This is a genomic window from Enterobacter sp. BIDMC93, assembly GCF_001037805.1.
Classification (GTDB): domain Bacteria; phylum Pseudomonadota; class Gammaproteobacteria; order Enterobacterales; family Enterobacteriaceae; genus Enterobacter; species Enterobacter hormaechei_C.
Window position 1 is genome coordinate 3,581,254 of the sequence record NZ_KQ089962.1, and the last position, 115,343, is coordinate 3,696,596.

General features: G+C 56.8%; 100 protein-coding genes, 5 tRNA genes and 1 riboswitch (1 of these 106 running past the window's edge). Of the genes, 50 read left to right on the forward strand and 55 right to left on the reverse strand.

All coding sequences use genetic code 11. The annotated features are described in order from the left end of the window. Positions 1-84 precede the first annotated feature (84 nt). Positions 85-747, reverse strand: a complete 663-nt coding sequence (gene fsa / locus SK58_RS16825) for a fructose-6-phosphate aldolase (protein WP_047746851.1) — start codon at positions 745-747, stop codon at positions 85-87. A 127-nt stretch (positions 748-874) separates the two neighbouring features. On the opposite strand from fsa, the gene SK58_RS16830 reads away from it, so the two are divergent. The 4 genes from SK58_RS16830 to SK58_RS16845 all read left to right on the forward strand — a co-directional run bounded on the left by SK58_RS16830 (position 875) and on the right by SK58_RS16845 (position 6,599). Then, positions 875-1,774 carry a glycyl-radical enzyme activating protein gene (locus SK58_RS16830; RefSeq protein WP_048220244.1) on the forward strand — a complete coding sequence of 300 codons (900 nt, stop codon included), beginning with the start codon at positions 875-877 and terminating at the stop codon, positions 1,772-1,774. Between the two features lie 4 nt (positions 1,775-1,778). Further along, entirely contained in the window at positions 1,779-4,211 is a 2,433-nt protein-coding gene (locus SK58_RS16835; protein WP_048220245.1) for a formate C-acetyltransferase/glycerol dehydratase family glycyl radical enzyme, read from the forward strand. A 165-nt stretch (positions 4,212-4,376) separates the two neighbouring features. Beyond that, a complete protein-coding gene (locus SK58_RS16840) occupies positions 4,377-5,192 on the forward strand; it encodes a Cof-type HAD-IIB family hydrolase (protein ID WP_017384898.1) in 816 nt (271 codons plus the stop codon). A gap of 150 nt (positions 5,193-5,342) precedes the next feature. Next, positions 5,343-6,599 (forward strand): DUF1479 domain-containing protein, encoded by a 1,257-nt coding sequence (locus tag SK58_RS16845; protein WP_048220246.1) that lies wholly within the window; start codon positions 5,343-5,345, stop codon positions 6,597-6,599. Here the strand turns inward: SK58_RS16845 and SK58_RS16850 are convergent. Beyond that, the gene (locus SK58_RS16850) at positions 6,596-7,669 is read right to left on the reverse strand and encodes a LacI family DNA-binding transcriptional regulator (RefSeq protein ID WP_032647812.1); all 1,074 of its coding nucleotides are present in this window, start codon (positions 7,667-7,669) and stop codon (positions 6,596-6,598) included. The genes SK58_RS16845 and SK58_RS16850 overlap by 4 nt on opposite strands. A gap of 286 nt (positions 7,670-7,955) precedes the next feature. On the opposite strand from SK58_RS16850, the gene SK58_RS16855 reads away from it, so the two are divergent. Further along, positions 7,956-9,257, forward strand: coding sequence for an MFS transporter (locus SK58_RS16855; RefSeq protein WP_017384901.1), 1,302 nt, complete (start codon positions 7,956-7,958; stop codon positions 9,255-9,257). A 17-nt stretch (positions 9,258-9,274) separates the two neighbouring features. Beyond that, complete coding sequence (locus SK58_RS16860; RefSeq protein WP_048220247.1) at positions 9,275-11,638, forward strand: glycoside hydrolase family 31 protein; 2,364 nt, start codon at positions 9,275-9,277, stop codon at positions 11,636-11,638. 92 nt (positions 11,639-11,730) lie between these two features. Here SK58_RS16860 and SK58_RS16865 read toward each other — a convergent pair whose 3' ends face one another. Next, the gene (locus SK58_RS16865) at positions 11,731-13,326 is read right to left on the reverse strand and encodes an ABC-F family ATPase (protein ID WP_003858434.1); all 1,596 of its coding nucleotides are present in this window, start codon (positions 13,324-13,326) and stop codon (positions 11,731-11,733) included. A gap of 222 nt (positions 13,327-13,548) precedes the next feature. On the opposite strand from SK58_RS16865, the gene ldtB reads away from it, so the two are divergent. Next, positions 13,549-14,469, forward strand: a complete 921-nt coding sequence (gene ldtB, locus SK58_RS16870) for a L,D-transpeptidase (protein WP_015571042.1) — start codon at positions 13,549-13,551, stop codon at positions 14,467-14,469. A gap of 41 nt (positions 14,470-14,510) precedes the next feature. Here the strand turns inward: ldtB and SK58_RS16875 are convergent, their stop codons facing one another. The 6 genes from SK58_RS16875 to SK58_RS16900 all read right to left on the reverse strand — a co-directional run bounded on the left by SK58_RS16875 (position 14,511) and on the right by SK58_RS16900 (position 22,675). Further along, positions 14,511-15,227, reverse strand: a complete 717-nt coding sequence (locus SK58_RS16875; protein WP_015571043.1) for a GntR family transcriptional regulator — start codon at positions 15,225-15,227, stop codon at positions 14,511-14,513. 14 nt (positions 15,228-15,241) lie between these two features. Next, the gene (locus SK58_RS16880; protein ID WP_048220248.1) at positions 15,242-16,564 is read right to left on the reverse strand and encodes a PTS sugar transporter subunit IIC; all 1,323 of its coding nucleotides are present in this window, start codon (positions 16,562-16,564) and stop codon (positions 15,242-15,244) included. 51 nt (positions 16,565-16,615) lie between these two features. Further along, entirely contained in the window at positions 16,616-17,992 is a 1,377-nt protein-coding gene (locus SK58_RS16885) for a glycoside hydrolase family 1 protein (protein WP_017693755.1), read from the reverse strand. 184 nt (positions 17,993-18,176) lie between these two features. Then, the gene (locus SK58_RS16890) at positions 18,177-19,547 is read right to left on the reverse strand and encodes a macrolide efflux RND transporter outer membrane subunit EtsC (RefSeq protein ID WP_048220249.1); all 1,371 of its coding nucleotides are present in this window, start codon (positions 19,545-19,547) and stop codon (positions 18,177-18,179) included. A 3-nt stretch (positions 19,548-19,550) separates the two neighbouring features. Beyond that, positions 19,551-21,491 (reverse strand): MacB family efflux pump subunit, encoded by a 1,941-nt coding sequence (locus SK58_RS16895; protein ID WP_048220250.1) that lies wholly within the window; start codon positions 21,489-21,491, stop codon positions 19,551-19,553. Continuing rightward, the gene (locus SK58_RS16900) at positions 21,488-22,675 is read right to left on the reverse strand and encodes a macrolide efflux RND transporter periplasmic adaptor subunit EtsA (protein ID WP_023303343.1); all 1,188 of its coding nucleotides are present in this window, start codon (positions 22,673-22,675) and stop codon (positions 21,488-21,490) included. Before SK58_RS16900 ends, SK58_RS16895 begins: the two co-directional genes overlap by 4 nt. Before the next feature lie 670 nt (positions 22,676-23,345). Here SK58_RS16900 and iroB point away from each other — a divergent pair. The 4 genes from iroB to SK58_RS16920 all read left to right on the forward strand — a co-directional run bounded on the left by iroB (position 23,346) and on the right by SK58_RS16920 (position 30,632). After that, entirely contained in the window at positions 23,346-24,461 is a 1,116-nt protein-coding gene (gene iroB / locus SK58_RS16905; RefSeq protein WP_017384908.1) for a salmochelin biosynthesis C-glycosyltransferase IroB, read from the forward strand. Positions 24,462-24,601: 140 nt separating this feature from the next. Continuing rightward, entirely contained in the window at positions 24,602-28,261 is a 3,660-nt protein-coding gene (gene iroC, locus SK58_RS16910; RefSeq protein WP_048220251.1) for a salmochelin/enterobactin export ABC transporter IroC, read from the forward strand. A gap of 101 nt (positions 28,262-28,362) precedes the next feature. Beyond that, positions 28,363-29,592: an esterase family protein gene (locus SK58_RS16915; RefSeq protein WP_048220252.1), complete on the forward strand. Its 1,230-nt coding sequence runs from the start codon at positions 28,363-28,365 to the stop codon at positions 29,590-29,592. Between the two features lie 83 nt (positions 29,593-29,675). Further along, positions 29,676-30,632 carry an alpha/beta hydrolase gene (locus SK58_RS16920; RefSeq protein WP_048220253.1) on the forward strand — a complete coding sequence of 319 codons (957 nt, stop codon included), beginning with the start codon at positions 29,676-29,678 and terminating at the stop codon, positions 30,630-30,632. Between the two features lie 44 nt (positions 30,633-30,676). On the opposite strand, the gene iroN is transcribed toward SK58_RS16920, so the two are convergent. The 7 genes from iroN to mntR form a co-directional block, all read right to left on the reverse strand. Then, on the reverse strand, positions 30,677-32,851 hold the full coding sequence (gene iroN, locus SK58_RS16925; RefSeq protein ID WP_026080738.1) for a siderophore salmochelin receptor IroN: 2,175 nt from the start codon (positions 32,849-32,851) through the stop codon (positions 30,677-30,679). Between the two features lie 346 nt (positions 32,852-33,197). Continuing rightward, the gene (locus SK58_RS16930; protein ID WP_048220254.1) at positions 33,198-34,238 is read right to left on the reverse strand and encodes an aldo/keto reductase; all 1,041 of its coding nucleotides are present in this window, start codon (positions 34,236-34,238) and stop codon (positions 33,198-33,200) included. Positions 34,239-34,340: 102 nt separating this feature from the next. Then, entirely contained in the window at positions 34,341-35,864 is a 1,524-nt protein-coding gene (locus SK58_RS16935) for an efflux transporter outer membrane subunit (RefSeq protein WP_047718762.1), read from the reverse strand. Next, positions 35,864-37,435, reverse strand: a complete 1,572-nt coding sequence (locus tag SK58_RS16940; protein ID WP_015571056.1) for a DHA2 family efflux MFS transporter permease subunit — start codon at positions 37,433-37,435, stop codon at positions 35,864-35,866. Before SK58_RS16940 ends, SK58_RS16935 begins: the two co-directional genes overlap by 1 nt. Beyond that, positions 37,432-38,526 carry an HlyD family secretion protein gene (locus tag SK58_RS16945; RefSeq protein WP_015571057.1) on the reverse strand — a complete coding sequence of 365 codons (1,095 nt, stop codon included), beginning with the start codon at positions 38,524-38,526 and terminating at the stop codon, positions 37,432-37,434. Before SK58_RS16945 ends, SK58_RS16940 begins: the two co-directional genes overlap by 4 nt. A gap of 101 nt (positions 38,527-38,627) precedes the next feature. After that, entirely contained in the window at positions 38,628-39,737 is a 1,110-nt protein-coding gene (locus SK58_RS16950) for an anion transporter (RefSeq protein ID WP_048220255.1), read from the reverse strand. After that, entirely contained in the window at positions 39,734-40,207 is a 474-nt protein-coding gene (mntR, locus tag SK58_RS16955; RefSeq protein WP_015571059.1) for a manganese-binding transcriptional regulator MntR, read from the reverse strand. Before mntR ends, SK58_RS16950 begins: the two co-directional genes overlap by 4 nt. Before the next feature lie 183 nt (positions 40,208-40,390). Here mntR and mntS point away from each other — a divergent pair, with 183 nt between their 5' ends. Then, entirely contained in the window at positions 40,391-40,519 is a 129-nt protein-coding gene (gene mntS / locus SK58_RS16960) for a manganase accumulation protein MntS (RefSeq protein WP_017384915.1), read from the forward strand. A gap of 269 nt (positions 40,520-40,788) precedes the next feature. After that, a complete protein-coding gene (locus SK58_RS16965; protein WP_032653046.1) occupies positions 40,789-42,372 on the forward strand; it encodes a phosphoethanolamine transferase in 1,584 nt (527 codons plus the stop codon). A 114-nt stretch (positions 42,373-42,486) separates the two neighbouring features. Here SK58_RS16965 and ompX read toward each other — a convergent pair whose 3' ends face one another. After that, positions 42,487-43,005 (reverse strand): outer membrane protein OmpX, encoded by a 519-nt coding sequence (gene ompX / locus SK58_RS16970; RefSeq protein ID WP_003858450.1) that lies wholly within the window; start codon positions 43,003-43,005, stop codon positions 42,487-42,489. Between the two features lie 354 nt (positions 43,006-43,359). Here ompX and rhtA point away from each other — a divergent pair, with 354 nt between their 5' ends. The 6 genes from rhtA (at position 43,360) to ybiO (ending at position 49,957) form a co-directional block, all read left to right on the forward strand. Beyond that, a complete protein-coding gene (rhtA, locus tag SK58_RS16975; protein WP_017384917.1) occupies positions 43,360-44,247 on the forward strand; it encodes a threonine/homoserine exporter RhtA in 888 nt (295 codons plus the stop codon). Positions 44,248-44,545: 298 nt separating this feature from the next. Continuing rightward, positions 44,546-45,049 (forward strand): DNA starvation/stationary phase protection protein Dps, encoded by a 504-nt coding sequence (gene dps / locus SK58_RS16980; RefSeq protein WP_000100801.1) that lies wholly within the window; start codon positions 44,546-44,548, stop codon positions 45,047-45,049. Positions 45,050-45,410: 361 nt separating this feature from the next. Then, the gene (gene glnH, locus SK58_RS16985; RefSeq protein ID WP_003858455.1) at positions 45,411-46,154 is read left to right on the forward strand and encodes a glutamine ABC transporter substrate-binding protein GlnH; all 744 of its coding nucleotides are present in this window, start codon (positions 45,411-45,413) and stop codon (positions 46,152-46,154) included. A gap of 93 nt (positions 46,155-46,247) precedes the next feature. Next, the gene (gene glnP / locus SK58_RS16990) at positions 46,248-46,907 is read left to right on the forward strand and encodes a glutamine ABC transporter permease GlnP (RefSeq protein ID WP_003858462.1); all 660 of its coding nucleotides are present in this window, start codon (positions 46,248-46,250) and stop codon (positions 46,905-46,907) included. After that, complete coding sequence (glnQ, locus tag SK58_RS16995) at positions 46,904-47,626, forward strand: glutamine ABC transporter ATP-binding protein GlnQ (RefSeq protein ID WP_023296158.1); 723 nt, start codon at positions 46,904-46,906, stop codon at positions 47,624-47,626. The genes glnP and glnQ overlap by 4 nt, the downstream gene beginning before the upstream one ends. 120 nt (positions 47,627-47,746) lie before the next feature. After that, entirely contained in the window at positions 47,747-49,957 is a 2,211-nt protein-coding gene (gene ybiO, locus SK58_RS17000; protein WP_023296157.1) for a mechanosensitive channel protein, read from the forward strand. A 45-nt stretch (positions 49,958-50,002) separates the two neighbouring features. On the opposite strand, the gene rlmF is transcribed toward ybiO, so the two are convergent. Then, positions 50,003-50,914: a 23S rRNA (adenine(1618)-N(6))-methyltransferase RlmF gene (rlmF, locus tag SK58_RS17005; RefSeq protein ID WP_023296156.1), complete on the reverse strand. Its 912-nt coding sequence runs from the start codon at positions 50,912-50,914 to the stop codon at positions 50,003-50,005. 242 nt (positions 50,915-51,156) lie between these two features. Between rlmF and mcbA the strand changes: the two genes are divergently transcribed. The 3 genes from mcbA to ybiJ all read left to right on the forward strand — a co-directional run bounded on the left by mcbA (position 51,157) and on the right by ybiJ (position 52,356). Further along, positions 51,157-51,420, forward strand: coding sequence for a DUF1471 family periplasmic protein McbA (gene mcbA / locus SK58_RS17015; RefSeq protein WP_003858470.1), 264 nt, complete (start codon positions 51,157-51,159; stop codon positions 51,418-51,420). Between the two features lie 123 nt (positions 51,421-51,543). Next, positions 51,544-51,810, forward strand: coding sequence for a DksA/TraR family C4-type zinc finger protein (locus tag SK58_RS17020; protein WP_017693765.1), 267 nt, complete (start codon positions 51,544-51,546; stop codon positions 51,808-51,810). Positions 51,811-52,095: 285 nt separating this feature from the next. Beyond that, positions 52,096-52,356, forward strand: a complete 261-nt coding sequence (ybiJ, locus tag SK58_RS17025) for a DUF1471 family protein YbiJ (RefSeq protein WP_003858474.1) — start codon at positions 52,096-52,098, stop codon at positions 52,354-52,356. Positions 52,357-52,473: 117 nt separating this feature from the next. Here the strand turns inward: ybiJ and ybiB are convergent, their stop codons facing one another. Next, positions 52,474-53,436 carry a DNA-binding protein YbiB gene (ybiB, locus tag SK58_RS17030; RefSeq protein WP_048220256.1) on the reverse strand — a complete coding sequence of 321 codons (963 nt, stop codon included), beginning with the start codon at positions 53,434-53,436 and terminating at the stop codon, positions 52,474-52,476. Between the two features lie 256 nt (positions 53,437-53,692). On the opposite strand from ybiB, the gene SK58_RS17035 reads away from it, so the two are divergent. From SK58_RS17035 to SK58_RS17055, 5 genes are all read left to right on the forward strand, one after another. Beyond that, entirely contained in the window at positions 53,693-54,229 is a 537-nt protein-coding gene (locus tag SK58_RS17035) for a fimbrial protein (RefSeq protein ID WP_015571068.1), read from the forward strand. A 69-nt stretch (positions 54,230-54,298) separates the two neighbouring features. After that, entirely contained in the window at positions 54,299-54,973 is a 675-nt protein-coding gene (locus SK58_RS17040; RefSeq protein WP_015571069.1) for a fimbrial biogenesis chaperone, read from the forward strand. A 26-nt stretch (positions 54,974-54,999) separates the two neighbouring features. Next, positions 55,000-57,543, forward strand: a complete 2,544-nt coding sequence (locus tag SK58_RS17045) for a fimbria/pilus outer membrane usher protein (protein WP_139152977.1) — start codon at positions 55,000-55,002, stop codon at positions 57,541-57,543. Positions 57,544-57,564: 21 nt separating this feature from the next. Then, positions 57,565-58,554: a fimbrial protein gene (locus SK58_RS17050; protein ID WP_017384925.1), complete on the forward strand. Its 990-nt coding sequence runs from the start codon at positions 57,565-57,567 to the stop codon at positions 58,552-58,554. Between the two features lie 5 nt (positions 58,555-58,559). After that, on the forward strand, positions 58,560-59,063 hold the full coding sequence (locus SK58_RS17055) for a fimbrial protein (RefSeq protein ID WP_015571072.1): 504 nt from the start codon (positions 58,560-58,562) through the stop codon (positions 59,061-59,063). On the opposite strand, the gene dinG is transcribed toward SK58_RS17055, so the two are convergent. Continuing rightward, positions 59,050-61,227, reverse strand: coding sequence for an ATP-dependent DNA helicase DinG (dinG, locus tag SK58_RS17060; protein WP_032647773.1), 2,178 nt, complete (start codon positions 61,225-61,227; stop codon positions 59,050-59,052). The two genes, SK58_RS17055 and dinG, sit on opposite strands and share 14 nt — an antisense overlap. Positions 61,228-61,324: 97 nt before the next feature. Continuing rightward, positions 61,325-62,707, reverse strand: coding sequence for an ATP-dependent RNA helicase RhlE (rhlE, locus tag SK58_RS17065; RefSeq protein ID WP_048220257.1), 1,383 nt, complete (start codon positions 62,705-62,707; stop codon positions 61,325-61,327). A gap of 204 nt (positions 62,708-62,911) precedes the next feature. Between rhlE and cecR the strand changes: the two genes are divergently transcribed. The 5 genes from cecR to SK58_RS17090 are packed head-to-tail and all read left to right on the forward strand — an operon-like array spanning position 62,912 to position 68,600. Continuing rightward, entirely contained in the window at positions 62,912-63,589 is a 678-nt protein-coding gene (gene cecR, locus SK58_RS17070; RefSeq protein ID WP_017384928.1) for a transcriptional regulator CecR, read from the forward strand. Further along, the gene (hlyD, locus tag SK58_RS17075; protein ID WP_023296152.1) at positions 63,586-64,581 is read left to right on the forward strand and encodes a secretion protein HlyD; all 996 of its coding nucleotides are present in this window, start codon (positions 63,586-63,588) and stop codon (positions 64,579-64,581) included. The genes cecR and hlyD overlap by 4 nt, the downstream gene beginning before the upstream one ends. Next, positions 64,574-66,313: an ATP-binding cassette domain-containing protein gene (locus SK58_RS17080; protein WP_047637487.1), complete on the forward strand. Its 1,740-nt coding sequence runs from the start codon at positions 64,574-64,576 to the stop codon at positions 66,311-66,313. Before hlyD ends, SK58_RS17080 begins: the two co-directional genes overlap by 8 nt. Next, a complete protein-coding gene (locus tag SK58_RS17085; RefSeq protein ID WP_032671281.1) occupies positions 66,303-67,436 on the forward strand; it encodes an ABC transporter permease in 1,134 nt (377 codons plus the stop codon). Before SK58_RS17080 ends, SK58_RS17085 begins: the two co-directional genes overlap by 11 nt. 57 nt (positions 67,437-67,493) lie before the next feature. After that, on the forward strand, positions 67,494-68,600 hold the full coding sequence (locus SK58_RS17090) for an ABC transporter permease (protein ID WP_017384932.1): 1,107 nt from the start codon (positions 67,494-67,496) through the stop codon (positions 68,598-68,600). Here the strand turns inward: SK58_RS17090 and SK58_RS17095 are convergent. Continuing rightward, entirely contained in the window at positions 68,562-68,972 is a 411-nt protein-coding gene (locus SK58_RS17095; RefSeq protein WP_048220258.1) for a YbhQ family protein, read from the reverse strand. The two genes, SK58_RS17090 and SK58_RS17095, sit on opposite strands and share 39 nt — an antisense overlap. Before the next feature lie 133 nt (positions 68,973-69,105). On the opposite strand from SK58_RS17095, the gene SK58_RS17100 reads away from it, so the two are divergent. Genes SK58_RS17100 through SK58_RS17110 form a run of 3 tightly spaced genes read left to right on the forward strand, consistent with a single transcriptional unit; the run spans position 69,106 to position 72,064 of the window. Next, a complete protein-coding gene (locus tag SK58_RS17100; protein ID WP_017384933.1) occupies positions 69,106-69,867 on the forward strand; it encodes an endonuclease/exonuclease/phosphatase family protein in 762 nt (253 codons plus the stop codon). Further along, the gene (gene clsB, locus SK58_RS17105; RefSeq protein WP_015571079.1) at positions 69,864-71,102 is read left to right on the forward strand and encodes a cardiolipin synthase ClsB; all 1,239 of its coding nucleotides are present in this window, start codon (positions 69,864-69,866) and stop codon (positions 71,100-71,102) included. Before SK58_RS17100 ends, clsB begins: the two co-directional genes overlap by 4 nt. Next, positions 71,102-72,064 (forward strand): lysylphosphatidylglycerol synthase domain-containing protein, encoded by a 963-nt coding sequence (locus SK58_RS17110; RefSeq protein ID WP_015571080.1) that lies wholly within the window; start codon positions 71,102-71,104, stop codon positions 72,062-72,064. The genes clsB and SK58_RS17110 overlap by 1 nt, the downstream gene beginning before the upstream one ends. 126 nt (positions 72,065-72,190) lie before the next feature. On the opposite strand, the gene SK58_RS17115 is transcribed toward SK58_RS17110, so the two are convergent. The 6 genes from SK58_RS17115 to moaA form a co-directional block, all read right to left on the reverse strand. Further along, positions 72,191-72,898, reverse strand: a complete 708-nt coding sequence (locus SK58_RS17115) for a Bax inhibitor-1/YccA family protein (protein ID WP_015571081.1) — start codon at positions 72,896-72,898, stop codon at positions 72,191-72,193. Positions 72,899-72,956: 58 nt separating this feature from the next. Next, positions 72,957-73,409, reverse strand: coding sequence for a molybdopterin synthase catalytic subunit MoaE (moaE, locus tag SK58_RS17120; protein ID WP_015571082.1), 453 nt, complete (start codon positions 73,407-73,409; stop codon positions 72,957-72,959). Position 73,410: 1 nt separating this feature from the next. Continuing rightward, the gene (gene moaD, locus SK58_RS17125; RefSeq protein ID WP_003858510.1) at positions 73,411-73,656 is read right to left on the reverse strand and encodes a molybdopterin synthase sulfur carrier subunit; all 246 of its coding nucleotides are present in this window, start codon (positions 73,654-73,656) and stop codon (positions 73,411-73,413) included. Then, positions 73,649-74,134 carry a cyclic pyranopterin monophosphate synthase MoaC gene (gene moaC, locus SK58_RS17130; RefSeq protein WP_006809528.1) on the reverse strand — a complete coding sequence of 162 codons (486 nt, stop codon included), beginning with the start codon at positions 74,132-74,134 and terminating at the stop codon, positions 73,649-73,651. Before moaC ends, moaD begins: the two co-directional genes overlap by 8 nt. Positions 74,135-74,137: 3 nt before the next feature. Further along, positions 74,138-74,650 (reverse strand): molybdenum cofactor biosynthesis protein B, encoded by a 513-nt coding sequence (moaB, locus tag SK58_RS17135; RefSeq protein WP_015571084.1) that lies wholly within the window; start codon positions 74,648-74,650, stop codon positions 74,138-74,140. Positions 74,651-74,674: 24 nt separating this feature from the next. Then, entirely contained in the window at positions 74,675-75,664 is a 990-nt protein-coding gene (gene moaA, locus SK58_RS17140; protein ID WP_017384935.1) for a GTP 3',8-cyclase MoaA, read from the reverse strand. Continuing rightward, a riboswitch (molybdenum cofactor riboswitch) is annotated at positions 75,652-75,785 on the reverse strand. It overlaps the preceding gene by 13 nt. Positions 75,786-76,011: 226 nt before the next feature. Between moaA and yvcK the strand changes: the two genes are divergently transcribed. Then, on the forward strand, positions 76,012-76,920 hold the full coding sequence (gene yvcK / locus SK58_RS17145) for a uridine diphosphate-N-acetylglucosamine-binding protein YvcK (protein WP_017384936.1): 909 nt from the start codon (positions 76,012-76,014) through the stop codon (positions 76,918-76,920). Between the two features lie 78 nt (positions 76,921-76,998). Here the strand turns inward: yvcK and uvrB are convergent, their stop codons facing one another. Beyond that, a complete protein-coding gene (gene uvrB, locus SK58_RS17150) occupies positions 76,999-79,014 on the reverse strand; it encodes an excinuclease ABC subunit UvrB (RefSeq protein WP_015571085.1) in 2,016 nt (671 codons plus the stop codon). Positions 79,015-79,762: 748 nt separating this feature from the next. Between uvrB and SK58_RS17155 the strand changes: the two genes are divergently transcribed. Further along, the gene (locus tag SK58_RS17155) at positions 79,763-80,485 is read left to right on the forward strand and encodes an ABC transporter ATP-binding protein (RefSeq protein ID WP_015571086.1); all 723 of its coding nucleotides are present in this window, start codon (positions 79,763-79,765) and stop codon (positions 80,483-80,485) included. On the opposite strand, the gene bioD is transcribed toward SK58_RS17155, so the two are convergent. From bioD to bioB, 4 genes are read right to left on the reverse strand one after another with little or no spacing between them, the layout of a single operon-like run. Continuing rightward, on the reverse strand, positions 80,448-81,149 hold the full coding sequence (gene bioD, locus SK58_RS17160; protein WP_023303329.1) for a dethiobiotin synthase: 702 nt from the start codon (positions 81,147-81,149) through the stop codon (positions 80,448-80,450). The two genes, SK58_RS17155 and bioD, sit on opposite strands and share 38 nt — an antisense overlap. After that, complete coding sequence (gene bioC / locus SK58_RS17165; protein WP_015571087.1) at positions 81,142-81,897, reverse strand: malonyl-ACP O-methyltransferase BioC; 756 nt, start codon at positions 81,895-81,897, stop codon at positions 81,142-81,144. Before bioC ends, bioD begins: the two co-directional genes overlap by 8 nt. Next, positions 81,881-83,038 (reverse strand): 8-amino-7-oxononanoate synthase, encoded by a 1,158-nt coding sequence (gene bioF, locus SK58_RS17170; RefSeq protein WP_032653023.1) that lies wholly within the window; start codon positions 83,036-83,038, stop codon positions 81,881-81,883. Before bioF ends, bioC begins: the two co-directional genes overlap by 17 nt. Beyond that, a complete protein-coding gene (gene bioB / locus SK58_RS17175) occupies positions 83,035-84,075 on the reverse strand; it encodes a biotin synthase BioB (RefSeq protein ID WP_017694116.1) in 1,041 nt (346 codons plus the stop codon). The genes bioF and bioB overlap by 4 nt, the downstream gene beginning before the upstream one ends. Positions 84,076-84,143: 68 nt before the next feature. Here bioB and bioA point away from each other — a divergent pair, with 68 nt between their 5' ends. Together bioA and SK58_RS17185 are read left to right on the forward strand one after the other, a co-directional pair. Further along, positions 84,144-85,451 (forward strand): adenosylmethionine--8-amino-7-oxononanoate transaminase, encoded by a 1,308-nt coding sequence (gene bioA, locus SK58_RS17180; protein WP_015571089.1) that lies wholly within the window; start codon positions 84,144-84,146, stop codon positions 85,449-85,451. 47 nt (positions 85,452-85,498) lie between these two features. Next, on the forward strand, positions 85,499-85,975 hold the full coding sequence (locus tag SK58_RS17185) for a kinase inhibitor (protein WP_047637491.1): 477 nt from the start codon (positions 85,499-85,501) through the stop codon (positions 85,973-85,975). 84 nt (positions 85,976-86,059) lie between these two features. Here the strand turns inward: SK58_RS17185 and hutH are convergent, their stop codons facing one another. The 5 genes from hutH to hutI all read right to left on the reverse strand — a co-directional run bounded on the left by hutH (position 86,060) and on the right by hutI (position 92,305). Further along, positions 86,060-87,580 carry a histidine ammonia-lyase gene (gene hutH, locus SK58_RS17190; RefSeq protein ID WP_015571090.1) on the reverse strand — a complete coding sequence of 507 codons (1,521 nt, stop codon included), beginning with the start codon at positions 87,578-87,580 and terminating at the stop codon, positions 86,060-86,062. After that, positions 87,577-89,265, reverse strand: a complete 1,689-nt coding sequence (hutU, locus tag SK58_RS17195; protein WP_003858533.1) for a urocanate hydratase — start codon at positions 89,263-89,265, stop codon at positions 87,577-87,579. Before hutU ends, hutH begins: the two co-directional genes overlap by 4 nt. A gap of 127 nt (positions 89,266-89,392) precedes the next feature. Then, entirely contained in the window at positions 89,393-90,127 is a 735-nt protein-coding gene (locus SK58_RS17200) for a histidine utilization repressor (RefSeq protein ID WP_017384945.1), read from the reverse strand. A 19-nt stretch (positions 90,128-90,146) separates the two neighbouring features. Then, positions 90,147-91,085 (reverse strand): formimidoylglutamase, encoded by a 939-nt coding sequence (hutG, locus tag SK58_RS17205; RefSeq protein WP_015571092.1) that lies wholly within the window; start codon positions 91,083-91,085, stop codon positions 90,147-90,149. Then, complete coding sequence (gene hutI, locus SK58_RS17210; protein ID WP_032653016.1) at positions 91,082-92,305, reverse strand: imidazolonepropionase; 1,224 nt, start codon at positions 92,303-92,305, stop codon at positions 91,082-91,084. Before hutI ends, hutG begins: the two co-directional genes overlap by 4 nt. 223 nt (positions 92,306-92,528) lie before the next feature. Here hutI and SK58_RS17215 point away from each other — a divergent pair, with 223 nt between their 5' ends. Beyond that, a complete protein-coding gene (locus SK58_RS17215) occupies positions 92,529-93,812 on the forward strand; it encodes a putative acyl-CoA thioester hydrolase (RefSeq protein ID WP_023296146.1) in 1,284 nt (427 codons plus the stop codon). Between the two features lie 103 nt (positions 93,813-93,915). On the opposite strand, the gene pgl is transcribed toward SK58_RS17215, so the two are convergent. Beyond that, on the reverse strand, positions 93,916-94,911 hold the full coding sequence (pgl, locus tag SK58_RS17220) for a 6-phosphogluconolactonase (RefSeq protein ID WP_015571095.1): 996 nt from the start codon (positions 94,909-94,911) through the stop codon (positions 93,916-93,918). Between the two features lie 119 nt (positions 94,912-95,030). On the opposite strand from pgl, the gene SK58_RS17225 reads away from it, so the two are divergent. Then, positions 95,031-95,849 carry a pyridoxal phosphatase gene (locus tag SK58_RS17225; RefSeq protein ID WP_017384949.1) on the forward strand — a complete coding sequence of 273 codons (819 nt, stop codon included), beginning with the start codon at positions 95,031-95,033 and terminating at the stop codon, positions 95,847-95,849. Here the strand turns inward: SK58_RS17225 and modC are convergent, their stop codons facing one another. The 4 genes from modC to SK58_RS17245 all read right to left on the reverse strand — a co-directional run bounded on the left by modC (position 95,850) and on the right by SK58_RS17245 (position 98,704). Next, positions 95,850-96,908 (reverse strand): molybdenum ABC transporter ATP-binding protein ModC, encoded by a 1,059-nt coding sequence (gene modC, locus SK58_RS17230; RefSeq protein WP_032647753.1) that lies wholly within the window; start codon positions 96,906-96,908, stop codon positions 95,850-95,852. Continuing rightward, a complete protein-coding gene (gene modB / locus SK58_RS17235) occupies positions 96,908-97,600 on the reverse strand; it encodes a molybdate ABC transporter permease subunit (RefSeq protein ID WP_003858545.1) in 693 nt (230 codons plus the stop codon). The genes modC and modB overlap by 1 nt, the downstream gene beginning before the upstream one ends. Continuing rightward, entirely contained in the window at positions 97,597-98,373 is a 777-nt protein-coding gene (modA, locus tag SK58_RS17240) for a molybdate ABC transporter substrate-binding protein (protein ID WP_048220259.1), read from the reverse strand. Before modA ends, modB begins: the two co-directional genes overlap by 4 nt. Before the next feature lie 178 nt (positions 98,374-98,551). Continuing rightward, positions 98,552-98,704, reverse strand: a complete 153-nt coding sequence (locus tag SK58_RS17245; RefSeq protein WP_003858549.1) for an AcrZ family multidrug efflux pump-associated protein — start codon at positions 98,702-98,704, stop codon at positions 98,552-98,554. Between the two features lie 127 nt (positions 98,705-98,831). On the opposite strand from SK58_RS17245, the gene modE reads away from it, so the two are divergent. The 7 genes from modE to gpmA all read left to right on the forward strand — a co-directional run bounded on the left by modE (position 98,832) and on the right by gpmA (position 106,641). Beyond that, positions 98,832-99,620: a molybdenum-dependent transcriptional regulator gene (modE, locus tag SK58_RS17250; protein ID WP_015571099.1), complete on the forward strand. Its 789-nt coding sequence runs from the start codon at positions 98,832-98,834 to the stop codon at positions 99,618-99,620. Positions 99,621-99,687: 67 nt separating this feature from the next. Further along, the gene (gene modF, locus SK58_RS17255; protein WP_047727399.1) at positions 99,688-101,160 is read left to right on the forward strand and encodes a molybdate ABC transporter ATP-binding protein ModF; all 1,473 of its coding nucleotides are present in this window, start codon (positions 99,688-99,690) and stop codon (positions 101,158-101,160) included. Positions 101,161-101,361: 201 nt separating this feature from the next. Continuing rightward, positions 101,362-102,378 (forward strand): UDP-glucose 4-epimerase GalE, encoded by a 1,017-nt coding sequence (gene galE, locus SK58_RS17260; RefSeq protein ID WP_048220260.1) that lies wholly within the window; start codon positions 101,362-101,364, stop codon positions 102,376-102,378. Positions 102,379-102,387: 9 nt separating this feature from the next. Further along, a complete protein-coding gene (galT, locus tag SK58_RS17265; RefSeq protein ID WP_048220261.1) occupies positions 102,388-103,434 on the forward strand; it encodes a galactose-1-phosphate uridylyltransferase in 1,047 nt (348 codons plus the stop codon). A 3-nt stretch (positions 103,435-103,437) separates the two neighbouring features. Beyond that, a complete protein-coding gene (gene galK, locus SK58_RS17270; RefSeq protein ID WP_048220262.1) occupies positions 103,438-104,586 on the forward strand; it encodes a galactokinase in 1,149 nt (382 codons plus the stop codon). Beyond that, positions 104,580-105,623 carry a galactose-1-epimerase gene (galM, locus tag SK58_RS17275; RefSeq protein WP_045328178.1) on the forward strand — a complete coding sequence of 348 codons (1,044 nt, stop codon included), beginning with the start codon at positions 104,580-104,582 and terminating at the stop codon, positions 105,621-105,623. The genes galK and galM overlap by 7 nt, the downstream gene beginning before the upstream one ends. Positions 105,624-105,888: 265 nt before the next feature. Continuing rightward, a complete protein-coding gene (gene gpmA / locus SK58_RS17280; protein ID WP_006809557.1) occupies positions 105,889-106,641 on the forward strand; it encodes a 2,3-diphosphoglycerate-dependent phosphoglycerate mutase in 753 nt (250 codons plus the stop codon). A gap of 61 nt (positions 106,642-106,702) precedes the next feature. On the opposite strand, the gene aroG is transcribed toward gpmA, so the two are convergent. Further along, entirely contained in the window at positions 106,703-107,755 is a 1,053-nt protein-coding gene (gene aroG, locus SK58_RS17285; RefSeq protein WP_003858564.1) for a 3-deoxy-7-phosphoheptulonate synthase AroG, read from the reverse strand. 304 nt (positions 107,756-108,059) lie between these two features. Between aroG and SK58_RS17290 the strand changes: the two genes are divergently transcribed. Further along, complete coding sequence (locus SK58_RS17290; protein ID WP_017384957.1) at positions 108,060-108,419, forward strand: protein YbgS; 360 nt, start codon at positions 108,060-108,062, stop codon at positions 108,417-108,419. A gap of 99 nt (positions 108,420-108,518) precedes the next feature. Then, positions 108,519-109,457: a CDF family zinc transporter ZitB gene (gene zitB / locus SK58_RS17295; protein ID WP_048220263.1), complete on the forward strand. Its 939-nt coding sequence runs from the start codon at positions 108,519-108,521 to the stop codon at positions 109,455-109,457. Here zitB and pnuC read toward each other — a convergent pair. From pnuC to tolA, 11 genes are all read right to left on the reverse strand, one after another. Further along, positions 109,454-110,173, reverse strand: a complete 720-nt coding sequence (pnuC, locus tag SK58_RS17300) for a nicotinamide riboside transporter PnuC (RefSeq protein ID WP_017694131.1) — start codon at positions 110,171-110,173, stop codon at positions 109,454-109,456. The two genes, zitB and pnuC, sit on opposite strands and share 4 nt — an antisense overlap. A 22-nt stretch (positions 110,174-110,195) precedes the next feature. Then, complete coding sequence (nadA, locus tag SK58_RS17305; RefSeq protein WP_017384960.1) at positions 110,196-111,239, reverse strand: quinolinate synthase NadA; 1,044 nt, start codon at positions 111,237-111,239, stop codon at positions 110,196-110,198. Between the two features lie 230 nt (positions 111,240-111,469). Further along, positions 111,470-111,545, reverse strand: a tRNA-Lys gene (locus SK58_RS17310). A 31-nt stretch (positions 111,546-111,576) separates the two neighbouring features. Continuing rightward, positions 111,577-111,652 (reverse strand) — tRNA-Lys (locus SK58_RS17315). Between the two features lie 41 nt (positions 111,653-111,693). Then, positions 111,694-111,769 (reverse strand) — tRNA-Lys (locus SK58_RS17320). 3 nt (positions 111,770-111,772) lie between these two features. Beyond that, positions 111,773-111,848: transfer RNA gene (locus tag SK58_RS17325), tRNA-Val, on the reverse strand. Positions 111,849-111,875: 27 nt separating this feature from the next. Beyond that, positions 111,876-111,951 (reverse strand) — tRNA-Lys (locus tag SK58_RS17330). Positions 111,952-112,112: 161 nt separating this feature from the next. Continuing rightward, complete coding sequence (gene cpoB / locus SK58_RS17335) at positions 112,113-112,901, reverse strand: cell division protein CpoB (protein WP_017384961.1); 789 nt, start codon at positions 112,899-112,901, stop codon at positions 112,113-112,115. A 9-nt stretch (positions 112,902-112,910) separates the two neighbouring features. Next, a complete protein-coding gene (gene pal / locus SK58_RS17340; protein WP_003858578.1) occupies positions 112,911-113,432 on the reverse strand; it encodes a peptidoglycan-associated lipoprotein Pal in 522 nt (173 codons plus the stop codon). 34 nt (positions 113,433-113,466) lie between these two features. Then, positions 113,467-114,759: a Tol-Pal system beta propeller repeat protein TolB gene (gene tolB / locus SK58_RS17345; protein ID WP_017384962.1), complete on the reverse strand. Its 1,293-nt coding sequence runs from the start codon at positions 114,757-114,759 to the stop codon at positions 113,467-113,469. Positions 114,760-114,859: 100 nt separating this feature from the next. After that, positions 114,860-115,343, reverse strand: partial view of a cell envelope integrity protein TolA gene (gene tolA, locus SK58_RS17350; protein WP_048220264.1) — the final stretch only. The gene runs 764 nt beyond the window's last position; the window shows 484 of its 1,248 coding nt (coding positions 765-1,248); its start codon lies off the right edge, out of view; its stop codon occupies positions 114,860-114,862.

Here is a 115,343-nt window from a genome sequence, read left to right on the forward strand (position 1 = left end):
GTAGGCCGGGTAAGCGTCAGCGCCACCCGGCAACAGCGATGCAAACGTAGGCCGGGTAAGCGTTAGCGCCACCCGGCAACCGCATCAGACAGACGTCCGCCCAAACGCCCCCTGCCAGTCCTGCTCAAACTTCACAATTGCCGCATCCACGGCCGGAGAGGTAATAAACTGCTGCGCCACGTCCAGCGGCAGCGTGATGGATTCGCACCCTGCCAGCAGGCAGTCCAGCGCCTGGCGCGGGGTTTTAAAGCTCGCCGCCAGCACTTTTGACTGCGGGGCATGCAGGGTCAGCAACTGTTGCAGTTCGACCACCGTCTGGATCCCATCCCCGCCCTGCGCGTCCACGCGGTTCACGTAAGGAGCCACATACTCAGCCCCCGCCAGTGCGGAGAGCATCCCCTGCGCTGCGCCGTACACCGCCGTACCCAGCGTCGGGATCCCTTCTGCTTTCAGCATTTTGATCGCCGCCAGCCCTTCAGCGGTCACGGGCACTTTCACCACCAGGTCATTGATTATCGCGCGCAGCTTACGTGCGTCTTCCACCATTCCCTCGGCGGTCTTCGCCATCACCTGGGCGAACAGCTGGCCCTTGCCGCCCAGCGCGTCGTGCAGCGCGGGGAGCAGCTCGTCCAGAGGCGTTTTCCCCGCCGCCACAATGCTTGGGTTAGTGGTCACGCCCGCCAGCGGAAAGATACGCGCCAGCTTTTTGACTGCCGCAACGTCAGATGTGTCGAGATAAAGTTCCATGATGTCACCCTCAAAATTAGCCTGCACTTACCCTATCACAGCAAAACCTGCTCAGGAATTGACCCATATCAAGATAACTTTCATTCGAAAGTAATTTAATCTTCATATGTAATTCGAGGGCAAGAAAATGATCTTCAATATACAGCGTTACTCCACCCACGACGGCCCCGGTATTCGAACCGTGGTATTCCTGAAAGGCTGCTCGCTGGGCTGTCGCTGGTGTCAGAACCCGGAAAGCCGCTCCCGCACGCGGGACGTCCTGTTTGATGCCCGTCTGTGCCTGGAGGGCTGTGACCTGTGTCAGCAGGCCGCGCCGGGGTGTGTTGAGCGCGCGCTGAACGGGCTGGTCATTCATCGTGAGAAGCTTAACGACGAGACGCTCACTGCCCTTACCGACTGCTGCCCGACGCAGGCGCTTACCGTCTGCGGTGAAGAGAAGCAGGTGGAGGAGATTATGGCCACCGTGCTGCGCGACAAGCCCTTCTACGACCGCAGCGGCGGCGGGATCACCCTCTCCGGCGGCGAGCCGTTCATGAACCCGGCGCTGGCACATGCCCTGTTTAAAGCCAGCCATGAACAAGGCATTCATACCGCCGTTGAAACCTGCCTTCACGTCCCCTGGCATTATATCGAGCCGTCACTGCCGTATGTCGATCTGTTCCTGGCGGACCTGAAGCATGTGGACAGTGACGTATTCAAACAGTGGACCGATGGCTCAGCCAGACGGATCCTGGACAACCTGAAGCGCCTGGCTGCCGCCGGGAAAAAAATCACCATTCGCGTGCCGCTGATCCAGGGCTTTAACGCCGATGAAGCGTCGGTTACCGCCATTACCAATTTCGCCGCCGACGAACTCGGCGTTCACGATATTCATTTTCTGCCGTATCACACGCTGGGCATGAACAAATACACCCTGCTCGGCCAACCCTACTCTGCCCCTGACAAACCGCTGGATAACCCTGCCCTGCTGGACTTCGCACAGCAGTATGCCTGCCAGAAAGGGTTAACCGCGACCTTACGAGGATAAACTTATGACCACCCTGAATCTTAACACCCTCAGCGAGCGCATCAAGGCGCACAAAACGGCGCTGGTACATATCGTTAAGCCGCCGGTCTGTACCGAGCGCGCGCAGCACTATACCGAAATGTATCAGCAGCATCTGGACAAGCCGATCCCGGTACGTCGCGCGCTGGCGCTGGCGCATCACCTGGCAAAACGCACCATCTGGATCAAACACGACGAGCTGATTATCGGTAACCAGGCAAGCGAAGTGCGCGCCGCGCCGATTTTCCCGGAATATACCGTCTCCTGGATTGAGAAAGAGATTGACGATCTGGCGGACCGTCCGGGCGCGGGCTTTGCGGTGAGCGAAGAGAACAAGCGCGTCCTGCATGCGATCTGCCCGTGGTGGCGCGGCCAGACGGTGCAGGATCGCTGCTACGGCATGTTTACCGACGAGCAGAAAGGCCTGCTGGAAACCGGCATCATCAAAGCGGAAGGCAACATGACCTCCGGTGACGCACACCTGGCGGTGAATTTCCCGCTGGTGCTGGAGAAAGGTCTCGACGGCCTGCGCGCGAAAGTGGCCGAGCGCCGGACGCGCATCAACCTGACGGTGCTGGACGATCTGCACGGCGACCAGTTCCTGAAAGCCATTGATATCGTGCTGGAAGCCGTAAGCCTGCACATCAAACGCTTTGCCGACCTGGCGCGTGAAATGGCCGCGACAGAAACCCGCGACAGCCGCCGCGACGAGCTGCTGGCCATGGCGGAAAACTGCGACATCATCGCCCACCAACCGCCAAAAACCTTCTGGCAGGCGCTACAGCTGTGCTACTTCATTCAGCTGATCCTGCAAATTGAGTCCAACGGTCACTCCGTCTCCTTTGCCCGTATGGACCAGTACCTTTACCCGTACTACCGCCGCGACGTGGAGCTGGACCAGAGTCTGGATCGCGAGCACGCCATTGAGCTGCTGCACAGCTGCTGGCTGAAGCTGCTGGAAGTGAACAAAATCCGCTCCGGCTCGCACTCCAAAGCCTCTGCGGGCAGCCCGCTGTATCAGAACGTCACCATCGGCGGCCAGAAGCTGGTCAACGGTGAACCGATGGACGCGGTCAACCCGCTCTCTTACGCCATTCTCGAATCCTGCGGCCGTCTGCGCTCCACCCAGCCGAACCTGAGCGTGCGCTACCACGCGGGCATGAGCAACGACTTCCTCGACGCCTGCGTGCAGGTGATCCGCTGCGGCTTCGGGATGCCGGCGTTTAACAACGATGAAATCGTGATCCCGGAATTTATCAAGCTCGGCGTGGAACGAGAGGACGCGTATGACTATGCGGCGATTGGCTGCATCGAAACCGCCGTCGGCGGCAAGTGGGGCTATCGCTGCACCGGCATGAGCTTTATCAACTTCGCCCGCGTGATGCTGGCGGCGCTGGAAGGCGGTCGCGACGCCACCAGCGGCCAGGTGTTCCTGCCGCAGGAAAAAGCGCTTTCTGCCGGTAACTTCGGGAATTTCGATGAGGTCATGGCGGCGTGGGATAACCAGATCCGCTACTACACCCGCAAATCCATTGAGATCGAGTACGTGGTGGACACCATGCTGGAAGAGAACGTCCACGATATTCTCTGCTCGGCGCTGGTGGACGACTGTATCGAACGCGCGAAAAGCATTAAGCAGGGCGGCGCGAAGTATGACTGGGTTTCCGGCCTACAGGTGGGGATCGCCAACCTCGGCAACAGCCTGGCAGCGGTGAAGAAGCTGGCGTTTGACCAGGGCGTTATCGGTCAGCAACAGCTGGCGGCGGCGCTGGCGGATGACTTCGAGGGGCTGACCCACGAGCAGCTGCGCCAGCGCCTGATCAACGGCGCGCCGAAGTACGGCAACGACGACGACAGCGTGGACCTGCTGCTGACCCGTGCCTACGAAACCTACATTGAAGAGCTGAAGCAGTACCATAACCCACGCTACGGCCGCGGCCCGATTGGGGGTAACTACTATGCGGGCACGTCGTCTATCTCCGCAAACGTGCCGTTTGGCGCAGCAACCATGGCAACGCCGGACGGCCGTAAAGCCCACACCCCGCTGGCGGAAGGGGCAAGCCCGGCCTCCGGTACCGACCACCTCGGCCCGACGGCGGTGATTGGCTCCGTGGGTAAACTGCCGACGGAAGCGATTCTCGGCGGCGTGCTGCTAAACCAGAAGCTGAACCCGTCGACGCTGGAAAACGACAGCGATCGCCAAAAGCTGATGGTGCTGCTGCGCACCTTCTTCGAGGTGCATAAAGGCTGGCACATTCAGTACAACATCGTCTCCCGCGAAACGCTGCTGGAAGCGAAGAAACACCCGGATCAGTATCGTGACCTGGTGGTGCGCGTCGCGGGTTACTCGGCGTTCTTCACCGCCCTGTCGCCGGATGCGCAGGACGATATTATCGCTCGTACTGAGCATACGCTGTAAAAAAACGCCCGGTGGCGCTTCGCTTACCGGGCCTACATTGTCCCCCCGTAGGCCGGGTAAGGCGAAGCCGCCACCCGGCTTTCTGACTTTCATTCGAAATTAAATTTGTGCTCCCCGTCACCTTGTTATTAGAATGTTTCAAACGCAGTGACCCAGGAGCACAGTATGACCGTAAAAGTTATCGTCACCGATATGGACGGAACTTTCCTTGATGATGCCAAGCAGTACGATCGTGACCGCTTCCAGGCACAGTTTGAGCAGCTTAAAGCCCGCGACATTGAATTTGTTGTCGCCAGCGGCAACCAGTATTACCAGCTCATCTCCTTCTTCCCGGAGCTGAAAGATCAGATCTCCTTCGTCGCGGAAAACGGCGCGTTGGTCTTCGATCACGGCGAACAGATTTTCCACGGCGAGCTGACGCGTCATGAGTCGCAAATCGTCATTGGCGAGTTGCTGAAAGACAAAGGGCTGAACTTTGTGGCCTGCGGGCTGGAGAGCGCGTACGTCAGCGATAAAGCACCAGAAGCGTTCGTGAAGCTGATGTCGAAACACTACCATCGCTTAAAACCCATCAGCGATTACCGCGAAATTGACGACGTGCTGTTTAAATTCTCCCTGAACCTGCCGGACAGCGATATCCCGAATCTGGTTGATAAACTGCATGTCTCCCTGGACGGCATCATGAAGCCGGTCACCAGCGGCTTCGGTTTTGTCGATTTGATTATCCCCGGCCTGCACAAGGCCAACGGCATCAGCCGCCTGCTTAAACGCTGGAAAGTCTCACCTCAGGCGTGCGTCGGCATTGGCGACAGCGGCAACGATGCGGAAATGCTGAAGCTGGTGAAATACTCCTTTGCGATGGGCAACGCGGCGGACAGCATTAAAGAGGTCAGCCGTTACACTACCGACGATAACAACCATCAGGGCGCGCTGAATGTGATTCAGGCCGTGCTCGACGCGCACTCCCTGTTCGACGCCTGATCCCCCTACCTGCCGGAGCCTCGCTCCGGCCTCTCACTCTTTTCCCATCCTGTGGCACCCGTCAAGGTTTTAAACTTGCATTAACTTTTTTTTAACTTAAAGTATCACTTGTAGACACTTTTACTTTCGAATGAAAGATGCGAGGCAGTTATGACCTTTACCAGCGAAACGTTGCCAGCGGACCATAAAGCGGCAATCCGTCAGATGAAACGTGAATTACGCGCGCAGATCGGCGACGTGCAGGCGGTGTTCGACCGGCTCAGCGATAAAATCGCCACCCGCGTGGCGGAAATCAACGCTCTCAAAAACAAAGGCGAAACCGTCTGGCCAGTGATCCCTTTTGCCGACGTGAAAAACGGCACGATCACCGCCGAACAGCGCGAAGCCGTTAAACGTCGCGGCTGCGCGGTGATCAAAGACCACTTCCCGCGCGAGCAGGCGCTGGCGTGGGATCAGTCGATGCTTGACTACCTCGATCTGAACAAATTTGACGAGGTGTACAAAGGACCCGGCGATAACTTCTTCGGCACCTTAACGGCCTCTCGTCCGGAGATTTATCCGATCTACTGGTCTCAGGCGCAAATGCAGGCGCGCCAGAGTGAAGAGATGGCGCAGGTACAGTCATTCCTGAACCGTTTATGGACATTTGAGAGCAACGGTAAACAGTGGTTCGACCCGGACGTGCGCGTGATTTACCCTGACCGCATCCGCCGCCGCCCGCCCGGAACCACCTCGAAAGGACTTGGCGCACACACCGATTCTGGCGCGCTGGAGCGCTGGCTGCTGCCCGCTTATCAGCAGGTCTTTGCCCGCGTGTTTGACGGCAACGTTGAGAAATACGATCCGTGGAATGCCGCGCATCGTACCGAAGTGGAAGAGTACACCGTCGATAACACCACCAAATGCTCGGTGTTCCGCACCTTCCAGGGCTGGACGGCGCTGTCGGACATGATCCCCGGACAGGGCTTGCTGCACGTGGTGCCGATCCCGGAGGCAATGGCCTATATTCTGCTGCGTCCGCTGCTGGACGACGTGCCGGAAGACGAGCTGTGCGGCGTGGCGCCGGGGCGCGTGCTGCCGATTTCTGAGAAGTGGCATCCGCTGCTGATCGAAGCGTTAACCAGCATTCCGGCGCTGGAAGCCGGTGATTCCGTGTGGTGGCACTGCGATGTGATCCACTCCGTCGCGCCGGTGGAAAATCAGCAGGGCTGGGGCAACGTGATGTATATTCCTGCCGCGCCAATGTGCGAGAAGAATCTCGCCTATGCGAAAAAGGTCAAGGAAGCGCTGGAAACCGGCGCGTCACCGGGCGATTTCCCGCGCGAGGATTATGAGAAAAGCTGGCAGGGCCGCTTTACCGTGGCCGATCTCAACATCCACGGCAGGCGCGCGCTGGGCATGGCTTAACCGTCGTACAGCCCTTCCCGCTCTACGGCGGTACGTCGTTTCCCCTGACGTATCCGCCGTACCGACTCCCGCACGGTCAGCGTGCCGTTTAGCAGCAATGTTCCCACCGGCGCATCCGGGCGCATCAGCCGCTGCTGGAGCATATGCACCGCTTCCGTTCCCAGCTCATCACGCGGAACATGTACCGCGGTTAAGGGCACATCCTGAATCGCCGCGAGATTAAAGCCGTCGATGCTCATCACCGAGACATCCTGCGGCACGCGCAGACCGTGTTTTTGCAGCGCGCTGATGGTCCCCGCCGCCATAAAATCACCACCAACCAGGAACGCCGTCGGCAGGTCCTTCCCTTTCTGCTGGTGAAGCCACTCGCTTACCAGCTGCTCCGTCTCTCTGGCGCTGAAGCTGGACACCATCAGCAGGTCGCGCCTGTCGCTGAACCTGAGGTTATGACCGTGCCACGCGTCGCGGATCCCGGACAGGCGCAGCTCCATGGTGTAGCGTCGCAGGCACAGCACGTTCATCACCTCCCGGTGCCCCATCTCGAACAGGTACTCTGCCGCCCGCTCGCCAATCGCGCGATGATCCGGCGCGACGGCGGGCAGGCGCATGTGGCGGTCCCGGCAGTTAATCAGCATGCAGGGTTTGCCCATGTCTACCGCCAGATCGTGGATATGCGGATCGTCGATACCGAGGAGGATCGCCGCCTGAGTGTCCGCTTCGTTCATGCGGGCCAGAAACAGCTGGGCATCGCTGTCGTTCTCCTCCAGCGCACAGTAACGCAGGCGAACCTCGTGCGAGGCCAGCCCTTTGCTCACGCTCTGGATGACGCGGTAGTAAAAGATGTCGGACCGCTCGTCAAACGCCCGCTGCGGGGCAAACACCACCAGGCTGTTAAGCAGCAGACGCCCCGCCGCCATGCCGTCCATTACCCCCAGCTCCCGCGCGCACGCCAGCACCTTTGCCCGTGCTTTTTCGCTGGTGTTTGCCTTCCCCGCCAGCACGCGAGAAACGGTGCTGATGGAGAGCTGCGTCCGGGCGGCGATTTCGGTGATTTTAAGCCTTTTGTCCATTTTGTGATCTGGCTCCGGATGTGAAATGAAAAAATTTTCACAACTTGTTTATCAGGTAATAACTTGCGAGAAGGCCATAATGCCGAAAATTAAACCTCGGTTATGAGAAAGTTTGCACAAAATCCACTATTCCCTGCCCAATTTCTTTCTTAAGGTGAACCTGTCACACAACTTCCATACTAGTTGTATAGCAGCTTAGCGCTCTAAAACAGATAACTTTCAAACGCCTGACGCTGTGTGACACCTGAACCTTTGTCCCCTTACCGTCCGTCTTGTGGAGAAGAAAATGAGTCAGGACATCAATAACACAGTTGCGACAAGCAAAACACGTCGCGTCATCAGGAACCTGCGCTGGTACGTACTGGTGCTGTTTCTTCTCGGCGTGACCGTTAACTACATCACCCGTAATTCGTTAGGTATTCTCGCCCCTGAACTGAAAGAGAGCCTCGGGATCACCACCGAGCAGTACTCCTGGATCGTCGGCGCGTTCCAGATCGCCTACACCATTTTCCAGCCCCTGTGCGGCTGGCTGATTGACGTTATCGGCCTGAAAATCGGCTTTATGGTCTGCGCCGGGATCTGGGCGCTGATGTGTATCTTCCACGCGGGTGCCGGAAGCTGGCTGCACCTGGCGATTCTGCGCTTCTTTATGGGTGCGTCCGAAGCCGCCGCCACGCCAGCGAACGCCAAAACCATCGGTGAATGGTTCCCGAAATCAGAGCGCCCTGTTGCCGCAGGCTGGGCGGGGGTAGGCTTCTCCATTGGGGCCATGCTGGCCCCGCCTATCATCTACTTTGCTCACGCGTCGTTCGGCTGGCAGGGTGCGTTTATGTTTACCGGCGTGCTGGCGCTGCTGTGGGTGATCCTGTGGTGGGCGTTTTATCACAACCCGGAACAGCACCCAAACCTGAGCCGCGATGAGCTGGCGTTTATCAAGCAGGATAACGAACCTGCGCCGGTCAAACTGCCCTTCCTGACCGCGCTGAAGACCGTCTCGAAGAACAAACGGTTCTACGGTATCGCCATCCCGGCCTTTATGGCGGAACCGGCCTGGGCCGTGCTGAGCTTCTGGGTGCCGCTGTACCTCGCCAAAGAGCACGGTATGGACCTGAAGCAGATCGCGATGTTCGCCTGGCTGCCGTTCCTGGCCGCCGACCTCGGCAGCGTGGCGAGCGGCTACCTGACCCGGCTCTACACCCGCTGGTTTGGCTGCACCCGCGTCAACTCGGTGGTAGCCAGCTCCGTCACCGGCGCGTTTCTGATGATTTCTCTGGCCGTCGTGGCCGTGACCCGCGACCCGTATATCACCATCGTGCTGATCTCCATCGGCGGCTTCGGGCACCAGATCATCTCCTGCATGCTGAGCGCGCTGGTCGTGGAGTCGTTCGACAAAGGCCAGATGGCGACGGTCAACGGCATGCGCGGCTCGGCGGCGTGGATCGCCAGCTTCCTGTTCTCCCTTTTGATTGGGGTGACCGCCGACAAAATCGGCTTCAACCCGCTCTTTATCGCCATGGGCTTCTTTGACCTGCTTGGCGCTGTCTTCCTGGTGGCATTTATTGCTGAACGTCGCGCCAAGCGCGCCTGATAGTGGATGTATTGCATATGAAAACCCTGAAAAACTGGACCGTAGATAAGCAGTCAGCAAACCATCTGGAACTGCTGGTCGATAATCAGCACCGCCTGTGTCTGTATGTGCTGGAAGAGAATCTGTTCCGTGTGCTGATCAAACGTAAAGGCGAGCTGGCGCTGAACCGCACCTGGAGCATCGCGCCGGAACAAGATGTGCCGTGGGAAGGCCGCCGTCGTGACGATGTCAGCGGCTTCACCTGCCCTGCCTGGACGCTGACGCAGCAGGACGACACGTTAACCGTAGCGACTGAACAGCTGCGCGTCACCGTCCACCAGCCGCTGTGGCTGGAGTGGCACTACCGCAATGAGACGGGCGAGTGGCAGCCGCTGGTCAATGACCGCCCGACCAGCGCCTACCTGCTGAACGCCCACGGTGACGGCGTGGCGCACTATCTTAGCCGTCGTAAGGATGAACGTTTTTACGGTCTGGGTGAGAAAGCGGGTGATTTACAGCGCAACGGCAAACGCTATGAGATGCGTAACCTGGACGCGATGGGCTATAACGCGGCCAGCACCGATCCGCTTTACAAGCACATCCCGTTCACCCTCACCCGTCGCGATGACGTGAGCTACGGTCTGTTCTACGATAACCTGAGCAGCTGCTGGCTGGATCTGGGTAACGAGATCGACAACTATCACACTGCCTACCGCCGCTGGCAGGCGGAAGCGGGCGATATTGACTACTACCTCTTCACCGGCAAGCGCGTGCTGGACGTGACCAAAGCCTTCGTGCGCCTGACGGGGAAAACGCTGTTCGGACCGAAGTGGAGCCTGGGCTACAGCGGCTCGACCATGCACTACACCGACGCGCCGGACGCGCAAAACCAGCTGATGAACTTCATCCGCCTGTGCGATGAGCATGCCATTCCGTGCGACTCGTTCCAGCTCTCCTCCGGCTATACCTCGATTAACGGCAAGCGCTACGTCTTTAACTGGAACTACGACAAAGTGCCGCAGCCGAAGGTGATGAGCCAGGCGTTCCACGACGCGGGGCTGCGGCTTGCGGCCAACATCAAGCCGTGTCTGTTGCAGGATCATCCCCGCTACAGCGAAGTGGCGGAACGCGGCCTGTTCATTCGTGATTCAGAAACCGATGCGCCTGAACGTTCCAGCTTCTGGGATGACGAAGGATCGCATCTCGACTTCACCAACCCGCAGACGGTGCAGTGGTGGCAGAACGGCGTGACCACGCAGCTGCTGGAGATGGGCATCGACTCCACCTGGAACGACAACAACGAGTATGAAGTGTGGGACGGGGAAGCGCGCTGCTATGGCTTCGGTCAGGAGATCGCCATCAAGCACATTCGCCCGGTGATGCCGCTGCTGATGATGCGCGCCTCGCTGGAAGCGCAGCAGCGCTTTGCGCCGGAGAAACGTCCGTATCTGATCTCCCGCTCCGGCTGCGCAGGGATGCAGCGCTACGTTCAGACCTGGAGCGGCGACAACCGCACTAACTGGGACACCCTGCGCTATAACATCCGCATGGGGCTGGGCATGAGCCTGTCCGGACTGTTCAACGTCGGTCACGACGTCGGCGGTTTCTCCGGCGACAAGCCGGATGCCGAGCTGTTCGTGCGCTGGGTACAGAACGGCGTGATGCACCCGCGCTTTACCATCCATTCGTGGAACGATGACCATACCGTGAACGAGCCGTGGATGTACCCGGGCGTCACGCCTGCGATTCGCAGCGCCATTGAACTGCGCTACCGCCTGCTGCCGTATCTCTACACCCTGCTCTGGCAGGCGCACGCCGACGACGAGCCGATGCTGCGCCCGACCTTCCTCGATCATGAGCACGATGCGCAGACGTTTGAAGAGTGCGACGACTTCCTGCTGGGCCGTGACCTGCTGGTGGTCAGCGTCGTCGAAGCCGGGCAGCGCGAGCGCCGCGTCTGGCTGCCGGATAACGAAACCGGCTGGTACGATTTTTACACTCACGCGTGGTATGCGGGCGGGCAATCGATCGTCCTTGATGCGCCGCTGGAAAAGCTGCCGCTGCTGGTACGCGCCGGGGCCGGTTTGCCGCTCAGCGAGCGCATCCGTCACGTGAGCGCAGATAAAGACGATACCCGTGAGCTGAAACTGTTCCCGGTGAAAGGCGTCGGCACCACCGCCGGGCTGCTGTTTGAGGATGACGGCGAAAGCTGGGGCTACCAGAACGGCAACGCGCTGTGGGTGGAATGGGAGATGGAGTGCGACGGCGCAAGTATCAACCTGAAGGTCAACGCGCGCGGCGACTATCGTCCGGCATGGAAGGCGCTGAAGGTGTCATTACCGGCGGGGGAAAAACGTACGCTGCGGGTGAATGGAGTTGAAGGGAGCGAGTGGGTGGTGTAGTGCGGCCTGTTGCCCTCACCCTAACCCTCTCCCACAGGGAGAGGGGATAGAACGTAGGCCGGGTAAGGCGAAGCCGCCACCCGGCTATTTTTTTAACTCTCGATACCTTTACTGCGCAGGTAATCTTCGTAGTTACCGGTGAAGTCCACCACGCGCTCTGGCGTAATTTCGATCACGCGGGTCGCCAGTGAGCTGACGAACTCCCGGTCGTGAGAGACGAAGATCAGGGTGCCCTGATACATCTCCAGCGCCATGTTCAGCGACTCAATAGATTCCATATCCAGGTGGTTAGTCGGTTCGTCCATCACCAGAATATTCGGTTTTTCCATCATCAGCTTGCCGAACAGCATACGGCCCTTTTCACCACCGGAGAGCACTTTGGCGGGCTTTTTGATGTCGTCCTGGCTGAACAGCAGACGCCCCAGAATGCTGCGTACCGCCTGCTCGTCGTCGCCTTCCTGCTTCCACTGGCTCATCCAGTCGAAGACGGTCAGATCGTTTTCAAACTCATATTCATGGTCCTGCGCGTAGTAACCAATCTGCGCGTTTTCAGACCATTTCACGGTACCGTTATCCGGTTGCAGTTCACCCACCAGGGTTTTCAGCATAGTGGATTTACCCACGCCGTTGGCGCCGAGGATGGCAATCTTCTCGCCCACTTCCAGCAGCAGGTTGAAGTTTTTGAACAGCGGGCCTTCATCGAAGCCTTTGGTGAGGGCTTCCACTTCCAGCGCGTTACGGAACAGCTTCTTGTCCTGCTCGAAGCGGATGAACGGGTTCTGACGGCTGGAGGCTTTAACCTCTTCCAGCTTGATTTTGTCGATCTGACGGGCACGCGACGTTGCCTGGCGCGATTTAGAGGCGTTGGCGCTGAAGCGGCTGACGAAGGATTGCAGGTCAGCAATCTGCGCTTTCTTCTTGGCGTTGTCGGCCAGCAGACGCTCGCGCGCCTGGGTTGCCGCCGTCATGTATTCGTCGTAGTTGCCCGGATAAACGCGCAGCTCGCCGTAGTCCAGATCCGCCATGTGAGTACACACCATGTTCAGGAAGTGACGGTCGTGCGAGATGATGATCATGGTGCTGTCGCGATCGTTCAGCGTCTGCTCCAGCCAGCGGATGGTGTCGATGTCCAGGTTGTTCGTCGGTTCGTCGAGCAGCAGGATGTCCGGATTAGAGAACAGCGCCTGTGCCAGCAGCACACGCAGCTTCCAGCCTGGCGCGACTTCGCTCATCGGGCCGTAATGCTGTTCAACCGGAATACCGACGCCCAGCAGCAGTTCGCCCGCACGCGCTTCCGCAGAGTAGCCGTCCATTTCGCCGTATTGCGTTTCCAGGTCGGCCACTTTGTAACCATCTTCTTCGCTCATCTCAGCGAGACCGTAGATACGATCGCGCTCCTGCTTCACTTCCCACAGCTCCGCGTGCCCCATGATCACGGTGTCGAGCACGGTGAACTCTTCGAAGGCGAACTGATCCTGACGCAGCTTACCGATGCGCTCGTTAGGGTCGAGCGACACGTTACCGAGCGTTGGCTCCAGGTCACCGCCGAGGATCTTCATAAAGGTGGATTTTCCGCTACCGTTGGCACCAATCAGGCCGTAACGGTTGCCGCCGCCAAATTTGACGGAAATGTTTTCGAACAGCGGCTTACTGCCAAACTGCATAGTGACGTTGCTGGTAACTAACACGGAGAGATTCCTGCGAAAAGTGTGATAAACGCGGCATTATGCCACAATTCCGAATTGAGATCCCGTGTTGCGGTAATCCACTAAACTTTAACAAAATCGAAAAAAATGTGATTTCGTACACATCTGAATTCCCAGTTAACGGGAATGCACATATAATGCGCTCCCATTACCGATTCAGACTTATCAACTCATCGCCAGAATGGCTTAGATACCTCGCATAACATGAACATGAAATTAACAACGCTTTTTGCGGCGGCGTTAGCCGTAGTAGGTTTTTGTAAGACCGCGTCTGCGGTGACGTATCCCCTGCCGACAGACGGAAGCCGTCTGGTGGGTGAAAACCAGGTGGTGACGGTGCCGGAAGGGAACTCTCAGCCGCTGGAATACTTCGCGGCGCAGTATCAGCTCGGCCTGTCGAACATGCTGGAGGCGAACCCGGGCGTTGACCCGTATCTGCCGAAAGCGGGTACCGTACTCAACATTCCACAGCAGCTGATCCTGCCGGATACCGTGCACGAAGGTATCGTGATTAACAGCGCCGAAATGCGTCTGTATTACTACCCGAAAGGCACCAACACCGTGATCGTGCTGCCTATCGGTATCGGTCAGCTGGGTAAAGACACTCCGCTGAACTGGACCACTAAAGTGGAGCGTAAGAAAGCGGGCCCAACCTGGACGCCGACCGCCAAAATGCACGCTGAGTACATTGCTGCCGGCGAACCGCTGCCAGCCGTTGTGCCTGCCGGCCCGGATAACCCGATGGGTCTGTACGCGCTGTACATTGGACGTCTGTATGCCATCCACGGTACTAACGCCAACTTCGGTATCGGCCTGCGCGTAAGCCACGGCTGCGTGCGTCTGCGTAATGAAGACATCAAATTCCTGTTCGATAACGTGCCGGTCGGTACGCGCGTGCAGTTCATTAACGAACCGGTGAAAGCGACGTCAGAGCCGGACGGCAGCCGTTACATTGAAGTGCATAACCCGCTGTCCACCAGCGAAGATCAGATCAACAACAACGAAATCGTACCGATTAAGCTGACCAGCGCGGTGCAGTCCGTCACCTCTCAGGCGGATGTTGACACGACTATCGTTGACCAGGCGATTCAGAACCGTTCCGGTATGCCGGTGCGTCTGAACTAATCGTGAGTATTAAAAAAGCGGGCCGCGAGGCCCGCTTTTTTTTATCCGTTATTCACGATAACGATGCCGCCATGGTCATAGCGATAGTGACAATGGGCGTACTCCAGCGGCGTACCATCTTCCAGATAGATCACCTGCTCTACCTCCAGCACCGGGTCGGTTGGCTCGCAGACGAGGTGCTGCATATCCAGCGCACTGGGCTTCAGCGCCCGCACCACCCGATACGATCCCATGATCTTCAGCCCCAGCGTCTCCTGCACATACCGGAATACCGAACTTTCAAGATGGGTTTTGTTCAGGCCGGGCACCAGATTGAGCGGCATTACCGTGGCGTCCAGAGACATCGGCTCACCGTTCAGTAAACGCAGACGGATAAAGTCATAGATCGGCGTATCCGGATTTATCATCAGCGATGCCTGCTCTTTCTCGTTCGGGAAGCGCAGCTCGAAGTGCACCACCTGGCTCGTCACCGTGCCTAAATGTTCCCAGGTTTTGGTCGCCCCGAAGTAGTCGCTGCCGGAGAGATCCCACTGGGAAAGCTGGAGGAAATTTTTGCGGATGAACGTGCCCTGCCCCTGTCGGGTGTAGACCAGCCCTTCTACGATCAGCTGACGCATTGCCTGCTGAATGGTCATCCGGCTGGTGCTGAACTCCGCCGCCAGCGCGAACTGGTCCGGCAGCGGTTCATTGGCGGCGTACTGCTGGGTAATAATACGTTTCTTGATTTCCCGCGCTATGGTGATGTACTTCGCCGCCATCGTCCTTCCTTAAATTAGTGTTCTGTCCCGCTGTTTTTCAACGCCACTCGCTCGGCAATCTTGAGGAAAGGCAGGTAGAAGAATACACCAAATACGATGATTGCCAACTGCACCACCACCGCCCGCCAGTCCCCCGCCGTCGCCAGCCAGGCGCTGAGGATCGGCGGGGTCGTCCACGGGATCATCACCACGCAGCGCGACATGAGCCCCAGCGTGGTACAGAGCCACGCAAAGTAAATCCCGATAGCGGGCAGCAGCACGAACGGGATCATCAGCGGCAGGTTAAAGACTATCGGCAGGCCGAAAATCACCGGCTCGTTGATGTTAAACAGACCCGGCGCCAGCGACAGACGCGCCACCTGCTTCGCTGATTTCTGTCTTGAGAAGATGAAGATAGCAATCAGCAATGAGATAGTGCTGCCCGTCCCGCCCACCATGCCAAAGGTCGGCACAAAGATGTTGTTGATGATGTGCGGGATCGGCTGGCCGTTGGCAAAGGCCAGCATATTCTCATTGGTATTGATCAGCAGGAATGGCTCCAGCACCACGCTGTTGACCACCGACTGATGAATACCGAGCGTGAACAGGAAGTTACCGAAGCTGTAAATGAAGATCGTCCCGGGCAGGCTGGTGTTGATCAGCCGCAGCGGCTGCTGAATAAATGTCGTAATGAGATGGATCAGATCCGTGTGCAGCACGTTCGCCAGTATAGCCGCCAGCACCGCAAACAGGGAGAGCGTGAGGATCGTCGGGATCAGCGCGGTAAAGGATTTGCTCACCGCTGGCGGTACGTTCTCCCCCAGCGAAATGTGCAGCGCCTTCAGCCGTGAAATGGCGATAAACAGCTCGGTTGAGAGCAGCCCAATCAGCACCCCGGCGAAAATCCCGGTGGAGCCGATATTGGCGAACGTCAGCACCTGGGTAACGTTTACCGTGGCGTCGCTGCCGACGGGGGTAATCTGTAAGCGCATCGGCATCATGATGATGAAACTGCTGACGGCGATAACCACTGCCGAGACCGGATTGTCGAAATCTTTGTTGCGCGCCAGCGACCAGGCGATCATCGGCGCCAGCAGCAGCGCGGCGGTGTTCAGCGTGCCGTTGATGATCGCCTCGCCCCACACCTTAAACTGCGTGAGCGTGCCGCCCTCTAAGATCCAGGGAAACACCACGTTGTTCACCAGCACCGCCAGACCGGCAAGGATGAAAATCGGCATTACCGTGGCGAAGGCATCGCGCAGGGATCGCAGGTGCACCTGATTTGCCAGGCGCGCCGAGAACTCAACAAATTTATCGACAAAAGACTGCATGTGCGGTGTTATTTTTGTTTCAGACATAGCGGATAGTTCCCATCAATCAGTCACAAAAACGGCCCGGCAGCGTACGGCTTACATCTCGCGTCCGTTGGTATGGATTACCTGTTTTAACCACGCATAGCTCTTCTTCGGCACGCGCTTCAGGTCTTTCAGGTCGTGATTTTCACGGTTGACGTAGACCACGCCGTAGCGCTTGCGCATGTCACCCTGGGAGCTGAGAATGTCAATCAACCCCCAGCCGAGATAGCCCAATACCTCTGCCCCGTCCTCGAACATCGCCTCTTTCATGGCCTCGATATGCGCCCGGTGGTAGTCGATGCGGTAGGTATCCTCTATGGGGTTTACGCCATCCCAGGACTCAATCACCCCAATGCCGTTCTCAATCGGGAATACTGGCATCCGCCAGTCGTTGGCATAGCGGGTGATGATGGTGCGAAAGCCCAGCGGATCGATCTGCCAGTTCCACTCGGTGGCCTTCAGGTACGGATTGTTTTTCTCGCCGTGCAGCAGGTAATAGTTCACCGGCGTGCCTTCCGGGATGGCATCGCTATCCAGCGTTTTGCTGGCGTAGTAGCTGAAGGCCATAAAGTCGTTCTTCGTGCGCGCAAACAGCGCGAGATCGTCTGCGCGGTAGATATCGCCGAAGCCTTCCTGCTCCACCACCGCCATCACCGCCGGGCTGTAGCCCTGGCCCGCGAAGACGCGCAGCAGGTTCTGGTTGAGGAATTCGTCGTACTGCTGGGCGCAGAAGATGTCACGCGGTTTGCAGGTGGCCGGATAAATCAGCTGGTGCGCCAGCATGCCGCCCATCAGCTTGCCCGGCTTAGTCTGGTGCAGGTACTCGGTCAGCGCCATGTGCGCCACCATGGTGTGATGCTGCACTTCGTACAGCTCGCGCAGGGTTTCCTCCCCCTTCATATAGCCGGAGATGCGGAAGGCTATCGGCATGTGGAAAATATTCTGCTCGTTAAAGGTCAGCCAGTACTTCACCCGGTCACCAAAGCAGTCGATCATCTTTTTGCCGTAGCGGATAAACGCCTCCACCACGCGACGATCGTTAAATCCGTTGTACTCCTGTGCCAGCGCCAGCGGCATATCGAAATGGTAGAGGCAGACCATCGGCTCGATACCGCGGGCGATCAGATCGTCGATAAAGCGGTCGTAAAAGGCGATACCCTCGTCGTTAAAATCGCCGTCACCCTGCGGGCAGACGCGGCTCCAGGAGATCTGGAAGCGGTAGCAGTTCATGCCCAGATCCTGCATCAAATCAAAGTCTTCCCGATAACGGTGGTAGGAGTCGGTGGCCACTTTCCAGTCAGAGATATTTTCACCGGCTTCGCGAATGTCGTACACCGACATCCCCTTTCCGCCCTCATTCCAGGCCCCTTCCGTCTGCATGCTCGACACCGAGTTGCCCCATAAGAAGTTGGCTGGCAGTGATTGATTCATGGTTGCCTCCTATATGACTAGTCATTTAAATGATATGACTAGTCATATAGCCGGAGATGAAATTTCGATCAAAGGGGAGGAACGATTTTTGTGAGATGGGTTTGAATAATGACGAAGGATGTCTTGCGAACTGCGCCCTGGCAGCAAGTCCTATTGCTGCCAGACGTAAATGAGTCTGCGCAATTCAGGGGAAAGATGCCGAACCGCCGAACTCCATATAGATTTTTGCCAGATTATTTAACTGGTTAAAGCGATTTTCATACAGTGCCAGTTCGGCCTGACGGCGTTTCTCCTGAGCATCAAGCCAGAAAGAAATTCGCACCGCGCCCTGGCGATAGCGAACTTCGTTTAGCCTCTCTGATTTTTTCGCCAGTTCCAGGCCTTCACGTAGAAGCGTCTCCTGTTCCAGGAGTTGATGACGCAAAGCAAGCGCATCTTCTATGCTACTCATCGCCTTGTAAAGTTCCTGTTTAAACTCCAGAACCCGTTGCTCGTAGTCGTTGCGGGCAATCTTCACGTCCATGCCCCTTTCTCTCCATTCCAGGAACGGCAGGGTCAGGTTTGCTCCAACAGAGCCTACAGGATTTTCCAGGAAGGCGATAAGGCTGCTGCTGCTGGTGCCAAGCGAGCCGGTCAGACTAAACGCTGGATAAAATGCAGTACGCTGGACATCAACGGTGGCCAATGCTTCCCGTACCCGCCACTCTTTAGCGCTGATATCGGGTCGATGCCGCAGCACGTTGACCGGGATCTTTCCACTGACCTGCGGCAGTGGTCCCATTGGTAACGCTTTCGGTTCGACTATCGCGCTGCCCGGCGCGGTTCCAAGCAAAACGGCTTGCTGATTGAGCGCCTGTAAACGTTCATTCTTCAACGCCGCCAGCCTGTTTTCCTGCGAAAGCACGCCCTGCTGAGCATCCACAACATCCAGAGAGGAGGCACCGCCCGCGGCATAGCGCGCGTTAGCCAGGCGCAGCGTCTCTTTTGCATAGTCGATGCTTTGTTGCAGGACAGACAGCTGCTGGTTAATAAAGCCTAAGCGCCAGTAATTATTACTGGCATTTGAAAGCAGCGTCAGGCGTGCAGAACGCAGATCCTCTTCCGAGGCAAAACGTGCCCACGCCTTCGCATCGCGCTGCCGCGCTATTTTGCCCCACAGATCCAGCTCATAGCTGGTATTAATACTGGCAACGCTGCCCCTGCTCCAGTGGGCTGAGCTGTTCAGCTGTTTTTTACCGTCAAGCGCGAGCGAACCTTTTAGTCCCGGATCGTTTGTGATGCCAATCCGCTCTTCTTCCAGGCGGGCGCGATAAACACGCAATACTGCTCCAGCGACATCGTTATTGCGCACCATCACCTGCCGCAGCCAGCCGTCGAGGTCTGGATCGTTAAAGGCCTGCCAGTCGAACGGCATCCTCTCCTCCGCAGCATCCGCCTGATACCAGTTGGCAGGATATTTCACCTCAGGAGGCTGATAGTCGCTTTTCAGAGAGTCGGCGCAGCCAGCACTAAGCAGGACAGCAAGGCATACCGTTAAAGGGGATAATATTTTCATGGGTTACTCGCTGGCCAGTGAAACGACCGGATCCATCCTTGCTGCCTTGCGGGCAGGGAGATAACCAAAGATCATGCCGATTAAAGTTGAGCAGAAGAATGCGGCAGCAGCGGCCTGCCACGAATAAATGGCGGTGAAAATGCCCCCTGCCAGCGCGGTGAACAGCGCTCCGGCGGCATACGACAGTGCAATACCTAACACTCCGCCTATTAGACATACCAGCACAGCCTCAATCATAAACTGCTGCATGATATCGCCCTGACGCGCACCGACCGCCATTCGTACGCCAATCTCATGGGTCCGTTCCGTAACCGACACTAGCATGATATTCATCACCCCAATGCTGCCGATCATCAGCGAGATGCAGGCCACCATCAGAATCAGGATGCTAAAGGTCATTGAGGTCCGTTCGATTGATTGTCGAATCTGCTCGAAATTATAAAGCTGGAAGTCTTTCACGCCGTGGCGTTGAGTGAGAAGCTGAGAAATAGCGCTGACCGCTGCCTCGTTGGCAACATCATCCTTAAGCCTTACGCTGATGCTGGTCAACACCGGTTTTCCTGTCATTCGATACATCACCGTGCTGTAAGGCATCCAGACGTTAATGCGATTAGGCGCATAGCTTCGGCTGTTCCCTTTGGCGATGCCGACAACCCGTGCAGGCACGGAACCCAGAAAAACGATTTGCCCAAGTGCCTTGAGTCCCGCATCGTCAAATAACGCCTTGCGGGCGTTTTCATCAATGATGACTTCCTGCGAGGCATTTCGATCGTCCTGGAAAGTTGATCCCTGCAACAGTTCAATACCGTTTACGCGAAAATGATCGCGCCCAACGCCATTGATCGTGGCGGTAGCGGATTTACCCAGAAAGCGAATGTTGTCGGAAGCGTTAACTTCGGGGCTGACGCTGTCAACAAACCCCTGCTTTGCTAATGCTTCGGCGTCTGCCGGGACCAGTGTACGAATGGCTTCAGTGCTGTCGTCAAAGAAATCCCTTCCCGGGTAGATGCTCACCACGTTGGTTCCAAGCTCCTTGATATTATCAGGGGTTCGCTGTTTCGCGCCTTCTCCCAGTGCCACCACCGTAACAACCGCGGCGATACCAAAAATAATGCCCGTCATGGTTAACGTCGTGCGCAGGCGATGCGCATTCATCGCTTTTAACGCCATGTGCAGGGATTCACGGGTACGGTCAACAATACTTTGCCACCAGCTTTGCTGAACGCTGTCAGGTCGTTTAAGGGCAACCCCGGAGGTAACACGACTGCCGGTATCAGAAATAATTTCACCGTCACGCAGCTCAATAATACGGTTAGCATGCTGCGCTACCTTCATATCATGTGTCACCATAACCACGGTATGGCCACGCTGATTCAGTTCACTGAGTATTGACAGTACCTCCTGACCGGACTGCGTATCCAGCGCGCCGGTGGGTTCATCCGCCAGAATGATTTCACCGCCGTTAATCAGCGAGCGGGCAATACTCACACGCTGCTGCTGGCCGCCTGAAAGCTCTCCCGGCTTATGATGTTCACGACCTTCCAGCCCGAGTCTTCCAAGCAATGTCGCCGCGCGCAGACGGCGCTTTTCGCGCTCACTGTTGGCATAAATCGCCGGAATTTCAACGTTACTTAACGCGCTCAGGTCGGGCATTAAATGATAACGCTGGAAGATAAAACCGATGTGCTCACGGCGGATCCTTGCCAGATCGTCAGGTGAAAGCTGGGCGGCATTTTGACCGCTGATAAAGTAATCGCCACAATCAGGGACATCGAGACAGCCCATAATATTCATCAGGGTTGACTTACCGGAACCGGAGGCGCCGATGATCGCGACCATCTCCCCAGCAGCGATAGTCAAATCAATCCCTTTAAGCACGGTGAGATCCTGTCCACCGTTCCTGTAGGTGCGGCTGATGTCCTTGAGTTCTATGATATTACTCAAGATACAAACCCTTCCCCGGGCGCTTTTTCACCCGGCTGCGATAACACAACATGTTCCCCGACTTTTACACCGTCCAGGATCTGGATATCCACACTGTTAGTAATGCCGGTTTTGACCTCACGGGTTTCCAGCCGGTTATCACTGGTCAATATCTGCACCTGCTGTTTGTTGCCACTCACCTTGTGCACAGCCTGAATCGGCACCAGTAACGTATTTTTAGCTTCTCCAGCCAGCAAGGTCACCTGTGCTGTCATGGCAATTCGCAGCCGATTTTCTGGATTGGGGACATCCAGCAGCGCGTTGTAGTACACCGAAGCATTTGACGTGCCTGACCCTGAGGCTGAGCTACTGCTGGCAAGGCTATCATCTTTCATAACCGACTCAGGTGCCAGTTCAACGGTACGTAACGTGGCGTCATAATGCTTATCCGGCTCAGAGAAAATGGTGAATCTGGCTTTCTGTCCCGGTGAAATTCGCGTGATATCCGCCTCAGAGATCTGGGCTTTAATTGTCATCACGTCCAGACGTGCGAGTTTGATAATGGTCGGCGCACTTTGGCTGGAGTTAACCGTTTGGCCCTGTTGGGTGACAACGGCAATAACAATGCCGTCCATGGGAGCAACAACTTTTGTATAACCCAAATCGACCTTTTTCTTGTCGACATCAATTTGCGCCTGGACGAGTTTGGCATTCAGTGCCGATAGCTCAGCGCGGGTACTGGCCAGCGTGGTTTCAGCCGTTTCGAAATCTTCTCTCGAGCTGGCATCCTCATTTAACATCTGGCGCTGGCGCTTAAAACGCAATGAGGCTTGCTTCAACTGCGCCTGCTTAGCCTGAAGGTCCGCTTTTACCACGTTGAGAGCAGCTTCTGCGTTGCGTAAATCATTCCGCTGCGGCACGTCATCAATTTCAGCGATGAGCTGTCCTTTAGTGACACGATCGCCTAACTTCACTTTCAGCGACTTAACCTGGCCAGAAACCTGTGCCCCAACGTTGACCCGCTCAATCGCATCAATTCGACCGGTAGCAAGTACGGCGTTTTCAATATCGCCGATGCGTACTGGAGCGGTAACATACTCAGGAACCTCGGGGCTTCTCAGGAAGAAGAACAAGGCGATGCTAAAAATAATTAGCAGAGCCGCAGCACAGGTCATTACGCGTCGGGGAGGGAATTTTGTTAACATTACGCAGGTTTTCCATAACGATAAACAGCAGTGAATCAGGCATCATAGTAACATCGCCAGTATTTACGGGAGGTAAACCCGCGCTATTTGGTGAAGTAGCGTCATCGTAGACCCCCGCCATCAATTACACAGAATCACCAGGTCCGCCTGTAAACCGCCGCAAGCGTGGGATTTTGTGCCTAAATCCACAGAGTCCCCTTTTGCTGAGCCCCACCTGCGATTTTTCCCATAATCGATTCATTGTGCATTAAGTGCTTAATTATAGTTGCAACTCACATATGATAATAGTAATTATTATCATTAGCATTTGCACTGATGGTTTATCTGGCAAGGTATACAGAGGTATCAGGAAACAAGCCTCTCCAGGTTTGTTGAACGGTCTCACACTCAACAAATGCATCTGAACACCGCGGCGTGGCAGCACGACGCCGCCTGGGCTGTTCAAAAGGACAACGGCGCGTAAGCGTTAATGGAAGCCGGGACAAGGAATTCCCGATTCACCAGCCTACGTCACGGAATAGTCAGCGACAGGACCGTTCGTAAGGCTGATGAAACTCAAAAAGGACGCAGCGTCTGTCAAAGCAGGCTTAACGAAAATTAACGTCCTGCTGCTGGCATATGACTGCGTCGACTTCCTGATTTAGTTCGTCAAGCGGAGAGGGATTTTCTCATGCGTATTTTGTTTGTAGGCCCGCCTCTCTATGGGCTGCTGTATCCTGTGCTGTCTCTGGCACAGGCGTTTCGCGTTAACGGCCATGAAGTGCTGATCGCCAGCGGAGGAAAATTCGCCCAAAAAGCGGCAGAAGCAGGGCTGGTGGTATTTGACGCCGCACCCGGTTTTGATTCTGAAGCTGACTATCGCCGCCGCGAGGCACAGCGAAAAGAAAGCAACATCGGCACAAAAATGGGCAACTTCTCATTCTTCAGCGAAGAGATGGCCGACCACCTGGTGGAGTTTGCCGGACACTGGCGGCCCGATCTCATCATCTACCCGCCGCTCGGGGTCATCGGGCCTCTGATTGCCGCCAAATACGATATACCGGTCGTAATGCAAACCGTCGGCTTCGGCCATACGCCCTGGCATATCAAAGGCGTAACGCGTTCGCTCGCGGACGCCTATCATCGCCACGGCGTTGGGGCCGCACCGCGCGATATGGCCTGGATCGACGTAACACCACCGAGCATGAGCATTCTTGAAAACGACGGAGAACCCATTATTCCCATGCAGTACGTCCCGTACAACGGCGGCGCGGTGTGGGAACCGTGGTGGGAGAGGACGCCCGACCGTAAACGTCTGCTGGTGAGTCTCGGTACCGTCAAACCGATGGTCGACGGCCTTGACCTGATCGCCTGGGTGATGGATTCCGCCAGTGAAGTCGATGCCGAGATCATCCTGCATCTTTCGGCCAATGCGCGGTCGGATCTGCGCTCACTGCCCTCAAATGTTCGCCTGGTCGACTGGATACCCATGGGAGCCTTCCTGAACGGCGCAGATGGCTTCATTCATCATGGTGGCGCGGGCAATACCCTGACGGCGCTGCACGCCGGTATTCCACAGATCGTCTTCGGCCAGGGTGCCGATCGCCCGGTAAATGCCCGCGCTGTTGTCGAACGCGGCTGCGGGATCATCCCCGGCGACGACGGCCTGTCGAGCAGCATGATCAATGCTTTCCTCGACAATCGCGCGCTTCGCGACGCCTCTGAAGAGGTAGCGGCGGAAATGGCAGCGCAACCCTGTCCGAGCGAGGTGGCGAAAAGCCTGATCGCGAGGGTACAGAAAGGGTAGCCACTACGCCGTCATGACGATCATACGCCAGCACGCATCCAGGAGATACGCCCGTAACAATGCGGGACCGGATCGGGCTGGCGCTTTTTTTGCACAGCGATCCGACTTGGATCCTATTGTTTACAGACGGAGGAGGCTTAATGCCTGCGACTCACTCTCCCACTCCTGCGCGGTCCTGGATAGTTCGCCTGGCACGCGTGTGCTGGGAACGTAAGAAACTTAGCATCATCGTAGTGGTAGCGTCGGTCTCGACCATTCTGCTGGCCGCGCTGACGCCGTTGCTGACAAGGCAAGCGGTGAACGACGCGCTGGCGGGCAATCCGACTCGTCTGCCGTGGCTGGCCTGCGGGCTATTGCTGATTGCCTTTTTTGATTTCATCGGTAACTACGTGCGCCGCGGTTATGCCGGGGAGCTCTCGCTCTGGGTGCAGCACACCCTGCGAGGACGGGCATTCGACAGTATTCAAAAACTTGACGGCGCAGGCCAGGACGCACTGCGCACCGGGCAGGTGATTTCACGGACCAACAGCGATCTGCAGCAGGTGCATACCCTGCTACAGATGTGCCCGGTGCCGCTGGCGGTGTTCACTTATTACATTGCCGGCATTGCCGTGATGCTGTGGATGTCACCCGCCATGACGCTCATCGTCGTGTGCGTACTGACATGCCTGGCTATCACTGCGCTGCGCGCGCGTCGCCGGGTCTTTGCGCAAACCGGGCTGGCCTCGGACCGACTGGCAAATCTCACCGAACATATGCGCGAGGTGCTGGCGCAGATCTCAGTGGTAAAATCCTGCGTGGCGGAGCTGCGTGAAACGCGCTGGCTGGATCGCCAGTCGCGGCAGATGGTGCGGGTACGCATCGGCGCGGCCATCTCGCAGGCGATGCCAGGTGCCACCATGCTGGCGCTACCGGTGCTCGGGCAAATCGTCCTGCTGTGCTACGGCGGCTGGTCGGTTATGCACGGGCGCATCGATCTCGGCACCTTCGTGGCGTTTGCCAGCTTCCTCGCGATGCTGACCGGGCCAACCCGTGTACTGGCATCGTTTCTGGTTATCGCCCAGCGCACCCAGGCGTCCGTGGAGCGCGTGTTTGCTCTAATCGACACCCGTTCGCAGATGGAAGACGGGACGGAGGCGGTTAACGGTCAGGTTATCGGGCTGCAACTGGAGAATATGAGCTTCGAGTACCGTGGCGGCAGACGCATCCTCAGCGATGTCTCCTTTTCCCTGCACGCCGGTGAAACGGTGGCGGTAGTGGGCGCATCGGGTTCCGGGAAATCCACGCTGCTGATGCTGCTGGCGCGTTTTTACGATCCCAGCGCCGGAGAGATATGGCTCAACACCAGCGCAGGCCGACAGAACCTCCGCGATCTCAGGCTGGAGGCGCTTCGTCGTCGGGTAGGCGTTGTGTTTGAGGATGCTTTTCTGTTTGCCGGTACGGTGGCGGAAAATATCGCCTACGGGCACCCTCAGGCAACGGCGGACGACATTCGCCTCGCGGCGAGGGCAGCAGGAGCCAGCGATTTTATCAACGCCCTGCCGAAAGGTTTCGATACCCAATTAACCGAACGCGGTACGAATCTTTCCGGCGGACAGAGGCAGCGAATCGCGCTGGCACGGGCGCTCATTACCGCGCCGGAAGTGTTGATCCTCGATGACACCACCTCGGCGGTCGATGCCGGTACTGAAGCGGAGATCAACACCGCGCTGAGTCGCTATGCTGACGAAAAGCATATGCTGCTGGTGATTGCCCGACGCCGTTCGACGCTTCAGTTAGCCAGCCGGATTGTGGTGCTGGATAAGGGCCGGGTGGTGGACACCGGAACCCAGGCAGAACTTGAAGCGCGCTGTCCGGCGTTCCGCGCGCTGATGACCGGCGACGGCGATTTCCTCGCGCCTTCCCACAGTGGGCCTAACGGATTGTGGCCGACCGTACCAGCGGCACAAGACGATGCGGCGCAGACGGGGGATAAAGGCTTTGTCGCCCGTATGACGCGCGTGCCGGAAAATGCAGTACAGCAGGCGCTGGCCGGTAAAGGCCGCAAAGTTACGTCGCTGCTGAAGCCCGTGGCGTGGATGTTCGTCATCGCCGCCCTGCTGATCGCCCTCGATTCGGCGGCAGGCGTCGGGGTACTGATACTGCTGCAGCGCGGCATTGACTCCGGCGTTGCCACAGGCGATATGTCGACTATCGGCCTCTGTGCCCTATTCGCCCTGTGCCTGGTGGCCGTGAGCTGGTGCTGTTATTCACTACAGACTGTCTTCGCCGCCAGAGCGGCAGAGTCAGTCCAGCATACGGTGCGCTTGCGCAGCTTCGGCCATATGCTGCGTCTTGGTCTCCCCTGGCATGAAAAGCATGTCGATTCGCGTCTGACCCGCATGACCGTAGATGTGGACTCTCTCGCCCGCTTTCTGCAAAACGGCCTTGCCGGTGCAGCCACCAGCCTGGTGACAATGTTCGCCATCGCCGCCGCCATGTTCTGGCTCGACCCGCTCCTGGCGCTGACGGCATTAAGCGCGGTGCCAGTGGTCGCACTGGCAACCTGGATTTATCGCCGCCTCAGCTCCCCTGCTTATGCGCAGGCGCGGCTGGAAATAGGCAAAGTCAACAGCACCCTGCAGGAGAAAGTCTCCGGCTTGCGCGTTGTGCAATCGCATGGCCAGCAGGAACAGGAAGCCGCCCGGCTGCGCGCGTTATCGGATCGGTTCCGTGCGACCCGCGTACGTGCGCAAAAATACCTTGCCGTCTATTTCCCGTTCCTGACCTTCTGCACCGAGGCCTCCTATGCCGCCGTTCTTCTGGTGGGTGCATCGCGGGTCGCCGAAGGCGAAATGACCGCCGGGGTGCTGGCGGCTTTCTTCCTGCTGCTGGGGCAATTCTATGGGCCAGTGCAGCAGTTATCAGGAATTGTCGACGCCTGGCAGCAGGCGACGGCCAGCGGCAAACATATCAATGAACTGCTGGCGACCGAAGGCACAGAGAACATCGAGCCCTCTTCCGCACCGCCCGCCACCGGCGCGCTGCATCTTGATGAGGTCACGTTCAGTTATCCCGACAGCCCTGAACCCGCGCTGAACAAACTTACCCTGACAATCCCTGAGGGAAGAGTCGTCGCGGTCGTTGGTCGCAGCGGTGCGGGTAAGTCAACGCTGATTAAGCTGATCGCCGGATTGTATTCCCCCACCCACGGCAGGATCAGCATTGGCGATCGGATAATTGATGATGCCTCGCTTGCCGATTACCGTCGCCAGATTGGGCTGGTCGATCAGGATGTGGCGTTGTTTAGTGGTGATATCGCGGAAAACATTCGTTATTCACGGCCATCCAGTACCAATGACGACATTGAGATTGCCTCTCAACAGGCAGGGCTGTATGAGACGGTGCGCAATCTGCCGCAGGGATTCCGCACACCGGTGAATAACGGCGGTGCCGATCTGTCCGCAGGTCAGCGCCAGCTGATTGCGCTGGCCCGCGCACAACTGGCGAATGCTCACATCCTGCTGCTCGATGAAGCCACGTCACGCCTGGATCGCACATCCGAAGAGCGATTGATGTCATCGTTAACAGACGTCGCGCACACCGGGAAGCACCTGGCGCTGATTGTGGCGCACCGTCTGACCACCGCGCAGCGCTGCGATCTGATTGCCGTTATCGATAAGGGGCAGCTTGCGGAATACGGCACCCACGAACAGCTGTTAGCGGCCGGCGGCCTCTACACCCGCTTGTGGCATGACAGCGTCGGCAGCTCTGTTCCCCATCGCCAGCACGACATCACGGGGGAAATCGTGGAAGAGTAATTGCGCACGTAAAACATTACAAAACACGCGCTAAAGCGGCTGTTCCCGGAATAGCCGCTTTAGCTATTTATACTGACACCCTTCATATTCAAAGAGAGTGAATGCTGAACATGCAACAACATCCCTCTGCTATCGCCAGGCTGCGCAGCCAGCTGGCAGCAGGCCACATTGCTAACCTTTCTGACTTCTGGCGAGACGCTGAGTCGCTAAATGTACCGCTGGTGACGCCAGTCGACGGAGCGAAAGACGAGCGTGATGTGACATTTCTGTGGCGCGCCAGGCACCCTCTACAGGGCGTTTATCTGCGTCTGAATCGGGTGACGGATAAAGAGCACGTGGCGAAAGGGATGATGACCGCCCTTCCCGGGACGGATATCTGGACTCTGACACTGCGTTTACCCGCAAGCTACTGCGGCTCCTATTCGCTGGTGGAAATCCCCCCCGGCACCCCGGCCGAGACGATTGCACAGTCCGGAGGCCGCTTTGCTACCCTCGTCGGGCACGCCGATCCGCTAAACAAAACGCCGGGGATCAACGTTCGGGGAAGCACACAGGAGTCGGTGCTGGCGCTTGATAAAGCCCCCGCCCAGTCCGAATGGCGCGGCGGGTCACCCAGCGGGCAATTGCTTACCTCGGCGCGCACTCTCGCCGGGGAATCGCGCCGGGTTCGGCTCTATCTGCCGGACGTTGATGTTTCGCAGCCCCTCGGCCTGGTGGTACTGCCCGATGGTGAAACCTGGTTCGATCACCTTGGCGTATGCGCGGCAATTGACGCCGCCATAAACAACGGACGCATCGTGCCTGTGGCTGTACTTGGCATCGACAATATCGATGAACACGAGCGAACTGCGATACTCGGCGGGCGCAGCGAGCTGATAAAGGATATCGCCGACCAGTTGTTGCCGACGATCCGCGCCGAACACCCGCAGCGGCGGTGGGCAGACCGTTCGCGCACCGTGCTGGCCGGACAGAGCCTCGGCGGGGTCAGCGCGCTCATGGCCGCTCGTTACGCACCGGAAACGTTCGGGCTGGCGCTCAGCCACTCCCCTTCGATGTGGTGGACGCCAGAGGGTGCCAGCCGGCCAAACGTGTTCAGCGAAACCGATACGTCATGGGTGAGCGAACATCTGCTTTCTGCCCCGCCGCAGGGCGTGCGCATCCGCCTGTGCGTGGGATCGCTGGAAGGTTCGACGGTACCCCACGTTCAGCGGCTGCATCAGCAGTTGCTTACCGCTGGCGTCGACAGCCATTGCGCAATGTACACCGGGGGTCACGATTACGCATGGTGGCGCGGCGCACTGATTGACGGGCTTGGTTTACTCCAGGGTTGACTTGACCCGCGAACACTTTCAGGCAACTGTACAGGCTTCCTGAATAAAGAAAATGTCACCTGCGGAAAAGGAATAAACATCAGATGTATGCCCGCGAGTATCGCCCAACACGCTCACGCAAGGCGCTTGTCACTCTTCTTTCTGGTCTCACCCTTATCTGGAATGCGCACGCTTTCGCAAAGCCGGATATGCAGCCACTGGGGCCGAATATCGCCGATAAAGGCTCTGCGTTTTACCATTTCAGCGTCAACTCGTTCGACTCCGCCGATGGCAGCCGCCATTATCGGGTATGGACGGCCGTGCCAAATAAAGCCGCACCGGCGTCGGGCTACCCGATTTTATATATGCTCGACGGCAACGCAGTTATGGACCGCCTGAACGACGACCTGCTCAAACAGCTGGCAGAAAAATCACCGCCGGTGATTGTGGCTGTCGGGTATCAGACCAACCTCCCCTTCGATCTCAACGGCAGGGCCTACGACTATACGCCAGCAGCAGAAACCGGCAAAACGGATACCCGCAACGGGCGTTTTAACCGTAAGAGTGGGGGTAGCAACGACTTTCGCCAGTTACTGGAAACGCGTATAGCGCCAAAGGTGGAACAGGGATTGAATATCGATCGGCAGCGTCGCGGCCTGTGGGGGCACTCCTACGGCGGCCTGTTCGTGCTGGATGCATGGCTGTCTTCCCCTTATTTCCGGACGTATTACAGCGCCAGCCCGTCGTTGGGCAGAGGCCATGATGCGCTACTGAGCCGCATCACGGCGGTTGAGCCGTCGCAATACTGCGCCAGGCGCCTGATGATAATGGAAGGTTCGGCGACGCCGGGCGATAACCGGGAAACGCATGCTGCCGGAGTGCTGACGAAAATTCATGCCACCCTCGCCACGCTGGAAGATAAAGGCGTCAATGCCGCCTTTTGGGATTTCCCAAACCTGGGACACGGGCCGATGTTCAACGCCTCCTTCCGCGGAGCGCTGTTAGATATCAGTGGTGAGAACGCAGGTAACACAGCAGGCTGTCATTCATTAAGCCGCTAAACACTGCCCGCCTTGACGCGGGCAGTACACCTGTAACACTACGATCAAAATGACGCGGTAACACCGGCATAATAAGCCCGGCCAGGCTCGTTATAGGTATTCGCCCCTTCGGAAGATCGGTAGATCTGTTTATCTAAGATATTGCTGACACCAACGTTAAGACGCAGATTTTTATTAATATCGTAATTGAAGTTCGTCCCCACCAGCGAATAAGCGCCCAGCTCTTTACCTGACAGACCGCCAGTATCTTCACTACGAGTTTCCGAATGAGTACGCGGTTTTTGTCTGCCGTATAACGTCCAGTTGACGCTGGCAGAGAACGCCTGGGTGATGGTCCAGTCAAGCGAGTTATTAATGGTGTATTTCGGGATGATCGACAGCGGATTACCGGTGTCTTTTTGCTCCGAGGTGATCATCCAGGTGGCATTGGTATTCCAGTTCAGACGATCTTTCACCAGCGGGAACGCCATGCTGGCTTCGATACCGTCCACCAGCGCTTTCCCGCCGTTCTGCCACTGGAGAATATATGCGCCGGAAGCGGTTTGCCCGATAACATTATCGCCGGCCACGATCTTATTCTGGTAGTCATTGCGGAAGTAGGTCACGCTGGCATGGTAATCTTCCCAGGCGAACTCCAGCCCAATTTCTTTATTGATGCTAATTTCCGGATCGAGATCTTTATTACCGATCAGGTAGCAGCCGCCCGATGTAATATCTTTTGGACAACCGTTGCCTTTCGAGTAGAGCAGATAACCTTCGCTGGATTGATACAGGTTTGGTGCTTTAAAGGTTCGGGCAATCCCCGCTTTGACTTTGAAGTAATCGCCCAATTCCTGCGAGAGGTTCAGGCTGGGGCTGAAGTTACCGCCGGACTCGTTGAGATAATCAAAGCGCAGGCCGGGAATGATATTCGTGCCGGGAACCGGCTCAATATTATCTTCAATATACAGCGCACTGATTTGGGAATGGTTTTTACTGCTGCGATCCGCAGCCGAGCCAGAAATGCCGCCGATATCACTGTCATCCACGGTCAGGCTGGTAGAGGAAGGATCGTCGAGCTCATCGCGGCTCCACTCTGCACCCACGGTCAGCGTTTGATCGACCAGCGCATTCAGCGGAATATTAAGCTCGCCGCTGGTTCGCCAGGAGCTCAGGCGATTGGTCGTGAACTTTTCATCCGCCGAAATACGCCCTTCACCGCCGCCGGATAATCCTTCATTCATGCGGGTGTTATTGGTTTTCTCGTAATAGACACCAAAACGGCTTTGACCCCAGTCCCAGATACCATTATGTGTAACGCCATAATTCTGCCGGTACAGGCGGTTCGTCTCTTCGCCGGATTTCGCCAGGCTTTCAGTGACAGCACTGGAAGAACTGTTTTGCGTATCGCCCGCATAGATATTCCCCTGGCGGCTATATCCGGCTTCGAAATCGATAATTTGCTGCGGATTTAATTTCCACGAGACAACGCCGTTAATATCTTTGTTGCGCACCCCTTCATGCCCGGCCGCGTTTTTCGTACCGGCCGAGGAGTTAATATCCCAGCTGTCGGCATCGGTTTTATTCAGGTTTCCGTACAGGCGCATGGTCAGCGCATCGCCAGCCAGCGGCCCGCTAAGGCTGAAGTTGGCGCGACGCGTAGCGCCTTCGTCGCTGCTTTCCGGCTGGTTGGTGTATAACGACAGCGAACCGTGCCAGTCGTTGGTAGGGCGTTTGGTAATGATGTTCACCACCCCGCCCGCTGCGCCCGAACCGTAGCGTGCCGCCGCAGGGCCGCGGATCACTTCAATACGCTCAACCTGTTCCGGTGGCACCCAGTTGGTGTCGCCGCGGGTATCACGCTCTCCACGCCAGCTATAACGCACGGCGTTGCGCGACGTCACAGGCACACCATCAATTAAAATTAAGGTGTTCTCCGGCCCCATGCCGCGAATGTCGATCTGGCGGTTATTACCACGTGTACCCGAGGCGCTGTTGCCGGTCAGATTGACACCGGGCATTTTGCGAATAATATCGGAGAGATCGTTGACCGGAGGGTTCTTTTTAATATCTTCGCTGGTAATAATCGACACGCCCGGCTGCTGTTTGAGTACCTGCTCAGCGGTGGCTTCCACCACCAGGGTCTCGTCGTTATCATCGGAGGATTTTGCCAGTGATACCTGACTGTTCAACCCTGCCAGGAGCGCAGTGAGCGGCCAGAAGATCTTGATAATTCTCATACCCATTCCCTAATACATGCCTAACGTAAAAGTGATCGATCGTTAAGCTCACATCCTTGCCAGATATTTTAAACTGCCATTATTTTTATAATAAGAATGATAATTAATATCATTTGGAGAGGATTAAGGCAATCCTTAATACACGGATGCGCGCATTAATGAAACGCACGCATTGGCCCGGAGTGATTCTTCCCGGGTACCACCCTGTGCGTTCGTAAAGCTGGCATACTGAAACAGCGGAAGAAGAGAACAGCCCATTGGTATTTCGTGTAGTGACATAACGTTAATATGTCATTACAAGGGAACGCAGCCCCGGTAAGCGCAAGCGCCACCGGGGAAAGAAAGGTTATTGTTGCGCTAACTGATTGCGACGGTACTCGCCCTGGCGCTCCAGCATCCAGCCAGGATACTCGCGCGGCAGCGCGCTGACCGCATCCAGCTGTTTCAGCTCATCATCGCTCAGCTGAATGCCGGTTGCGGCAATGTTGTCATCCAACTGATCGACCCGTTTCGCACCAATAATGACGCTGGTCACCACTTTCTGGTGCAGCAGCCACGCCAGCGCGATTTGCGCCACGGAAACGCCTTTACTTTCGGCGATGGTACGCATCACGTCCACGCAGTCGAAGGCGCGATCTTTATTCACTGGCGGGAAGTCGAACGCCAGGCGACGACTACCGGCCGCGCTCTGCCCGTCGCGATCGTATTTTCCGCTCAGCAGACCACCCGCCAGCGGGCTCCATACCATCAACCCGACGCCTTCGCTCTGCATCATCGGCACCAGTTCGCGCTCAAGGTCGCGCCCGGCGATGGTGTAGTACGCCTGCAATGAGGCAAAACGCGCCAGCCCCAGACGCTCAGAGATGCCGAGCGCTTTGGCAATCTGCCATGCCGCCCAGTTCGAGACGCCGATATAGCGTACGTGACCGTGCTGCACAAGATTATCCAGCGCGTAAAGCGTCTCCTCGATGGGGGTCGCGGGGTCGAAACCGTGTAGCTGATAGAGATCGATATGATCCAGCTGCAAGCGACGCAGGCTCTCCTTCACGCCGCTGATGATGTGATAGCGCGAGCTACCGCGCGAGTTCACCCCCGCTGTGCCGGTTTCACCGAACACCTTGGTGGCAACGACCACGTTTTCGCGCGGAATTTTCAGGTTCTTCAGCGCCTGCCCGGTGATCTCCTCTGAACGCCCTTCCGAGTAGACATCTGCCGTGTCGATAAAATTGATCCCGGCGTCCAGCGCGCGGCCCACCAGCTGCTCGGCGTCGCTTTGCTGAAGCTGACCAATTTTGCCCCACATGCCGCCTTCACCGCCGAAGGTCATGGTGCCGAGGCAGAGTTCAGAAACAAACAGTCCGGTATTGCCCAGTTTTTGATAACGCATAACGCTTTCCTCGCATGTCGATTGGGTGTCTGTTAGTTATACCCGCCCCCCAGCCATCGCGAATGTGGCGTTCCTGTCCGTTTCTTGCCCAATCCTCTGAATCTATCCGCGTGGGGCGTCGCCAAAGACGCTGTAGTCTGGCAGCCGCACCTGCTGATACGGCTCCCAGCCGCCGCCGAGGGCTTTGTAGAGCGCCACCAGATCAAGCGCGCTCTGCACCTGCGCCTGCGCCCGCTGCTGTTCGGCCTGAGCGAGCTGACGCTGGGCGTCCAGCACGTCAATAAAGCTGGCGATCCCCTGCCGGTAGCTGTCGCTGGCGAGATCAAAGGCGTTTTGCAGCGCGTCGATGGTTTTCGCCAGGCCCGCTTCACGCTGCTGGTCGGTGCGATAGCTCACCAGCGCGTTTTCAACGTCGCCGAGCGCCGTCAGTACCGTCTGGCGATAGTCCAGCACTGCCGCCCCCTGCTGCGCGCGCGCCACCTTGACGCTGGAGACCAGCCGACCGCCCTGGAAAATCGGTATGGAAACCTGCGGGCCAAAGCTGTAGAAGTGGCTGCTCCAGTCGGTCAGCCAGTTAGATTCACTGTTGCGCAGGCCAAACTGTCCGGAGAGGGTAAAGCTCGGGAACAGTTCTGCCACCGAGACGCCAATCTGCGCCGTGGCGGCATGGAGATTCGCCTCGGCTTCGCGCACGTCCGGGCGACGGCGGGCCAGCGTCGACGGAATACCGGTCTGCACAATATCCGGCAGGGCAGGCATCGGCTGCACGGATTGCAGTTCGGCATCCAGCGCGCCCGGCGGTTTGCCGAGCAGGATCGCCAGCCCGTTCATCGCCTGGCGTTCCTGCGCCTGATACTGCGGCAGCTGCGCTTCAAGATTGCCCAGCTGCGCCCGGGCGTTCTCCACGTCCATCTGCGGCGACAGCCCGCCCCGCTGGCGGCTTTCGGTCAGATCCAGCGTCTGCTGTGCGCTTTCAATTTGCGTATTAAGCGTGGCAATGATGCTCTGCGCCCCACGCAGCTGTAGCCACGCCCGCGCCACTTCGGCTTCCAGCGAGACCAGCGCATCGTTACGCTGTTCGATCGCCGCCCGCTGCTGCGCCTCGGCCACTTCTACCTGACGGCGCACCTTGCCCCACAGGTCGATTTCCCACTGGGCGTCGAAGCTGCCCTGATAGAGATTAATCGGCTGCGTCAGCGGGCCTAACGCGCCCCGCAGTTCAGGATCGACATTATTCAACTGGTCATACACGCCGTGGGATTTCAGCTCCCCTTCCAGCCCAAGCTGCTGGCGCGTCGCCTGCACATTGCCATTCACCGACGGGAAAAACGCCCCACCGGCCTGGTTAATCTGTTCGCGCGCGCCGGCAATGCGTAATACCGTTTGCTGTAGCGTCAGATTCCCGGCGATGGCGCGTTCAATCAGGCTGTCGAGCTGCGGCGAGCCGAAGGTTTTCCACCAGCGCGGGTTAGTGGCCGCGGAGGAAGTTTGCGATTTCACCGCGCTGTCGCCCTTATCGTTCCAGTGCGTGGTGGCGGGCGGTGCTGGCTGTTGGTAGTCCGGCCCGACGGCGCAGCCCACCAGCAGCATCATTATCATCAGGGGGTGTAAACGTCTGTGTATCATCAGTGTGCTCCTGCACTCCCCTCGCTCTTAACCGGCGAGAGCAACAAACAAAACGGAATCAGTAATAGGGCCACCGCGCTCAGAATGGTGAATACGTCGATGTAGGCCAGAAAGCGCGACTGCTCGATCATCGTCTGGTACATCCGCCCGGTGGCAATGCCGGTCGGATCGCCCACCTGAGTGGTGAAGTTCTGGATCGCCTGGGCGCTTTCGCGAATCGCCAGCTGGAACTGCTCGTTAAACGGCGAAGCGTGGTAAGCCAGATGCGCGCTGTGCGCCTGCGAGCGCTCGGTGATCGCCGCCGTCGAGAGCGAAATCCCAATCGAGCCGGCCACGTTGCGGAACATGGTAAACAGCGCCGCCGCGTCGGCATTGAGCCGCCTCGGGATCGAGATAAAGGCGATGGTGGTCAGCGGCACAAACAGGAACCCCAGCCCTATCGACTGCGCGCTGCGGAACAGCACCAGCGTTTCGAAGTCGATATCCGGCGTCAGCGTGCGGGACCAGAAGAACGACACCGCCAGGCAGGTAAAGCCGAAGGCGATGATCCAGCGCGTCTGCACCACCGGCATCAGCTTCAGCACCAGCGGGATGGTCAGCACAATCAGCACCGCGCCGGGCGAGAGCACCAGCCCGGACCAGGTGGCGGTATAGCCCAAATCCTGCTGCGCCAGCTGCGGAATAACCACCGAACTGCCGTACAGGATCATCGCCATCCCCGCCATCAGCAGGCTGGAGATCGCAAAGTTGCGGTCCTTCATACAGTGCAGATCCACCACCGGCTTTCTGGCATACATCAGCCAGTAGATCGCGCCGATAATGCCGACCAGCGTCAGTACTGCGAAGGTGCGGATAAAGTTCGAATAGAACCAGTCATCATCTTCGCCCCGGTCGAGCATCACCTGCAAACAGCCAAGACCGAGGGCGATCAGGCCGATCCCCGTCCAGTCGACGGTGAGCTTCTCTTCCGACTTTTTCTCCCACGGCGGATCTTCCAGCAGCTGATAGATGGCCAGCACCGTCACAATCCCTACCGGGATATTGATAAAGAACACCCAGCGCCAGGAGTAGTTATCGGTGATCCAGCCCCCCAGCGTGGGACCGAGTACCGGCGCGACGATAATGGCAATGGATGAAAGGCCAAAGGCTTTGCCCCTGTCCTCCGGCTTGAAGTAGTCGAGTAGCACCGACTGCTGGGTAGGCTGCAATCCGCCGCCAAAGAACCCCTGCATCACGCGGAACAGGATGATTTGCCATAGCTCGGTGGCGATGCCGCACAGGAACGAGCAGATGGTGAACATCACAATGCAGATCAGAAAGAACTGCTTGCGGCCAAACAGACGGCTCAGAAAGGCCGAGATAGGCAGCACGATGCCGTTCGCCACCAGGTAGCTGGTGAGCACCCAGGTGGATTCGTCATAGCTGGCCGAGAGCGACCCCGCGACGTGGGGCAGCGCCACGTTGACGATGGTGGTGTCCAGAATTTCCATAAACACCGCCAGGGTGACCACAATCGCCACCGCCCACGGGTTACTGGCGGGCTTCCAGTTATCGTGGCTGTGATCCGTCATTCCACGGTGACCTTCGGTTCAACCGACAGCCCCAGCGGCAGCGGCTTATTCGGATCCAGCCCTTTATCAATGACGATTTTCACCGGCACGCGCTGAACGATCTTCACAAAGTTACCGGTGGCGTTTTCCGACGGGAAGGCGGAGAAGCGCGAGCCGCTGCCCTGCTGGATGCTGTCGATATGGCCTTCCAGCTCCATATCCGGCCAGGCATCGACGGACACGGTCACTTTGTCGCCCGGCTTCATGCGCTCAAGCTGCGACTCCTTGAAGTTCGCCACCACCCACACGTTCGGGGAAACCAGCGAGAACAGCGCCGTACCTGCCTGCACCAGCGTACCGGGCTGGACGTTGCGTTTGGTGACAAAACCGTCGAACGGGGCGCGGACTTCGGTATAAGAGAGGTTCAGGTTGGCGGTTTCCAGCTGCGCTCTGGCCTGATCGACCTGCCGTTCGCGGGCTTCGACGTTGGTCTCCTGCTGGCGGATTTGCAGCTGAACCTGCTCCGCCACTTCCAGCTGCGCCTGCGCGCTGGCCAGACCCGCCTGGGCACTCCGCAGTTGAGCGTTCGCGGCATCGATACTTTGTTGCGTGGTCGCGCGCGGGTCAACGCCGCGCTGACGGCGGTACTCCGCCTGCGCATTGGCCATATCCGCCTGGGCTTTCAGTACCTGGGCTTTGGCTTCATCGCGCTGAGCGGGATATTGCACCTTCGAGAGCGCCAGCTGCGCCTGCGCCTGATGCAACTGCGCAACCGCCAGCCCAAGCTGGGCCTGGGCCTGATCGCGCTGGGCGGTGGTATCACGCGGATCGATCACCACCAGCACATCCCCTTTCTTCACGCGCTGGTTATCCCGCACGCGAAGTTCGGTAACGTAGCCTGCCGTTTTTGGGGCAATGGTCACTACGTCGCCGTCGGTGAAGGCGTCGTCGGTGGTCTCTTCGTTACGGGTTAAAAACCACCAGACCAGCGCCACAATCACCATCACGATGACCACGATGCCAAGGATAATTAACGGTTTTTTCCCCGGGCGCTTGCGCTCGTTATTGTTTTGATCCTGCTCGTCAGCAGGTGGGTTTTGATCTTCTGCCATAGTTCAGCAACGGTCCTGTCAGTGAGCGGCATCACACTATGCCGTTCACTAAAGCTAGGACGTTGCTATACATTTGCCAGGAAAAACTGACAAATTGCGCACTATATGAGAAGGAATAGTCCGAAACCGACCGCCGCTGACCAGAGCAGCATCGGGATTGACCATAAATGGAAGCGCCACCAGATGCGGCGATCGTTGGCCATCCGCAGGGCGATGAGGTTAGCCAGCGAGCCAGGCAGCAGCCCAAAGCCGCCGACGTTGACCGCCCACGCCAGCAGTACCGTTGGGGGAACATAGTTAAGCAGCAAAATGGTGGACGGCACGTTACTGATCACCTGCGAGAGACCAATCGCCGTCAGCCATAATCCCGGCTTCGACAGACCGCTGACGCTATGGAGAACGTTCTGCAATACCGGAAGCTGGATCAGCAGATGGACGTCAATAAACATCGCCATAAACACCAGCAGCAGCGTCCAGTCAACGCCCACCAGCACCCGCCGGGCGAGGAACAGGAAGCCGCACGCCACCAGCAGCGCGCCCGCCAGCGCCTGGTTTAACTCCAGCGCGATAAGGAAAACGATATACAGCCCCAGGCAGCTCCAGACGAGACGCGGCTGCCACTGGGGGCCGGTTGTACCGCTGTGGTACTGCAACGATTTATTCGGGAAAGCAAACCAGCCCACCGCCAGCAGCGACGCCACGATCGCCAGCGCCAGCGGCGCCATCTGCCCGGTAAACGCGGTAAACGACAGGCCGGAGCGTCCCCACAGCAGAATGTTCTGCGGGTTACCGATAGGCGTGAGCAGCGAGCCCGCATTGACGGCCAGCGCTTCAAAGATAATCAGACGGGTAACCGGTATTTCGCACAGCTTACGCAGCGTGAGCGTAAGCGGCGCCACGATAAAAAGCGCCACGTCATTAGTGAGAAACGTCGACAACAGCGCCGCCGAAAAGACCATAAACAGGGCCAGCTTGCGCTCGGTGGCGAAGCGGCGCACCATTTTGCGCCCCAGCACGTCAAAATAGCCGCTCAGCTCCACGCCTTTGGTGAGCATCATCAAACCGCTCAGAGTAATAATGGTGCGCCAGTCTATGGCCGCCGGCCAGGTGTGCGGCGTGAAGGGCACAAAGACGCTGAGCCCAACGCCAGTGATCAGTAAAAGATGGAAAAAGCGATCGCGTTTCAGGGCCTGCAAGCCGGGGATGTTCATTCAGCGGAGGGACCGTATTTGAGCGTAAACTCGCGGAACTTCAACAGCGTCTCTTCACTGACGTGGTGTTCCATACCTTCGGCATCCCGACGGGCAATTTCCGGGCTGACGCCCAGCACCAGTAAAAAATTCTCGACGATCTGGTGTCGCTCGCGGCTCTCCTGCGCCAGCTTCTCGCCCTCAGCGGTGAGAAACACCCCGCGCCAGGGGATCATTTCGATCAGCCCGACCGACGCCAGACGTTTTAACATTTTGGCAACGGTTGGCTGCGACACCCCCAGGCGTGCGGCCATATCCACCTGGCGCGCTTCTCCAACCTCACGGATCAGATCAGAGATCAGTTCGACATAATCATCAATCAGCTCCCGGCGGTGCGCCTCACGCACCTGGCGGAAGCCTTCCACATGCTCTTCAACGTTCACCAGTTGCGTCGTTTTTTTTGTTGTTGGCTTACCTGCGCGACGGTTCATTGTGCTTCCTCAATGGGGTTGACGCTTCCAGCGCCCTGTAACGGAGCGCACATTGTAAACCATAGCTCTACAAGCACAAAAAATTAACGAATTAGCCATAGCTATACAATATAGCCTGTGCTATATCTGTATGTAATGCAGTCACCCTTCACGGATCGAAGGGATCATGAATCAGGAGGTCTTATGAATGAATTCAAGAGGTGTATGAACGTGTTTACCCACTCTCCTTTTAAAGTGCGCCTGATGCTGTTGAACATGCTGTGCGATATGTTTAACGCCAAACCGCAGCAGGACGACAATTCTTCCCACTAAGCGGCGTCGCGGTACGCCGCTTCATTTTCCCGTCACACTTACGTTGTAAACTGGCCTGTTCCCGATTATTTTTGCGGATTTGCAGCCCCCTTCGCAAAACATCTGTTTAGCAACTGTTGACCTTAATTCACGCTCGCACTATCTTCTTGCAGCCCTGCACAATTTGCGGCTCGCTGAAGCGGACCTCTCATTCCCTTTCCACGCACTGTCCGGCAGGCTTTGACCCTTGACGCCAGGGTGAGCACATGGCGTTTTCGTGATAGTGATCTATGAACGTAACCCTGATTGATACACTTGTTACCCGCAGCCGGGCCTTAAGCCCGTGGACGGGATTCTATTTTTTGCAATCGCTGTTGATTAACTTTGCTCTTGGCTACCCCTTTAGCCTGCTTTATGCCGTCGGATTCACCTGTATTCTTCACCTGCTCTGGCGAAGCGCACCGCGCGTGCAGAAAGTGCTTATCGGGATCTGTTCTCTGATTGCTGCCGCCTATTTCCCGTTTGGCCAGGCCTATGGCGCGCCGAACTTTAATACTCTGCTGGCGCTCCACTCCACCAATATGGAAGAGTCCACAGAGATCCTGACGATCTTTCCGTGGTACAACTACGTGGTTGGCCTTTTCATTTTTGCCCTCGGCGTGATTGCGGTTCGTCGTAAGCCCGTCGGGAAAAAGGCATGGGGTAAAATTGAAAGCCTGTGCCTGGCCTTTAGCGTGGTGACGTTTTTTGTTGCACCGGTACAAAATCTGGCCTGGGGCGGCGTGTTTAAGCTTAAAGATACCGGGTATCCGGTGTTTCGCTTCGTCAAAGACGTGGTGGTGAATAACGAGGAAGTGCTCGACGAGCAGGCGCGTATGGCCGAGCTTTCCACCATGAAAGATACCTGGAACGTGCTGGCGGTGAAACCGAAGTATCACACTTACGTGGTGGTGATCGGTGAAAGCGCGCGTCGCGATGCGCTCGGCGCGTTTGGCGGTCACTGGGATAACACGCCGTTTGCCAGCTCCGTTAACGGTACGCTGTTTACCGACTACGTGGCGGCCAGCGGCTCGACGCAGAAATCACTCGGTCTGACGCTCAACCGCGTGGTGGATGGAAAACCGCAGTTTCAGGATAATTTTGTCACCCTGGCCAACCGGGCAGGTTTTCAGACATGGTGGTTCTCTAACCAGGGACAGATCGGCGAGTATGATACCGCCATCGCCAGCATCGCGAAGCGTGCCGACGAGGTACAGTTCCTGAAAAGCGGTGATTTCGAAGCCGATAAAAACACAAAAGATGAAGCGTTGCTAAAAATGACGGCGCAGGTCTTTGCTACTCAGCGCACCCAGCCGCAGCTGATTGTCCTGCACCTGATGGGGTCACACCCGCAGGCATGCGATCGTACCGGGGGAAAATATGCGGAGTTTGTGCAATCCAAAGAGACCTCGTGTTATCTCTACACCATGACGCAAACCGACGATCTGCTCAGCAAGCTGTACGCACAGCTGCGCAACAGCGGCGACAGCTTCTCGATGGTCTATTTCTCTGACCACGGTCTGGCATTTAAGGAGCGCGGTAAACAGGTGCAGTATCTGGCACACGATGACAAGTTCCAGCAAAACTTCCAGGTACCGTTTATGGTGCTGTCGAGTGATGACAAAACGCATCGCATCATCAAAGCGCGCCGTTCCGCGAACGATTTCCTGAAATTCTTCTCACAATGGACGGGGATTAAGGCGAAAGAGATAAAAAATGATTACCCGTTTATCTCCGGGAAGAAGGGCCCGCCAGTTTACATTACCAACTTTAAGTTACAGAAAGTCGACTATAACCATCTTGGGACGGATATTTTCGATATTAAGAGTAAGTAATTTCTGCCGTTTCGTGCGGGCTGATGCCCTCACCGGCCCTCTCCCACGGGGAGAGGGTACAAACAAAAAAAATCCGCCACATTGGGCGGATTTTTTACTGGCTCACCGAAGTGATTAGAAGCGGTAACCTACGCCCGCGATCCAGGTGCCAACGTCAACGTTGCGGATACGGCTCTGCTCATAGGAGAAGTCCAGAGCAACGTTTTCGATTGGGTTGAACTGCATACCTGCGCCATAGGAGAAACCATAGTCGCTGTTGCTTGCAGTACGGTTCAGACCCTGGTTTTCGGTCTGCTGGAATTTACCGTAGCCAACACCTACAACACCGTAGATGCTTGCCCAGTCATTCAGGCGGTAAGCAGGACCCGCGGTGATGCCGTAGTACTGACCTTTATTGTAAGAGCCATTTTCAGTACGATCTTTCTCGGTGTAAGTGAAAGAACCGATCACACCCAGCGGGTTGTTGTCTTGCTCGTAACGGTACTTCAGGTTGAAACCGTTGGTTTTGTTCATCACGCCCTGCATATCGCTCTGAGCGTAACCACCGGTTACAGTAGAAGTTGCCGCTACAGCGGTACCTGCGGAAACAGCCAGAACAGCTGCCAGTGCTGAAAGACATGCAATTTTTTTCATAACCACCTCAAATGTGCTTCAAGTAAGTCCGTAAGTTTTAAATATATCAAAAAATTCTGTGAAACTCTTTGTCATTCACGATGTCTAATGCGACCTTTCCTGTAACAGAACATTTCCAGCACCAGCTATCTCGTTCAAATAACTCCAGATTTTCACCTGTAAATGCTAATAGTGCGCGTCATCGCCATTTAGTTCATCCAGATTATTCCTAATCTTTCAGGCGATAAAATCATCAACGTTTTCTCATTTTACGGATTTTCCCTGGATTTTTTTCAACAGTAGCTCAACCGTTGCAGCTTATTTCCATTACACTGCGACTTTTACCTCATTTGACATAAATTGACAGGAGAAAGGATGCCAGGTTTACCTCGTAAATCGTCGGTCTGGATGCCGGTGGCAGTCATACTTATCGCGATGATGTCCATACAAAGCGGCGCGTCGCTGGCAAAATCGCTGTTTCCGCTGGTTGGTGCGCCCGGCGTCACGGCGCTGCGTATCGCATTAGGCACCCTGATCCTCGTGGTTGTTTTTAAACCCTGGCGGCTACGGTTTAAAAAGGAGCAGCGACTGCCACTGCTTTTTTATGGGCTGGCGCTGGGAGGGATGAACTACATGTTCTATCTCTCTATTCAGACGATCCCGCTGGGGATCGCGGTCGCGCTTGAATTTACCGGCCCGCTGGCGGTTGCCCTCTTCTCTTCTCGTCGTCCGGTAGACTTTATCTGGGTCGTACTGGCCGTGCTGGGGCTATGGTTCCTGCTGCCGCTCGGGCAAAGCGTTTCACAAATCGATCTGACAGGGGCAGCTCTGGCGCTGGGCGCGGGGGCATGCTGGGCGGTGTATATTCTCACTGGCCAGCGTGCGGGGGAAGAGCACGGCCCCGCGACGGTCGCCTTAGGCTCGCTGATTGCCGCCGTTATCTTTGTCCCGATTGGAATGGCACAAGCGACAGACTCAATATGGCAATGGTCAATCCTGCCGGTTGGGCTGGCGGTTGCCATTCTCTCCACGGCGCTGCCCTACTCTCTGGAGATGATCGCCCTGACGCGCCTGCCCACACGCATTTTTGGTACGCTCATGAGCATGGAGCCCGCGCTGGCCGCCATCTCAGGAATGATTTTCCTCGGTGAAACCCTGACCCTGGTACAAACGCTGGCGCTCTGTTCCATTATCGCGGCGTCAATGGGCTCCACCCTGACCATGCGTCCGGAACCTAAAGTGGAAAAAATAGACCTCAACTAAGCCTTAAATTCTGCATGGCTAACCCGCCATGCAGAATATACGCCACGTCAGTAGCTCAAATAATTTCTTACAAACTCTCTCATATTGCCAAAATATTTCACCTGCTCGCCTTCCTGGAGAGTGGATTAAGATTGATCTGTATCAATTTAAATAAACTACTTATTTTTCAAATAGTTGATAATACAACCTTCCTTTCGCTATTAAACCGATAGGCAGAGCCAAACCGCAGAGAAAAAATCCGGTGCTATACTTAGTCCCGTAATTACCTGGGACACAAACATCAAGAGGATATGAGATTATGAGTACCGCTAAACTGGTGAAAACGAAAGCGTCTAATCTGCTTTATACCCGTAACGATGTATCGGATAGCGATAAAAAAGCGACCATCGAGTTGCTGAATCGCCAGGTGGTCCAGTTCATCGATCTTTCGCTGATCACCAAACAGGCCCACTGGAATATGCGCGGTGCAAACTTTATTGCCGTTCATGAAATGCTGGATGGCTTCCGCACAGCACTGGTGACTCACCTGGATACCATGGCCGAACGTGCCGTACAGCTGGGTGGCGTGGCACTGGGTACCACACAGGTGATCAACAGCAAAACGCCATTGAAAAGCTATCCGCTGGATATCCATACCGTTCAGGATCACCTGAAAGAGCTGGCGGATCGTTATGCGATTGTGGCGAATGATGTTCGTAAAGCGATTGGCGAAGCCAAAGATGAAGATACCGCTGATATCTTCACTGCCGCATCACGCGACCTGGATCAGTTCCTGTGGTTCATTGAGTCCAACATCGAATAATCCCTGCGGATTGTCCGAATAACCCTCGCCCCTGGCGGGGGTTTTGCACATTTATGGTGCGCACTTTTGCCCGCAACGGCCGCAAAAGTGAATAAAATGTAATAATCACCTCACACAACCGTTAACGAAAGATTGTTTTTTCGTCAGATTCTGCGCTAAATATCCCCCTGTCAGAAGACCTTAACGAAGCGCACCAAAACGGTGCTCCATTCTGGTGCAACCTGGCAGAATTGCCACGCTTTTTGTGCAATGCGTGACATCATCCCCTTTGCAAAACAACAGCTTGTAAAATTGGCACGATTTTTTCATTGTGCCTGAGGTTCTCGCAGGGGATCGCCCCGTGGATATAAAAGGAAATGCTATGAAGTCTGTATTAAAAGTTTCACTGGCTGCACTTACCCTGGCGTTTGCGGTGTCCTCGCAGGCTGCCGACAAACTGGTTGTGGCGACTGACACGGCGTTCGTACCGTTTGAATTCAAACAGGGTGATAAATACGTTGGTTTTGACGTGGATCTGTGGGCCGCTGTCGCAAAAGAACTCAAACTGGATTACACCCTGAAGCCAATGGATTTCAGCGGCATTATCCCGGCACTGCAAACCAAAAACGTTGACCTGGCGCTGGCAGGCATCACCATTACCGAAGAACGTAAAAAAGCCATCGACTTCTCTGACGGCTACTACAAAAGCGGCCTGCTGGTGATGGTGAAAGCGGATAACAACGACGTGAAAAGCGTGAAAGATCTCGACGGTAAAGTGGTCGCCGTGAAGAGCGGAACCGGCTCCGTTGATTACGCGAAAGCCAACATCAAAACCAAAGACCTGCGTCAGTTCCCGAACATCGACAACGCTTACATGGAACTGGGCACCAACCGCGCTGACGCGGTGCTGCACGACACGCCTAACATCCTTTACTTCATCAAAACCGCCGGTAATGGCAAGTTCAAAGCGGTAGGTGATTCCCTGGAAGCTCAGCAGTACGGTATTGCGTTCCCGAAAGGCAGCGACGACCTGCGTAACAAAGTTAACGGCGCGCTGAAAACCCTGAAAGAGAACGGCACCTATAACGAAATCTACAAAAAATGGTTCGGTACCGAGCCTAAATAATTTCACCTGACTTCAGGTTTGTAACGCCCGGTGGCGCTTCCGCTTACCGGGCCTACGTTTTTTGTTTTTCACCACGGTATACAGGAATACATCATGCAGTTTGACTGGAGCGCCATCTGGCCTGCCATTCCTCTCTTGCTTGAAGGCGCTAAAATGACCCTGTGGATTTCGGTCCTCGGTCTGGTTGGCGGGTTGATTATCGGTCTGGTGGCCGGTTTCGCCCGCACCTACGGCGGCTGGATTGCAAACCACATCGCACTGGTTTTCATCGAAGTGATCCGCGGCACTCCCATTGTGGTGCAGGTCATGTTCATCTACTTCGCCCTACCGATGGCCTTCACCGACCTGCGCATCGACCCGTTCAGCGCCGCCGTTGTCACCATCATGATCAACTCCGGCGCCTACATTGCGGAAATTACCCGCGGTGCGGTGCTGTCGATTCATAAAGGCTTCAGCGAAGCCGGCCTGGCGTTAGGTCTTTCCCGTCGCGAAACCATTCGTCACGTGATCCTGCCGCTGGCGCTGCGCCGCATGCTGCCGCCGCTGGGTAACCAGTGGATCATCAGCATTAAAGACACCTCGCTGTTTATTGTTATCGGCGTGGCCGAACTGACCCGTCAGGGCCAGGAGATCATCGCGGGTAACTTCCGCGCTCTGGAAATCTGGAGTGCGGTCGCCGTTGTCTATCTGATTATCACGCTTGTCCTGAGCTTTGTTCTGCGTCGTCTTGAAAGAAGGATGAAAATCCTGTGATTGAATTTAAAAACGTTTCCAAGCACTTTGGCCCAACCCAGGTGCTGCACAATATCGATTTGAACATCAGGCAGGGCGAAGTGGTGGTGATCATCGGGCCGTCCGGTTCCGGTAAATCCACCCTGCTGCGCTGCATTAACAAGCTTGAGGAGATCACCAGCGGCGATTTGATCGTCGATGGTCTGAAGGTTAACGATCCGAAAGTGGACGAGCGCCTGATCCGCCAGGAAGCGGGCATGGTGTTCCAGCAGTTCTACCTGTTCCCGCACCTCACGGCGCTGGAAAACGTGATGTTCGGTCCTCTGCGCGTGCGCGGGGCCAGCAAAGCGGCAGCGGAAGCGCTGGCAAGAGATCTGCTGGCGAAGGTTGGTCTGGCGGAGCGTGCCCACCACTATCCTTCCGAGCTGTCCGGCGGCCAGCAGCAGCGCGTGGCCATTGCCCGTGCGCTGGCGGTGAAGCCAAAGATGATGCTGTTCGATGAGCCAACGTCGGCACTCGACCCGGAGCTGCGTCACGAAGTGCTGAAAGTTATGCAGGATCTGGCGGAAGAAGGCATGACGATGGTGATCGTTACCCACGAAATCGGCTTTGCCGAAAAGGTGGCGTCCCGTCTGATCTTCATTGATAAGGGCCGTATCGCGGAAGACGGGAATCCGCAGGCGCTGATTGCGAACCCACCAAGCCAGCGCCTCCAGGAGTTCCTGCAACACGTCTCCTGATAGACACACCCAGAGCCGGGCATGCCCGGCTTTTTTACGCCGGATTGTTCCCAAAAAATCCCCTCCGCCCCCCGCGCTCTATACTTATCATTTTGCACGATATTTTTGTCGGAGGACGCCGTGCCGTGGATCCTGTTGCTACTGTTTAGCCTGTTAAGCGCGCCATCACTTGCTGTAACCCTTCCCGGCGTCACCACCGGAGCCACCGCCACCCAGCAAAATGCGCCGCCAGAGCCAGACGCAGAAAAGAAAAAAGCCGCCTACGGCGCGCTGGCCGACGTGCTTGAGAACGACACGTCCCGACAGGAGCTGATCGATCAGCTGAGGAAGGTGGCTGCCACGCCGCCTCAGGATCCGGTTCCTGCTATTGCGCCGCCGGAAGCCGAAGAAGAAAAAACGGTGCTGGAAAACGTCACCGACATCAGTCGCCGCTACGGGGAAGCCCTGTCGTCGCGTTTTGCCCAGCTCTATCGCAACCTGGTTGGCACCTCACATAAGCCTTTTAATCCTCACACCTTTTCCGCAGCCGCCACCCAGTTTGCTATTCTGGCTGGCGCCGTCTTCATTTTTTACTGGCTGTTGCGCCTGTCTGTCTGGCCGCTTTACCGGAAAATGGGCCAGTGGGGACGCAAAAAGAATCAGCATAAAAGCAGCTGGCTGCATCTTCCGGCAATGATTACCGGGGCGTTTGTCATCGATTTGCTGCTGCTGGCCCTGACGCTGTTTGTCGGCCAGATGCTGGCCGACCGACTTAATACCGGAAACAAAACCATCGCGTTTCAGCAGGGACTGTTCCTCAATGCATTTGCCCTGATTGAGTTCTTTAAAGCCCTCCTGCGGCTGATCTTCTGCCCGCGCGTGCCGGACCTTCGCCCCTTCGCCATTTCGGATCAGAGCGCCAAATACTGGGCGGTGCGGCTCAGCGTGCTGAGCGGGTTGATTGGTTATGGCCTGCTGGTTGCCGTGCCGATTATTTCCAACCAGGTTAACGTGCAGTTCGGGGCGCTGGCGAACGTGCTGATCATGCTGTGCATTACCGTCTGGGCGCTGTACCTCATCTTCCACAATAAAAAAGCGATCACCGACAGCCTGCTGCACCTGGCCGATCGCTCCCTCTCCTTTTTCAGCCTCTTTATTCGCGCCTTTGCGCTGGTGTGGCACTGGCTGGCCAGCGCCTATTTTATTGTGCTCTGTTTCTTCTCCCTGTTCGATCCGGGCAATAGCCTGAAATTTATGATGGGGGCGACGTTCAAAAGCCTGGCGATTATCGGCATTGCGGCCTTTGTCTCTGGCCTGCTCTCCCGCTGGCTGTCGAAAACGATCACCCTGTCGCCGCAGGTTCAGCGTAACTACCCGGAACTGCAAAAGCGGGTAAATGGCTGGATGACGGTATCCCTGAAGGTGGCGCGTATTCTGACGGTCTGCGTGGCAATTATGCTACTGCTGAACGCGTGGGGGCTGTTTGATTTCTGGAACTGGCTGCATAACGGCGCGGGGGAAAAGACCGTTGATATTCTTATTCGTATCGCGCTGATCCTGTTCTTCTCCGCCGTCGGCTGGACGCTGCTGGCAAGCCTTATCGAAAACCGTCTGGTGTCGGATGTCCACGGCAGGCCGCTGCCGAGCGCCCGCGCCCGCACGCTGCTGACCCTGTGCCGCAACGCGCTGGCGGTGATCATCAGCACCATCACCATCATGATTGTACTGTCGGAAATCGGCGTGAATATCGCCCCGCTGCTGGCGGGTGCCGGTGCGCTTGGGCTGGCGATCTCCTTTGGTTCGCAGACGCTGGTGAAGGATATTATCACCGGCATTTTTATCCAGTTTGAGAACGGGATGAACACCGGGGATCTGGTGACCATAGGACCGCTCACCGGCACGGTGGAACGCATGTCCATTCGCTCCGTCGGCGTACGTCAGGATACCGGCGCGTACCACATTATTCCGTGGTCATCGATCACCACCTTTGCCAACTTTGTGCGCGGCATTGGTTCGGTGGTGGCGAATTATGATGTCGATCGTCATGAGGATGCAGATAAGGCGAAGCAGGCGCTGCGGGATGCGGTGAGCGAACTGATGGAGATGGAGGATATTCGCGGGCTGGTGATTGGTGAACCGTCGTTCGCGGGTATCGTCGGGCTGACGAACACTGCCTTTACCCTGCGCGTGTCGTTCACCACCCAGCCCCTTAAGCAGTGGACGGTGCGCTTCGCCCTCGACAGCATGGTGAAAAAACACTTCGATCTGGCGAACGTGAGAGCGCCGGTGCAGACGTATCAGGTATTGTCGCCGCCCGCTTCGCCGCTGCCTCCGCAGGAGCCGACGCTGTAACCGAGCCGGGTGGCGGCTTCGCCTTACCCGGCCTGCGATGGGGGGCTATTTGCGGCGTTTGTTATCGTCCATAAAGGTCCAGGCGATAAAGCGGCTCTGCTTCTGGCCCTGCGCCATCTCTTTTTTGACCACTCTCACCGCGCCGACGTCGGTCAGGGCGCGGTAAAGCGGCGGCAGGTTATCGCCACGGGAAACCAGCGTGGTAAACCATTTCACCTGACGACCGAAGCCCTTACTCTCGGCAATCATGCGCAAAATAAATGCCACTTCCCCGCCCTCGCACCACAACTCCTGCTGCTGGCCGCCAAAGTTCAGCGCGCCATCTTCAGCCTGGCCCAGGTTACGCCGCTTGCGTTCACTGCCCGCACGTGCGGAGGCGGCGGAGTCGTGGAATGGCGGGTTGCACAGGGTGGCATCATATTGTTCGTTCTTGTGAATAATGCCGTTGAAAATAGCAGCGGGATCCTTTTGACGACGCAAACGAACGGCCCGGCTTAACCCTGGGTTAGCGTTGATAATGGCCTGTGCGCTGGCAAAGGCCTCGGCGCCGATCTCGCTGCCGGTAAACCGCCACTGGTACTCATGTGCGCCTATCAGGGGGTAGATCAGGTTCGCGCCCGTACCGATATCAAGCACGGTGGCCTGTTTCGGCACCACGCCGCCATTATCATCTGCCAGCAGATCGGCAAGATGATGGACATAATCCGCACGGCCTGGCACCGGTGGGCAGAGAAAGCCATCCGGGATGTCCCAGTGCGTAACGCCATAAAAATGGGCCAGCAGCGCTTTGTTCAGCGTCTTAACCGCCAGCGGATCGGCAAAGTTTACCGACGGTTCACCGGCTGGTGTCTGAACAATAAAATCCTGCAATTCCGGGCAGCTCAGGCACAGGGCTTTCATGTCGTAGCGGCTACGGTGGCGGTTACGCGGGTGCAATCCCGGCTTTTGGGAAGTCATGGCATTCTCCTTTAGACAGCCGCGTAAGATACCCTGTGACGGCGCGGGGGTAAATATCTGTCTGCGCTGCACAAAAAACCGACGAAAATCAGCAACCTGTATGTCTATGATCTGTCAGCAAATTGTCAGAATTTATCGTTCAAAAAATAAGCAGATCATCATCAAATTTTTGCGCTAAATCACGCGCGTCAGGCTTCTAAACTTAAGAGGAATCACCTGTTGTTTCCCCTGAGGATGTGATTATGAAAAAGTATCTGACCTTTATTATTGCGGGTGCGCTGGCAGGCGCATCGTTCTCAGCCTGGTCCGTTCAACCTCTGACCGACAGCAACGACACCAGCCAGCTACGTGCGGCCGGGACGGTCTCTGTCAGCCGGGCAAGCAACCTTGATGACCTTCAGGACAAGCTGGCCGAAAAAGCGCGTCAGGAAGGGGCTAAAGGCTTCGTGGTGAACGCCGCCGGTGGCGATAACCATATGTACGGCACCGCGACCATCTATAAATAACGCCCTCTTTTCCCACACTGCATCTGCCAGGCAGATGCAGTTCTCATTTCCTTCCTTCGCCTTGACTGTGCGTTTTTTAACCCCATATTAAGATAAATGGCTTAAACAGATCAGGAGAACATGATGGCTTCCGGCTGGGCGAATGACGACGCCGTTAACGAACAGATCAACAGTACCATTGAAGATGCGGTTGCGCGTGCTCGCGGTGAAATTCCGCGCGGCGAAAGTTTGACGGAATGCGAAGAGTGCGGGGATCCGATTCCTGAAGCACGGCGTAAAGCCATTCCTGGCGTACGGCTATGCATTGCCTGTCAGCAGGAGAAAGATTCAAAAAATGCGGCACATTCAGGATATAATCGTAGAGGATCGAAAGACAGCCAGTTACGTTGACTTTCCTTTACCGAAGTTAACCGCGCCAGCCGTTTACTTTACGCTCACGACTTTTAGCGAAACGCGTAGCAAAACGTGCCCTTCCGATGGCTTCTGTAAAGCGCATCCCCAAGAAATGTCAATTGCGCTTCTGAATTTATTAATAATCAATAAGTTATTTGTCATTCAATTTTTTTGAGTAACCACGTCAATTCTCTTCGATTTTATCTTCCACTAAAAACCGTGATACTTATCACATCGACGGAACATCGTCCCCTTAACAGAATAACCTGCGAGAATTGACCTATGAAAACAATCAAATATGCTGTTGCCGCTGTTGCCCTGTCCGCTCTGTCTTTCGGCGCTTTCGCCGTAGAGCCAGTCTCCTCTACTCAGGCACAGGATCTGAACAAAATCGGGGTGGTGAGTGCTGAAGGCGCGACCACGCTGGACGGTCTGGAAGCCAAACTGGCGGAAAAAGCTGCCGCTGCCGGCGCAAGTGGATACACCATCACCTCCACTAACGGTAATAACAAACTGAGCGGTACCGCGGTTATCTACAAGTAATCGAACGAATTATGCTCCACCCTCACCCTACCCTCTGGTGAGATGCTCCAACCCTCATTGACCCTGTTGTTGTTACCCTTGTTTGCCCGTCCGCCACTGGACGGGCTTTTTTTTTGCTTAAAACGACTGCGCCACGCGCTGCAACCCGGCGTCCACGGACGCCACTTCCCCTGCCGCCAGCAGACAGCAGGCCATTTGCAGCTTGATAGACTGCGGAACCGGCACCTTTCCGGCCAGACACTGTACGATCCAGTGCGCGGTGACTTGCGGATCTTTCGACTCAGGCAGGATCACATCGCTGTTCTCTTCCCCACGTTCGAGCACGACCCACGTCCCGGCAGGCTCAATCAGCATCAGCTGTGGACAACGCTGCGGGTTGGCGTAAACCTCCCCTTCAGTCCCGTGCATCAGCAGCGCTCGCCCGCCGATTTCGGCAAAGAATTGACCGACCCGCGTCACGTACTCCGGATGGGAGACGCTGGAAAGACGCAGCGCGGCGTCTTCGGCAAACGGCGTCGCCAGCTTCGCCAGGGTGTGGGCGCTGTTACGCACCCCCATGCGCCAGCGCATGTCCAGCTGCTTTTCCAGCGGCGGGCAGAGCGCGCGCACGGGAATATAGACCGGCTGGTTCCCCTCCAGCTTTGCCTGCGCCTGGCCAGCATGGAGAGTGGGTTCGATGCCTAATAATTCCAGAATGGTTTCTGTCAGCACGCGCGTCGGATCTTCGCTCACGCCATGCACCACCACCGGGAAACCGAGTTTCTGCAACAGAATAGCCAGCAGCGGCGTGAGGTTTGCCTGCTTACGCGCGCCATTGTAGGTCGGGATCACAATCGGCATCGGCTTCGTGACGGGCGGGGTTAAACGCATCGTCTGCGACTGCATGGCCTCATAAAAACTGCGCATCTCCGCCTCACCTTCCCCTTTGATGCGCAGCGCAATCAGAATGCCGCCCATTTCCAGATCCGGCACGTCGCCATTCAGCATATGCGTGTACAACGTACGGGCCGTTTCCTGGTCCAGATCGCGAGCATGGTTTTTCCCACGCCCTACCTCTTTGATAATTTTGCGGTAATCCACGACATTTCTCCTGACAGCATCATCTTGTTAACAATATAGCCCGATGAACACGCACCCGATAGTGTTTTGTGATCATTATCAACCTGCTGTTTTCAGGTAAAAAAAATAAACTCAAGCACTATTTGCATTATTTGTGATTGGAACTAAAGATTCGTACCTGCCCTTTTTTTGATTAAATAAACATCGGAAAGTTATTAAGGGTCAACGGTAAAAACGTCCAGACAACGTTTTTGCCAGAAACACATTGGGATTTACTATGAACAAGGTTGCATTAGGGTTGTTTATCGCCACAACGGTGGGGTGTTCTGCATCCGCATTTGCGGAAACCAACGGTGAAGGGCAGATTAATTTCACCGGAGAAATTATCGATTCTGCTTGCCAGGTCGTGAATGGATTAAGTAATCCATTAGATGTTCAGTTAGGAAAAGTATCTAAAACGGTATTTACCGGCGCAGGCTCTACCAGCACACTCACGAAGTTTGATATTAAGTTAACCAATTGTCCGGAAACCGTAACCTCGGCTGCGATTAACTTCGGTGGTACCCCGGATGCGGATAATAATGCCACGCTGGCATTAACGCCCGATACCGATGCGGCTACTGGTGTAGCTATTCAGCTAATGGACGCTTCCGGGCAGCCTGTCACTCTGTATACCCCTTCGAAGCAATATCCTTTAGCCTCCGGAACGGAGGTTAACGACCTGGAGTTCGGTGCGCGTTATATTCAAACTCAGGCGGCAGTTACTGCGGGCCCTGCTAACTCTGTATCGACCTTCACCGTTATTTATAACTGATCTTATCAATCCTGAGATATTAATGCTCTTGCGGGCATTAATATCTCATCTTTTTATTGAGAAATCTTTATGCGCCACGGTTATTTACTGAGCACTCTTTTACTGGTAGCAGCCTCGGCACAGGCGGGTGTCGTGATCAATGGCACCCGTCTGGTCTATCAGGGAGATAAAAACGAATCATCTCTTGGTCTTTCAAACCCAGATACCACAGATTATCTGGTGCAGTCCTGGGTCGATTCCGGTGGTAAAAACCTGGCCAAAGCACCGTTCCTGATCACCCCGCCGCTTTTCCGACTGGATGCGAAAGAAGATAACGTACTACGCGTGGTGCGTACGGGAGGAAATTTACCGGAAGACAGGGAATCTCTGTACTGGCTGAATATTAAAGCGATCCCGTCCTCAAAGCATGTTGAAGGCGTAAATACGCTGCAAATTGCCATTAACACCCGAATTAAATTGCTGTATCGCCCGTCAGCGGTAAAAGGCAAACCAGAAGATATGGCCGATAAACTTGAATGGCATCGCGAAGGGAATGATTTAGTGGTAAATAATCCCACGCCTTTCTATATGAATTTTCAGGCCGTCACCCTGAATGGTCAGAAAATCACGAAAGCCACCTGGGCTGTGCCGAAAACTGAAACGCATTTTGCTTTACCTGGCAATGTCGGAGGCTCGACCGTCGTGTATTCCATTATTACGGATTACGGCAGCATCAGCCAGACATGGTCTAAACCCGTTCATTAGTAATATTGCCCGGTAATAAAATCATCATGTACAGCCATAAAAAGCCGTTCACCTGCCGATTTTCGTCATTGCTGATGACTTTTTGTTGCCTGGCAATGGCGATCTTTGCGCAGCAGGTTTTGGCTGATGATTATTTTAACCCTGCCCTGCTGGACATTGATAACCCGCAGCAGGAAAAGACCGATCTGTCTGTCTATGAAAAAGGTCCCGGTCAGGCGCCAGGTAAATATCAGGTCGCGGTATTTATCAATAACAATAAAATTGATACCCGTGACGTGACCTTTAACGTAGTTAAAGATCCGCAGGGCACCAGCACGCTTCAGCCCTGTTTTACACTGGACGAATTAAAGAGCCTCGGGATCAAAACGCAAAAATATCCGCAGCTGAGGGCAGAAGGTCAATGCGCCGATCTACACGCCATCCCTTCGGCATCCGCGACCTTTCGCGTGCGCAATCAGCAGCTGCTGCTGAGCATTCCGCAAAAGGCGCTCGGACAGGTGCCACGCGGTTACATCGACCCGAAAGAGTTTGACGAAGGGATCAACGCGGGCCTGCTTAATTACAGCGTCAACGCCAGCCAGAGCCATGCGCGCCAGCAGGGTGAAGAGGATAGCAGCAGCCAGTACGTTAACCTGCGTCCCGGCTTCAACCTCGGGGCATGGCGCGTTCGTAACTACTCCACCTGGAATCGCAGCACCACGGGCCACGAGGAGGAACAGAAATTCACCTCCGTTTATACCTATGCGCAACGCGATATGGTGGCAATGAAAAGTGACGTGACGGTGGGCCAAAGCACCTCACCTTCCGACGTTTTTGACAGCGTCCCCTACACCGGCGTGGAGCTGAAATCCGACAACGACATGCTGCCGGACAGCGAAAAAGGCTATGCCCCTATTATTCGCGGCACCGCCCACAGTAACGCGCTGGTGATGGTCCGCCAGAACGGGTACGTGATTTATCAGAACACGGTCGCGCCGGGCGCATTCGAAATTAACGACCTCTACCCCACCGGCAGCAGCGGCGACCTCCAGGTCACGGTGAAAGAAACTGACGGCAGCGAAAGTCATTTCGTGGTGCCGTTTGCCTCCGTGCCGGTATTGCAGCGTGAAAAAAACCTGCGCTACAGCGTAACCGCCGGGCGTTATCGCTCTTATGACAAAGACGTTGAAAAGACCCCGTTTGCCCAGGGAAGCGCCATCTACGGTTTACCTCACTGCTTCACGGCCTACGGCGGCGTGCAGCAGAGCAGCCACTATCAGTCCCAGGCGCTCGGCGCCGGGAAAAACATGGGCGATCTCGGGGCGTTCTCCATTGACGTGACCCGCGCCAGAGCCCTGCTGAAAAAACAGCAGTCCAGCAAGGGCCAGTCGTGGCGCGTACGCTACAGCAAAGATTTCGCCGGTTCAGGCACCAACTTTTCGCTTGCGGGCTATCGCTATAACAGCAAGGGGTTTTACACCCTGGACGACACTATGGAGTCGTATACCCGCGCCGACGACTGGTCTGCTCCCCAGCAGCGCCGCGCCCGTACAGAAGCCACCATTGACCAGACGCTGCCAGAAGGTTGGGGGTCGGTGACGCTGAGCATGGTGAAGGAAACTTACTGGAGCCAGAGCCAGAACATGACCTCCCTGAGCGTCAGCTACAACAACAGCTGGCACGGCGTGAGCTACAGCCTCAGCTACAGCATGAACAAAAACACCCACGACAGCGATGAAGACGGTAATGAGGTAACAAACGACAACCAGTTCTCGCTGAGCGTTTCGGTTCCGCTGGATCGCTGGATGCATAATACCTGGGCCACGTACAACCTGAACAACACCAAAGATGGCACCACGCAGAACATCGGTCTTAACGGTACGGCCCTGAAAGAAGACAACCTGAACTGGAATATCCAGGAAGGGCTCAGCAGCACCGGCAGCGGTAACTCCACCAGCATCAACACCGATTACAAAGCGACCTACGGCGAAGTGAGCGCAGGCGTCAGTCAGGATAAGTATCAGCAGACCCTGAACGTCGGTTTGCAGGGCGGCGTGGTGGCCCACGCTAACGGGATAACCCTGAGCCAGCCGCTCGGTGAAACCATCGCGCTGGTGAAAGCGCCAGGTACGCACGGCACCCATATCACCAACCAGACAGGCGTGGAGACTGACTTCCGCGGCTATACCGTCGTGCCGTTCGTGACCGCGTATCGCCATAACACCATCGCACTGGATACCGAAACGCTGCCGGAGGATGCCGACGTCACCCACGCGGCGCAAATTGTGACGCCGACCCGAGGGGCCGTGGTGCGCGCCAGCTTTACTACCCGCGTGGGTAATCGCGTCCTGATGACGCTTACACAAAATGGTAAACCGCTGCCCTTCGGCGCAACGGTCACCACCGGGGATAAGGACAGCGAATTTATTGTCGGAAATGACGGCCAGACTTACCTCTCGGGTCTGCCACAGCAAGGGCATCTCAACGTTTCCTGGGGAAAGGAGGCGAGCGAGCACTGCGTCGCTGACTATGCGCTAACGGATGAGAAAGAGAAAACCAGCATCATTAACGCTGCCGCGCAGTGTCATTGATTACCGTTCAGGCTAACGATTATGCAAATGATTAAACAGTGCTTTTTCTTACTGGTTCTGGGAACCGCCGCGTTATTTATGCCGCATGCGAAGGCGACCTGCACCACGCCGGATCTGCCCAAAATGATTAACGTGGCCTCCATCTCTGTCCCCACGACGCTGGCCGTTGGCGCAACTATCCCGGGTACAGAGCAAAGCGTTCATGTTGCCGGGCACTGCGATCAGAGTATCGACAGCGGTCTGGAAATTGTTTCCTGCTACTACGGCACCGGCGCGGAAATTCCTGGGCTCAGGGGCGTTTATGATTCCGGCGTACCGGGGATTGGGGTCGCACTAATGAACGATCAGGGTCAGCGAATCAGCGGAGCCGGCGGAGTACAGTGCGATTCACGCGGAACGCCTGTTGCCTATGTTTCTACCGATGGCACACAGTCGTTTAACTTTGACGTCACGCTTGAACTGGTGAAAACAAGCGACGCCGTGACATCCGGCACGCTGGTGCAGTCTCAGACCGAATTCGGCATTGGCGTTTTTGGCCATGAAGGGATCGGCAGCCCTAATCATATTGCGTATGCAGGTAACGTCATTTTGCATCAGGTCACCTGCTCTGTTTCGCCAAAAAATCTCACCGTTAATTTGGGCGATTTTCCCGTCAGTGATTTTATGAGCGTGGGGTTTTTATCCAGCCCCGCTCAGACGTTTAATATCACCGTTAACTGTGACACAACCGTTCAGCCTGAGCTAAAAATCACCAGTGCTAACGGGTACGAAACGGCATTTGAGGGAGTGATCAAACTGACGAAGCAGACGGGCATGGCAAGGGGCGTCGGGGTAAGAATGCTGTTTGATGACCATATCGCGACCTTTGACTCCTACGTCAACACCCAAAGCCAGGCCGTTGCCAATGAAACGCTGGATATCCCCTTTCAGGTTCGCTACGAGCAGACCAGCGATGTGGTGACGCCCGGCCCCGCCAACACCGTAGCAACCATCACTCTCGCCTATAAGTGACAAACATGAAAAAGACAATCGCGTTTCTGGCGGTGGGCTTACTGGCCCAGGCTCACGCAGACGACATTCAGATCCAGATGACGGGAAATATTTACGCCAATACCTGCGTCATTGACAGCGCCAGCCGCAACCTGACGGTGGACTTAGGCCAGGCGGTGTCGGGCAGTTTTAGAGACGTGGGGGATACCGGCGAGTGGAAAGACTTTTCCCTGTCAGTATCGCACTGCCCAGCCACGCTGGCGCTTGCCACGGCCTTTTTCTATGGCCAGGCAGACAGCGTGCATCCGACCAAATTTGCCAATATCGGTAGCGCAAAGGGACTGGCGCTGGAGCTGGCAGACCGACAGGACAAAATACTGATTGCCCCGCAGGCCGCCTTTAACGCCGCCATCAATCCGAGCGACCACACGGCAACCTTTCCTCTGTCCGCACGCTACTACGCCACCTCAATGCCCGTCACTGCCGGGACGTTCAGCAGCGTGATTCAGGTGACATTCACTTACCAGTAGGACCGCGCCTCTTTGCACGGATGCTTTTTGTACGCCCGGCAGAGGGTTTTGCCGGGCGTTTTTTTACCTCCGGCACGTCCGGCTGCTCAATCGGGAAGATCGGCAGCGCATTCAGCAGCCGCTGGCCATAGTTTTTGGTAAGCAGGCGTTTGTCATAAATCACCACCTCGCCCCAGCAGCCGTGGCTACGGATCAAGCGCCCGACCTGCTGGATCAGGTTAAACGACGCCGCAGGCAGGCTTTGCACTTCAAACGGATAACGGTTAAGGCTTTTCAGCCATTCGCCTTCGGTGATCACCACCGGGCTGTCGATGGGCGGAAAAGCGATTTTATGGATATGCACCTGCGTCAGGTAGTCGCCTTTTAAATCCAGCCCTTCCGCAAAGGACTGTAGCCCCACCAGCACGCTACGCTCGCCGTTATCAATGCGTTTACGGTGGGTTTCCACCAGCCGATAGCGCGGCTGATCGCCCTGCACCAGCAGGAGTAAGCGCAGATCGGTGACGTGCTCCAGAAAGCGTTGCATCGCGCGGCCGCTGGCAAACAGCACCAGCATACCGGGGTATTTTTTACTCTCAACCTGCTCGCGGAAGTAGGCCGCCATTTCCGCAATATGCTGCTCTTCGTTATCGATAAGCGGCTCATAGTTCATGCGCGGGATCACCAGCTTGCCCTGCTCACAGTGGTTGAACGGCGAGTCCAGGGCCACAAAACGGTCCCCCGCTTTCTCTTTCAGGCCGCTCATTTCCTGCAACCTTGAGAAGCTGTTCAGTGAACGCAGGGTCGCCGACGTCACTACCACGTGCGGCACGCTGCGCCAGATCAGCTTTTCCAGCTGATCGGCCACGCGGATGCCCACGCAGTGGAAGAACAGATGTACCTGCCCGTCTCGCACTTCGCGGGTGGCCCACTTTGTCACTGGCGCCCCGGACGCCTGCGCCATCGAGGCCAGCCGCCAGAGTTTGCTCTGCGCCTCAAACATGCCCAGCGCGCGGTTCATTTGCAGCAGAATGCGGTGCAAGCGCACCACGTCATGGGTACCGGTTTTCTCGCTGAGATCGTTTAAGAACATCTCCGCCAGCCCGCGCAGCTTTTCAAGGTGCTTCGCCAGCTGCTGGCAAATCTCCATCACTTCCTGCGGCAACTCCCCCATCGCAAAGCGGTGTTCCGCTTCCTGGGTGGCGGGGAGATACAGGTTGAGAATGTTATTCAGCGAGGCGATGAGGCCGTACACCTCTTCACAGTGCTCGCTCAACCGCTCCGGGACCGCCAGCGGCGGCGTGGTTTTCGGGCGGAACTGCTCCATGCAGGTTGCCACCAGCTTGCAGAACAGATCGAGTTGCAGGCGAAACCACGGGGCGGTAATTTCCGCACTCATCTCCAGCGCATCCCTCGCCACGTCGGGCAGATGATGACCTTCATCCAGCACCAGCAGCAGGTTTTTGGGCTCCGGCAGGACCGCTTCACTCTCCAGGGCAGCCATCACCAGCGCATGGTTGGCGACAACCACCTCCGCTTCCTGAATCTCACGCCGGGCGACAAAGAACGGGCACTCGCGATAGTAGTGACAGTTGCGGTTCAGGCAGCTCGCTTTATCGGTGCTGAGCCTGCGCCACAGGTCGTCGCCGATCGCCTGGCTGGTGTGATCCCGCAGGCCGTCCCACCTGTAGCCGTCGAGATCGGCCTTTAGCTTTGCGCACTGCTCCTGCTCCGCCTTGTTGTTTGGCGTCAGCTCGTCATCAAGAAACGCGAGCAGATCCTGCTGGGAGGGTTCACTGCTGGCCAGCGCCGCCAGATTGCGCGGGCAGACGTAGCGCCCGCGACCAAAGGCGGCGGTGAACCGTAAATCGGGGATAATTTTGCGCAGCAGCGGCAAATCTTTGCTGAAGATCTGATCCTGCAAGGCCACGTTAGCGGTACTGACCACCAGCGTTTTGTCGTCTTCCCGCGCGATGGCAATGCCGGGAATGAGATACGACAGGGTTTTCCCGACGCCGGTCGGGGCTTCAATCGCCAGATGTCGCCCGTCGTCCCCGGCGAGCGTTTTCGCCACGTCGGCAATCATCTGCCGCTGCGGGGCTCGGGGGATAAAATCGGGGATCTGCTGTTGTAGCGCCTTATACCATGCGCCAATTTGCGCCTTGAGCGCAGCGGTTAAAGCCATTGGAAAACCTGAAACACTGTATAAACAGCCACTATTGTGGCACTTTCTCTTCGCTGCCGCAAAAAGAAAAGCCCGGCTTTACGACCGGGCTTCCAGATTACTGCGGGTTAGCAGGTTTACGCGGGCGGCGTCGGCGCTGCCCCTCGCCTGCCGGTTTCCCTTCGCCGCTACGCCACGGGTTTTCACCGGCTGGTTTGCTGTCGTTATTACGACGCGGCGGTTTGCCCGAAGATTTCGGCGCGCCACCTTCGGCACGACGCGGCTGCTGACCGCAACCGCCGCCGCCCTGACCGCGACCGCCGCCCTGACGACCGTTCTGAATTGGCTCAGCTTTGATCGACGGGTCCACTTCATAACCCGGGGTTTCAATGCGCGGGATCTCTTTCTTCAGCAGGCGTTCGATGTCGCGCAGCAGCTTGTGTTCATCCACGCAGACCAGAGAGAGCGCTTCCCCGGTTGCCGCCGCACGGCCGGTACGGCCGATACGGTGCACGTAGTCTTCCGGCACGTTTGGCAGCTCGTAGTTCACCACGTGCGGCAGCTCTTCAATGTCCAGGCCACGGGCGGCGATGTCGGTTGCCACCAGCACACGTATGTCGCCGGATTTAAAATCAGCCAGCGCGCGGGTACGCGCACCCTGACTCTTGTTGCCGTGGATCGCCGCGCTGCGAATACCGTCTTTATTGAGCTGTTCCGCCAGGTGGTTAGCGCCGTGCTTGGTGCGGGTAAAGACCAGTACCTGCTGCCAGTTGCCCTGGCCGATCATCTGGGAGAGCAGTTCCCGCTTGCGCTTCTTATCCACAAAGTGCACGTGCTGCGTCACCTGCTCGGAGGCGGTATTGCGGCGCGCGACTTCCACTTCCAGCGGGTTATGCAGCAGCTTTTCCGCCAGTGCCTTGATCTCGTCGGAGAAAGTCGCGGAGAAGAGCAGGTTCTGACGACGCGTCGGCAGCTTCGCCAGCACGCGGCGAATGTCGTGGATGAAGCCCATATCCAGCATACGGTCGGCTTCGTCCAGCACCAGAATTTCGATGTTATCGAGCTTCACCGCGTTCTGGTGTTCCAGATCCAGCAGACGCCCCGGCGTTGCCACCAGCACGTCCACGCCGCCGCGCAGCTTCATCATCTGTGGGTTAATGCTTACCCCGCCGAAAACCACCAGCGAACGAATGTTGAGGTAGCGGCTGTATTCACGCACGTTCTCGCCAATCTGGGCCGCCAGTTCGCGGGTTGGGGTGAGGATCAGCGCACGCACCGGACGACGGCCTTTGGCGTGCGGCTGGTTTTTTACCAACAGCTCCAGCAGCGGCAGGGTAAAGCCCGCGGTCTTACCGGTACCGGTCTGCGCGCTTGCCATCAGGTCACGGCCCTGCAAAACGGCCGGAATGGCCTGCTGCTGGATAGGGGTTGGCTCAACGTAGCCCTGCTCTGCGATGGCGCGCAGAATTTCCGGGTTCAGACCAAGGGAATCAAAAGACATAAAAACTCCGAACCGCCCCGACCATCACAGGTGTAGTTTTCAGGGAGATATAACGAATAGAAGGACAAAAACCACAATGTCGCGAAGGAGCGGAGTGTAGCAGCTTTTGTGACGTGGCGCATAAAATATCCCCGGCGATGACTCGACGTTTGCGCAAATCAGGCATAATCTTAATCAATCGATTGATTAGTTTTTAATGCTGCTATGAATACAACCCCAACGACAACCAAAGGCGAACAGGCGAAAAGTCAGCTTATCGCCGCCGCGCTGGCGCAGTTTGGCGAGTATGGTCTGCATGCCACCACGCGGGATATCGCCGCTCAGGCCGGGCAGAATATTGCGGCCATCACCTACTATTTTGGCTCAAAAGAGGATTTATACCTCGCCTGCGCCCAGTGGATCGCGGATTTTATCGGCACCAGCTTTCGCCCGCACGTGGAAGAAGCCACCGCGCTGTTCAGCCAGCCAGAGCCTGACCGGGCTGCCATCCGCCAGCTGATCCTTAACGCCTGTCACAACATGATCCGCCTGCTGACGCACGACGATACGCTGAACCTGAGCAAATTTATCTCCCGCGAGCAGCTCTCCCCCACTACCGCGTACCAGCTGGTGCACGATCAGGTGATCGCCCCGATGCACAGCCATCTGACCCGGCTGATCGCCGCCTATACCGGACGGGACGCCAGCGATACCGACACCATTTTGCATACCCACGCCCTGCTGGGCGAAGTGCTCGCCTTCCGTCTGGGGCGTGAGACCATCCTGTTACGTACGGGCTGGACACAATTCGATGAGGATAAAGCCGCGCAAATTAGCCAGGTCATTACCTGTCACGTTGATCTGATCCTGCAAGGCTTAACGCAAAGGAGCCAGAAGTCATGAAAAAACCTGTCGCAATCATTCTGGTGGTTGTTGTGTTACTTGCTGCGGGAATCGGTGGCTGGCTGTGGTATCAGAGCCAGCAGGATCGTGGCCTGACGCTGTACGGCAACGTGGATATCCGCACCGTGAACATGAGCTTCCGCGTCGGCGGACGGCTGGCCTCGCTGAACGTTGACGAAGGCGATGCCATCAAAGCCGGGCAGACGCTGGGAATGCTGGACAAAGCCCCGTTTGAGAACGCGCTGATGCAGGCAAAAGCAGGCGTCTCCGTCGCACAGGCGCAATACGACCTGATGCTGGCGGGCTACCGTGACGAAGAGATCTCCCAGGCGGCCGCTGCCGTTAAGCAGGCAAAAGCCGCCTATGACTATGCGCAGAATTTCTATAACCGTCAGCAAGGCTTATGGAAAAGCCGTACTATTTCCGCCAACGACCTGGAAAACGCGCGCTCATCCCGCGACCAGGCACAGGCGACGCTGAAATCTGCCCAGGATAAGCTAAGCCAGTACCGCACCGGTAACCGTGCGCAGGACATTGCCCAGGCGAAGGCCAGCCTTGAGCAGGCGCAGGCGCAGTTAGCCCAGGCGGAGCTGGATCTGCACGACACCACGTTAGTCGCCCCGTCTGACGGCACGCTGATGACCCGCGCCGTGGAGCCGGGCAGCATGCTCAGCGCGGGCAGCACCGTGTTAACGCTCTCCTTAACCCGTCCGGTGTGGGTGCGCGCTTACATTGATGAGCCAAATCTTGGCCAGATGCAGCCGGGCCGCGAACTGCTGCTCTATACCGACGGTCGCCCGGACAAGCCGTATCACGGCAAAGTGGGCTTCGTCTCCCCTACCGCCGAGTTCACGCCAAAAACCGTTGAAACCCCGGACCTGCGTACCGACCTGGTGTATCGCTTGCGCATCATCGTCACCGATGCGGACGACGCGCTGCGTCAGGGCATGCCTGTTACCGTGACCTTAAACGACGGGGAACGACATGAATGATGCGGTTATCCAGCTCAACAATCTGGTCAAACGCTTCCCGGGAATGGCCAAACCGGCGGTCGCACCGCTGAATTGTACGATTCAGAAAGGCTATGTGACCGGGCTGGTGGGGCCGGACGGCGCGGGTAAAACCACGCTGATGCGGATGCTGGCGGGATTGCTGAAGCCGGATGAAGGCAGTGCCAGCGTGCTTGGCCTCGATCCGATCAAAGACGACGCGGCGCTTCACGGCATGCTCGGCTATATGCCGCAGAAGTTTGGTCTGTACGAAGATCTGACGGTAATGGAAAACCTCAACCTGTATGCCGATCTGCGCAGCGTTACCGGCGAAACCCGGCAGAAAACCTTCCAGCGTCTGCTGGCGTTTACCTCCCTCGGCCCGTTCACCGACCGGCTGGCGGGCAAACTTTCCGGCGGGATGAAGCAGAAGCTGGGGCTGGCCTGCACGCTGGTGGGCGAACCGAAGGTGCTCTTGCTGGATGAACCCGGCGTGGGCGTGGACCCGATTTCCCGCCGCGAGCTGTGGCAGATGGTGCACGAGCTGGCGGGTGACGGCATGCTGATCCTCTGGAGTACCTCTTACCTTGATGAAGCAGAGCAGTGCCGCGACGTGCTGCTGATGAATGAAGGCGAACTGCTCTATCAGGGCGAACCCACCGAGCTGACGCAAACCATGGCCGGGCGCAGTTTTCTGCTGCACAGCGCGCAGGAGTCCAACCGCAAGCTGCTGCAACGGGTACTGAAGCTGCCGCAGGTGAGCGACGGGATGATTCAGGGCCGTTCGGTGCGCGTGATCCTCAAAAAAGAGACTACCGCCGACGATATCCGCCGTGCGCAGGGTATGCCTGAGATCGACATGACAGAGACCGCGCCGCGCTTTGAAGATGCGTTTATCGATCTGCTGGGCGGGGCGGGAACCTCAGAATCACCGCTTGGCGCCATCCTGCACACGGTGGAAGGCACGCCGGGCGAAACGGTCATTGAAGCGAAATCGCTCACCAAAAAATTCGGCGATTTCGCCGCCACCGATAACGTCAATTTTGCCGTGAAGCGCGGCGAGATATTTGGCCTGCTCGGGCCGAACGGCGCGGGGAAATCGACCACCTTTAAGATGATGTGCGGCCTGCTGGTGCCGACGTCCGGCAAGGCACTGGTGCTGGATATGGATCTGAAAGTCAGCTCCGGCAAGGCGCGCCAGCATCTCGGGTATATGGCGCAGAAGTTTTCGCTGTATGGCAACCTGACGGTCGAGCAGAATCTGCGCTTTTTCTCCGGCGTGTACGGCCTGCGCGGGCGGGCGCAGAACGAAAAAATCCGCCGCATGAGCGACGCCTTCGCGTTAACCAACATTGCGTCCCACGCCACCGACGAGCTGCCGCTCGGCTTTAAGCAGCGGCTGGCGCTGGCCTGCTCGCTGATGCACGAGCCGGATATTCTATTTCTTGATGAACCCACTTCTGGTGTTGATCCCATTACCCGCCGCGAGTTCTGGCTGCACATCAACAGCATGGTGGAAAAAGGGGTGACCGTGATGGTGACCACCCACTTCATGGACGAGGCGGAGTACTGCGACCGCATCGGGCTGGTGTATCGCGGCAAGCTGATTGCCCACGGCACGCCGGACGACCTGAAAAACCAGGCCGCCGACGACGCACAGCCAGACCCGACCATGGAGCAGGCGTTTATCACCCTCATCCACGACTGGGATAAGGAGAATGCCCATGCACAGTAATGCGATTTCGTGGCGCAGGGTGCGCGCGCTATGCATTAAAGAGACGCGCCAGATCGTGCGTGACCCCAGCAGCTGGCTGATTGCGGTGGTGATCCCCCTGCTGCTGCTGTTTATTTTCGGCTACGGGATTAACCTCGACTCCAGCAAGCTGCGGGTCGGGATTTTGCTGGAGCAGCAGAGCGAAGAGGCGCTGGACTTCACCCACGCCATGACCGGCTCGCCCTACATCGATGCCACCATCAGCGACAACCGGCAGGAACTGATCCAGAAAATGCAGGCCGGAAAAATTCGCGGTCTGATCGTCATTCCGGTCGATTTTGCCGCCAATATGGCACGCCCGGGCGCCGATGCGCCAATTCAGGTGATCACCGACGGCAGCGAGCCGAACACCGCCAACTTCGTGCAGGGCTATGCGGAGGGTATCTGGCAGCTCTGGCAGATGCAGCGCGCCGAAGACCGGGGGGAGGAGTTTGAACCGCTGATTGACGTGCAGACGCGCTACTGGTTTAACCCCGCCGCCATCAGCCAGCATTTTATTATTCCGGGGGCGGTCACCATCATCATGACGGTGATTGGCGCGATCCTCACCTCGCTGGTGATCGCCCGCGAATGGGAGCGCGGCACCATGGAGGCGCTGCTCTCGACCGAAGTGACGCGCGTCGAGCTGCTGCTCTGCAAGCTGATCCCCTACTACTTCCTCGGCATGCTGGCGATGCTGCTGTGTATGCTGGTCTCGGTATTTATTCTTGGCGTGCCGTACCGCGGCTCGCTGGTGCTGCTGTTCTTTATTACCAGCCTGTTTTTGCTCAGCACGCTGGGGATGGGACTGTTAATTTCCACCATCACCCGCAACCAGTTTAACGCCGCGCAGGTGGCGCTTAATGCCGCCTTCCTGCCGTCGATTATGCTCTCCGGCTTTATCTTCCAGATAGACAGTATGCCGGCGGTGATCCGCGCCGTGACGTACATCATTCCGGCGCGCTACTTTGTGAGCACCCTGCAAAGCCTGTTCCTGGCGGGAAATATTCCGGTGGTGCTGATTATCAACACCCTGTTTTTGCTGGCGTCGGCGGTGATGTTTATCGGGCTGACGTGGATGAAAACGAAAAGAAGATTAGATTAGCCATCGGATTTTGTAGGTCGGGTAAGCGCAAGCGCCACCCGACAGGAGGACGACGCGATGTTTCACCGTTTATGGACATTGATCCGCAAAGAGCTGCAATCCTTGCTGCGCGAGCCGCAGACCCGCGCCATTCTGGTGCTGCCGGTGCTGCTTCAGGTTGTACTGTTTCCGTTTGCCGCCACGCTGGAGGTCACCAACGCCACCATCGCCATTTACAACGAAGACAACGGCAAGCATTCCGTCGAGTTGACGCAGCGTTTCGCCCGCGCCAAAGCCTTTACCCATGTCCTGCTTCTGGAAAGCCCGCAGGCGATCCAGCCCACCATCGACACGCAAAAAGCATTATTGCTGGTACGCTTCCCGGCGGACTTCTCCCGCAACCTGGACACATTCCAGACCGCGCCGATGCAGCTGATCCTCGACGGACGTAACTCCAACAGCGCCCAGATTGCGGCGAACTATTTGCAACAGGTGGTGAAGGATTACCAGCAGGAGCTGATGGCGGGCAAACCCAAACCCAACAACAGCGAGCTGGTGGTGCGCAACTGGTACAACCCGAACCTGGACTACAAATGGTTTGTGGTGCCGTCGCTGATCGCCATGATCACCACCATTGGCGTGATGATTGTCACCTCGCTGTCCGTGGCGCGCGAACGTGAGCAAGGTACGCTGGATCAGCTGCTGGTCTCACCGCTCGCCACCTGGCAGATATTTGTCGGCAAGGCGGTGCCGGCACTGATTGTCGCGACGTTCCAGGCCACCATCGTGCTGGGGGTGGGAATATGGGCGTACCAGATCCCGTTTGCCGGATCGCTGGCGCTGTTTTACTTCACGATGGTGATTTACGGCCTGTCGCTGGTGGGGTTTGGGCTGCTGATTTCCGCGCTCTGCTCAACGCAGCAGCAGGCGTTTATCGGGGTGTTTGTCTTTATGATGCCGGCGATCTTGCTTTCAGGGTACGTTTCTCCAGTGGAGAACATGCCGGTGTGGTTACAGGATTTGACGTGGATAAACCCGATTCGTCACTTCACGGATATCACCAAGCAAATCTATCTGAAGGATGCGAGTCTGGATATTGTATGGGGAAGTTTGTGGCCGCTACTGGTCATCGCGGCCACAACGGGCTCAGTGGCCTATGCGATGTTTAGACGAAACATCGCGTAGTTTTTTCTCTTTGGTGAGCAATGACACCACCGCAGGCCCTGCGAGGATAGCCAGACCCGCCAGGGCCAGCAGCAGGTTGTTTTGCAGCACGCGTGACAACAGCCACAGGACGATCATTGCCGCACCAAAATACCAGGTGGTGGTGAGCTCTTCGAGCACATCACCCACTTCACGCCAGCGCGCGTCGTGGTGACGCTGTAAAAACAGCATCGACAGCACGGTCACGCCGTAAACCACGCATAACCCTAAGCCGACACGCACCAGCGTGCCGCTCATCCAGCCCATCACCAGTACGGCCACGACCAGTAAATGCAACATTATCTGCCAGCAACTCAAACCGGTTGCGACACGAATGCGTTGTTGCCACTTCATGGCTTCTCTCCTGAAGGATTTTTCTCTGCTAATTCAGACTACCGCACTTTACGGAAAATTCCGTAACGCCGCATCTTTTTGTGACGCCTACTACACTTTATTTTCATCGGGATAGTCACCCAGGAAGGTGTTTATGAGCAAAAAAACGCAGCATTTCTCGCTTAAGGTGCTGACGATAAACATTCATAAGGGCTTCACAGCATTTAACCGCCGCTTCATTTTACCGGAGCTGCGCGACGCGGTACGCACCGTCAGCGCCGATATTGTCTGCCTCCAGGAGGTCATGGGCGCGCACGAAGTGCACCCTATGCATTTCGAAAACTGGCCCGACACGCCCCACTACGAGTTTCTGGCGGATACCATGTGGAGCGATTACGCCTACGGGCGCAATGCGGTCTACCCGGAGGGGCATCACGGTAACGCGGTGCTGTCGCGTTTTCCTATCGAGCATTATGAGAACCGCGACGTCTCCGTTGGCGAGAGCGAAAAACGCGGGCTGTTATACTGTCGTATCACCCCCCCGGCGCTCGATTTTCCCATTCATGTGGGCTGTGTTCATCTTGGCCTGCGTGAAGCCCACCGTCAGGCCCAGCTACAGATGCTGGCAGACTGGACCAATGCGCTGCCGGAGGGCGAGCCCGTAGTGGTGGCCGGTGATTTCAACGACTGGCGACAGCGGGCCAACCATCCGCTGAAGGTGAAGGCGGGGCTGGAGGAGATCTTTACCCGCTCACGCGGTCGTCCCGCGCGGACGTTTCCGGTGCGCTTCCCCCTGCTGCGCCTTGACCGCATTTACGTAAAAAATGCCCACGCCAGCAGCCCGACGGCGCTGGCTTTACTCAACTGGCGACATCTCTCCGACCATGCCCCACTCAGCGCGGAGATCCACTTATGAAATGCACATGGCAGGAAGGTAACCGTATTACGCTGCTGGAAAATGGCGATAACTTTTATCCGGCGGTTTTTGAGGCGATTAGCCACGCACAGCAGAAAGTCTTTCTCGAAACGTTTATCTGGTTTGAAGACGACGTGGGCAGGCAGTTGCACAGCGCACTGCTGCATGCCGCCCGTCGCGGTGTAAAAATCGAGGTTCTGCTCGACGGATATGGTTCGCCGGATCTCAGCGACGAATTTGTTAACGAGCTCACCGCCGCAGGGGTGGTGTTCCGCTATTACGATCCCGGCCCGCGTCTGTTCGGCATGCGCACCAACCTGTTCCGTCGAATGCACCGCAAAATTGTGGTGGTGGATGAAACGGTGGCCTTCGTTGGCGGCATTAACTACTCCGCCGAGCATATGTCGGATTACGGTCCCGAAGCTAAACAGGACTACGCGATCCGTATCGAAGGACCGGTGGTTCAGGACATCCAGCTGTTCGTGCTGGAAAACTTACCCGGCAAAGAGGCCGCTCGCCGCTGGTGGCGACGCCGTCATCGCCCGGAAGAGAACCGCAAGCCCGGCGAGGCGCAGGCGCTGTTCGTCTGGCGGGATAACGAGGAGCACCGGGACGATATCGAGCGTCATTACCTGAAGATGCTGGCGAACGCGAAGCGCGAGGTGATTATCGCCAACGCCTATTTCTTCCCTGGTTACCGGATTTTGCACGCCATGCGCAACGCGGCCCGACGCGGCGTGAGCGTGAAGCTTATCGTGCAGGGTGAGCCCGATATGCCGATTGTGAAGGTCGGCGCGCGTCTGCTCTATCGCTATCTGGTCAAAAGCGGCGTGCAGATCTATGAATATCGCCGCCGCCCGCTGCACGGCAAAGTCGCCGTGATGGATGACCACTGGGCGACCGTTGGCTCCAGCAACCTCGATCCGCTGAGCTTATCGCTCAATCTGGAAGCGAACCTGATCATCCACGATCGCCAGTTTAATCAGACCCTGCGCGATAACCTTCAGGGACTTATCAATAAAGACTGCGTGCGTGTGGATGAGTCTATGGTGCCAAAACGGAGCTGGTGGAACGTGGGCATCGGCGTGGTGGTGTTCCACTTCCTGCGCCACTTCCCGGCCATGGTGGGCTGGCTGCCCGCGCATACGCCGAAACTGGCGCTGGTGGATCCGCCTGTGCAACCCGAAATGGAAACCCAGGACCGCGTAGAGGCGGAAGATGGAGGGAAAACCTGATGTCGAAATCTCATCCTCGCTGGCGGCTGGCGAAAAAAATCCTGACCTGGCTGTTCTTCATTGCCGTCGCGGTCCTGCTGGTGGTGTATGCCCAAAAGGTGGACTGGGAAGAGGTGTGGAAAGTTATTCGCAACTACAACCGGACAGTCCTGCTGGGGGCCGTTGGGCTGGTGATTGTGAGCTACCTGATGTACGGCTGCTATGACCTGCTGGGACGTGCCTACTGCGGGCATAAGCTTGCCAAACGGCAGGTTATGCTGGTGTCATTCATCTGCTATGCCTTTAACCTGACGCTGAGCACCTGGGTGGGCGGGATTGGTATGCGCTATCGCCTGTACTCCCGCCTTGGCTTACCGGGCGGCACCATCACGCGTATTTTCTCCTTAAGCATCACCACCAACTGGCTGGGGTATATCCTGCTGGGCGGGGTGATTTTCACCATCGGCGTGGTGCAGTTGCCTGCGCACTGGTACATCGATGAGGCTACCCTGCGCATCCTGGGCATCGTACTGCTGCTGATCATCGCCGCCTACCTGTGGGCCTGCGCCTTTGCCAAACGTCGTCACATGACCATTAAAGGCCAGAAGCTGGTGCTGCCGTCATGGAAGTTTGCCGTCCTGCAAATGGTGGTTTCCAGCGCTAACTGGATGGCGATGGGGGCCATTATCTGGCTGTTGATTGGCGAAGATGTGAACTACTTCTTCGTGCTGGGCGTGCTGCTGGTAAGCAGTATTGCCGGGGTGATTGTGCATATTCCGGCGGGTATTGGCGTACTGGAGGCGGTGTTTATCGCGCTGCTTGCGGGGGAGCATGTGTCTCACGGGACGATTATCGCCGCCCTGCTCGCGTACCGCATGATCTACTACTTCCTGCCGCTGGCGCTGGCAACGGTCTGTTATCTGGTGCTGGAGAGTCGGGCGAAGAAGCTGCGCGCGAAGAACGAGAGGATGTTGGCGAAGTGAGTTGTGTCGGGTAGCGCTGCGGTCTGATGCCCTCACCCCGGCCCTCTCCCACGGGGAGAGGGAGAAAAGCCCGCACCGTGCAATCCCCTCTCCCTGAGGGAGAGGGTTAGGGTGAGGGGGAAATAACTAGCGACGGTTGCCGAAGATACGCAGCAGCATCAGGAACAGGTTGATGAAGTCCAGATAAAGCGTCAGCGCGCCCAGAATCGAGTATTTGCGCAGGTTTGAACTGTCGCGAACATCAATTTGTTCACCGATGTTTTTCAGCTTCTGGGTATCGTAAGCGGTTAAGCCCACGAAGATCACCACCCCGATATAGGTCACCGCCCACATCAGCGCGTCACTCTTCAGCCACAGGTTCACCAGCGACGCCAGCACAATCCCAATCAGCCCCATAAACAGCATGTTGCCGAAGCCGCTCAGGTCACGTTTGGTGGTGTAACCGTACAGGCTCATCACACCGAACATCCCGCCGGTCACCACAAACGTGCTGGCGATGGAAGAGTAGGTGTAAACGATGAAAATACTGGAAAGCGTCAGCCCGGTCAGCGCCGAATAGAGCATAAACAGCGTGGTCGCCATACCCGCGCTGAGCTTGTGCACCAGCCCGGAGAGCACGAACACCAGCGCCAGTTGCGCAATAATCAGCCCAAAGAAGGTGATTTTGCTTGAGAAGATAAACATCATCAGTTCAGGCGTATTTGCCGCATACCACGCGATAAACGCGGTAAGCAGCAGGCCAACCGTCATCCAGCCATACACCTGAGCCATGTAGGTTTGCAGCCCGCTACGGGTCTGCTGAACTATCGAATCGGAACGCGGAAATCGGTCCATGATTCACTCCTGATTAAGTAAACACACACGTTAAGAGTAACACATCCGCGTAAACCAACTACCAACGGCTGGCGGCATGTTTATCGCTGTCGCGTGATTCCACCCAGCGCTCACCTTCCGGCGTCGCTTCACGCTTCCAGAACGGCGCTTTGGTTTTAAGGTAATCCATGATGAACTCCCCCGCCGCAAAAGCACTCCCGCGATGGGCGCTGGTGACGCCGACAAACACAATCTCTTCGCCGGGCCACATTTCGCCGATGCGATGGATAACCGTAACGCGCCCTAGTGGCCAGCGGCCTCGCGCCTCTTCCACAATGGCCGCCAGCGATTTTTCGGTCATTCCCGGATAGTGCTCCAGCGTCAGCGCTTTTACGCTGTCGCCGAGATTATGATTACGCACTTTCCCGGTAAACGTCACGACCGCGCCGTCTTCGTCGCGCCCGGCCAGCCAGTCATATTCCGTGCCCACGTTAAAACGCTCATGGCCGACCAGAATTCGGGTTTCCGTCATCTTAACCCCCTGTGACCGGCGGGAAGAAGGCCACTTCGTCCCCATCGGCCAGCGGGTGGGTCAACTCCACCAGCGTCTGGTTCACGGCGGCCAGCAGTTTGCCTTCGTCCAGCGCCAGCGCCCAGCGGTCGCCTTGCGCCGCCAGATGCGCACGCAGGGCGGCGACATTTTCGAAAGAGCCGTCCAGCGTCAGGCTGTCGGTATTGACCAGCTCACGGACCTGGGCAAAAAAGAGCACCTTAATCATGGCTTTCCACCTTAAAATCACCGGATTTGCCGCCGCTTTTTGCCAGCAGACGCACCGGGCCAATCACCATATCTTTCTGTACCGCTTTACACATGTCGTAGATGGTCAGCGCCGCCACGGAGGCCGCCGTCAACGCCTCCATCTCCACGCCGGTTTTCCCGGTTAAGCGGCACAGGGACTCGATACGCACGCGGTTATGCTCCGGCTGTGCCTGCAAATTTACCTCCACTTTGCTGAGCATCAGCGGATGGCAGAGCGGGATGAGGTCCCAGGTACGTTTAGCGGCCTGAATACCGGCGATGCGGGCGGTGGCAAACACATCACCCTTGTGATGGCTACCGTCGATAATCATCGCCAGCGTCTCCGGCAGCATGGTGACGAACGCTTCAGCACGCGCCTCGCGCACCGTTTCGGCTTTGGCGGAGACATCCACCATATGCGCTTCGCCAGCGGCGTTAATGTGGGTCAGTTGTGACATAGCTTATTTCTTTAAATGGGGATGGAAATTACACGGACGGGTACGGGCATCCAGCTGCGGGGCAATAATGTTTTCCCACGCGGTGCGGCAGGCTTTGGTCGACCCCGGCATGGCGAAGATCAGCGTCTTGTTCGCCACCCCCGCGACGGCACGGGACTGAAGCGTAGAGGTGCCAATCTCTTCAAACGAGAGCATGCGGAACACTTCGCCGAAGCCTTCCACTTCGCGATCGAACAGCGGGAGCAGCGCTTCCGGCGCCTGGTCGCCTGCGGTAAAGCCGGTACCGCCAGTGATCAGCACCACCTGGACGTCATCACCCGCAATCCACTGTGAGACCTGAGCGCGAATGGCGTAACGGTTTTCTTTGACGATCGCTTTATCAACAATCTGGTGTCCGGCTTCGTGTGCCGCCTCGCGCAGCCAGTGGCCAGAGGTATCATCCTCTTCACCACGACGTTCGGAAACGGTAAGAATAGCAATGCGTGTCGGGATAAATTCCGCGCTTACCTGACTCATCTTCTGGTTCCTTCTAAAGCCTGATTACCCGCCGATATAGGACAGGTTCTGAGTAATGCCGGTGTTGCCCTGATGCAGGAAATGGGTCTGCTTTTTGTGCGTCAGCGCCTCGGAAATACGTGCTTCAAGCGCGTCCTGCTGGGCGTCATCTTCCAGCAAATCGCGCAGATCGACGCCGCCATCCCCGAACAGGCAAAGATGGAGCTTGCCGACGGAGGAGACGCGCAGGCGGTTGCAGCTGGCACAGAAGTCTTTTTCATAGGGCATGATCAGGCCGATTTCGCCTTCATAATCCGGATGACAAAAGACCTGCGCCGGGCCATCGCTGCGCTGGCGGATCTGGTGGATCCAGCCGCGTTTCAGCAGTTCGTCGCGCAGAACCATGCCGGAGATATGATGGCGACGGAACAGCTCACTGCCCTCCCCGGTCTCCATCAGCTCAATAAAACGCAGTTGAATGCGGCGCGGTTTGATCCACGCCAGGAAAGTGTCCAGCTGATGGTGGTTCACATCACGCATCAACACGGTATTGACTTTGACCTTGTCGAAACCGGCGGTGAACGCGGCATCGATGCCGTCCATCACCTGCTGGAACTTATCCTGGCCGGTAATGGCGTGGAACTGACGGGCGTCCAGGCTATCGACGCTGACGTTGATCGCCGTCAGCCCCGCATCGCGCCAGTTCGCCACGTCACGCGCCATGCGGTAACCGTTGGTGGTCACCGCGATCTGGCGGATACGTTCGTTTTCACGCACGGCGGCAATGATGTCAGGGAAATCACGGCGCAGGGAGGGCTCTCCCCCGGTAAGACGCACTTTTTCCGTGCCAAGTTCAGAGAACGCGCGCGTGACGCGGCGTACTTCATCCACGGAGAGAAAGCCATTATTGGTGACGCTGCCCGGCTTGTAGCCATCGGGCAGGCAGTAGGTGCAACGGAAGTTACACACGTCGGTAATCGACAAACGTAAGTAGAAAAACTTACGCGCGAAAGCATCAGTAAGTTGTGAAGCCATGTACACCTTTCCAGATCGGGAGGCACAGTCATTTCTTTCTGTACCCTGGTGGCAAATCCGCCACGGCCAGGGCGCCATATCTCTCGACACAGGCGCCAGGGCTAGAGTGTATGTTTTCAGTTTTGAAAACGGGGTTATGGCGATAGTAGCGTGGAAATCGCCACTTCGCCATTGTCGCTTTTCGCTATATAAATTTATATATAACGATGTTATCGTGCATTTTCACTACAGAATACGCAAAAACAGCGCTTTCGCATTGATATACGTCATTATGGTTTGTGAGAGGCATCGTCTTTTAGGAGTAGTTGCGTTACTGTGACGCAAGCTTAACAGGATAAGGAATAGGTATGCGCAATCGCACTTTTGCGGATCTGGACCGTGTGGTCGCTCTTGGCGGAGGTCACGGTCTGGGACGCGTGATGTCGTCGTTATCGTCACTGGGCTCGCGCCTGACTGGCATCGTGACAACAACGGACAACGGCGGCTCAACCGGGCGGATCCGACGCGCTGAAGGCGGGATTGCCTGGGGTGACATGCGCAATTGCCTCAACCAGCTTATCACGGAGCCTAGCGTGGCCTCGGCGATGTTTGAGTACCGTTTTGGCGGGAATGGTGAACTTTCAGGCCATAACCTTGGAAATCTGATGTTAAAGGCGCTGGATCACCTGAGCGTGCGCCCTCTGGAAGCGATCAATTTAATTCGTAACCTGTTAAAGGTGGATGCATTCCTGATCCCGATGTCTGAACAGCCGGTGGATTTAATGGCGATCGATGCCGACGATCACGAAGTGTATGGTGAAGTGAATATCGACCAGCTTCTTCTTCCGCCAAAAGAGCTGATGACCTACCCCAGCGTACCCGCAACGCGTGAAGCGGTAGAAGCGATTGCCGAGGCCGATCTGATCCTGATTGGGCCGGGAAGTTTTTATACCAGCCTGATGCCGATCCTGCTGGTGAAAGAGCTGGCGCAGGCGCTGCGCAGAACGCCTGCGCCCATGGTCTATATCGGTAATTTAGGCCGCGAACTCAGCCCGGCGGCGGCAAGCCTGTCGCTGGCGGATAAGCTGGACCTGATGGAACAGTACGTTGGTAAGAAAATTATCGATGGTGTCGTGGTCGGGCCGAAAGTGGATGTATCGGGGATTGGCGATCGCGTGGTGGTGCAGGAGCCGCTGGAAGCCAGCGATATTAAATATCGCCACGACCGCCATTTGCTGCGCGAGGCGCTGGAGAAGGCGATTCAGGCATTAGGTTAGGTTCGTTTTGTGCGGCCTGATGCCCTCACCCCGGCCCTCTCCCACAGGGAGAGGGCGAAAACGCCACCGGGCAAAAAACTACGATGCCGCAATAAACAGATCCCGCAGCTGATGCAGCTGATCGCGGATTTGCGCGGCCTCTTCGAACTCCAGGTTCTGCGCATGCTGCATCATCTGCCCTTCCAGCTCGTGGATCTTCTGCTGTAACGCTTTCGGCGTCAGCGCGACGGTATCCTCTTCCACCACTGAACGGGCCTTGCCGCGGCCTTTCGCTTTGGTCTTCGCAATGTTCTGACCCAGCGCCAGGATATCCACCACCTTCTTGTTCAACCCCTGCGGCGTGATGCCGTGCTCTTCGTTGTAGCGCTGCTGCTTCTCGCGACGACGTTCCGTTTCGCCAATCGCTTTGGCCATCGACGGGGTGATTTTATCCCCGTACAGGATCGCCTTCCCGTTGACGTTACGCGCGGCGCGGCCAATGGTCTGGATCAGCGAGCGCTCGGAACGCAGGAAGCCCTCTTTGTCCGCGTCCAGAATCGCCACCAGCGACACCTCAGGCATATCCAGCCCTTCTCGCAGAAGGTTAATGCCGACCAGCACGTCGAACTCGCCCAGACGCAGATCGCGGATGATCTCCATACGCTCCACGGTATCGATATCCGAGTGCAGATACCGCACCTTCTCGCCGTGTTCTTCCAGATACTCCGTCAAATCTTCCGCCATACGTTTGGTGAGCGTGGTAACCAGCACGCGCTCGTTGATGGCGGAGCGGGCACGTATTTCCGAGAGCAGATCGTCCACCTGCGTCGCCACCGGACGCACCTCGATAATCGGATCCAGCAGCCCGGTCGGACGCACCACCTGGTCCACCACGTCATCACCGGATTTTTCCAGCTCGTAGTTGCCCGGCGTGGCCGATACGTAGATGGTCTGCGGAGCAAGCGCCTCAAATTCTTCAAACTTCATCGGACGGTTGTCCAGCGCTGACGGCAGTCGGAACCCGTACTCCACCAGCGTCTCTTTACGCGCGCGGTCACCGCGGTACATCCCGCCGATCTGGGGGATCGTAACGTGGGATTCGTCGATCACCAGCAGGCCGTCCGCCGGAAGGTAGTCAAACAGCGTCGGCGGCGCTTCGCCCGGCCCGCGCCCGGAGAGGTAGCGCGAGTAGTTTTCGATGCCGGAGCAGTAGCCCAACTCGTTCATCATCTCCAGATCGAACTGGGTACGCTGGCTCAGGCGCTGCTCTTCCAGCAGCTTATTGTTCGCCAGCAGCACCTTGCGGCGGTCCGCCAGCTCGGTTTTGATCTCTTCCATCGCCTGCACAATACGCTCGCGCGGCGTTACATAGTGCGTTTTCGGGTAGATGGTGAAGCGCTGGATCACCGACTCGACGTGACCGGTCAACGGATCGAACAGCGACAGGCGTTCAACCTCTTCGTCGAACAGCTCCACGCGCAGCGCCATATCGTCCGACTCCGCCGGGAAGATATCAATCACCTCGCCGCGCACGCGGAAGGTCCCGCGCTGGAACGCCTGATCGTTACGGGTGTACTGCAACTCCGCCAGACGGCGCAAAATCGCACGCTGATCGATGATCATCCCCTGCGTCAGGTGCAGCATCATCTTGAGATAGAGATCCGGATCGCCCAGGCCGTAGATCGCCGACACCGAGGCCACCACCACCACATCACGACGCTCCAGCAGCGCCTTGGTCGCCGACAAACGCATCTGCTCGATATGTTCGTTCACCGAGGCATCTTTCTCGATAAACGTGTCGGAGCTGGGAACGTAGGCTTCCGGCTGGTAGTAGTCGTAGTAGGAGACGAAATACTCCACCGCGTTTTCCGGGAAGAACTCTTTCATCTCACCATACAGCTGCGCCGCCAGCGTTTTGTTCGGCGCGAGAACCATCGTCGGACGCTGGAGATCGGCAATGACGTTGGCAATGGTGAAGGTTTTGCCCGAACCGGTAACCCCCAGCAGGGTCTGGTGCGCCAGCCCGTCCTCCAGCCCCTCTTCCAGGCGACGAATAGCCTCGGGCTGATCCCCGGAAGGACGGAAAGCAGAATTCAGTTTAAACGGTTTACTCATGGGCGACGACCTGATGACAGAATAAGCGGCAGGTGAGTAATTTTACTCGTTGTGGCCAGGATTGCCAGTAAAAAACACTGGATGAAAAACCAGTAGCGTGTCAGGATATTTAGCGTAGCGCAGAGAGGATTAGTGCGTTCGCGAGCCAAATTTCGACTGTGACAAAATAAAACACCAGCCTCAGGGGGTTATCCCCAGAACTATTACTTTTTTAACATTTGTCAAGGGCGGTTATGAAAGTTTTATGGCAACAGGTCTCGCTGGCGTTGAGGGAATTGCTTTTATCTAATTCGTTAAAAAATAAAGACTAATTTATTAAGCCGCGTTTCGCATCAATTTGGTTGTAACCCGCGTATTCTCTCGCTTATCGCGGGTTTTCTAACTCTAATGCACAAGGTTATCCACAGGAATAGTGGATAACTGCCTCCAGCCCGTACAGCATGCACTCCAGCAAATTCCCGGTTTTTCCCACGAAGCGGCAGTAAAAAATTTTTATCACTCTTTTTTGCCTGGAAAACGTTCATTTTTTCATAAGCGACTGGCGAGATCTTAATCACAATTCTGTCATTTCTCCTGCACCACAATTCGACATACGCAGCACCGGGAGTGTGCAATTCGTATAAACGTTCAGCTTTTGATAGTGAGTTATTCCTAAAAATGGCCTTTTTTTAATCATTATGAAGTTCCTGGCAGGCGTTTTGCAGACATCACTCTGTGCATCACCCCACACATTTTTAAGGAGAGAAAGATGTTGAGTCTGCGTGCTGTAAATCAGTTTTACGGAAGCCAACATACGCTATGGAACGTGAATATCGATTTCCCGCAAGGCATCTGTACGGGCATTGTTGGCCTGCCTGGCATGGGCAAATCCACGCTTATGAACTGCATTACCGGAAAGGTACCCGTCGAGAGCGGCACCATCATCTGGCATGAGGCTGGCGCGCCGCCGCATAACTTGCTCAACCCTGCGTCAGCATTCCCGGCGCCGCCGACGATAGGCTACGTCCCGCAGGATCGGCGAATATTTTCCCAGCTCACCGTCGATGAAAATCTGCATATCGCTATGCGGGCGACGGGGAAACCCGATCCGGCATCAAAAAGTGACGTGTATGCCCTGTTTCCGGAGCTCTATCCGCTGCGACAGAGCCGTGCCTCTGCGCTGTCCCCTGACGACCAGTATCAGCTGGCCCTCGCCAGTGCGCTGGTTAATCGTCCGCGCGTGTTGATTCTGGATGAGCCCATGCATGGCGCAGGGCACGGTTTCGCGCGCAGGCTGGGGCAGTTGCTGGTGCGGTTGAATCGGGAGCTGGGAATGACGGTGCTGTTAGCGGAGCAACAGCTGTCGTTTATCCGCCGGGTAGCGGATCGTTTCTGCATGCTCTATCGCGGACGTAACGTGGCACAGGGCCACGTTAACGAGCTGGATGACGACCTTATTGCGCACTGGATGGCGCGGGACATAAGGCGCTGAGGTCGAGATAGCGTCCGGTTTCCGCCTGCTCTGCGCCGTCGGCAAGCCACGGGATCTCGCCGAGAAACGGCGCAGGCAGCACCCGCTTCAGCGTCGCCAGATACTCAGCATGACGTTTACCCGGCGCTACCACGTCATTGGCAATCCACCCTGCCAGACGCAACCCGGCCTGCTGCACGGCCTGGGCGGTCAGCATGGCGTGATTGATACAGCCAAGCTTCACGCCAACCACCAGAATGACCGGAAGCTGCTCGGCCTGCACCCAGTCAGCAAATGTCTGCTCGTCGGACAGCGGGGTAAACCAGCCGCCAGCCCCCTCCACCAGCACCCAGTCGGCCTGCGTTTCCAGGACGCGTAACCCGGAAGAGAGCACCGAAAAATCAATCGGACGATCTTCATCGACGCTGACGATGTGCGGCGAGGTGGGTTCAGCAAAGGTATAGGGGTTCACCGCAGAATAGGCCAGCGTAAGGCTGCTGTTACGCTGTAGCGCCAGCGCATCGGTATTACGTAAGCCTTCCGGCGTCATCTCGCTGCCGGAGGCTACGGGCTTATACCCGGCCGTTGTTTTCCCCAGCAGACGCGCCGCCTGCAACAGCGCGGCGCTGGCAACCGTTTTACCGACTTCAGTGTCCGTGCCGGTAACAAAATAACGTTCAGTCACGTTCAATAATCCCATGAAAAAGATGATAAGAGAGCGGGAACCGGCCCCGCTCCTGCGGCCAGGCCAGCTCGAGACGCTGGAGTTGGCCACGGGTAAGGGGTTTCTTCTCCCGTCCGGCGTGCAGGTGCGTCGCGCCTATGCCCTTAAGCGATCGCATGGCGCTTAACGCATCGCTAAATTCGAGGGTGACGGTCTGGACCACGCTGCGATAGCGCCAGCCTGCCAGCGCCTGAGTGACCTGTTGGTGCGAGAGAAACCGGTTGGCGTGCGGCTGCGCATCCACTGCCCTCCACGCCTGATTCAGCTCTGGCAACGAACTTTCCAGCAGGGTGGTAAAGGCCACCGCTCCGCCGGGCCGCGCCACGCGGTATAGCTCGCGTAGGGCCTGCGGCAGGCTGGCGCACCACTGCACCGCCAGATGGCTCCAGACAAGGTCAAACAGCGCATCCTCCAGCGGGATGGCCTCGATATCGGCCACCAGATAACGGTCTGCTGACTGCTGCTGGCGGGCCTCATCCAGCATCTGCGCGGATAAATCCAGCGCCGTGACGTGGCTACCCGTTGCGCGCCAGTAGCGGCTATTGCCGCCAGGCCCGCAGCCAGCGTCGAGCACCTGCGCAAAACGCCCCTCACCGAGCGCGGCCAGCAGCCCGCGGGCGCTCAGGCGTTGCAGCTCATCGTGCTGTGAATAGCTTTGCGCTGCCCGGCCAAACGCGGCGGCAACGGCCTGTTTATTGACAGGAGACATACAGTGCCTCCAGAAGCGTATCGATATCCTGCGGCTCGTGCGCTGCCGTGAGCGTCAGACGCAAGCGCGCGGTGCCTGGCGGCACGGTGGGTGGGCGGATCGCCGTGACCCACTGCCCGCGTTCTCGTAGCGCCTGTGCCAGCATCAGCGCCCGATGGTTTTCACCCACAATCACGGGCTGAATGGCGCTGTGCGAGTCGGTAAGCCGGTAAGGCAGTGCGCTTACCCCCCGGCGAAAACGCTGAATATGGTCGGCCAGGCGCGCCCGGCGTTCAGCGCCGTCTTCGCCGCGGATCACCGCAAGCGACGCAGAGAGCGCCACGGCCTGCGCCGGGGGCATGCTGGTGCTGTAGATCAGGTGCCGGGCGAACTGCACCAGGTAATCGGCCACCGGCTCGCTGCACAACACCGCGGCGCCGCTGACGCCAAAGCCTTTGCCGAAAGTGACTACCAGCAGTTCCGGCCTGACGCGTTGCTGGTGCGCGCTTCCGCGCCCCTCCTCGCCGGTGACGCCAATGCCGTGGGCATCGTCGACCAGCAGCCAGGCGTTCTGCTGTTTTGCGACGTCATGCAAAGTGGCAAGCGGCGCGCTGTCGCCGTCCATGCTGAATACCCCTTCCGTCACCGCCAGCTGAAGCCCTGAACAGGGTTTACCCAGCAGGACGTTCAGCTGAGAGGCATCGTTATGGGCAAAACGCCGCAGCTGCGCCGGGCTGAGACTGGCCGCTTCAAGCAGGGACGCGTGGCTCAGGCGGTCCGCGGTGATGCGGTCGTCTTTGCCCATCAGGGCGGCAATCACCGCCTGATTCGCGGCAAAACCGGAGATAAACAGCAGCGCCCGCGGGTAGCCCAGCCAGTCGGCCAGCTCTTCCTCCAGCGCCTGATGCGCCGTGGTGTAGCCGCTGACGTGCCCGGAGCCACCGCTGCCCACGCCGTAACGATCCGCGCCCTGCTGCCAGGCGCGAACGATCTGCGGGTGCTGGCTCAGGCCCAGATAATCGTTGCTGGAGAAATTACAGAACCGCTCTCCTTCCCGGGAGAGAAAACGGCCTGCACCGTTTTCCACTACCCTGCGCACCCGAAACGCATCCGCCGCCCGCCGCTCGTCGAGCGCGGTCCTGATACGTGCCTGCCAGGTCATACGGCTGCCGCGTTGTAGAACTGGTCGGTGTCGGCGTTAAAAATCTGCTGCTCCAGCTGCTGCTGTTGCTCGTTATCCCCCGCCTGTACCTCGGTCTGGTGTGGGTTCAGCCCCAGCTTGCGGAACAGCTGGACATCTTTGTCCTCTTCCGGGTTTGGCGTGGTCAGCAGTTTGCAGCCGTAGAAGATGGAGTTGGCCCCGGCCATGAAGCACATCGCCTGGGTCTGCTCGCTCATCTGCTCGCGACCGGCAGAGAGGCGAACGTAAGAGGTCGGCATCATGATGCGCGCCACCGCGATGGTGCGGATGAAATCGAAGGCATCCACGTCCTCGTTATCCGCCAGCGGCGTCCCTTTTACCTTCACCAGCATGTTGATGGGCACGCTTTCCGGCGGGGTCGGCAGGTTTGCCAGCTGTAACAGCAGGCCGGCACGATCTTTTACCGTCTCGCCCAGTCCCACGATCCCGCCGGAACAGACCTTGATCCCCGCATCACGCACTTTATCCAGCGTGTCCAGACGCTCCTGATAGGTGCGCGTGGTGATGATGTTGCCGTAGAATTCCGGCGAGGTATCGAGGTTGTGGTTATAGTAATCCAGCCCCGCCGCCGAGAGACGCTGCGCCTGCTCTTCGTTCAGCGTACCCAGGGTCATGCAGGCTTCAAGCCCCATCGCCTTCACCCCCTTCACCATCTGCTCCAGATAGGGCATGTCGCGGTCATGCGGATTTTTCCACGCCGCGCCCATGCAGAAGCGGGTCGAGCCAGCGTTTTTGGCCTTGCGCGCGGAGTCGAGCACTTGCTCGACTTCCATCAGGCGCTCGGATTCGAGACCGGTTTTATAGCGCGCGCTTTGCGGGCAATATTTGCAGTCTTCCGGGCAAGCCCCGGTTTTGATCGACAGCAGCGTGCTGACCTGAACATGACGCGGATCGAAGTGCTGGCGGTGCACCTGTTGCGCCTCAAACATCAGCTCCAGGAAAGGTTTGTTGAATAATTCAGTGACTTGCGACATCGTCCAGCGTGCGTGGTGAGCCATCGGGCTTCTCCAAAGGGTTTTGTTAATTGTCGGTTCGGTTTATACTTGTAAACCTAAAACTTTTCAAAATGGTTTACAAGTCGATTATGACCCAGGACGATCTCGCCTTCGACAAGCAGCATATCTGGCACCCTTACACCTCCACGACCCGCCCCCTTCCCGTCTATCCGGTAGCCTCGGCCCACGGCTGCGAGCTGCATCTTGCCAGCGGCGAGCGGCTTGTTGACGGGATGTCCTCCTGGTGGGCGGCGATCCATGGCTACAACCACCCGCGACTGAACGCGGCGATGAAAGCGCAGATTGACCAGATGTCACACGTGATGTTTGGCGGGATCACGCATCAGCCCGCGGTGGATTTATGCCGTCGCCTGGTAGCGATGACGCCTGAATCGCTGGAGTGCGTTTTCCTGGCCGACTCCGGCTCGGTGGCCGTGGAAGTGGCGATGAAAATGGCGTTGCAGTACTGGCATGCGAAGGGCGAAACGCGCCAGCGGTTCCTTACCTTCCGCAACGGCTATCACGGCGACACTTTCGGCGCGATGTCGGTATGTGATCCGGACAACTCCATGCACAGCCTGTGGAAAGGCTATCTGCCGGAAAACCTGTTTGCGCCAGCCCCGCAGAGCCGCTTCGACGGCGAATGGAACGAGATGGACATGGTGGGCTTCGCGCGGCTGATGGCGGCCCATCGCCACGAGATTGCCGCCGTTATTCTCGAACCGATTGTGCAGGGCGCGGGCGGAATGCGGATGTACCATCCCGAGTGGCTGAAGCGCATTCGGAAGATGTGCGACCGCGAAGGGATCCTGTTGATTGCCGATGAGATCGCCACCGGCTTTGGCCGCACCGGGAAATTGTTCGCCTGCGAGCATGCGGGGATCGCGCCGGATATTCTGTGCCTGGGGAAAGCGCTCACCGGCGGCACCATGACGCTCTCCGCCACGCTTACCACCCGCCAGGTTGCCGATACCATCAGCGACGGCGACGCGGGCTGCTTTATGCACGGCCCGACGTTTATGGGCAACCCGCTGGCCTGCGCCGTGGCAAGCGAAAGCCTCGCCATTCTGGAAAGCGGCGCATGGCAGACGCAGGTGGCGGCGATTGAGGCGCAGCTGAAGCAGCAGTTAAGCGCGGCGGCGGAGGCGGAATACGTCGCGGACGTCCGCGTACTGGGCGCCATTGGGGTAATCGAGACAACGCATCCGGTGAACATGGCCGCGTTGCAGCGCTTCTTCGTTGACCAGGGCGTGTGGGTGCGACCTTTCGGTAAGCTGATTTACCTCATGCCGCCGTACAGCATTTCTGCGGATCAGCTCCGCAAGCTGACCGGGGCAGTGGTTGAAGCCGTTAACACTTCAGCGCATTTCGCGATTTAACCCCATGCGTTACACTTTCTGAATGAGTGAGTAACGAGGGAAATCGGATGAAAATCATCAGTAAAGATTTGCGCGACGGCGAAAAGCTGCCGGAACGTCACGTGTTTAACGGGATGGGTTATCAGGGGGATAATATCTCTCCCCATCTGGCGTGGGACGATGTGCCAGCGGGAACCAAAAGTTTTGTCGTGACCTGCTACGATCCGGATGCGCCAACCGGGTCGGGCTGGTGGCACTGGATCGTGGCAAACCTGCCCGCCGACACGCGCGTGCTGCCGCAGGGCTCCGGTTCCAATCTGGTCGCTCTGCCTGACGGTGCGATTCAGACGCGCACTGACTTTGGCAAAGCGGGCTACGGCGGCGCGGCGCCGCCAAAAGGGGAAACGCACCGCTATATCTTCACCGTGCACGCGCTGGATGTGGACAAGATTGAGGTCGACGAAGGGGCGAGCGGCGCGATGGTAGGCTTTAACGTGCATTTCCATTCGCTGGGCAGCGCGTCGATTACGGCGATGTATTCGTAAAAAAAGCCGGGTGTCGGCTACGCCTTACCCGGCCTACATTTCGCACTCGTAGGCCCGGTAAGCGCAGCGCCACCGGGCATAAAATCACAGCACCGAAGGTAACAGCCCCACCAGCCGTCCTTCCTCCAGAAGTTGCATCGCCTTATCAATATCCGGCGCAAAGAAGCGGTCGTCATCGTAGTGCGTAACGTGCTCGCGCAGTTCCTGGCGCGCCTGCTCCAGCAGCGGGCTGGATTTTAGCCCTTCGCGCAAATCAATACCCTGACACGCCGCCAGCCACTCCACCGCCAGCACGCCGCGGGTGTTAGAGGCCATCTCCCACAGACGACGCCCGGCAGCCGGGGCCATCGAAACGTGATCTTCCTGGTTGGCTGAGGTTGGCAGGCTGTCCACGCTGTGCGGATGCGACAGGGCTTTGTTCTCGCTTGCCAGTGCCGCGGCGGTGACCTGGGCTATCATGAAGCCCGAGTTCACGCCGCCGTTGCGCACCAGGAATGGCGGCAGCTGGGACATGTGCTTATCCATCATCAGCGCGATTCGACGCTCAGACAACGCCCCGATTTCGGCAATCGCCAGGGCGATATTATCTGCGGCCATCGCCACCGGCTCGGCGTGGAAGTTACCGCCAGAAACCACCTCATTTTCCTGAGCAAATACCAGTGGGTTATCGGACACCGCATTGGCCTCCACCAGCAGCACTTCTGCCGCCTGGCGCAGCTGCGTCAGGCATGCGCCCATCACCTGCGGCTGGCAGCGCAGGGAATACGGATCCTGCACCTTCTCACAGTTGTGATGCGAATCGGCAATGTCGCTGGTATCGGTAAGTACGTGGCGGTACATGGCGGCGGCATCAATCTGACCGCGCTGGCCGCGCACCTCGTGGATGCGGGCATCGAACGGACGACGCGAGCCGAGCACCGCCTCAGTGGTCAGTGCACCGCACACCACCGCCGAGGCGAACAGATCTTCCGCTTCAAACAGACCGCGCAGCGCGAACGCGGTCGACGCCTGCGTGCCGTTGAGCAGCGCCAGCCCCTCTTTTGCCGCGAGGGTGATCGGCGTTAAGCCAGCTTTTTTCAGCGCCTCTTTCGCAGGCAGCCACTCCCCTTGCCAGCGCGCCTGGCCTTCACCCAGCAGGAGCAGCGACATATGCGCCAGTGGCGCCAGATCGCCGGAGGCGCCGACGGAGCCCTTCGCCGGGATCCACGGATAAACTTCCGCATTGACCAGCGCCATCAGCGCCTGGATCACGCTCAGACGAATGCCGGAAAACCCACGCGCCAGACTGTTGATTTTCAACACCATCATCAGGCGGACGATCTCATCGTCCAGCGGCTGGCCAACCCCCGCCGCGTGCGACAGCACCAGCGAACGCTGTAAATTCTCCAGATCGTGCGTGGCGATGCGGGTCTGCGCCAGCAGGCCAAACCCGGTATTGATGCCGTAGGCGGTGCGCCCCTCCGCCACAATCGCCTCCACGCAGGCCACGCTGTCGTTAATGGCACGGTGGGCGCTTTCATCAAGGGAGAGTGTCACCGGCTGACGCCAGACGTGACGCAGCTGTTTGAGCGTCAGCGAGCCGGGAGTAAGTGTTAACGCGTTCATGCAGGCTTTCCTTGTGTGGCGGGGATCATCGGCAGGTTCAGGCCCTGCTCTTTGGCACAATCAATGGCAATCTCGTAACCCGCATCCGCGTGACGCATCACGCCGGTTGCCGGGTCGTTGTGCAGCACGCGAGCGATACGCGCGGCCGCTTCATCAGTTCCGTCACAGACGATGACCATCCCGGAGTGCTGGGAGAAGCCCATCCCGACGCCGCCGCCGTGGTGCAGCGATACCCAGGTCGCGCCGCTGGCGGTGTTCAGCAGGGCATTCAGCAGCGGCCAGTCGGAGACCGCATCCGAGCCGTCGCGCATGGCTTCGGTTTCACGGTTCGGACTGGCGACAGAGCCGGAGTCCAGGTGGTCGCGGCCAATGACGATCGGCGCGGAGACTTCGCCGCTGCGCACCATTTCGTTAAAGGCGAGGCCGAGTTTTTGCCGCCACTCCAGCCCGACCCAGCAGATACGCGCCGGCAGGCCCTGGAAGTTAATGCGTTCGCGCGCCATATCCAGCCAGCGGTGCAGGTGTTCGTCGTCGGCGACAATCTCTTTCACTCTGGCGTCAGTTTTGTAGATATCCTCCGGGTCGCCGGACAGGGCAACCCAGCGGAACGGCCCAATGCCGCGGCAGAACAGCGGACGAATATAGGCGGGCACGAAGCCGGGGAAGTCAAAGGCGTTATTCACCCCCATCTCTTTCGCCATCTGGCGGATGTTATTCCCGTAATCAAAGGTCGGAATACCCATCTTACTGAAGGCCAGCATCGCGGAGACGTGTTCCGCCATGGCGCGTTTGGCCGCCAGTACCGTGCCCTCAGGATCGGTTTCCGCTTTTTGCTGATAGTCTTCCCACGTCCAGCCTTTTGGCAGATAGCCGTGGAGCGGATCGTGAGCGCTGGTCTGGTCGGTGACCAGATCCGGACGGACGCCGCGCGCCACCAGTTCCGGCAGAATATCCGCCGCGTTGCCGCACAGGGCAACCGACACGGCTTTGCCTTCCGCGGTGTACTTTTTGATGCGCGCCAGCGCGTCATCGAGGTTGTCGGCCTGTTCATCGACATAGCGGGTACGCAGACGGAAATCGATGCGGCTCTGCTGGCACTCAATGTTCAGGGAGCACGCGCCCGCCAGCGTCGCGGCCAGCGGCTGCGCGCCGCCCATGCCGCCCAGTCCAGCGGTGAGCACCCAGCGGCCTTTCAGTGATCCGTTATAGTGCTGACGGCCCGCTTCCACGAAGGTTTCATACGTGCCCTGCACAATCCCCTGGCTGCCGATGTAGATCCAGCTACCCGCGGTCATCTGGCCGTACATGGCCAGCCCTTTTGCGTCCAGCTCGTTGAAGTGTTCCCACGTTGCCCAGTGCGGCACCAGGTTGGAGTTGGCAATCAGCACGCGGGGCGCATTTTTATGGGTTTTGAATACGCCAACCGGTTTGCCGGATTGCACCAGCAGCGTTTCGTCGTTTTCGAGATTCGTCAAAGACTCAACAATCGCGTCATAGCACGCCCAGTTGCGCGCGGCGCGGCCAATGCCGCCGTAGACCACCAGCTCGTGGGGATTTTCTGCTACCTCAGGATCAAGGTTGTTCATCAACATGCGCAGCGGTGCTTCGGTGAGCCAGCTTTTTGCGGTGAGCGTGGTGCCGCGCGCGGCGCGGACATCCTGCTTGCGGTATTTATCTGACGACATTGTGTGTTCCTCATAAGGGACAGGTGATGCATTTAGATATACTTGTATAGACAAGCACACACAAGGTCGGATTTAACAAAAAAGATACAATTTTGCTATATTGCGTTAGCGATCACGCTTATAAAACTTATGACATAAAGTGGCCCTGCAACCGGTAGCGATTCCCCGGGAATAGCAGCTTCGCATGCGACACAATTTGCGAGGACGACCAGGTACGACGGCGGATCAGCAGACAGGGATCGTGCTCTTTAATACGCAACAGCTCGCACTCCTGCGGCGTGGCGCGCACGGCTTCCACGATATGCTCCCCTTCCGTCAGCGGGGCGACGAGCGAGAGATACGCATGCGGTGTGGTTTGGGTGTAATCCTGGCTCAGGTAATCCGGTATCCGCTCCGCGTTGACGCAGCGATCTTCAATCTGGACCGGAATGTCGTTCTCATAATGCACCATCACCGAATGGAAAATCCGGGTGCCCTCGGTAACGTTCAGCTCGATGGCCTGTTCGGCGCTGGCCTGCGTCTCTTCAAGCACCAGCACCTCGCAGTGGTGCTGATGGTTGCGGGCGGCAATTTCATCGGCAATGCTGCGGATTTCAAACAGCGCCGACTGTCCTTTTGGCTCGGCGACAAAGGTTCCGACACCCTGCAAACGCACCAGCAACCCTTCATCGGTCAGTTCACGCAGTGCGCGGTTGATGGTCATTCGGCTAAAGCCAAACTGCGCCACCAGCTCGGCCTCGGACGGAATGCGGTCGTGCGGGCGCCAGACGCCGGCGGCGATTTTTTCGCTGATCGCCTGCTTCACCTTTTCGTAAAAAGGCGCGGGAGGGCTCGGCTGCGGCAGGGGCGAGCGTGAAAACATCATGACTCCTTGAATGTTGTTATGCCCACCAGTGAGCAATTTGCCAGGCCAGTCGGGCGGCGAGCTTAGCGCCCTGTCCGTCCCGATCGTAGTGCGGATTAAATTCCACCAGATCCGCCGCCTGTAGTTTACCGCTTCGGCAGATACGCTCAATCACCGGGAACAGATCCAGCGCCGGGATCCCCAACGCCGCAGGGGCGGACACGGCGGGCATTTCTGCGGCAGGCAGCACATCGAGGTCAACGGTGAGATAAACCCGGTCTGCCTGCGCAAGCACGCTATCCAGCGCGGATAGCGCATCCCGGCGAAAATCGAGATCTTCAACCAGCGTCACGTTCAACCGCTCAGCTTCCTCCCATAGCGCCTGAGTATTCGCCGCACGGCTTACCCCCAGGCAGGCGTAGTGAAACACCCGCGACTGAGACGCGCAGTAGTGCGCCAGCTGGCGGAACGGCGTGCCGGACGTTGCCCGTTCGGCCTTGCGTAAATCGAGGTGCGCATCCAGGTTGATCACCGCAAGGCGATCGTTCGGAAAGGCGTCCAGCACGCCGCGCCCGTGCGCCCAGGCGGTTTCATGTCCACCACCGAAAACCAGAGTACGCATCCCGGATTGCTGGCACGCGGTTATGGCCTCGCTCAGCGCCTGCTGTGCCGCCTCCAGCGCGTGGCCTTCAACATAAATAGCGCCCATATCCACGAGGCGCGCATGCCCCTGATGGCTCGCCATATTCGCCAGCGCGCCACGCAACACATCGGGCGCCTGTGCAGCACCGGGCCTGCCCTGGTTACGCTTAACCCCTTCATCACATTCAAAGCCCAGCAGGGCGATGCCTGACGGCGCGGGAGAAAAGTGTTCGCGCTGCTGTATGGTCTGGAAGAGACGTTTCGCGGTGCTGGACTCGGCGCTGTCGTCACGACCCTGCCAGACCTGCGGAGAGACGGGATGCCACAGTTTCATGCTACCTGCCCCCGAAACACGCGTTGATACATAGGATTCCGCCCCGGCTCGTAAACCATCTCAACCGGATGATTCGCCTCCCAGACGACGAAATCAGCCACATAACCTGGCTTTAACTGCCCGTGCGTCGCACCACGTCCTAGCGCCTGCGCCGCATGCCGCGTCACGCCAGCCCAGGCCTCTTCCGGCGTGAGGCCAAACTGGACGCAGGCCATGTTCATTGCCAGATGCAGGCTGGCAAACGGGCTGGTGCCCGGATTGTAGTCGGTAGCCACCGCCATCGGCACGCCCTGCTCTCTCAGCTGCGCCACCGGTGGACGCTGGCGCTCCTGAAGAAAATAGAACGCGCCGGGGAGCAATACCGCCACCGTGCCGCTTTGCGCCATCGCCTGAATACCTGAATCATCGAGATACTCAATATGATCGGCCGACAGCCCTTTATACTGGCTGACCAGCGCCGCGCCGCCGAGATTCGACAGTTGTTCTACATGCCCTTTTACCGGGATCCCGAGCGCGGCGGCGGCCCGGAACAGGCGCTCGGTTTGCGCCGGGGTAAAGCCGACGTTTTCACAAAACACGTCCACCGCTTCAAATAACTCTTTTTGCCACAGCGTGGGCATGATCTGCTCACAGACCAGCGCCAGATAGGCATCCGGATCCTGTCGGTACTCGGCAGGAACGGCGTGCGCGGCCAGCAGCGTCGGGCTGATATCGACCAGATTATTCAGGCTGAGCTGGCGGGCAACCAGCAGCATTTTCTCTTCGGCTTCGGCATTCAGTCCGTATCCCGATTTGATTTCAACGGTCGTTACGCCTTCATTCATCAGCCGCTGGAGTCGCTGCTGCGCCACCGTCAGGAGCGTTTCCGGCGAACTGTTGCGGGTGGCCGTGACCGTGGCGTTAATTCCGCCGCCCTGCGCGCTAATGGTCTGATATGACACGCCGTTAAGCCGTTGCTCCCATTCCGCTGCGCGATCGCCGCCGAACACCAGATGGGTGTGGCAATCGATCAGGCCGGGGGTAACCAGACGCCCGTCGAGATCGACACACTGACGATGCCCGGAGGGGATCTCGGATTCAGGAATAATGGCCAGAATCGTCTGGCCGCGCACAACGAGGGCATGTTGTTCTCTCAGGCCGTAGGGGTCCGCCTCACCTGTCGCCAGGGTTGCCAGTCGCGCATTTCGCCATATCACATCATCGGGATGAAGCTGCTGCATGTGCCTTCCACTTGTCATGGGTTGTATAGACATTTATTTTCATCTGCCGCCTGCTGTCAACCGCATTGGGGGAAAATGTTATTTATTTGTGATGACTTTCCCGTCGCCTGCGGGCAAAAATGCAACTTTTCCGGTTTTTATCTTCCCGTTTCGCTCAACTTAGTATAAAAAAGCAGGCTATTTCGTCTATCCAGATAAGACTTGCATACCCAGGAGCATTACCTTGAATATTTCCAGGATTTCCCGTCTGGCGTTGGCACTCGCCTTTGGCGTGACTTTATCCGCTTGCAGTTCAACACCACCGGATCAGCAACCTTCTGAGCAGGTTGCTCCGGGCACCGCTTCCCGTCCGATCCTGTCAGCGGCTGAAGCGAAGAACTTCACCCGTGCGCACTATTTCTCGGCGATGGATCCCAATGCAGCCCCGTGGACGCCTTCTTCTATTAACCTGCCGAAACAGCCAGACTTCGTTGTCGGCCCGGCCGGGGCAGAGGGCGTTACACACACCTCTATTCAGGCAGCCGTTGATGCCGCAATTACCAAACACAGCGCATCTCGTCAGTACATTGCCATCCTGCCGGGTGAATACGAAGGAACCGTTTATGTTCCGGCGGCACCGGGAAGCATTACGCTTTACGGCCTGGGCGAAAAAGCGGTCGACGTAAAAATTGGCCTGGCGATTGATTCAGAGATCGACAGCACCACCTGGCGCCATCTGGTGAACCCGGCCGGTAAATACATGCCAGGTAAACCGGCGTGGTATATGTTTGATAACTGCCAGCGCAAGCGTGCCGCCACCATTGGCGTGATGTGTTCGGCGGTATTCTGGTCACAGAACAATGGCCTGCAATTGCAGAACCTGACCATTCAGAACACCCTGGGCGACAGCGTTGACGCAGGTAATCATCAGGCCGTGGCGCTGCGTAGCGATGGCGACAAGGTACAGATTAACAACGTCAATATCCTGGGCCGCCAGAACACCTTCTTCGTGACCAACAGCGGCGTGCAGAATACCCTTCAGAACAACCGTCTGACGCGTACTCTGGTCACCAACAGCTACATTGAAGGCGACGTGGATATGGTCTCTGGCCGCGGCGCGGTGGTATTTGATAACACCGACTTCCGCGTGGTGAATTCACGTACGCAGCAGGAAGGTTACGTCTTTGCCCCGGCCACGCAGTCTAACCTGTTCTATGGCTTCCTGGCCGTGAATAGCCGCTTTACTGCTGCTGGCGATGGCGTGGCGCAGCTTGGTCGCTCTCTGGACGTGGACTCCGCCACTAACGGCCAGGTCGTGATCCGCGACAGCGTGATTAACGAAGGCTTTAACATGGCAAAACCGTGGGCGGATGCGGCGATCTCGAAACGTCCTTTCTCCGGCAACACCGGCACGGTGGATGAGAAAGACAACGTGCAGCGTAACCTGAATGACGCTAACTTTAACCGTATGTGGGAATATAACAACCGCGGTCTGGGTAGCAAAGTGGTTGCTGAGCCGAAGCAGTAAAATGCCTGCTGCCGGGTGGCGGCTGCGCCTTACCCGGCCTACCTCATGCATTAACCGCGCATAAAAAAACCTCGCATTTGCGAGGTTTTTTTTCGTCTACGGATCAATGAGCGTTAATCACAACCCACATCGGCCCTTGTCCGACCGCATAGCGTCCTTTCTCTTCCAGTAGACCCTGCACGCCCTGGATTTCATAGAGCGCAATGTGGTGGGATTTCTGCCCCGCCGCAATCAGGTATTTGCCGCTGTGATCGACATTAAAGCCGCGCGGCTGGGTTTCTGTCGGCTGGAAGCCTTCAACTGCCAGAACGCTGCCGTCTTCAGAGACGCTGAAGATGGTGATCAGACTGGAGGTACGGTCACAGGCATACAGGTGACGGCCATCCGGCGTAATGTGAATGTCTGCCGCCCAGCGTGTGTCGGAGAAATCAGATGGCATCATGTCCAGCGTCTGTACGCACTCGATCTGCCCGTTAGGATCGTTCAGTTCCCACACGTCTACCGAGCTGTTCAGCTCGTTAACGACATAGGCATACTGCTGATTCGGATGGAAGACCATGTGGCGCGGGCCTGCGCCTTCCACGGTGGTGACTTCCGCCGGGCTCTGCGCGACCAGATGGCCGTCATCGCTCAGGGTGAACAGGCAGATGCGGTCCTGCTTAAGCGCTGGCACCCACAGCGTGCGGTTATCCGGCGAAATGTTGGCGGAGTGGCAACCTTCGAGCCCTTCTACCACGTCGACGGTTTCAACGGGAATACCGTCTTCCAGGCGGGTGACGCTCACGCAGCCTGCATTGTAGGAGCCGCTGAAGATAAAGTTGCCTTTATGGTCAGTGGAAATATGGGTCGGGCTGCCCGGCAGCGGGGCTTCTGCGGTATAGGTCAGCGCGCCGTCATCCGGGGAGATACGGTATGCCAGTACGCGGAATTCCGGGCGTACGCCGACATAAAGAAAACGTTTATCCGGGCTGACGACCATCGGCTGCACCTGGCCTGGCACATCAACAACCTGAACCAGCGTAAGCGAACCTTCTGTATTCAAACGCCAGACATGGATCTGCTGACTTTCAGGACTGGCGGTATAAACGGTTTGTTTCATGAATACTCCTGATTATTTTTAACGGTGAATGCTGAATTGTAGTCCGGGATTTTGCAGGGTTCCGCTCTCGGTGTACCATCCCGACAGACCTTAAATTCAACATTAACCCGGAAGAAAAAATGACCTCGCGAGTGATTGCCCTGGATTTAGACGGAACACTGCTTACCCCTCAGAAAACCCTGCTCCCCTCTTCTCTTGAGGCCCTCAAAAGAGCCCAGGAAGCGGGGTATCAACTTCTCATCGTAACGGGTCGACATCACGTAGCCATTCATCCTTTTTATCAGGCACTGGGCTTAGATACACCTGCAATTTGTTGTAATGGCACCTATTTGTATGATTATCAGGCAAAAAAGGTTTTAGCCTCCGATCCGCTTCCCGTTACGCAGGCGCTGCAATTGATTGATTTACTGGATGAGCATGCCATTCACGGCCTGATGTATGTGGACAACGCCATGGTGTATGAACGCCCTACCGGCCATGTGATCCGCACCAGCAACTGGGCTCTGTCTCTGCCGGAAGCGCAGCGTCCGGTGTTCACTCAGGTTTCCTCCCTGCGCCAGGCGGCGGAAGACGTCGACGCAATCTGGAAATTTGCCCTGACCGATGAAGACACCGCCAAACTGAATACTTTCGCAAAACATGTCGAGCATACGCTGGGTCTGGAATGTGAATGGTCCTGGCACGATCAGGTGGATATCGCCCGCAAAGGCAACAGCAAAGGAAAGCGTCTGACCCAGTTCGTCGAATCGCAGGGCGGATCAATGCAGGACGTAATTGCCTTCGGCGATAACTATAACGACATCAGCATGCTGGAAGCGTCCGGAACGGGCGTGGCGATGGGTAATGCCGATGACGCGGTGAAAGCGCGCGCTGACGTGGTGATTGGCGATAACACCACCGACAGCATCGCGCAGTATATTTATACCCACCTGCTGTAATCAGGCGGTGATAGAAACGCTCTTGATTTGCGCGTAAAGCCACAGGCCAGGCTTGATGCCTAGCTCATCCCTGGCCCACGGGCTGATGCGCGCCCACAGCGTTCTGTTGCCTACTTCCAGCTGCACTTCCACCTGGCCGTTATCATCAAAACACTGCGCCACTTTTGCGCGCAAAATATTGCGGATACTGGTTTGCAGCGGCGGTTGCAGGACCAGGGAGACATCCGACGCCTGAATGCGGATCCGTAACGTGGACTGAATCGGCGTATCGATTTTATTCACCCACAAATGCTGATCGCCCAGCGCCAGCGCGGTCATCGCGTAGTGCGGATGGTGCTCCAGCACGCTCACCTTCAGAATGCTGCTCTGCTGCTCCTTTGGCAGCCATGGATGCATAACGCTGCTGCCCCACACCTCCTCCAGATTGCCGAATGCCTTCACCCTGCCCGCTTCCAGCACCAGCACTTTGTCGGCCAGATGTAAGATCTCATCCAGCGAATGGCTGACGTAGAGCATTGGCACATTGATTTCCCGCGCCAGACATTGCAGATACGGCAGCAGCTCGCGCTTGCGCGGAATATCCAGCGAGGCCAGCGGCTCATCCAGCAGCAACAGTTCCGGCGCGGTTAACAGGGCGCGGCCAATCGCCACGCGCTGTTTTTCACCACCCGACAGCGACGACGGCAGACGATCCAGCAGCGGTTCGATGCCCAGCAGCGCCACTAGCTTATCGAACTGTCCGGCCATGTTTTTTGCCATGCCGTAACGCAGGTTCCCGCGAACGCTGTAGTGCGGAAACAGGCGCGCATCCTGAAACACATAGCCGATACGGCGTTTGTCCGGTGACAGGCAGACCTTCTTCTCCGCGTCATTTAAGACGCGGTTATTTAGCACAATACGGCCAGACTGGGGACGCGTCAGGCCGCTAATCGCATTAATCAGCGACGTTTTCCCCGCCCCGGACACGCCAAAAATGGCGGTGATACCGCTGGCAGGCAGCGTTTCGTTCAGCGTCAGGGTGTGGCTGCCCAGGGTTTGCGTAAAGTTGAGTTCCAGCATCACGATTTCCCCATCCGTTCACGGCTGAGGCGCGCCAGCCACTCAGATACCAGCAGCGAGACCAGAGCGAGCACAATCGAAATAATACACAGCCGGGCCGCCGCACCTTCGCCGCCCGGGGTCTGAATCAGGGTATACATGGCCGACGGGATGGTCCGCGTCTCGCCGGGAATGTTCGACACAAAGGTGATGGTCGCGCCAAACTCACCCAACGAGCGGGCGAAGGCTAACACCGTACCGACAATAATGCCCGGTAACGTGAGCGGAAGCGTAATGGTCAGGAATACCCGCCAGCGGCCTGCGCCCAGCGTGCGGGCGGCCTGTTCTAACCGGATATCCACCCCTTCCAGCGCCAGGCGGATAGCGCGCACCATCAGCGGGAAGGACATTACTGCCGCGGCCAGAACCGCGCCGCGCCAGCTGAAAGCGAAGGTCAGTCCGAACCAGTCGTACAGCCATTCGCCGATAAAACCGCGCCGCCCCATGGAGATCAGCAGCAGATATCCGACCACCACAGGCGGTAAGACAAGCGGAAGATGGAGAACACTGTCGAGCAGGGCTTTGCCTGGAAACTTCACGCGAACCAGTAACCAGGCAAAGAACACCCCAAAGGGCAAACTCAGCGCAACCGCCAGGGAAGAGACTTTCAGGCTCAGCAGCACGGCCTGCCATTCAGGTTCGGTCAATATCATTCGTGAGTCGTAAATCCGTAACGTTTAAAGATCGCGGACGCTTCCGGCCCCTTCAGGTAGTCAACAAAGGCCGTCACGGTCGCATTTTTATGTCCATCAACTATCGCAACAGGATATTCTACTTTCTTATGCGAGTCTTCCGGGAAGGTGCCCACCACCTTCACACCTTTACTGGCGACGGCATCGGAGCCGTAAACGATCCCGAGTGGCGCTTCGTTACGCTCCACCAGCGCCAGCGCGCCACGCACATCTTCTGCGGGAGCCAGCTTCGGCGATAAGGTCTCCCATGCACCCAGTTTTTGTAGCGCTTCTTTCGCATAAATCCCGGCAGGAACATGCTCCGGATCGCCTACCGCCAGACGGCCACCGTTGAGCAGACGGGTCCAGTCCGTCTGTTTGTTGATGGCGATGTCGTCCTGCTTGCTGTTTGTGGGCGCGACCACCACCAGGCTATTTCCCAGCAGCGTTTCGCGGGTAGCCGTATCAACAGATTTTTTCTCCACCGCGTAATCCATCCATTTCTGATCGGCAGAGATGAACAGATCCGCGGGTGCCCCCGCTTCAATCTGGCGGGCCAGCGTGGACGAGGAGGCAAACGACGAGACCACCTCGACGTTTTTCTCTTTTTTGTATACCGCAGCAATATCCTGCATCGCGTTAATCAGCGACGCCGCCGCAAAGACCGTGATTTTTCCTTCATCCGCCAGTGCGTGGGCGGTGAGTGAGAGAGTCAGCGTTGCCCCTGCGAAAAGGCGTACCCATGAACGTGCCATTTGAAGCTCCTGTGCGTGTCGTTATATACAAATAAATATAACGACATATCGCAGGCGTTCCTAGCGCTAAATCGTACCCATTAATGCGTAAACTCAAGGAACGTTGTAAAAGATATCGGCGGGAAAGGAATAAACTTGAGAGCAAAACGCCCGGGCTGGCCGGGCGTTTTGGAGGAAATCATTGCTGCTTTTTAGGCTGGTCACGACGATGACCAATGTTCGAAAAGACGTTGAACACTTCACCCAGGCCGTAGATGGCACCGAGGATGATAGCCATCACTACTGGCACCATGATTACCGCGAATACCAGACTTTTCAACAACTCTAACATGGTTTTCTCCAGATCTTGTGAACGGCTTATTCTACCCTGAAAAGTAAGAAAAACATCCCCTTTTGTGCGGTGCGCTTTCCGCCCCCGGGCATTTGGGTCACAATAGCCTTTTTACCGGGACACTGTTATGCAGGCCGAAATTCTCCTCACCCTACGACTTCAGCAGAAGCTTTTCGCCGATCCGCGACGCATCGCCCTGTTAAAACAAATAGAACAAACTGGCTCGATTAGCCAGGGCGCCAAAAACGCCGGTATCAGCTATAAAAGCGCCTGGGATGCGATTAACGACATGAACACCCTGAGCGAACACACGCTGGTTGAGCGCGCCACCGGCGGGAAAGGCGGCGGCGGCGCCGTGTTGACGCGTTACGGGCAACGTCTGATCCAGCTCTACGATTTACTGGCGCAGATCCAGCAAAAAGCATTTGATGTGCTGAGCGATGACGACAACCTGCCGCTGGACAGCCTGCTGGGCGCCATCTCCCGTTTCTCTTTGCAGACCAGCGCCCGCAACCAGTGGTTTGGTACGGTGACGGGGCGCGATCATTCGCAGGTGCAGGAGCATATAGAGATCCTGCTCGCGGACGGTACGACGCGTCTGAAAGCCGCCATCACCGCGCAAAGTGGTCAACGCCTTGGGCTGAACGAAGGTCAGGAGGTGCTGGTATTACTCAAAGCGCCCTGGATCAGCATCGCACTCAACCCTGAGCAGGCCGCAGAGGCCGACAACCAGCTACGCGGGCGTATCAGCCACATCGAGCGCGGCGCAGAACAATGTGAAGTGCTGATGACCCTGCCGGATGGACAGTTGCTCTGCGCCACCGTTCCGGTGAACGACGCGACCGAATTAGACGAAGGTGCTGTGGTGACCGCATATTTCAATGCAGACAGGGTAATTATCGCCACATTGTGCTAAGCGCATTGACAACCCTGCTTACACTGAGTATCCCTGACATCTGTTGCTGCAAAAAATGGGATAACACATGTCATCATTGCATATTTCGCAAGGCACGTTTCGTCTTAGTGATACCCGTACCTTATCGCTGCCAGAGTTAACCCTTCGCGCCGGAGAAAGCTGGGCGTTTGTGGGCACGAATGGCAGCGGAAAATCCGCGCTGGCCCGCGCTCTGGCAGGCGAATTAACCCAACTGAAGGGTGAACGTCGGTGCACCTTTACCCGGCTGACGCGCCTTTCCTTCGAACAGCTGCAAAAGCTGGTCAGCGATGAGTGGCAGCGTAACAATACCGATTTGCTCAGCCCCGGCGAAGAGGATACCGGCCGCACGACGGCGGAAATTATCCAGGATGAGATAAAAGATCCTGCCCGCTGTCAGCAGCTGGCGGAGCAATTTGGCATTACCGCCCTGCTTAATCGCCGCTTTAAATACCTTTCAACCGGTGAAACGCGCAAAACGCTGCTGTGTCAGGCGCTGATGAGCGAGCCGGAACTCCTGATCCTGGATGAACCGTTTGACGGACTGGATGTGCAGTCCCGCGCGCAGCTGGCAGCGTTGCTGGCGTCGCTTAACCAGCAGGGATACACGCTTGTGCTGGTTCTTAACCGCTTTGATGAGATCCCGGATTTCGTACAGTATGCGGGCGTGCTGGCGGACTGTAGCCTGACCGAAACCGGCGAGAAAGCCGTACTGCTTCGGCAGGCGCTGATTGCGCAGCTGGCGCACAGCGAGAAACTGGACGGTATTGCCCTGCCGGAGCCGGATGCGCCTTCAGCACGCCACGGGCTGGACCCTGACCAGCCGCGCATTGTGCTGCGCGATGGGGTGGTTGCTTACGACGATCGCCCTATTCTTAATCACCTCAGCTGGACGGTTAATCCTGGTGAGCACTGGCAGATCGTCGGCCCCAACGGAGCGGGTAAATCCACGCTGCTGAGCCTGATCACCGGGGATCACCCGCAGGGATACAGCAACGATCTCACCCTGTTCGGCCGTCGCCGCGGCAGCGGGGAAACCATCTGGGATATCAAAAAGCACATCGGCTATGTCAGCAGCAGCCTGCACCTGGACTACCGGGTGAGCACCACGGTGCGAAATGTGATCCTCTCTGGCTTCTTCGACTCCATTGGTATTTATCAGGCGGTATCCGACAAGCAGCACAAGCTGGCGCAGCAGTGGCTGGATATTCTGGGTATGGATAACCGGGTCGCCGATGCGCCATTCCACAGCCTGTCGTGGGGGCAGCAGCGGCTGGCATTGATCGTCCGCGCGCTGGTCAAGCATCCTACGCTGCTGATTCTGGATGAACCGTTGCAGGGGCTGGATCCGCTCAACCGTCAGTTGATCCGCCGCTTTGTGGATGTCCTGATTAGCGAAGGTGAAACCCAGCTGCTGTTTGTGTCTCACCATGCTGAGGATGCCCCGTCCTGCATCACCCATCGGCTGGAATTTGTCCCTGACCGCGAGCAATACCGCTACCTGCTGAGCAAAATCGATTAACGCGTGGAGGGCGCTGCCCTCCGCTTTTCAGACAACCTGCAACAATACATCTCTATCTCTTTGATCTACAATGCACTCAGTCTGTGAAAAAGCGCGTGTGAAAACCAGTGTAAACGATACCACTATTTTATCCCATGTCACACTTTTCGCGTCTCTGATATGCTATGGTTAATTCATACCATAAGCCTAATGGAGCGAAATATGCGAGTTCTGGTAACAGGTGGTAGCGGTTACATAGGAAGTCATACCTGTGTGCAACTGCTGCAAAGCGGCCACGATGTCGTCATTCTTGATAACCTGTGCAACAGTAAGCGCAGCGTGCTGCCGGTCATTGAACGTCTTTCGGGTAAACAGCCGACTTTCGTGGAAGGCGACATCCGCAATGAAGCGTTGATGACTGAAATCCTTCACGATCACGCGATTGAAACCGTTATCCACTTCGCTGGCCTGAAAGCGGTTGGCGAATCGGTGGCAAAACCGCTTGAGTACTATGACAACAACGTCAACGGTACCCTGCGTCTGATCTCCGCCATGCGTGCGGCCAACGTTAAAAATTTTATCTTCAGCTCCTCCGCCACCGTCTACGGCGATCAGCCAAAAATCCCTTACGTTGAAAGCTTCCCGACCGGTACGCCGCAAAGCCCGTATGGCAAAAGCAAGCTGATGGTAGAGCAGATCCTGGCCGACCTGCAAAAAGCCCAGCCTGAGTGGAGCATCGCCTTGCTGCGCTACTTCAACCCGGTCGGCGCGCATCCGTCAGGTGATATGGGCGAAGATCCGCAGGGCATTCCTAACAACCTGATGCCGTATATCGCGCAGGTTGCCGTAGGGCGCCGCGATTCCCTGGCGATTTTTGGTAACGATTATCCCACCGAAGATGGCACCGGCGTGCGCGATTACATTCACGTCATGGATCTGGCCGACGGCCACGTGGCGGCGATGCAGCAGCTGGCTGATAAACCGGGCGTGCATATTTACAACCTCGGCGCCGGGATCGGCAGCAGCGTGCTGGACGTGGTGAATGCCTTCAGTAAAGCCTGCGGCAAGCCGGTGAAGTATCACTTCGCTCCCCGCCGGGATGGCGACCTCCCGGCTTACTGGGCCGATGCCACCAAAGCGGATAAAGAGCTTAACTGGCGTGTCACCCGCACGCTTGATGAAATGGCACAGGATACCTGGCACTGGCAGTCGCGCCATCCGCAAGGCTATCCAGATTAAGGATTTGTCATGACGCAATTCAATCCCGTCGATCACCCGCATCGTCGTTTTAACCCGCTCAGCGGGCAATGGATTTTAGTTTCACCGCATCGCGCCAAGCGCCCCTGGCAGGGGGCGCAAGAGACGCCTGCCAAACAGACGCTGCCGCAGCATGATCCGGACTGTTTCCTCTGCCCGGGCAATACGCGCGTGACGGGCGATAAAAACCCGGACTACCAAGGCACCTTCGTGTTTACTAACGACTTTGCCGCGCTGATGACCGATACGCCAGACGCGCCGGAAAGCCATGACCCGCTGATGCGCTGCGAAAGCGCCCGCGGCACCAGCCGCGTGATCTGCTTCTCGCCCGATCACAGCAAAACGCTGCCGGAGCTGAACGTGGAGGCGCTGAAAGAGGTGGTCAGCACCTGGCAGGCGCAAACCGCAGAGCTGGGGCAGAGCTATCCCTGGGTGCAGGTGTTCGAAAACAAAGGCGCGGCGATGGGCTGCTCCAACCCGCATCCGCACGGTCAGATCTGGGCGAACAGCTTCCTGCCAAATGAAGCCGAGCGTGAGGACCGACTGCAAAAAGCATATTTCGCCCAGAACGGTTCGCCGATGCTGGTGGATTACACCCAGCGTGAGCTGGCGGATGGCAGCCGTACCGTGGTGGAAACCGAGCACTGGCTTGCGGTGGTCCCTTACTGGGCGGCGTGGCCGTTTGAGACGCTGCTGCTGCCTAAAGCCCATGTTCAGCGCATTACCGAACTCAGCGACGCCCAGCGAGACGACCTTGCGCTGGCGCTGAAAAAACTGACCAGCCGCTACGACAACCTCTTCCAGTGCTCCTTCCCCTACTCCATGGGCTGGCACGGCGCGCCGTTTAACGGCGAAGAGAATCAACACTGGCAGTTACATGCACACTTCTACCCGCCGCTGCTGCGTTCTGCGACGGTACGTAAATTCATGGTGGGCTATGAAATGCTGGCGGAAACCCAGCGCGACCTGACGGCGGAACAGGCGGCAGAACGTCTGCGTGCCGTTAGCGACGTCCATTACCGCGAATCAGGAGTCTAAAAAATGAGTCTGAAAGATAAAACACAATCCCTGTTTGCTGAGAAATTTGGCTACCCTGCCACCCACGTTATCCAGGCGCCTGGCCGCGTTAATCTGATTGGCGAGCACACCGACTATAACGACGGTTTTGTCCTGCCGTGTGCCATCGACTACCAGACGGTGATCAGCTGCGCGAAACGCGACGATCGTCATGTGCGAGTGATCGCCGCGGATTACGGCAACGAAATTGACGAATTTTCCCTCGATGCGCCGATCGTGACCCACGACAGCCAGCAGTGGTCGAACTATGTTCGCGGCGTGGTGAAGCACCTGCAAAAGCGTAACAAGAATTTCGGCGGGGCCGATCTGGTGATCAGCGGCAACGTGCCGCAGGGGGCGGGATTAAGCTCTTCCGCATCGCTGGAAGTGGCGGTCGGCACCGTGTTCCAGCAGCTTTATCATCTGCCGCTGGACGGGGCGCAAATCGCCCTCAACGGTCAGGAAGCGGAAAACCAGTTCGTAGGCTGCAACTGCGGCATTATGGATCAGCTGATTTCCGCGCTGGGCAATAAAGAACACGCTTTGCTGATTGACTGCCGCTCCCTCGGGACCAAAGCGGTTCCACTGCCTAAAGGGGCGGCTGTGGTGATCATCAACAGCAACTTCAAACGCACCCTGGTGGGCAGCGAGTACAACACCCGTCGCGAACAGTGCGAAACCGGCGCGCGCTTCTTCCAGCAGCCAGCCCTGCGTGATGTCTCACTTGATGAATTTAACAAGGTTGCCCACGAGCTGGACCCGGTTGTCACGAAGCGCGTGCGTCATATACTGACGGAAAATGCCCGTACCGTAGAAGCCGCCTCCGCGCTGGCAAAAGGTGACCTGAAGCGGATGGGCGAGCTGATGGCCGAATCGCATGCCTCCATGCGTGACGATTTCGAAATCACCGTGCCGCAAATCGACACCCTGGTTGAAATTGTGAAAGCCACGATTGGCGACAAAGGCGGCGTGCGTATGACCGGCGGCGGATTTGGCGGGTGCGTCGTCGCCCTGGTGCCGGAAGAGCTGGTCCCTGCCATTCAGGACGCGGTGGCTAAACAGTACGAAGCCAAAACGGGCATCAAAGAAACTTTCTATGTCTGCAAAGCATCACAAGGAGCCGGACAGTGCTAAACGAAACACCAACACTCGCACCGGATGGTCTGCCGTATCGCCTGTTAACCCTGCGCAACAGTGCCGGGATGGTGGTTACGCTGATGGACTGGGGCGCAACGTTACTTTCTGCCCGCGTACCGATGCCTGACGGCAGCGTGCGCGAAACCCTGCTTGGCTGCGCATCGCCGGAGCAGTATATCGAGCAGACCGCTTTTCTGGGCGCATCCATAGGCCGCTACGCTAACCGCATCGCCAGAAGCCAGTTTACGCTGGACGGCGTAACGTATTCCCTGCTTGCCAGCCAGGGCGAAAATCAGCTACACGGCGGCCCGGAAGGGTTTGATAAACGTCGCTGGAAGATTGTGCAGCAAAATGACGGTGAGGTCTGGTTCTCTCTGGACTCCCTCGATGGAGACCAGGGCTTCCCGGGCAATCTCACCGCAACTGCGCGCTTCACCCTGACCGAAGATAATCGCATCGCCATTGAGTACCGCGCGACCGTCGATAAGCCGTGCCCGGTCAATCTGACTAACCACGCCTATTTCAACCTTGACGGTAATCAGACCGATGTCCGCAGCCACAAACTCCAGATCCTGGCGGATGAGTATCTGCCGGTCGATGAGATGGGCATCCCTTATCAGGGGCTGAAACCGGTAAGCGGAAATAGCTTTGATTTCCGTCAGCCGAAAACCATTGCTCAGGATTTCCTGAGTGATGACGATCAGCGCAAGGTGAAAGGCTACGACCACGCGTTCCTGTTGCAGGCAAAAGGCGATCTTTCTCAACCTGCCGCACAGGTCTGGTCTGCTGATGAGAAGTTACAGATGACGGTCTACACCACCGCCCCCGCCCTACAGTTCTACTCCGGTAACTATCTGGAGGGTACCACGGCGCGTGAACATGACGCCTACGGCGCCTGGCAAGGACTGGCGCTGGAGAGCGAGTTCCTTCCGGACACGCCTAACCATCCTGAATGGCCGCAGCCGGACTGCGTGCTACGTCCGGGTGAAGAGTACGTTAGCGTCACCGAGTATCATTTCATTCCGCGCGCTTAATGTCCGGCGGCGCACGGGCCTACGAATATAGGCCTGATAAGCGAAGCGCCATCCGGCAAAAAAGACTGGCCCTCATCGCGAGGGCTTTTTTATCTCCGCCTTGCTGAAAATAGCGGCGATCGCAGACAAAATCATAACCCTGGATTCACATGCATCTTACACTCTCGAACTATTTTCGCTATGGTTAGGGTTAAGCGTTGCTGCTGGCACAGTCACGGCAATATAATGAGAATTGTTATCATTCAAAATGCTTGAGGAGTAAGAAATGGCTAATACTAAGCTTGTCCTGGTGCGCCACGGCGAAAGCCAGTGGAACAACGAAAACCGCTTCACCGGTTGGTATGACGTTGATCTGTCCGAGAAAGGCGTGAGCGAAGCAAAAGCGGCAGGTAAACTGCTGAAAGAAGAAGGCTTCACCTTTGACTTTGCTTACACCTCTGTGCTGAAACGTGCCATCCATACCCTGTGGAACGTTCTGGACGAGCTGGATCAGGCCTGGCTGCCGGTTGAGAAATCCTGGAAACTGAACGAGCGTCACTACGGTGCGCTGCAAGGTCTGAACAAAGCGGAAACCGCAGAAAAATACGGTGACGAGCAGGTTAAGCAGTGGCGTCGTGGTTTTGCGGTCACGCCTCCAGAGCTGAGCAAAGATGACGAGCGCTACCCGGGCCACGATCCGCGTTACGCGAAGCTGACTGAGGCTGAACTGCCGCAGACCGAAAGCCTGGCGCTGACCATCGACCGCGTTGTGCCTTACTGGAACGAAACCATTCTGCCACGCCTGAAAAGCGGCGAGCGCGTCATTATCGCTGCTCACGGTAACTCCCTGCGTGCGCTGGTGAAATACCTGGACAACATGGGTGAAGATGAAATCCTCGAGCTGAATATCCCTACCGGCGTGCCGCTGGTGTACGAGTTCGACGAAAACTTCAAGCCAGTTAAACATTACTACCTGGGTAACGCCGACGAAATCGCTGCAAAAGCGGCGGCCGTGGCGAACCAGGGTAAAGCGAAGTAATATTCGCCGGACATAAAAAAAGCGTGGAGCAATCCACGCTTTTTTATTGCCCGGGACAAACTTAGCCGCGACGCGCTTTAACCGCATCCGCCAACTGACGCAGGATCGCATCGGTATCGTCCCAGCCAATGCAGGCATCCGTCACGCTCTTACCGTAGACCAGCGGCTCGCTGCCCTCCAGGTTCTGGTTGCCTTCCACCAGATGGCTCTCAATCATCACCCCAATCACTGCGCGTTCACCGCTGGCGATTTGCTGACACACATCTGCGCCGACTTCCATCTGCTTTTTAAACTGTTTGCTGGAGTTGGCATGGCTGAAATCGATCATCACCTGCGGTGCCAGACCCGCTTTCTCCAGCCCTGCTTTTACCTCCGCTACGTGTTTAGCACTGTAGTTAGGCTCTTTACCGCCGCGCAGTATGATATGGCAATCGCCATTACCGCTGGTATTCACGATAGCGGAGTGGCCCCACTTGGTCACCGACAGGAAGCAGTGCGGCGCGCCAGCCGCATTAATGGCGTCAATAGCGACTTTAATGGTGCCATCAGTGCCATTTTTGAACCCCACCGGGCATGACAGGCCAGACGCCAGCTCACGGTGAACCTGAGATTCCGTCGTACGCGCGCCAATAGCGCCCCAGCTCATCAGGTCAGCCAGATACTGCGGGGTGATCATATCGAGGAATTCTCCGGCAGCAGGCAGCCCGCTGTCGTTGATCTCCAGCAGCAGCTTACGCGCAATGCGCAGGCCGTCGTTGATCTGGAAACTGTTGTCCATATGCGGATCGTTGATCAACCCTTTCCAGCCCACGGTGGTACGCGGTTTTTCGAAATAAACGCGCATCACGATTTCCAGTTCGCCTTTCAGCTCTTCACGCAGGGCGAGCAGACGGGACGCATACTCTTTGGCCGCAGCAGGATCGTGAATGGAGCACGGCCCAATGACCACCAGAAGACGATCGTCGCTACCTTTCAGGATCTTGTGGATCGCCTTGCGGGCATGAGACACCGTGTTGGCGGCATTTTCGGTGGCGGGGAATTTTTCAAGGAGCGCTACGGGAGGTAATAACTCATTGATCTCTTTAATGCGTAAATCGTCGTTCTGATAATTCATCTTCTTTCCGGCTCTGCCATATCTTTAGTAATGAAAGCAATCCTTTCAATCTAACTTGTCGGCCACGAAGTGTAAACGGGCTTTTACACTTCGCGCAGATAATTCCTGGAATTCGCCTAAAATACACAACAAAATAGCGAAAAATGAGATCTGGCCTAAGCTTTTTACTTGTAACGACTGTTTTTAAATATTTATACGCGATTCCATCCTGACATAAATCAGGAAACTGGGATCTTTCGCCACTGAACAAGATGCACTGTTGGAGAATGTTATCCAGCGTAACGATAAGAACAGGAGCACCATGATGAAAATGACGAAACTGACTACGCTTTTCCTGACGGCAACCCTTACTCTGGCAAGCGGTAGCGTACTGGCTGCTGACGCAGGCTCATCCGGCAGCAACGGCGACGCTAATGCCGCTGCCGAAGCGGGCCAGGTTGCGCCGGATGCAAAACAGAATATTGCGCCAAACAATGTTGATAACAGTAATATCAACACGGGCAATACCAACACCGGCGGGACGAGCACAGGCACGATGAACCATGAGGGTATGACCACCGACGAGGTTCATAAAAACTCTGTGTGTAAAGACGGGAAATGCCCGGACCCGAATGACAAAGTAGGCAGCGATGCCAATACCAAAACGGACGGTACTACCCAGTAACCTTCCGTAAGGTAAAACAGGGAGAGCGAATGCTCTCCTTTTTTATTTAAGCTCTTAAAAACGCTAAACTAAAAATAATAATAAATCAGGAACGATACCATGGCGCACTCCCACTCCCATTCCCACTCCACTGGCGATGAAAATGCCAAACGGCTTCTGCTGGCTTTTGGCGTCACTGCCACCTTTATGATAATTGAGGTAATAGGCGGGCTGATATCCGGATCGCTGGCGCTGCTGGCCGATGCCGGGCATATGCTGACCGACGCTGCCGCGCTCCTGTTTGCTCTGCTGGCCGTGCAGTTTGCCCGTCGCCCTCCCAATACCCGCCACACCTTTGGCTGGCTCAGACTGACCACGCTTGCCGCCTTTGTGAATGCGATTGCACTGGTGGTCATTACTATTCTTATCGTCTGGGAGGCTTTTCAGCGCTTTCGGCATCCACAACCGATAGCCGGGACGACAATGATGGTTATCGCCATTGCCGGGTTGGTCGCCAATATTCTGGCGTTCTGGATATTGCACCGCGGCAGCAGTGAAAAAAATCTGAACGTACGGGCCGCGGCGCTTCATGTGCTGGGCGATCTGCTGGGTTCCGTAGGTGCCATCGTAGCCGCGCTGATCATTATGGGCACGGGCTGGACCCCTATCGACCCGATTCTTTCCGTGCTGGTATCGTGCCTTGTATTACGCAGTGCCTGGCGGTTGTTGAAAGAGAGCGTCAATGAGCTGCTGGAAGGCGCTCCCACGTCGCTGGATATTGGCGAGCTAAAACGCAATCTGTGTCGTTCCATTCCTGAAGTCCGTAACGTTCACCACGTTCACGTCTGGCTGGTGGGTGAGAAACCGCTTATGACGCTGCACGTTCAGGTTATTCCGCCCCACGATCACGATGCGTTGCTTGAACGTATTCGGCACTTCCTTGAGCATCACTACGAAATTGCGCACACCACCATCCAGATGGAGTATCAGCCATGTAACGGGCCAGACTGTCACCTGAACGAGGCGCAGTCCGGCCACTCACACGCCCATCACCATTAACGGGAAAGCGCGCGCGAGCCACGCTCACGCGCGCTGTTAATCCACATGCGACTGCCGTTCAGGGCAATGACCGTCAGCAGCATGTACTCCAGCGACATGGCATAAACACCCTGGCGGGCAAAAATCACCACGCTAATGACGTTGATGACCACCCACAGCAGCCAGTTCTCAACGTATTTACGGGTCATCAGGATCATTGCGGCAATCGACAGTACCATCATGCAGGAATCCCAGAACGGGAAGGCATCCGGCTGAAGCTCAGGCATCGTCACGTTTAATCCCAGACCCGACATGACCGAGACCGCCACGCGCGTCAGGAAGGCAAATACCGGATCAATAAAGACGGTCATAAAGCCGATAGCTACCACGCAGGCCGCGAACCAGGTGATGGCTTTTGGCAACGGCAGCCAGCGGATTTGCAGTTCCGCCTCCTGCTGACTGTTTTGCCGAGACCAGGCGTACCAGCCATAGATATTGGCTGCGAAGAAGAACAGCTGTAGAAGCAGGCTGGCGTAGAGCTGGATCTGGAAAAAGATGATCGCAAACAGCGTGACGTTTATCAGCCCGAACGCATAGTTGCTGATCTTCTCAAGGCTGGCCAGCCAGATACAGAGTAAACCGGCCAGCGTACCCACCGCTTCAATCCACGACAGGTCATAGCCGCCCGCACCAATCGGGATATGAACCAGGATGTTCTGTGTGCTAAAAAAATCCATTTTTTCTCCGGGGCGTAATAAGTTAAGTACGTAGTGTAGCCGCAAAATCCAGCATACGGTTAAGTGGAATTAACGCGCCTTCACGCAGAGCGGCATCCACGTGGATCTCATGCGCTGCGCCACCGTTTTCCAGCCCCTCCGCAATCGCTTTGAGCCCATTCATCGCCATCCACGGGCAATGCGCGCAGCTTCGGCAGGTCGCCCCTTCTCCGGCGGTCGGCGCTTCGAGCAACGTTTTTTCCGGCACGGCCTGCTGCATCTTGTAGAAGATACCGCGATCGGTCGCCACAATGAGCTGCTTGTGTGACAGGGTTTTCGCAGCATGAATGAGCTGGCTGGTTGACCCGACGGCATCCGCCATGTCGACGATGGACTGCGGGGATTCCGGGTGCACCAGAATCGCGGCGTCCGGGTATAATCCTCTCATGCGCGTCAGGGCCTGGGTCTTAAACTCGTCGTGAACGATACAGGCGCCCTGCCAGCACAGCACATCCGCACCGGTTTGTTTTTGTACATAGTTTCCCAGGTGACGATCGGGCGCCCAGATGATTTTCTCCCCCAGGCTGTCCAGATGCTCAATCAGCTCAACGGCGATACTAGAGGTCACTACCCAGTCTGCCCGGGCTTTCACCGCCGCAGACGTGTTGGCATAGACCACCACGGTACGATCAGGGTGGGCATCACAGAAGGCGGTGAACTCATCAATCGGGCAACCGAGGTCAAGGGAGCATTCGGCATTCAGCGTCGGCATCAGTATGGTTTTTTCCGGGCTGAGAATTTTTGCCGTTTCGCCCATGAAGCGCACACCTGCAACCAGCAGCGTGGAGGCAGGATGTTTTGCACCGAAACGCGCCATTTCCAGGGAATCTGAGATACAGCCGCCCGTCTCTTCCGCCAGCTGCTGAATTTCCGGGTCGGTGTAGTAATGCGCCACCATCACCGCATCACGCTCTTTAAGCAGGCGCTTGATTTTCTCACGATAGAACTGTTTTTCATCCCTGCTTAGCGGAGCGGGCTTCGGCGGGAAGGGATAGATTGCGGTTTCGGGATCAAACATCACACTCATTATGGCTTCTCGTTTTACTAGCTTAACAATATTGCCTTTGTTTTGCATGAGATAACAAAAATGAGGCAATGGTGTTTTATATACTAAACAAGATAGCGAATTTGAGGGGGAATGTCATCGGGATTTGATGCCGGTAGCATTTGTTGGGTGGCAGCTTCGCCTTATCCGACCTACAAGGCCCTGGCGAACGACAGATAGCAAAAAGGCGCCTTTAGGGCGCCTTTTTACATTGGTGGGTCGTGCAGGATTCGAACCTGCGACCAATTGATTAAAAGTCAACTGCTCTACCAACTGAGCTAACGACCCCTTGCGGGATGTACTTCAGATCTATTCAGGCTGGTGGGTCGTGCAGGATTCGAACCTGCGACCAATTGATTAAAAGTCAACTGCTCTACCAACTGAGCTAACGACCCATTCGGGTGTTGCCTGAATTATCACTCGGCACCAATAAAATTGGTGGGTCGTGCAGGATTCGAACCTGCGACCAATTGATTAAAAGTCAACTGCTCTACCAACTGAGCTAACGACCCGAGTGGTGGGTGATGACGGGCTCGAACCGCCGACCCCCTCCGTGTAAAGGAGATGCTCTACCAACTGAGCTAATCACCCACTCTGTACTGCCGGAACTGCTTTAAGTGGTGGGTCGTGCAGGATTCGAACCTGCGACCAATTGATTAAAAGTCAACTGCTCTACCAACTGAGCTAACGACCCACTTTTGCGCTGCTTTCACGTTGTTTGATATCCCGTGGCAACGGCGGCATATATTACTGATTTAAGAATTCTGCGCAACAAAAATTTCGATGAAGATCACTTAACTGCTTAGGAATCATGCTGCACGACCAGAAATGACGCGATTTCTGGTCATGCGATAATCAACCCATCGAACTCAAACGTTTTTGCGCTTGTTTGGCGCCGTCTGTACCCGGGAATTTCGCAACCACCTGCTGATAAACCGCTTTGGCTTTTGCAGTGTCGCCTTTGTCCTGCATGATCACGCCGACTTTATACATCGCATCAGGCGCTTTCGGTGATTTCGGGTAATTTTTCACCACAGAGGCAAAATAAAACGCCGCATCATCCTTTTTACCCTTGTTGTAATTCAACTGACCCAGCCAGTAGTTCGCATTTGGCTGGTAAGTGGAATCAGGGTACTTCTTAATGAAGTTCTGAAACGCAACGATAGCATCGTCCTGCCGCGATTTGTCCTGCACTAGGGCAATGGCCGCGTTGTAGTCCGTATTCGCGTCACCGCTCTGTACAGGCGCACCAGACGACGCGGAGGCATCAGCCGCAGGTGCAGGCGTTGCCGCACCGCTTTGATCGCCTGCTGCTGGCTGTGCTGCTGCTCCGCCGCTGTTCAGGCTATCCATCTGCAACAAAATTTGCTTCTGGCGCTCCACAACCTGATTAAGCTGATACTGACTCTCCTGGATCTGACCACGAAGGGAATCAATATCATTCTGGTTATCGGAAAGCTGCTGCTGGAGTTGAGTTAAAAGCTGGCTGTGAGCGTTAGAAATACGCTCGAGTTGAGTGACCCGGTCTTCTACCGAGCCTGAGCCGACACTACTGATTGGTGCCTGAGCAAAAGCGGCCCAGGGGGCCGCTATTCCAACCAGTAACGACAGACTCATCAGATGATGTCTGAAGTTACTGCTCATGCAATTCTCTTAGTAAACGAGTACGGCACGACGGTTTTTGGAGTAAGCCGCTTCGTCGTGACCCAGTACTGCTGGTTTTTCTTTACCGTAAGAAACGATGGAGATCTGGTCAGCAGAAACGCCTTTACCCTGGAGGTACATTTTAACAGCGTTTGCACGACGTTCACCCAGGGAGATGTTGTACTCCGGAGTACCACGTTCGTCCGCATGACCTTCTACGGTGACTTTGTAAGACGGGTTGCTACGCAGGAAGTTTGCGTGCGCATCCAGCATTGCAGCGAAGTCAGAACGGATGTCGTATTTATCCAGATCGAAGTAAACGATGTTGTTCTGCTGTAACTGCTGCATCTGAAGACGCGCTTGCTCTTCAGAAGACATATTGCCATTGCCGTTAGCGTCCATACCGGTGCCGGCACCCATCATGCCTTCGCCGCTCTGGTCATTGCTTGCGTTCTTGTTAGAAGAACACGCTGCGATTGCCATAACAGGCAGAGCGATCATCAGCCCCTTCAGCACTTTGTTCAGTTGCATTTCTAAGATTCCTTTAGTAATCAATTAATTATTATTACAGATACGGCGACCAGGCAGGTGATTTTACCTGTCCATCAGTTGCCGGAAGACGCGCTTTGAAACGCCCATCTGTAGAAACCAGATTCAGCACGGATCCCATCCCCTGAGAAGAGCTGTAGATTACCATGGTGCCGTTAGGTGCCAGACTTGGCGTTTCATCCAGGAACGTTGACGACAGTACTTGTACGCCCCCCGTTACCAGATCTTGTTTGGCAATGTGCTGCTGACCACCCGCAGTACTGACCATTACCATTGTTTTACCATCGGCACTGACGTCAGCATCCTGGTTCTGAGAACCTTCCCAGGTAATACGCTGCGCTGCTCCGCCGTTGATATTCACTTTATAAACTTGTGGACGACCTGCCTGGTCAGACGTAAAGGCCAGATTCTGGCTGTCCGGGAACCAGGTTGGCTCAGTGTTGTTGCTACGACCATCCGTGACCTGACGGATCTGACCAGAACCAATATCCATCACGTACAGGTTCAGGCTACCGGTTTTAGACAGGGCAAACGCCAGTTTGGTACCGTCCGGAGAGAACGCAGGCGCACCGTTGTGACGCGGGAATGACGCAACCTGACGCACAGCACCGTTAGAGAGCGTCTGGATAACCAGCGCGGAACGGCCGCTTTCGAAGGTCACGTACGCCAGCTTAGAGCCGTCCGGAGACCATGCCGGAGACATCAGCGGCTGTGGTGAACGGTGTACGGTGAACTGGTTGTAGCCATCGTAATCAGAGACGCGCAGCTCATAAGGGAACTGGCCGCCGTTGGTCTGTACTACGTACGCGATACGAGTACGGAACGCACCTTTAATACCGGTCAGCTTCTCAAACACTTCGTCACTCGCCGTATGGCCTGCGTAACGCAGCCACTGCTTGTTCACCTTATACGTGTTTTGAGCCAGAACGGTACCCGGCGCACCGCCGGTATCCACCAGCTGATAAGCGACGTTATAGCCGCCGTCTGGCGCAGGAGTAACCTGTCCGACAACCACGGCATCAATACCCAGTGCAGACCATGCAGCAGGTTGAACTTCCTGAGCGGTACCCGGCTGCTGCGGCAGACGAGAACGATCTAAGGGGTTAAATTTACCGCTGTTACGCAGGTCAGCTGCAACAATGCCGCCAATGTCTTCAGGCGCAGCGCCCGGGCCTGCCCACTGGAACGGAACGACACCGATTGGACGCGCTGAGTCGTTCCAGTCGGTAATGTCGATGCTTACTGTGGCATGCACTGCTGACGTCAACAGTACTAAAAAACCAAAAGCTAATCGTAATGCCTGCTTCATCATATCTCCCTTATCCGAACAATAAGTCCTGGATAATTTAGCAGAAGGTTAACAAACTCAAATACACAAAACTATCAGAACCCGATAACCGCAGCTCTGCTTATGGCTTAAAGTTCAGCGAAGCGTCTTTGAACACTTCATAGACAGCCTGTGACGGAGGTTTTGGCAGTTTTGCCTGATTCACTGCCACAAGTGCAGCCTGGCATAACGCTTCATCTCCCCCTTCTGACTCAACGCTCAGCACCATACCATCCGTAGCCAGTTTAATATGCAGTCGGCAGGTTTTCCCGGTATAGAGCGATTTATCATTAAGTCTGCTGGCAATAGCCGCAGCAATCTGATTCTTATAGTCGTTGATCTCAGCGCCAGAAGCACCGTTGTTCTTAGTGTTACCACTTCCTGCCGGTGCTGCGTTACTTCCTTTCGCCCCACCGCCCGTTTTCGGTGCATTCTTACCGGAGCTCAGGTCGCCCAGCAGATCGTCAACCCCTGCGGCAGCGGCTTTTTCCGCAGCAGCGGCCTTTTTAGCTGAGGCTTTTTCGGCAGCCGCTTTCTTATCAGCAGCGGCTTTCTCAGCTGCCGCT

Bases quoted from the DNA above. Each gene is read 5' to 3' on its own strand.
- fsa (WP_047746851.1), bottom strand. From the start codon at position 747: ATGGAACTTTATCTCGACACATCTGACGTTGCGGCAGTCAAAAAGCTG.
- SK58_RS16830 (WP_048220244.1), top strand. From the start codon at position 875: ATGATCTTCAATATACAGCGTTACTCCACCCACGACGGCCCCGGTATT.
- SK58_RS16835 (WP_048220245.1), top strand. From the start codon at position 1,779: ATGACCACCCTGAATCTTAACACCCTCAGCGAGCGCATCAAGGCGCAC.
- SK58_RS16840 (WP_017384898.1), top strand. From the start codon at position 4,377: ATGACCGTAAAAGTTATCGTCACCGATATGGACGGAACTTTCCTTGAT.
- SK58_RS16845 (WP_048220246.1), top strand. From the start codon at position 5,343: ATGACCTTTACCAGCGAAACGTTGCCAGCGGACCATAAAGCGGCAATC.
- SK58_RS16850 (WP_032647812.1), bottom strand. From the start codon at position 7,669: ATGGACAAAAGGCTTAAAATCACCGAAATCGCCGCCCGGACGCAGCTC.
- SK58_RS16855 (WP_017384901.1), top strand. From the start codon at position 7,956: ATGAGTCAGGACATCAATAACACAGTTGCGACAAGCAAAACACGTCGC.
- SK58_RS16860 (WP_048220247.1), top strand. From the start codon at position 9,275: ATGAAAACCCTGAAAAACTGGACCGTAGATAAGCAGTCAGCAAACCAT.
- ldtB (WP_015571042.1), top strand. From the start codon at position 13,549: ATGAACATGAAATTAACAACGCTTTTTGCGGCGGCGTTAGCCGTAGTA.
- SK58_RS16875 (WP_015571043.1), bottom strand. From the start codon at position 15,227: ATGGCGGCGAAGTACATCACCATAGCGCGGGAAATCAAGAAACGTATT.
- SK58_RS16880 (WP_048220248.1), bottom strand. From the start codon at position 16,564: ATGTCTGAAACAAAAATAACACCGCACATGCAGTCTTTTGTCGATAAA.
- SK58_RS16885 (WP_017693755.1), bottom strand. From the start codon at position 17,992: ATGAATCAATCACTGCCAGCCAACTTCTTATGGGGCAACTCGGTGTCG.
- SK58_RS16890 (WP_048220249.1), bottom strand. From the start codon at position 19,547: ATGAAAATATTATCCCCTTTAACGGTATGCCTTGCTGTCCTGCTTAGT.
- SK58_RS16900 (WP_023303343.1), bottom strand. From the start codon at position 22,675: ATGTTAACAAAATTCCCTCCCCGACGCGTAATGACCTGTGCTGCGGCT.
- iroB (WP_017384908.1), top strand. From the start codon at position 23,346: ATGCGTATTTTGTTTGTAGGCCCGCCTCTCTATGGGCTGCTGTATCCT.
- iroC (WP_048220251.1), top strand. From the start codon at position 24,602: ATGCCTGCGACTCACTCTCCCACTCCTGCGCGGTCCTGGATAGTTCGC.
- SK58_RS16915 (WP_048220252.1), top strand. From the start codon at position 28,363: ATGCTGAACATGCAACAACATCCCTCTGCTATCGCCAGGCTGCGCAGC.
- SK58_RS16920 (WP_048220253.1), top strand. From the start codon at position 29,676: ATGTATGCCCGCGAGTATCGCCCAACACGCTCACGCAAGGCGCTTGTC.
- iroN (WP_026080738.1), bottom strand. From the start codon at position 32,851: ATGAGAATTATCAAGATCTTCTGGCCGCTCACTGCGCTCCTGGCAGGG.
- SK58_RS16930 (WP_048220254.1), bottom strand. From the start codon at position 34,238: ATGCGTTATCAAAAACTGGGCAATACCGGACTGTTTGTTTCTGAACTC.
- SK58_RS16935 (WP_047718762.1), bottom strand. From the start codon at position 35,864: ATGATACACAGACGTTTACACCCCCTGATGATAATGATGCTGCTGGTG.
- SK58_RS16940 (WP_015571056.1), bottom strand. From the start codon at position 37,435: ATGACGGATCACAGCCACGATAACTGGAAGCCCGCCAGTAACCCGTGG.
- SK58_RS16945 (WP_015571057.1), bottom strand. From the start codon at position 38,526: ATGGCAGAAGATCAAAACCCACCTGCTGACGAGCAGGATCAAAACAAT.
- SK58_RS16950 (WP_048220255.1), bottom strand. From the start codon at position 39,737: ATGAACATCCCCGGCTTGCAGGCCCTGAAACGCGATCGCTTTTTCCAT.
- mntR (WP_015571059.1), bottom strand. From the start codon at position 40,207: ATGAACCGTCGCGCAGGTAAGCCAACAACAAAAAAAACGACGCAACTG.
- mntS (WP_017384915.1), top strand. From the start codon at position 40,391: ATGAATGAATTCAAGAGGTGTATGAACGTGTTTACCCACTCTCCTTTT.
- SK58_RS16965 (WP_032653046.1), top strand. From the start codon at position 40,789: ATGAACGTAACCCTGATTGATACACTTGTTACCCGCAGCCGGGCCTTA.
- ompX (WP_003858450.1), bottom strand. From the start codon at position 43,005: ATGAAAAAAATTGCATGTCTTTCAGCACTGGCAGCTGTTCTGGCTGTT.
- rhtA (WP_017384917.1), top strand. From the start codon at position 43,360: ATGCCAGGTTTACCTCGTAAATCGTCGGTCTGGATGCCGGTGGCAGTC.
- dps (WP_000100801.1), top strand. From the start codon at position 44,546: ATGAGTACCGCTAAACTGGTGAAAACGAAAGCGTCTAATCTGCTTTAT.
- glnH (WP_003858455.1), top strand. From the start codon at position 45,411: ATGAAGTCTGTATTAAAAGTTTCACTGGCTGCACTTACCCTGGCGTTT.
- glnP (WP_003858462.1), top strand. From the start codon at position 46,248: ATGCAGTTTGACTGGAGCGCCATCTGGCCTGCCATTCCTCTCTTGCTT.
- rlmF (WP_023296156.1), bottom strand. From the start codon at position 50,914: ATGACTTCCCAAAAGCCGGGATTGCACCCGCGTAACCGCCACCGTAGC.
- mcbA (WP_003858470.1), top strand. From the start codon at position 51,157: ATGAAAAAGTATCTGACCTTTATTATTGCGGGTGCGCTGGCAGGCGCA.
- SK58_RS17020 (WP_017693765.1), top strand. From the start codon at position 51,544: ATGGCTTCCGGCTGGGCGAATGACGACGCCGTTAACGAACAGATCAAC.
- ybiJ (WP_003858474.1), top strand. From the start codon at position 52,096: ATGAAAACAATCAAATATGCTGTTGCCGCTGTTGCCCTGTCCGCTCTG.
- SK58_RS17035 (WP_015571068.1), top strand. From the start codon at position 53,693: ATGAACAAGGTTGCATTAGGGTTGTTTATCGCCACAACGGTGGGGTGT.
- SK58_RS17040 (WP_015571069.1), top strand. From the start codon at position 54,299: ATGCGCCACGGTTATTTACTGAGCACTCTTTTACTGGTAGCAGCCTCG.
- SK58_RS17045 (WP_139152977.1), top strand. From the start codon at position 55,000: ATGTACAGCCATAAAAAGCCGTTCACCTGCCGATTTTCGTCATTGCTG.
- SK58_RS17050 (WP_017384925.1), top strand. From the start codon at position 57,565: ATGCAAATGATTAAACAGTGCTTTTTCTTACTGGTTCTGGGAACCGCC.
- SK58_RS17055 (WP_015571072.1), top strand. From the start codon at position 58,560: ATGAAAAAGACAATCGCGTTTCTGGCGGTGGGCTTACTGGCCCAGGCT.
- dinG (WP_032647773.1), bottom strand. From the start codon at position 61,227: ATGGCTTTAACCGCTGCGCTCAAGGCGCAAATTGGCGCATGGTATAAG.
- rhlE (WP_048220257.1), bottom strand. From the start codon at position 62,707: ATGTCTTTTGATTCCCTTGGTCTGAACCCGGAAATTCTGCGCGCCATC.
- cecR (WP_017384928.1), top strand. From the start codon at position 62,912: ATGAATACAACCCCAACGACAACCAAAGGCGAACAGGCGAAAAGTCAG.
- hlyD (WP_023296152.1), top strand. From the start codon at position 63,586: ATGAAAAAACCTGTCGCAATCATTCTGGTGGTTGTTGTGTTACTTGCT.
- SK58_RS17080 (WP_047637487.1), top strand. From the start codon at position 64,574: ATGAATGATGCGGTTATCCAGCTCAACAATCTGGTCAAACGCTTCCCG.
- SK58_RS17085 (WP_032671281.1), top strand. From the start codon at position 66,303: ATGCACAGTAATGCGATTTCGTGGCGCAGGGTGCGCGCGCTATGCATT.
- SK58_RS17090 (WP_017384932.1), top strand. From the start codon at position 67,494: ATGTTTCACCGTTTATGGACATTGATCCGCAAAGAGCTGCAATCCTTG.
- SK58_RS17095 (WP_048220258.1), bottom strand. From the start codon at position 68,972: ATGAAGTGGCAACAACGCATTCGTGTCGCAACCGGTTTGAGTTGCTGG.
- SK58_RS17100 (WP_017384933.1), top strand. From the start codon at position 69,106: ATGAGCAAAAAAACGCAGCATTTCTCGCTTAAGGTGCTGACGATAAAC.
- clsB (WP_015571079.1), top strand. From the start codon at position 69,864: ATGAAATGCACATGGCAGGAAGGTAACCGTATTACGCTGCTGGAAAAT.
- SK58_RS17110 (WP_015571080.1), top strand. From the start codon at position 71,102: ATGTCGAAATCTCATCCTCGCTGGCGGCTGGCGAAAAAAATCCTGACC.
- SK58_RS17115 (WP_015571081.1), bottom strand. From the start codon at position 72,898: ATGGACCGATTTCCGCGTTCCGATTCGATAGTTCAGCAGACCCGTAGC.
- moaE (WP_015571082.1), bottom strand. From the start codon at position 73,409: ATGACGGAAACCCGAATTCTGGTCGGCCATGAGCGTTTTAACGTGGGC.
- moaD (WP_003858510.1), bottom strand. From the start codon at position 73,656: ATGATTAAGGTGCTCTTTTTTGCCCAGGTCCGTGAGCTGGTCAATACC.
- moaC (WP_006809528.1), bottom strand. From the start codon at position 74,134: ATGTCACAACTGACCCACATTAACGCCGCTGGCGAAGCGCATATGGTG.
- moaB (WP_015571084.1), bottom strand. From the start codon at position 74,650: ATGAGTCAGGTAAGCGCGGAATTTATCCCGACACGCATTGCTATTCTT.
- moaA (WP_017384935.1), bottom strand. From the start codon at position 75,664: ATGGCTTCACAACTTACTGATGCTTTCGCGCGTAAGTTTTTCTACTTA.
- yvcK (WP_017384936.1), top strand. From the start codon at position 76,012: ATGCGCAATCGCACTTTTGCGGATCTGGACCGTGTGGTCGCTCTTGGC.
- uvrB (WP_015571085.1), bottom strand. From the start codon at position 79,014: ATGAGTAAACCGTTTAAACTGAATTCTGCTTTCCGTCCTTCCGGGGAT.
- SK58_RS17155 (WP_015571086.1), top strand. From the start codon at position 79,763: ATGTTGAGTCTGCGTGCTGTAAATCAGTTTTACGGAAGCCAACATACG.
- bioC (WP_015571087.1), bottom strand. From the start codon at position 81,897: ATGTCTCCTGTCAATAAACAGGCCGTTGCCGCCGCGTTTGGCCGGGCA.
- bioF (WP_032653023.1), bottom strand. From the start codon at position 83,038: ATGACCTGGCAGGCACGTATCAGGACCGCGCTCGACGAGCGGCGGGCG.
- bioB (WP_017694116.1), bottom strand. From the start codon at position 84,075: ATGGCTCACCACGCACGCTGGACGATGTCGCAAGTCACTGAATTATTC.
- bioA (WP_015571089.1), top strand. From the start codon at position 84,144: ATGGTTTACAAGTCGATTATGACCCAGGACGATCTCGCCTTCGACAAG.
- SK58_RS17185 (WP_047637491.1), top strand. From the start codon at position 85,499: ATGAAAATCATCAGTAAAGATTTGCGCGACGGCGAAAAGCTGCCGGAA.
- hutH (WP_015571090.1), bottom strand. From the start codon at position 87,580: ATGAACGCGTTAACACTTACTCCCGGCTCGCTGACGCTCAAACAGCTG.
- hutU (WP_003858533.1), bottom strand. From the start codon at position 89,265: ATGTCGTCAGATAAATACCGCAAGCAGGATGTCCGCGCCGCGCGCGGC.
- SK58_RS17200 (WP_017384945.1), bottom strand. From the start codon at position 90,127: ATGTTTTCACGCTCGCCCCTGCCGCAGCCGAGCCCTCCCGCGCCTTTT.
- hutG (WP_015571092.1), bottom strand. From the start codon at position 91,085: ATGAAACTGTGGCATCCCGTCTCTCCGCAGGTCTGGCAGGGTCGTGAC.
- hutI (WP_032653016.1), bottom strand. From the start codon at position 92,305: ATGCAGCAGCTTCATCCCGATGATGTGATATGGCGAAATGCGCGACTG.
- pgl (WP_015571095.1), bottom strand. From the start codon at position 94,911: ATGAAACAAACCGTTTATACCGCCAGTCCTGAAAGTCAGCAGATCCAT.
- SK58_RS17225 (WP_017384949.1), top strand. From the start codon at position 95,031: ATGACCTCGCGAGTGATTGCCCTGGATTTAGACGGAACACTGCTTACC.
- modC (WP_032647753.1), bottom strand. From the start codon at position 96,908: ATGCTGGAACTCAACTTTACGCAAACCCTGGGCAGCCACACCCTGACG.
- modB (WP_003858545.1), bottom strand. From the start codon at position 97,600: ATGATATTGACCGAACCTGAATGGCAGGCCGTGCTGCTGAGCCTGAAA.
- modA (WP_048220259.1), bottom strand. From the start codon at position 98,373: ATGGCACGTTCATGGGTACGCCTTTTCGCAGGGGCAACGCTGACTCTC.
- SK58_RS17245 (WP_003858549.1), bottom strand. From the start codon at position 98,704: ATGTTAGAGTTGTTGAAAAGTCTGGTATTCGCGGTAATCATGGTGCCA.
- modE (WP_015571099.1), top strand. From the start codon at position 98,832: ATGCAGGCCGAAATTCTCCTCACCCTACGACTTCAGCAGAAGCTTTTC.
- modF (WP_047727399.1), top strand. From the start codon at position 99,688: ATGTCATCATTGCATATTTCGCAAGGCACGTTTCGTCTTAGTGATACC.
- galE (WP_048220260.1), top strand. From the start codon at position 101,362: ATGCGAGTTCTGGTAACAGGTGGTAGCGGTTACATAGGAAGTCATACC.
- galT (WP_048220261.1), top strand. From the start codon at position 102,388: ATGACGCAATTCAATCCCGTCGATCACCCGCATCGTCGTTTTAACCCG.
- galK (WP_048220262.1), top strand. From the start codon at position 103,438: ATGAGTCTGAAAGATAAAACACAATCCCTGTTTGCTGAGAAATTTGGC.
- gpmA (WP_006809557.1), top strand. From the start codon at position 105,889: ATGGCTAATACTAAGCTTGTCCTGGTGCGCCACGGCGAAAGCCAGTGG.
- aroG (WP_003858564.1), bottom strand. From the start codon at position 107,755: ATGAATTATCAGAACGACGATTTACGCATTAAAGAGATCAATGAGTTA.
- SK58_RS17290 (WP_017384957.1), top strand. From the start codon at position 108,060: ATGAAAATGACGAAACTGACTACGCTTTTCCTGACGGCAACCCTTACT.
- zitB (WP_048220263.1), top strand. From the start codon at position 108,519: ATGGCGCACTCCCACTCCCATTCCCACTCCACTGGCGATGAAAATGCC.
- pnuC (WP_017694131.1), bottom strand. From the start codon at position 110,173: ATGGATTTTTTTAGCACACAGAACATCCTGGTTCATATCCCGATTGGT.
- nadA (WP_017384960.1), bottom strand. From the start codon at position 111,239: ATGAGTGTGATGTTTGATCCCGAAACCGCAATCTATCCCTTCCCGCCG.
- cpoB (WP_017384961.1), bottom strand. From the start codon at position 112,901: ATGAGCAGTAACTTCAGACATCATCTGATGAGTCTGTCGTTACTGGTT.
- pal (WP_003858578.1), bottom strand. From the start codon at position 113,432: ATGCAACTGAACAAAGTGCTGAAGGGGCTGATGATCGCTCTGCCTGTT.
- tolB (WP_017384962.1), bottom strand. From the start codon at position 114,759: ATGAAGCAGGCATTACGATTAGCTTTTGGTTTTTTAGTACTGTTGACG.